Here is a 109377-nt window from a genome sequence, read left to right as displayed (position 1 = left end):
CAGGCCCGTACCCGTGAAGCACTGGAGGCGGCTATCCAAACCGCGGTTGAGTGGATTTCCAGCAAGGATGCCAAAGCCTGGTTCAACCATTGTGGTTATCATGTACATCGTTCATGAATCCGCTATATGTAGACGATTTTAACCTGTTTTTTTCAAGTATGGAACACGCCGAAAAAGCGATTAGAATTCTGCAAGAAATTTTCAGTTCTCTTCATCTAGATATAAATGACGAAAAAACTTTTGTCAATAAGTCTCCTCACTTTTTTGACAATGGATGGTCATCCGTACTTTCAAATTACAAATTTTCATCCGATCAAAAAAAGCAATTATACGACTTAATAAGATATTTTGATATTTCGTATCGATACTCTATTGATTTTCCTCTAGACAGCGTCTTAAAATATGCAATAAAGCGGTTAAACAATGTAAATATAGAATCTGGAAACTGGTCACACTTTGAATCGTTGTTGATGAAAACAGCCATTACTGAGCCGGCGACATTGCATGAATTTTCAGCAATAATGTATAAAAACAAAAGAATAGTCGATAATAAAAAGATAAAGGAAATAATATTTACGTTATTAGAAGAACACATCTACAAGGGCCATTCTTATGAAATAAATTGGGCTTTATGGCTTTCAAAAGTTTTTAACATACAAATACCCGATAAAATAGCAAGTAACTTATTTAATTTAGTCGACGCAAGCAATTTAATAATGGCACTAGACCTCAAAAATCGAGGACTAATATCATCGACAATAATCACAGACAACATAGTAGACCTCATTGACGAGAATGCACTACAAGACGAATATTGGCTTTTAGCTTATGAAGCTGATTATCACGGCTGGCTCACTCTGAAGCACCCTGATTTAATTAACAACCACCCATTCTTCAGCATTTTAAAGAAAAACAATATCTCATTCTACCATTCCTCCAAAGTTTTTTACCATAAACCAGCTTCATCAACACTCGCACACAAAAACACTCGCACAGAGAACCAACAAGCTGAAAACAAAACTCACGGCCAACCAGAAGAAAAAGATTTGTTTTCCTTGCTATCTAATGATTATTAAAACGCAAAAGCGGCTGAAGCTCCCGGAGCTTCAGCCGCTTTTGCGTTTCTACTGCTAGGCAGTAAGAATTACATATGAATCGCCCGGTTCTCGGTGGCGGCCAGGCAGGCTTCTTTCATGGCTTCGGCGTAGGTGGGGTGGGCGTGGCTCATGCGGGCTACGTCCTCGGCGGAGGCGCGGAACTCCATGGCCGTCACGGCTTCGGCGATGAGGTCGGCGATGCGCGGGCCGATCATGTGCACGCCCAGGATTTCGTCGGTTTCCTTGTCGGCCAGCACTTTCACGAAGCCGTCGAGGTCCATGGAGGCGCGGGCGCGGCCCGAGGCGCGGAAGGGGAAGGAGCCGGTTTTGTAGGCCCGGCCGGCTTCCTTGAGCTGCTCTTCGGTGTAGCCCACGCCGGCCACTTCGGGCCAGGTGTACACCACGCCGGGGATGAGCAGGTAATTCACGTGCGGCTTCTGGCCGGCGAGGCGCTCGGCCACGAACACGCCCTCTTCCTCGGCCTTGTGGGCCAGCATGGCGCCCCGAATCACGTCGCCGATGGCGTAGATGCCGGGCACGGAGGTCTGCAGGTGCTCATCGACCTTGATGCGGCCGCGCTCTTCCATCTGCACGCCGGCGGCTTCCAGGTTCAGGCCCTGGGTGTAGGGCACGCGGCCCACGGCCACGAGGCAGTAGTCGCCCTCAAACTTCACTTCCTCGCCCTTGGGGTTGGTAGCGGTTACCGTCACGGTGTCGTCCTCGCGGGTGGCGCCGGTGACTTTATGCGAGAGGAAGAACTCGATGCCGATTTTGCCCAGGATGCGCTTGAGCTCCTTGCCCAGGGCGCGGTCCATGGTGGGGATGAGCGAGTCCATGAACTCCACCACCGACACCTTGGCGCCGAGGCGGGCGTACACCGAAGCCATTTCCAGGCCGATAACGCCGCCGCCAATCACAATCATGTGCTTGGGTACTTCGCGGATGTTCAGGGCCTCGGTGCTGGTGATGATGCGCTCCTTGTCCTGTGCGATGAACGGCAGCACCGTGGGCTTGGAGCCGGTGGCGATGATGACGTTTTTGCTTTCGATCTGCTGGGCCTCGCCCCCGTCGCGTGGGGTGATGCTGATGTGGGTGGCGTCGACAAACGAACCAACGCCTTTGATGACGTCGATTTTGTTTTTCTTCATCAGGAACTGGATGCCATCCGTATTGGCCTTCACCACCCCGTTTTTGCGGTCGATGAGCTGGTTCATGTTGATCTGCAGGTCGCTCAGCTCGATGCCGTGCTCCTTGAAGGTATGACCAGCGTTGTGGAAGTGCTCGGTCGAGTCGAGCAGGGCCTTCGAGGGGATGCAGCCCACGTTCAGGCAGGTGCCGCCGAGCGTGTCGTATTTCTCGATGAGGGCCGTTTTGAAGCCGAGCTGGGCGCAGCGGATGGCCGCCACGTAGCCGCCGGGGCCGGAGCCGATGACGGTAACGTCGTATTGGTTCATGCTGAAAGTCGGGTTGATGAAGCGCTGACGGGCAAAGGTAAGGCAGAATGCCCAGCGCCGCAGGAGAAAACCCGCAAGGGCCGGGAAAGGTTAGCGGACGGCCGTTGTGAGGCCCGTTTTAGCGGCGGCCGTTGTTTACGCTGTCATCCTGAGCAGAACGCGAGGGGCCTTACCACGCGTGACCGACCATCGTTGTTACGACTTGTTCTCACGGGGTAAGGTCCTTCTCGTTCCGCTCAGGATGACGGACGACTTTCAGGATGTTTCTGGACGGTTACTGCCCGGCCCCGAGTGCCTTGCTGTGCCGAATTCCACAACAGCACTGGCACCGGTAGGCTCCGCCCCTACTCCACCAGCACGCCGATGTAGTAGTTGAAGGTGTCGACTTCCAGATTGTCCTTGGCCAGACCAGGCACATCAATAGGCTGGAAAGCGGTAGAGGGCTGCACCAGGCGCCATTCACCGCCCTTGGTGCGCAGGCGCACGGGCATATCGAAGCCGCGCACGTCGGCAATCCAGCGGGCCACGGCCCGGCCCTGCTCGAAGCGCACTTCCAGGGTGGGAATATTCGCGTGGCGCAGGTACTGGTCGAAGATCTTGGTCAGGTCGCGGCCGGCTTGCTGGTTGATGTAGCCCACGATTTGCTCGGTGGTCACCGTCTGGTGGTAGAACTGCTGGTTGAGCCCGCGCAGAATCTGCCGCCACTTTGCGTCGTCGTTAAGCACCGTGCGTACCATGCCCAGCATATTGGCGCCCTTGGGGTACATGTCGCCGGAGCCTTCGCGGTTTACGCCGTACACGCCGATGATGGGCCCATCGTTCTGGATGACGCGCCGCAGGCCGTGCAGGTATTCCAGCCCGGCCGGCTTGCCGAAGTGCGTTTCGATGTACAGGCTTTCCGAGTAGTTGGTAAACGACTCGTGAATCCACATATCGGCAATGTCCTTCGAGGTGATGTTGTTGCCGAACCACTCGTGCCCGCTTTCGTGCACCACGATGAAGTCCCACTTGGTGCCCCAGCCGGTACCCGACAGGTCGCGGCCGAGGTAGCCGTTCTGGTACTTGTTGCCGTAGGCCACGGCGCTCTGGTGCTCCATGCCCAGGTGCGGCGTCTCCACCAGCTTGTAGCCGTCCTTATAGAAGGGGTAAGGCCCAAACCACGCCTCCATGGACTTAAGCATGGGCTTCACGTTGGCGTCGAACTGCTTGCGGGCCTTGTCCCGGTTTTCGGGCAGCACCCAGTAGTCCAGCGTCAGCTTGCCCTTTTCGCCCTGGTAGGTGTCGCCGATGTGCTCGTAGTTGGCCACGTTCAGGGCCACGTCGTAGTTGTTGATGGGGTTCGATACGGCCCAGTCGAAGCGCGTGAGGCCGCCCTTGAGCTGGGTGGTTTTGCGCAGGCGCCCGTTCGAAATGTCCTTCAGGCCCTTGGGCACCGTCACGCTGATCATCATCGAATCGGGCTCGTCGGACTGGTGGTCCTTGGTGGGCCACCAGATGCTGGCGCCCACGCCCTGGCAGGCCGTGGCTACCCAGGGCTGGCCCGGCCCGTGCTCGGTGAACACGAAGCCGCCGTCCCAGGGCGCGCGCTGCGCCACGGTGGGCTGGCCGGAGTAGTACACGGTGAATTCGTCGCGCGTGCCCTGGCGGATGGGCTGCGGAAAGGTCACGAACACCGCGTTGGCCTCGCGGGTGAAGGGCAGCTCCTTGCCGCGGTACACCACGCGCTCCACTTTCAGGTTGGCAAACAGATCGAACTGCAGCCGGCTGAAATCCTGCGTGGCCGTGAAGCGGAACAGATTCGAGCCGCTGATGGCGCGCTGCGGAATGTCCAGCTTGACGTCGAGGTGGTAGTAGTTGACGTCGTAGCAGCTGCGCAGGGGCGTAAGCGTGCCGCGCAGGGAGTCGGCGCGGGTGAAGGCCGGCTTGGCTTGTAGTAACTGGGCAGCGCCAAGGCGTGGCAACACCAACAGAGCAAGGCCCAGCGCGGCGCGGCGCGGCGAAACGAAGCAGAAGGAAAGCATATGCTGAAATACACTAGTGGGCCCGCGCAGGCTGCGTGACGGGCCGTGACCACGCCAATCTATTCCCGTCAGCCCCTAGCGGATGCACCGAATAAGCTGGTTTTTGGCGTCGGTAACAAACACGGTGGCGCCCGAAGCTTCTACGGCTATGCCGAGCGGTACCTCAAACCTCGCGTCCGGGCCAGCGCCGTCCTGGTAGCCCCACCCATGCACGCGGCCCGCCAGCGTGCTGACTTCGCCCGCAGGCGAAATGCGGCGCACCGTGGCATTGGCACAATCGGTGACGTACACGACGCCCTGCGCGTCCACCGACACGCCATTTGGCCAATCGAAGCGGGCGGCGGAGGCCGGCCCGTCGGCGCTGCCCGATCGGCCTGGCTGTCCGGCCAAGGTGGTTACCGTACCGGCAGGCAAAACTTTGCGCACGGTGTGGTTGCCGTTGTCTGCTACGTAGAGCGTCCCCGTGGCGTCCAGCGCCAAGCCGGCCGGATGAAAAAACCGTGCTGCGGAGCCGCTGCCGTCGGTTGAGCCCTTTTGCCCCGCGGCACCAGCCAGAGTACCCACCTCACCGGCCGCCGAAATCCGGCGCAGGGTGTGGTTCTCCGTATCACTCACATACACGGTGCCATCGGACCCCACGGCAATGCCATGAGGAGTGTAAAATGCAGCAGTGCGGCCAGCGCCGTCGGCACCGCCTTTACGACCGACTTGCCCGGCCAGGGTAGTCACCTCCCCTGCCGGGGTCACCTTCCGAATGGTATGGTTATCCGCGTCGGTGATGTACAGCATGCCATCGGCTGCTACCGCTATGCCCACCGGGTGATTAAAACGCGCAGCGCCGCCCTGTCCGTCGTTGCTGCCCTTGGCGCCGGCGGCGCCGGCTAGCGTGGTTACCACTCCGGCAGGCGTTACGCGACGAATCGTGTGGTTGTCTGTATCGGCTACGTACAGCGTTCCGTCGGCGGCCAAAGCTATGCCCATCGGCCTTTGGAAACGCCCCAGCGCCCCAGCTCCATCCGAACTGCCGCTTTGGCGGGCCGTTCCGGCCAGCGTCGTCACCGCCGCCGGGCGCCGGGCATCAAGTGACGCGCCGGGCGCCAGAGCTTGCCCCCTGCTTAGAGCCGGCAACAGCCACAACGTGAGCAGCGAACGAATGAAAAGCTTCTTCATTATCGGGCTATAATTTATTAGCGCCCTTTCAGCCAATGGTACTTCCGCAGGGCAGAAAATTTCAACCGAAAGTGGATTTCGCGGCTTAGTAAACTTGTTTATCACCAGTCTAGTAAAACTGTTTACTACCGATTAACGCTTTTCAGCGCACTTTGGCGCGCGTCAGCAGCCGGGCGAAAATACCCGGCGCGAAGCGCTTCAGCAGCACGCCCATAGTCTCTTTCCCGCCGATGTAAGCTTCGTTGTCGCCGCGGGCCATGACGGGCAGCGCCCGGCGCGCAAACTCTTCGGGGGCCAGTCCTTTTTCCGTGGCCTCGTCCATGGTGCCGAGGGCGCGGCCGTCGCCGGTAAGCGCATTCACCGACACGCCCGTGCGGATAAAGCCTGGGCAGATGATGGTAATGCCCACGCCCGAGCCGCTCAGCTCGGCCCGCAACGAATCGAAAAAGCCGTGCAGCGCGTGCTTGCTGGCCGCGTAGGCCGAGCGGTAGGGCGTGCCGAATTTGCCCACAAGCGAGCTGATGGTGACTACGCGGCCTTGGCGCTGCTGGAGCAGTTGCGGCAGCACGGCTTTGGTCAGGGCCACGGTGCCGAAGTAGTTCACCTCCATCAGGCGGCGGTCCACGTCGAGCGTGGTTTCCAGCGCCAGGCTGCGCTGGCTCACGCCGCCGTTGTTTACCAGCACGTCGAGGCGGCCGTAGCGGGCCAGCACCTGCTGCACCTTGGCGGGCAGGGCGGCGCTGTCGGCCAGGTCCAGAGGCAGCACCAGCGTTTCGGCCGGGGCGCAGGCGGCGGCCACGCGGCGCAGCTCGGCCTCGTTGCGGGCCGACAACACAAGACGGGCCCCTGAGCGGGCAAAGGCTTGGGCCAGCGCTTCGCCGATGCCGGCCGAGGCCCCTGTAATCCAGACAACTTGCTGCGAAAATTTCATTGGCGGCAAGGTAGGAAGCGCAGCCGGCGAAAAAAGTGTTTTCTGCATAGCCGAGCGGCGACGTGGTGCCGTTTTTGGTAGTCGAAACCCGCTGCTCCGCGCCATGTACATCCGTTCCACCGTCGCCACCGAGCAAGAGTCGCTGCAGGAATTCGTGCAGTTTCAGCGCCTCGCCGACCGCAGCACGGTCATTGATTCGCTCTGTAAGTTCTGCGTCTGGCCCACGTACACGAACCGGTTGTCGCTGAAATGCACCTTCGCCGGCCGCGAAACCTACTACCTGCACCACCGCCCCGTACACGTGGAGCACAACCAGTTGCTCATTGTCAATGCCGGGCAGCCCTACGCCAGCGCCATCCGCTCCGCCGACTGGGTGCATTCCTTCGCCATCTACTTCGATCCACGGCTGGTGGCCGATGTGGCGCACGCGCACCGCGCCTCCGACGAAGCCCTGCTAACCAACCCCTGGGCCAGCCCCGACGCCGACGTGTGGTTTTTCGAGCAGCTGCACATGGCCACGCCAGCCTTACGAAACCGGCTGCTGCAGCTGCAACGCGAACTGGCCTGCCGGCCCGTCCCGGAGCTAGAGCTCGATTCGCGCCTGCACGGCATCCTGGCCGAACTCCTGGGCCTGCACCAGCGCCGCGTGGCGCGCAGCGCCGACCAGCTCTCGGCCGTGAAGCGCGCCACCCGCCTGGAAATCTGCCGGCGCTTGTACCTGGCCAGGGAGTACATCGAGGCGCAGCCCGCCGAAGCGCTGACGCTCGACGGCATTGCGCAGGCCAGTATGCTCTCCAAAAACCACTTGCTGCGGCATTTTCGGCAGTTGTTTGCCTGCTCGCCGCACCAGTACGCCACGGGCATCCGGCTGGCGCGGGCCCGCACCCTGCTCATCCACTCCGGGCTGACGGTGCAGGAAATCAGCGCGCAGGCCGGGTTTGAGTCGCCCAGTTCCTTCGGGCGCGTGTTCAAAGCTGCGCAGCAGCTCACGCCCCAGCAGTACCGACGCCGCCACGCGGCGTAGGCGCCAGCCCACCATTTCCGACCTTTGCAGCTTCCCGGCGCGCCGCTGTGCGCGCTGGCCGTTTCCCTGTTGATTATGCCTACCATTGTTTCTGCTCCTGTTAGCACCCGTCCGGCCCCGCTGCTCATCGGCGCGGCGCTGCTGGCCATTTACCTGATCTGGGGCTCCACGTACCTGGCCACCAAGACGGCCTTGTCGGCCTGGCCGCCGCTGCTGCTCTCGGGCATGCGCTTTCTGGTGGCCGGCAGCGTGCAGTACGCCGCCGTGCGCCTGAGCGGCAGCCCTGCCCCCACCCGCCAGGATTGGCTGCGGGCCGCGGCCGTGGGTGCCTGCCTGCTGCTGTGCGGCAACGGCGGCACCACATTCTCGCAGCAGTACATTCCCTCGGGCCTTACGGCGCTGCTGGTAGCCTCGGTGCCCATGTTTCTGGCCGTGCTGGGCTGGTGGAGCGGCGTCTCGCCCCGGCCCAACGCGCCGGTAGCCGCCGGGCTGGCGCTGGGTATGGGCGGGCTGTACCTGCTCACGCGCGTTCATTCGGCCGCGCCGGTGCTCATTCCGGGGCACCCGGCGCTAGGCATGGCCATCGTGCTGAGCGCCTCGTTTGTGTGGTCCATCGGCTCATTGCTCTCCAGGCAAAAGCCCGTGGGCGGGTCGCCCTTCCTTGGCGTGGGCATGCAGATGCTGTGCGGGGGCGCCTTTCTATTGACGGCGGGCCTGCTGCGCGGCGAGGCGACGCAGTTTCACCTCAGCGGCATCGGCTGGCAGCCCTGGGTGGCCTTCGGCTATGTGGTCGTATTCGGTTCCTGGATAGCGTTTTCGGCCTATATCTGGCTGCTGCGCACGGTGGAGCCCGCCCTGGCCGGCACTTACGCCTTCGTCAATCCGGTGGTGGCCGTGCTGCTGGGGCAGGCCGTGGGCGGTGAGCCGCTCAACGCGCAAATGGGCAGCGGCGCCGTGCTCATCGTGCTGGCCGTGATGCTGGTGGTGCTGGGCGGACGTCGGGCTGCCGCCCCCGCACCGGCCGCGGAGCCGGTTCTGGCCGAAACGGAGTAGCCGGCGCTTACGTGCAAGCTCGGCCGTAGCTCAACCCTGATTCCGCCCCGCTCATCCGTTTTTTGCTAGGCTTCGCCAGTTTCCGCCGGGCAGTGGCAGCTCCGGCCCCTTGATTTGCGGCAACTTCCCCTTCTGTTGCCGTTCGCATGAAAGCCCTGTTTGCCCTTTGTCTGGTTGCTGCGCCCGTCGCGCTGTGCCACGCCCAATCGGCGGGGCGCGTCACGGGCAGGCTGCTGGACGAGCGGGGCAAGCCGCTGCCCTTTGCCACGGTGCTGCTGCAGCAGGCGCAGGATTCGGCCTGGGTGAAGGTGGAGCTGAGCCAGCCCGACGGGAGCTTTGGCTTTGCGGGCATCGGCCCGGGCCGCTACCGCATCGTGGTGAGCATGATGGGCTACCGCACGTACCGCTCCATGCCCTTCGCCCTCACGCCGGCCCAGCCCGCCGCCACGCTGCCCGAGGTGCAGCTGGCCGCGGCTACTCAGCAGTTGCGCGGCGTGGAAGTGGTAGCTCAGAAGCCGCTGCTGGAAATGCAGGCCGGAAAAATGGTGGTGAACGTGGCGGGCAGCCCGGCCGCCGCCGGCGCCTCGGCCCTGGAAGTGCTGCAGAAAGTGCCGGGCCTCCTGGTGCTGAACGACCGCCTCAGCCTGGCTGGCCGCGAGGGCGTCATTGTGCTCATCGACGGCCGCACCACCCAGTACACCGACGTGGTGAGCGTGCTGAAGGATTACCCGAGCAGCTCCATTGAGAAAATGGAAGTGATGACCCAGCCCGGCGCCGCCTACGACGCGGCCGGCTCGGCGGGCATTATCAACATCATCCTGAAAAAGGACGCCGCCCTGGGCACCAACGGCTCGGCCACGCTGACGGCCGCCTACGGCCGCTTCGGTAAGGGCGCCGCGACCCTGGACCTGAACCACCGCCGCAAGGCGCTGAACGTGTTCGGCAACTACGGCTACACTTACCGCAAAACCTATGAGCAGCTGAACACCGACCGCGCCGCTTCGGAGGCCGGCCAATCGGTGAGCTACGCCCAGCGGAGCTACCAGCCCCGCACCTCACACGTGCACACGGCCCGCCTGGGGGCTGATTACCGCCTCTCCCCGCGCCAAACCCTGGGCGTGCTCGTCAACGGCTACGCCGTGGGTACCGCCGTGGCGGCCGAAAACCAGATTGAGGTGGACCGCGCCGGCGAGCTGACGCGTACCACCACGCGCAACCGCATCGACCGGCGCACCACCAGCTACGCCGGCAACCTGAACTACAAGCTTGCCCTGGATACGCTGGGCCGTGAGCTGGTGGCCGACGCGGACTACTCACGCTACCACTCCGGCAGCACCAGCCGCCTCACCAATGCCCTGGCCGACGACGACCGGACCACCCAGCAGCTGCGCTTCGAGCAGCCCACCGACATCGAGCTGCGCTCGGCCAAGGCCGACTACCGCCACCCGCTCGGCCGCACGGCCAAGCTGGCGGCCGGCGCCAAGGCCAGCCGCGTAGCCATCGACAGCCGCCTGGACTTTGCCCGCCTTACGTCCGCCGGCTGGCAGCCCGAGCCCGCCCGCTCCGACCACTTCCGCTATCAGGAGCGCATTTCAGCCGCTTACCTGAGCCTCGACCAGCAGTGGACCGGCGTGCAGCTGCAGGCCGGCCTGCGCGCCGAGCACACGCACTCGGTAGCTACCTCGGTGGCCCTGGCCAAAACGGTGCGCCGCGACTACCTGCAGCTGTTCCCCAGCCTGTCGGTGGACAAGGCCCTGACCAAGCAGCTTGGGGTGAACCTGGCGTACGGCCGCCGCATCGACCGACCCAGCTACCAGGACCTGAACCCGAGCATCGTGTACCTCGACCCATACTCGCAGCAGAAGGGCAACCCTTTCCTCAAGCCGCAGTTTACCAACAGCTACAAGGCCGCGCTGACCTACGAGAAGCAGCCAGTGCTCCAGTTCTCGTACACGCGCACGGCCAACGCCATCAACCTGGCCACCGGGCAGCAGGACAGCGTGCTGTACTCGACCACCGCCAACTTCGGCCGCCTCGACAACTACAGCGCCACGCTGAATTTTCCGCTGAACCTGGGCCAGCGCATCAGCGGCTTTGGCGGCACCAACGTGTTCTACAACGAGTACCGCAGCCAGTACCTTGGCGGCGAGTACCGCAACGCCCGGCTCTCGGCCATGTTTTACCTGCAGAGCAAGGTGCGCCTGCCCCAGCGCGTGAACCTGGAAGTGACGGGCTTTTACCACACGGCGGGCGTCAACGGGCTGGTAAACTTCCGGCCCTTTGGCATGCTGGGCCTGGGCCTGCAGAAGTCGTTCTGGCACGAGCTGGCCCAGCTGCGCGTTTCGGCCTCCGACGTGCTCTTTACCGGCAAGCAGCGCGGCACGGTGCGCTACCAGGACATGGACGTCCGCTTCTTTACCCAAAACGAGTCGCAGCAGGTGCGCGTGAGCTTCAGCTACCGCTTCGGCAATCAGCAGCTGCTAGCCGCTCGCAAGCGCAACACCGGCCTGGAGGAAGAACGCGGCCGGGTAAAGGCCGATAAAGAGTAACTTACCCGATGCCTGACCGTGCGCGCCCGCCCATGAAGACCTTTCTCACGCATCCGCTCCGCTCCGATCTGCAGGTCACAGCCGCCTACTGGCTGGTGGCCTTGCTGGTCATTTTCCCCAGCTACGTGGTGGAGTACGACTGGCTGCGCGCCATCGGGGCCATGGCCTACAACATCGTGCTCGATACCATGGCGGTGTACTTTATTGTATTCGGCTTTTTGCCCCTGGTAATGGAGCCGCGCACCCGGTTGGTGTCGCTGCCACTGATTCCGGTGTTTCTGCTGCTGAGCGGCGTGCTCTACAAGGTGGGCTACGGGCTGATTCTGGGCACGCCCATTTTCTGGACGCCTGCCTTGTTCATCAGCAGCATCATCCGGCACGGGCAGAGCTACGGCATGCTGGGCGTGATGCTCGTCGGCAAGGGCTACTTCGATATGCAACGGCGCCTGCTACTGGCCCACAAAGCCCAGACCGAGAGCGAGCTGAAGTCACTGAAAGCCCAGATCGACCCGCACTTTCTCTTCAACAACCTCAACATTCTGTACGCCCTCATTCAGCAGGACAAGCAGATTGCCAGCCACTACCTGAGTTGCTTTTCGGCCCTGTACCGCTACCTCATCCGCCACAAGGACGACGACTTCGTGTCCCTGGCCGAGGAGCTGAAGTTCGTCGACGAGTACATCTACCTGCTGCACCACCGCTTCGGCGAGGCCTACTCCTTTCATAAGGTGATGCTGACCGAGGCCAACCTGGATGGCCGCTTCGTGGTGCCGGCCACCCTGCAGATCCTGGTAGAAAACGCCATCAAGCACAACCGCGGCGACGAGGACAGTCCGCTGGCCATCGTCATCAGCGTGGGCGAAGACACGGTGTCGGTGAGCAACAAGATCCGGCCCAAGCTCACGCCGGTAGAATCGACCGGCACGGGGCTGCTGAACCTACAGGAGCGCTACAAGATTCTCTCCAACAAGGAAATGCAGGTGTACCGCGACGGTTTTTTTGAAGTCCTCGTGCCCGTCATCAAGGAATGGAACTAGGCCGGCCCTACCCGGCTCCGAAAGCAGGCCGAACCCCTGCGGGGGCGGGCGCAAGCCCGGCATCTCTGCCGACAGTAGTCGGAAACGTCAGTGAGTGAGAAAACCTCGGACGAACCCGGCAGAGATGTTTCGGCCCCGCTTTCGGAAGCGGCCGGCCCGCCGGTGCCTCGCCGCTACTCCTTAGCTTCGCCTTGCCTTACCCTTGCCGCCATGAATGTTCTGATCATCGAAGACGAAGAGTGGACCGCCCGCCAAACCACCCAGTTCCTGCGCGAATACGCGCCGCAGGCCACCGTGGCCGGCGTGCTCAAAAGCGTGGGCAAGGCCCTAGACTGGTTTCAGCAGAACCCGATGCCGGACCTGATTTTCTCCGACATCGAGCTGCTCGACGGCAACGTATTCACGCTCTACAGCCAGGTGCGCATCACCTGCCCCATCATCTTCGTCACGGCCTACGACCAGTTTCTGCTGCAGGCCTTCAAGGTCAACGGCATTGCGTACCTGCTGAAGCCCTACGACGGGCAGCAGTTTCAGGAAACCCTGGCTAAGTACGATGCGCTGCGCACCAGCTTCACGCAGGCGGTTCCGAGTGCCCCGGCGGCGCCCGCCGGCCTCAACGAAGCCCTGGTGCAGGAGCTGAGCCGGGCGCTGCAGCAAAACGCGCGTGCCTACAAGCAGCGCTTTTCCGTGCGCATGCGCAACGGCCTGTATATTCTGCCCGTCGACGACGTGATGTACCTGCAGGCCGACGAAGGCGTGGTGTTTGCCACCGATAAGCAGTCCACGCGCTACCCCCTTACCGGCACGCTCACCGACCTGGAGCGCCAACTCGACCCGAACCGTTTTTTTCGCATCAACCGCTCGGAGTTGGTCAACATCGAGTACGTAGAGAAAGTGGAGCCGTACTTCAATAACCGTCTTTCGGTGAAAATGAAAAACAGCGACGCCGCGCTGGTTACCAGCACGGCACAGACGCCCGAATTCCGCAAGTGGCTGGAAAGCTAGCAGCTAGTCGCCGTGCGCTTGGGCAAACACAAATTTGGCTTCAGCCCGGGCGTTAAGCTCACCAGCTGCTAAACTGATTTATACTTATAAAAACGCATTACTAAACCCAGAGCCTCGCTCTATGTTACCCTTCTGACAGTATGCAAATTAGGCTAATGGGCCTATTGCAAGGGCCGGATTTTATGCAGAACTTTCGGGTGTCCGAAGCCGCCGCGACACCATCGTAGCTCTTTCCCCAGTACACGCGTTTCACCTAGCAAAAATACCACTATGAGCCACCTTGACTCTATTGCGTTGTTGCCCTCTTCCGCCTCTACTCCGGTGCTCGGCATGGCCGAGTCGCTTATTGCGGAGTTAGAAGAAAGCCTTGTGCTGTCGTCGGTAGCTGACATCATCATCAAGTGCTTTTCGCCGGACCCTCTGTAAGACGGCCCACCAGCGCTAAACCGCTACCAGTCATTAAATTGCATACCACGCCCGACGCCTTACAGCGCCGGGCGTTTGGTGTATAAGGGGCCAGCTGCCGCACGTATGCGTTTTACCGGCGGCAATCGGCCACAAGCCCGGCTCACCGAAGCTGCCACCGCCGTGCAAGTAGCCTCCGCAGGGCAAACGCCGCGAAAAAGCGAGTCAGCTCGACCGGGTTTTCCACCGGTTAAAGCGAATTTTCTTTGACTTCATCGGAAAGCGACGGGGCCGCTTCAAAAGGAGCCGCATCTTCGAAGTACGCTCTTGCACCGCCCAGACGGCGTCAGAGGCTAATCAGCTTCTTTGAAACGAGTTTGGGCTGTGTACCCCGTTCCGCCTTTCTGCGCTATGAAAACCGCTGCCCTCACCCCTTCGGCGTTGCCCGACGTCGAGCCTGACACGGCTACCCCGCGCGAGGCCTACCTCGCGCGGGTGGCAGCCATGACAGCTCGTTCACGGGAACAGGCCGACGGGGCGCGCAGCCAGGCCCCCGGCGGCCTACCCTCGCACAACTACCTGCTGTGCTCGGCCAACCGCCGCAACTACCTGCCCGACTACCCCAGCACCGACGCGGCCTTCTACGAGCACGTGCTGCGCCACCGCGACTGGGCTTCGCTGGACGAAGGCGAAGACCTGGCCTATTTTCTAACCCGTTTCACCGGCGATACGTCGTTTTTGGCCGATGTGCACCAGCGGCCGCGCGTGTTCTGCACGTTCCACCTGGGCTCCTACCGCGTCATTCACCATTTCCTGCTGCGCCACCAGGTGCGGTTCACCCTGGTCGTCGACCGGGCCACGCTGGAGCAGCAGGGCGAGAAGTTTGAGCAGTTGCGCGCCCAAAACCCGGCTTTCCAAGGCGGCGAGTTCCGCCTGCTCGACGCGGAGTCGCCGAGCATCGGCCGGCAGATGATGCGTGAGGTAAAAGCCGGCCGCAGCCTGCTGTTTTACCTCGACGGCAACACCGGCGTAGGCGGCATGCACCGGCAGGACGACAAGCTGGCGCTGATTCCCTTTCTGCACGGCCGCATCTACGCACGCAAGGGCATTGCCTTTCTGGCTCACCTCACGGGCACGCCTATCGTGCCACTCGTGTCGTTTCGCCACAGCGCCGACGAGCTGGAAACGCATTTTTTTCCGGCCATCGAGCCCGACCAGGCTCTGCCGCGTGAGCAATTCGCCGTCGATACCACCCGTCACCTGTTCGGGTTGCTGGAGCCGACGGTGCGCCGCTACCCCGAGCAGTGGGAAGGCTGGTTGTACATGCACCACTTTGCCGATGTGCACGGCTTGCGCGAGCAGCACCCGCCGCTACCCAGCCCGGCCCCGGAAGAGCTGACCGGCCCGCTGGCTTTCCATACGGCCCGCTACGGCCTGTTCGCCCACGCCGAAGGTCCGCAGCTATTTGATCGATTGACTTACCAGACGTTTGGCATTTCCGACAAGCTGGCCACGCTGCTACAGCAGCTCGACAGCTTGCCCCTAGAAGTGCATCAACGCTTGGCCATGGCCCCGCTTTTTCGGGATTTATGGAGCCGGCAGGTGCTGATACCCGCCGCCCGCCGCTCCTGAAGCTCCGCTTTCCGTGAGTTCCTTGCCGCCTGATTATGATTCTGGTTCTCAGCCCCCCCGACGACGAACAAGGCCCTGAGCCCGTGCTCGAGTGGTTGCGCGCGTACGGCGCTAGCTTCCTGCGCATCAGCAGCGCCGACCTGGTCGACATGCCGCGCTCATGGGTTATCGATGCGACTCGCGGGGACATTCTGATCAACGGCATCAGCCTGCGCGAGCAGGTGCACGTGGTGTGGTACCGGCGGTTTTTCGATTTTTTTGGGGACGCCCTGACGGCCGCTCCCGCCGCGGCCGGCGCTCAGCACACCGCCGATTCGTCCCACCTGGCTCAGTTACTCTTCGATGTGCTGCGCAACAAGCTGTGGCTGCCGAACTATCCCGCTCTGCACCAGGCCCACAACAAGCTGGCTACCCTGCAGCTAGCCCAGCGCAGCGGGCTCCTAACGCCCAATGCGCAAGTGCTCAGCACCAAGGCCGACCTACGGGTATTTCTGGCGGCCAACAACGACCAGCTCGTAACCAAAGCCGCCGAAACCAACGATTTGTTTCCCGAACCGTCGATTGAAACCGCGGCGCTGCCGGCCCAGATCAGCGCGGCCGAGCTCGAAGAATTGCCCGACCAGTTTCTGCCCACGCTGGTACACGCCCGCCTGGAAGCTGCCTACGAGCTGCGCGTATTTTACCTCGACGGCTCGTGCTACGCCACGGCTATTCTGAATGAGCCGCTGAGCGACGGCGACGCATCGGTAGCTTCCCTCAGCGAGCTGTACGGCGCCCCGCCAACGCAAGTGGTTCCCTACCAGCTGTCGACCACCATTGCCATGCGCATCCGCAACTTCATGCGGGCCGCGCGGCTGCGCACCGGCTCGCTGGACCTGCTGCGCACGCCCACCGGCGAGTATGCTTTCCTCGACGTGAACCCCGTGGGGCAGTACCTGTCGCCCTCACACCAATGCCATTACCGCCTGGAGCAGCGCATTGCCCAGTGGCTGATTGCCAACGACCACCCGCCCGTCGCACGAGCCAAAGGCCCGACGACGGTGCACGCGCCGCGCAGCTTTTTTCGCTAAGCCCGGCTTGATCGGCTGACCGCCGATGCAGCAACTAGCTACGCTTGCCGGATTAATGTCCGGGCAGGTGGCTACCGAGCACTGTTTTGCCGGTGGCCACCGTCAGAGCATCTTCGATAAAGCCGGTCCAGGGCTCTTGCACGGGCGTGCGCGCCGCCGTGAGCTTGCGCAGGTACAGCGCGGCAAACGAGCCGGCTACCGCGCCCAGCCCACCAAGGGCAGCCCCCTTCAGCAGGCTCCCTCGGTCGAGCTTGTGCAATACGGCGCCGACCAGCGCCCCCGAAAGCACGCGGCCGCTGAGCACCGGCGCTATGGTGCGGTCGGGCATGTTGGGGAGCTTGTCGCTGGCCATTTCGGCCCCGGCCAGCAGCGTCAGGCCACGTGCTACCCCTTGGGACTGTATCCAGCGCAGCGACGAGTGCGCCAGACGGCCGGAGGGGTTGTCGCGCAGTGCGTTGCTGAGCAGCGCGGGCGCCGTCATGCTGCGCATGCCCGCCACTACGCCCATGCCAAAAGATTTCCAGGTAGCCGAAGAAGAAGCCATAGCACGCGAGGTAAAGTTGATGCGTGCTTTAACGGGCGCCACCGGCTGAGGGATGGATTCGGGCTGCTTTTTCGTGGACGGAGGCATTCGCAACGCGCCGACCTGAGCATGAGACCTTGGCCATAAGACTCACCACGTACAGGCGGACTTTAATTACTTGAAGCAGGCAAATTGCTACAGTTCTACTTCCGCAGCAGAAAGGGCCCGAGCACCAATGCGTCGAGTCCGGAAGCGAAGTAGCAGTCCAGCGCATCGGCCGGCGACTCCACCAAGGGCATGCCGTTGACGTTGAAAGAGGTATTGAGCAGCACCGGTACGCCGCTCAGGGCGCCGAACTGCAAGAGCAGGCGGTGAAACAGCTCGTTATCGGCGGCTACCACGGTTTGCAGGCGGCCGGTGCCATCGTCGTGGGTGACGGCCGGCAGGCGGCGCTGGGCTTCCGGGCGCAGCGAAAAGACCTTTTCCATGAAGTAGGCCGTTTCGCCGGCGGGCAGGTCGAAGTATTCGGTTTGGTGCTCCTCGGGCACGGCTGGAGCGAATGGCCGAAACGCTTCGCGGTACTTGATGCTGGCGTTGACGCGCGCTTTCATGTCGGCACGCGTGGGGTCGGCAAGGATGCTGCGGTGGCCCAAGGCCCGCTGGCCCAGCTCGGAGCCCCCCTGAAACCAGCCCATTACCAGCCCGGCGTGCAGCAGCTCGGCGGCGGCGGCAGCCATGTCAGCGGGGCGGGTGTAGCTGAGGCGGCGGCGCTGCAGCTCCTGCTCCAGCGCGGCGTCGGGATACGCACGGCCGAAGAAGTTGTGCCGCGTGGGCTCGGCAGCCGGCAGCGCGTGGCCCAGCACAAAGTGCCGCCCGTAGAGGGCGCTGCCGACGCTGATGCCGGTGTCGTCGGGGGTGCCGCCGATGAACACGGCCTCGTAGGGCGTGTGCTGGCGCAGCTTGCCGTTGAGCACGGAATTCATCAGCACGCCGCCGCCGAGCACCAGCCGGCGGCGGCCGGTGCGGGCGTGCAGATTGTGTAGCAGCTCAAACACAACTTCCTCGGTGATGCGCTGCACGGCGGCCACGATGTCGTACTCGCGCTGCCCGGGCTCGGCACCGGGCGTCAGCGGCGGGCCTAGTAGCTCCACCAGCTTGGGCGAGTAGTAGTGCGGCGTGAAAAACAGGAAGAACTCGAAGTAGCGCAGATCCAGCTCAAACTGCAGCCCCTGCACGCTGATGAGCGGACGCAGCTGCTCGTAGTAGGTGCGCCAGTTGCCGCGGGCCGCCAAGGCCATAATCTTCCACTCGTCGCTGTTGGGCCGGAAGCCCAGGAAATCGGTGAAAGCGGCGTAAAACAGGCCCAGGGAGTGCGGCGTGCGGTTGGCGGCCAGCACTTCCAGGTTCGTGCCGGTGGCTGAGCCGATCAGGCCGGTGGTGGTTTCGCCGAAACCGTCGGCCACGAACACATCGGCCTCGGCCCAGCCCGCGGGCACGAAGGCGTTGGCGAAGTGCGCGTGGTGGTGGTCGACGTAGTGCACGCGGGTGCGGCGGCCGTTGGCGTGGTGCAGCTCCTGGCTCAGGCCGCTGACACCGCCCTGCATGGCAGCAAGTTCGTTGAGCACCAGCTGGGCCAGCTTGCCGCGGTTCTGAAATGCGTCGGCCAGCGCCTGGGAGGGCTGGCTCAGGTAAGGCGCCGGGTTCCAACCGATAAACACGTCCGTTACCTCCTCGAGCCCGATGCCGGCAGCCTCGCAGCAGTAGCGAATGGCTTGGCGCGGAAAGGATTTGTCCTGCTTCTGGCGCGTGAGGCGTTCCTCGGCAATGGCGACCTGCACGCGGCCATCGGCCCCGAGCAGGCAGGCCGAGGAGTGAAATCCGCTGCAATTGATTCCGAGAATGACTGGCTGCATGGCCCGCACGGCTGAAAAGTGAACCCCGCGCCGAAATTACACCGTAACGGCGGAGCCACGGCCCAGCACTTGCGGGAGGCGGAGCAAGCCGGACCGAAACGGCCGTTCGCAGTCGGCGTAGCACCAACGGCTTCGGCCCGCGCCGCTTCGGTGGTAAGGCACGCCGTTACATTTGCTTTCATGCGTTTCTCCCTTGCCACCACCGGCCTGCTCGCCCTCGGGCTGCTGGGCGCCTGCCACATGACAAAAACCAGTACTTCAGCGGTTTCAGCTCCAAACCCTGCCGCTCCCGTGTGGCAATCCGATGCCTATACGCTTTACCGGGATTCGCTCACGCAGGGCCGCTTCACGGCGCGGGCTCGTTCGCGTCACGAGTTAACATCCGATTACCAAAGCCCTGCCAATGAGTTCCAGAGCCCGCAGGTGAGCTTCAAGTTCAGCCTCAACGGCCAGGACAACGAAATGCCGCCCGGTCAGGACCACGTGTTGGTGGCCGTGCCCAAAGCCGGCGGCGAGGCTCTGGAAACGCCCGTCATCGTGTTTGGGCAGCAGTACGTGGACCGCACGCCGGTGCCGGCCAACGCCTATCTGGCGCCGAATACGCCGCTGCGGATTCGGCTGGACCTGCGCCCGGTGCTGGCCGCCTTCAGGCAGCAGGGCTACTACCAGCTCTACAACGGGCAGAAGCTGTACCAGCAGGACTTCAAGCACGTCTTCGTAGCCGGCAACACCGCGCCGCTGAGCTGGGACTTCGACAACCTTATCCACAAGCCGCAACTGGAGCTGCACGACGCGGACGGCGACGGGATTTACGAAACCACCCTCACGCTGAATGCCCGCGCCGACGCACCGACCACGGCCAAAGCGTGGCAGGCCAGCCTCGACGTATCGGCGCTGCCGCAGTACCAATCGGATTACCCGCTGCTCGACGCGCTCTACCGCCTGGCGCTGGAAGAGGCCAAGCGCGCTGTGGAGCCCGACGGCACGTTCCGCACCGGCGAGTCGTGGGCCGGCGTATGGACGCGCGACATCAGCTACAGCATTATCCTGGCGCAGGCCGCCTTGCAGCCCGAGGTGGCCAAGATCAGCCTGCTGCGCAAGGTCAGCGCCAAGGGCCGCATCATTCAGGACACCGGCACGGGCGGGGCCTACCCCTGCTCCACCGACCGCCTGATCTGGGCCGTGGCCGCCTGGGAAGTCTACCTCACCACCGGCGACGAGGCCTGGCTGCGGCAGGTGTACCCGATTATCAAAAACTCCATCGAGGACGACGTGCAGAACGGCATCTACGACTCGCCAACCGGACTGGTGCGCGGCGAATCGTCGTTTCTGGACTGGCGGGAGCAGACCTATCCGAAGTGGATGCAGCCGGTAGATATTTACCAATCAGAAACCTTGGGTACCAACGCGGTGCACTTCCAGGCCAACCAAGTGCTGGAGCAGATGGCAGACCGCCTGGGTGACGGCGCTACCGCGGCCAAGCACCGCGCTTTAGCCGCGCGTATTGCCGCCGGCCTGAATCAGCATTTGTGGCAGGCCGAGAAAGGCTATTATGGTCAGTACCTCTACGGCCGCAGCCAGCTGCTGCTCTCGCCGCGGGCGGAGGCGCTGGGCGAGGCCCTGAGCGTGCTCTACGGTGTGGCCGACGCCGAACGGGCCCGCACGGTGGTGCAGCGCACGCCCGTCATGGCCTACGGCGTTCCGTGCATCTACCCACAGATTTCGGGCATTCCGCCCTACCACAACAACGCCGTGTGGCCCTTCGTGCAGAGCTACTGGGGCCTGGCCGCCGCTCAGGTGGGCAATGAAACGGCTTTTATGGAAAGCATTGCCGCCGTGTCGCGCCCGGCGGCGCTGTTTCTCACCAACAAGGAAAACTTCGTGGCCTCGAACGGCGACTTTGCCGGGACGCAGGTCAACAGCTCGGTGATGCTCTGGAGCCTCTCGGGCGCGCTGGGGCTGGTGTACAAGGGCCTGTTCGGCATGGATTTTCAGGCGGTGGGCCTCACGTTTCGCCCCTTCGTGCCGCAGGCGCTGCAAGGCACGCGCCGGCTCACCGGGTTCCGTTACCGACAAGCCACGCTGGATATCGAGCTGACCGGCTACGGCCGCACCATCCGTCGCATTGCCCTAGATGGCCAGCCCCTGCCCGAAGCCACCGTGCCGGGCACGCTCAGCGGCCCGCACACGGTCCACATCGAGCTGACCGACGAAGCCCCGACCGCGGCCACGCAACACAAAGTGCCCCACCACGTGGCGCCGATGACGCCGGCCGTGCACTACCGGGCCGGCCGCCTGAGCTGGGCGCCGGTGGAAGGAGCTAAGGCCTACCAGGTGCTGCACAACGGCGAGTTTGCGGCCCGCACCACCGAGACGGAGTTTGGCGTGCCCGCGCCCACCGCCTACACCGAATATCAAGTACTGGCCGTGGATGCGCAGGGCTACGAGAGTTTTGCCAGCGAGCCACTTGCCATTGAGGTCAACCGGTTTCGCCAGCTGGTGGAGCTGGAAACGGCTGCCACCAAATCCGGCAAACCTTACCCAGGCGCTACCGGCCGGGGCTTCGTGGAAATCAGCCACACCGTAAACCGCCGCCTGACCGTGCGCGTGCCGGTGCCGGCCGCGGGCCTCTACGCGCTGGATTTCCGCTACGCCAACGGCAACGGCCCCATCAACACGAGCAACAAGTGTGCGATTCGGACGCTGCGACGCGGGCCGCAGCGGCTGGGCACGGTGGTGCTGCCCCAGCGCGGCGTGGGCGAGTGGTCGGATTGGGGCTATACCAACCCCATCGTGGTGGAGCTGCCGCAGGGCACACACACGCTGACCCTCGATTTTGACCCCGCCAATGAAAACATGAACGGCGAAGTCAACCAAGCCATGCTCGATCATCTTCGCCTGACGCGCCTGCGGTAAACCCATTGGCTACTGCCGGCAAAAGACGGTTTGCAGGCGGCCAGTCAGGCCGTCTTTATCGGCTCCGTATTCCTTCGTAGTTAAATATTTTTTCACCCTATAATCACTGATTATCAGGTTTGTTGTGGAGTTGTTGTTTGCTTACGCAAACGTTTGCGCTACCTTAGCCTAACCTGGACGCATCCTCATCCGTATGCCAGCCCCCAAGCCTCTCGCTCTATGAAACCCACCACGACCACCGCCCTCACCGACATCACCCGGGAAGCCGATGTAAAATTTCTTGTGGATAACTTCTGCGAGAAGGTGAACCAGGACGAAGTGCTCAGCCCCGCCTTCAAGGCCGTGGCACGCGTGTACTGGCCCCAGCACTTGTTTACGCTCTACAATTTCTGGAGCACCATGCTCTTCGGTGCCAAGCAGGACAAGAGCGAGGCGGCGCTGCCCAAAAACCTGGGGCTGCCTACCGAAGGCCCGCTTTGCCGCCGCTGGCTGCAGCTGTTCGACGCTACGGTGCAGGAGCACTTCGCCGGCCCCAAAGCCGAGGAAGCCAAAGTGAAAGTATTGAAGCTGGCTTCGTTGTTCGAGCCGAAATCCTCGCTCACGACGCTGCAGGCCTAGCCGTACCGCCTGCCCTCAGCGACCAAGATACCCACCCTAAGCGGGTGCCAGCCCGGCAGCTGGCACCCGCTTGTTGTTTTAGGGGCCCGCGCCTAATGCGAAGACGCGCCCACCCGCCGGCTACCCTATCCGGAGGTTGAGCGCGTCGGGCGCGGCAAAGGACAGCGGCCCGTGGGGCGGGGCTGTCGGGAAAAAATGGCAGGAGCGGCCGCCCTTTACGGATAGCCAGCGACTTGTTTAGAGTTGCCCGGCTTGTACCTGCAGCACCTCCCGGGCCATGGCCAGGTTGGTGGCGTGAGCATTCACCGCGAGGTAAATGAACTTGCGGCCGCCGTCGGCCAACCGCATCAGGTGCAGCTGCGAGGACAAGGAAATCAGAATGTCCTCGATGTGCTCGTCGATGAGGTTGAGGGCCGTGAGGGCTTTCTGCTTCTGGCGCACCACCTCCGCGTTGAATGCCGCGGCCGTGGCCGGGGCAATGTCGGCGGAATTGGAGTGGGCGGCCAGGCTGGTGCCCGTGCGGGCGTCCACCACGGCCACGGCCAACAGATCGGGCAGGGCGGCCAGCACGTTCTGCACTACCTCGCCGGCGCCGGCCACCGCGTCGAGGGCAGCCAGGCGGGCACGTTTGGTAGCAGTTTTTTTACGATACGACTTCGGTTTCACGGAGTGAGCGTTAGGCCCCGTGCATTGCCGCGGATTAGAAAATAAACCAGCGGCGCTGCTTGGCGCGGGGCGTCAGGGTTACGTTGGCCTGAGCCGAGTTTTGCACTTGCAGCTCCTGGTCCTGGTAGCCGCCGTAGCCGTACACCAGCGTCTGCTGGCCGGCGGGCACGCGCATGGTGTAGGTACCGCTGGCATCGGTGCTCACGCCGAAGCGCGTGCCCTTCTGCAGCACGGTAGCACCTACCAGCGGCTGGCCGTCGTGGCCCATGATGCGGCCTTTCACCGTCACCATGCGAATGGCGCTGGCGGCCTCAGCAGCGGGCGCCAGCGTGAGGTCGGTGGTTTCCACCATCGGTAGGTTGTCGGTGGGCAGGTTGTTGTTCGGCAGGTTGGTGCCGGCAAACACCATTCCGCCCACCAGCGCAGCGCAGGTCACCAGACCAGCGGCGCGGCGGCGGAAGCGCTGCGGCTCGGCCTGAATGTGTAGGATCTGGCGCCGCACCCAGCTCGGGGCCGCTTCCTGGGCCTCGTTCTGGATCTGGTGCCAGCGCGTGAGCGTGTCGTGGGCCTGGTCGGCGTCGCGGCGCAGGTATTCTTCCACGGCGCGGGCCGAAGCCTTGCTTAGGTCGCCGCGCAGGTACGCGTCGCGGTACACCGGCAGCAGCTCGCCGGTTTGTGGGTCAAAAGGAGAAGCAGTTAATCTCATGCAAGTGGTAGTAGAGAAGGAAAGGGTAGATGCTTATTGAGGGGCAGCGGCCAGCCCTGTCGGCGCCCGTCTCCGCTTGCGTGGGGTCGGTACTTGCTTCAGGCTTCACAGGTGCGCAGCACCTCCCGGGCAATGCCCAGGTTAGTGTCGCGGCAGTCCACGGCCACGTACAGCACGCGGCGCCCGTCGGCCAGCACGCGCAGCAAGTGAAACTGGGTGCGCAGCGTAATCAGGATGTCTTCCAGCGCCTCGTCGGTCTGCTGCAGCGCGGCCAGCGCCTGCCGCTGCTGCTTCACTACTTCGGCATTGAAAGCAGCCACCTTATCGGGGTTTAGCTCGCGCGCGGTGGTGTAGCTGGCCAGCACCTGGCCATCGGCGATGCGCACAACGGCGGCCGCGAGCAGCTCGGGCAAGCCCGCCAGCACGCGGTGCAGCACCTGTTCGGCGGCCGTGCGCTCGGCAGTGGCCGCGCCCACGCCCACCACCCGGTGCAAAACCGGTCCGGTTAGCTTCTGAAGGAAAGGAATGTTCATGGCAGCCTCCCGGATGGCTCCGGGCCGGAGCAGGTACGCCGCAGGCAAGCAGGGCCGGGTAGCCCGTCACGGTTCGCAGACCGCCACGGGCTACCCAAGCTGCGCCGCCAGCCATGCGGCATGTTATGTGAGGGCAGGTAGAGGAGGGTACTCAGGGCACCTAAACACCGCCGGCCAGCCCTGTGCTGCCGACCGACGGCATCCGGTATTAGTTCAGATGAGCCGAGTGCGAGCGAAGGATTTCGCGGGCAATGGCCAGGTTCGTATCGCGCGAATTCACCACCAGGTAGATGAACTTCGAGCCGGTGCTGTTCAGCTTGATCAGGTGCAGCTGGTTGGAGAGCGTGATGAGGATGTCCTCGATGTTCTCACCGGTCAGCTTCAGGGCCGACATGGCTTTTTGCTTCTGCTTTACCACTTCGGTGTTGTAGGCCGCAGCGGTGTCGGGGTTGATGCTCGGCGAGTTGGTGTGCGAGGCCAGCGACATGCCGGACGTTACGTCCACAACGGCAATAGCCATCAGGGTGGGCAGGTCGTCGATGACGCCTTGTACCAGTTTGCCGGCGGGGTTGTTGACAGAGTAAGCCATGGGAATGGTTTATGTGAGGTTTGTGAAATTGTGTTTGTCCAATTTTTAACTTAACTCATCGACTCTTCATCGGCTTACCACCTAGTCTTTCCCGGGTTATCTAAACCCAAACCAGAGCACGACTCCAATCGCATCGAATCAGCTAAAAACCAGCCGTTTTGCTTTTTCAAAGGTCCTCATTGTCACTACCCAAAAAAATGACCACGGTCAATTTTCATTTTGATTCTCGTCAAAAACCACAGTTTAACAAATCCTAAATAGTACTAATCACGTATGTGCTAGGTTTGTCCAAAGCAAACGGGCGCCCCCGTTCAGGAGGCGCCCGTTTTCATTACCCTTAGCAGCACTGTGTGCGGCTTATGGCTTAATCGTACTGCGTAGAAATCTGCGTTAGAGTCGCGGCGTTGAGAATGGTGATTTTACTGCCCTTGGTGGCAATCAGTCCTTCTTCCTTGAACTCCGATACCAGCCGGCTGGCCGTTTCGGTGGCCGTGCCGATAAGCGAGGCTAAATCGTCGCGCGAGATGGGAATGTCGCAGCGGGCCCCGTCCTGACAAAAGGTGCGGTGCAGCAGCAGCAGCGCCCCGGCCAGCCGCTCGCGCACGGGCTTGTAGGTCATGTGCAGCATACGGGTTTCGGTGTCGGTGAGCGACTCGCTCAGTTGCCGCAGCAGCGCCTGGGTAAACTGCGGATTCTGCTGCATCAGGCTCTGGGCATCGGGGCGCGGCACCATGCATACCACGCAGTCTTCCAGCGCCACAGCCGAGCAGGCATACGGCGCGTCGCTCAGCAGGGAGCGGTAGCCCATCGTGTCGCCCTCGCGCGCAAAGCGCATGATCTGCTCCTTGGCGTCGCCGCCGGTTTTGGTCATCTTCACCTTGCCCTGGAAGATGCAGTACAGGCTGTTCAGCCGGCTGCCCTCGCGGAAGATGACCTGTCCTTTTTGATAAGTCTGAAAAGTCTTGCTGGCCGAAACCAGGTTTAGTTCATCGAGTTGGCAACAGCCCAGCAGGGCTTGTTGCCGACGCGGGCAATCCTGGCAATTGGAAGGAGCAAGCGTAGGCGTGTTTCGCATAGAAGAGGAATCGGGCGGCTGTTCCGAGGGCAGCAGTTGCCCAACGGGTAATAGTATTGGCCGACTACCTCTATGATTAAGGGCGCGGCTAACTGGCACGGCATTACAATTTTGCGGCCGCAGCAGCTGATGGTCCTACCAAATACTTGTCTACCGGCTAAATACTATTGACAACCTGTCAATTAACGCATTAATGAGTTGCTAAATATTTAATAAATACGAACGAGAAAACATAGTTATGCACCTATCCTTTCCCATATTGGCATAAATCACAAAAACACGTTTCCCAAAAACGAACAAAACCCCTCTTACCTCGCCTAGCTGGCAAGGTGACCATTATAGATAAATATAGTACAATATGACTAAGCGACTGAAACTTTCGGATAAGCTGAACTAGCCACGTTGCTTAGCATTAAAATGCTGGTGTAGAAAACGCTCGAGCACTTCGTAATTGCTGTAGTCAGCGGCGGCAATGCGTATCCGACTGCCGTGTTTAAAATCTAAATGCAGCATTTCCGCTGTGGTACCCCTGCTGGTTACTCGCACTGACCACCAACCCATCAGCGTACTCATAGGGTGTTCGGCCAGCACGGTGGCTGGCAACTGCAGCAGTTGAAACCGTTCTGCGTCTATAGCCACGCGGTATTGCTTGAGCGAGGCAGCGTAAGCGAGCAGCGGTACTGTCAGCAACCCTACCAACAACACAGTTCCCCAAACCTGGGATGGCTCCGTTCGGGCATTACCGCTGCCCAGACCCAGCAAGCACGTTGCCCACAGTAGCAGCGCCACGAAGTAGCAGCTGATCTTGGTGGAACGGTTAGTCGATTCGGCTTGGAGCATATGCGCAGGTCTGGAAAATAACAAAAGCCGCGTCCCCGAAACCGGGGACGCGGCTTTTGCCTTACGGACGAAGCCAGACTTACACGCCCAGCAGCAGGCGCATCGGGTCTTCGAGCAGCTCTTTCACGCGCACCAGGAACGACACCGACTCGCGGCCGTCGATGATGCGGTGGTCGTAGCTCAGCGCCAGGTACATCATGGGGCGGATGACCACCTGTCCGTTTTCGGCGATGGGGCGCTGCACGATGTTGTGCATGCCCAGAATGGCCGACTGTGGGGCGTTGATGATCGGGGTGCTCATCATAGAGCCGAACACGCCGCCGTTGGTGATGGTGAACGTGCCGCCGGTCATCTGCTCGATGGTGAGCTTGTTGTCGCGGGCCAGGCCAGCGAGGCGGGCAATTTCTTTCTCGATGCCGTCGAAGCTGAGCTGTTCGGCGTTGCGAATTACCGGCACCACCAGCCCTTTCGGGGCCGATACGGCGATACTGATGTCACAGAAGTCGTTGTATACGATGTCCGTGCCGTCGATCTGCGCATTCACGGCGGGCCATTCCTGCAGGGCCACGCACACGGCCTTGGTGAAGAACGACATGAAGCCCAGGCCCACACCCTTCTTCTCCTTGAACTTGTCCTTGAACTTGTTGCGCAGGTCCATGATGGGCTGCATGTTCACCTCGTTGAAGGTGGTGAGCATGGCCGTTTCATTTTTCACCGCCACCAGGCGGCGCGACACCGTCTTGCGCAGGTTCGACATCCGCTCGCGGCGCTGGTTTCGGCTGCCAGCGGCAGCGGGAGCTTCCTGGGTAGCAGGAGCCGCGACCGGCTTGGCGGCCGGAGCAGCTGGCGCGGCAGCCGGAGCAGCGGCTTGCGGCTGGGCCTTCAGCGCGTCTTCCTTGGTGATGCGCCCGTCGCGGCCCGAACCCTGCACATTAGCAGCGTTGATGCCTTTCTCGTCGAGGATCTTGCCGGCAGCCGGCGAAGGCACGCCCGAAGCGTAGGTGGCATTGCCGCTAGGCGCGGCAGCTTGAGCCGGAGCGGCAGCAGCGGCCTGGGCCGGAGCAGCCGCGGGAGCTGCGGTCGAAGCGCTGGCGCCAGCACCTTCGATGCGGGCAATAACGGCGCCGATGCCGATGGTTTCGCCTTCTTTGGCCACATGGCGCAGTACGCCGGCCGCTTCCGAGGGCAGCTCAAACGTGGCCTTGTCCGACTCCAGCTCGGCAATGACTTCGTCCTGAGCCACGGTAGCGCCATCGGGCTTCAGCCACTTGGCTACCGTCACCTCCGTGATGGACTCGCCCACGGCCGGAATCTTCATTTCCTTGGTTTCGCCGGCACCACCACCAGCGGCGGGGGTAGCAGCCGGAGCCGCCGTCGGCGTGTTAGCCGAGCCGGCTTGCGAGCCGCCGTAGCCCGACTGATTGCTGGCCTGCGGATTCTGCTCGCCGGCATTTACTGGGTCGGCCTGCGGGGCCGCAGCAGGAGCAGCCGCTGGTGCGGAAGCAGCCGCGCCGTCGCCGCCGATTTCGGCAATGACGGTGCCGATGCCGATGGTTTCGCCCTCGGCCACGCGGATTTTCAGCGTGCCGTCGCCTTCGGCGGGCAGCTCGAAGGTAGCCTTGTCCGATTCAAGCTCGGCAATGACTTCGTCGCGCTTCACGGCCTCGCCGTCTTTCTTGAGCCACTTGGCGATAGTGACTTCGGTGATAGATTCGCCGACGGCGGGTATTTTGATTTCCAGAGCCATGTACTAGCTGGTGGGAATGATGTCGATGGTGGGAATTTAGAAAGCCGAAGCGGAAATTAGCGCCGTAGCGCAGACCGAAGTCCGCGCTACGGCGCTGTTGCTTTAGTCCGTTACGTCCTTCTTGGCCGTTTCGGCCGTGGCCTTGATGTTCTGAGCAGCGGGAGCCGCCGTTTCGAAGGCACGGGCCACGATGTTCTTCTGCTCCTGCACGTGCACCTTGTTGTAGCCGGTAGCGGGCGAAGCGGAGGGCTTGCGGGCCACCACGTCGTTCAGCTCGCGGCGCAGGAAGCGCAGCATGTAGTTCCAGTAGCCCATGTTTTCGGGCTCTTCCTGCACCCAGATCAGCTCGGCTTTCGGGTACTTCTTGAGCTCCTCGGCCAGCTGCACCTGAGGGAAGGGGTGCAACTGCTCCAGGCGCACGATGGCCACGTCTTTGCGTTCCGACTTGGTTTGCTCCTCGAGCAGGTCGAAGTACACCTTGCCCGAGCACAGCAGCACGCGCTTCACCTTCTTGGGGTCGGCGTAGGTGTCGCCGAGCACTTCGCGGAAAGTGCCGGAGGTGAATTCCTCCACCGGCGACACGCACAGCGGGTGACGCAGCAAGGACTTGGGCGACATCACCACGCAGGGCTTGCGGAAATTCCAGACGAGCTGACGACGCAGCAGGTGGAAGAAGTTGGCCGGCGTAGTGATGTTGGCCACCACCATGTTTAGCTCGGCCGAGAGCTGCAGGAAACGCTCGGGGCGGGCGTTGGAGTGCTCCGGGCCCTGGCCTTCGTAGCCGTGGGGCAGCTGCATCACCAGGCCGTTCATGCGCTGCCACTTGCTTTCCGACGAGGAAATGAACTGGTCAATCATCGTCTGGGCGCCGTTGGCGAAGTCGCCGAACTGGGCTTCCCAGATAGTCAGCGCCGTCGGGTTGGCCATGGCGTAGCCGAATTCGAAGCCCAGCACCGCGTACTCGCTCAGCAGCGAGTTGTAGATAGCAAGCTTCTCCGGCTGCCCGCCTTCGATGTGGTTCAGCGGGGTATACGGGGCCGAGGTCACCGCATCATGTAGCACCGCGTGGCGGTGCGAGAAGGTACCGCGCTGCACGTCCTGGCCGCTGACGCGCACAATGTGGTTTTCGAGCAGCAGCGAGCCGTAGGCCAGCTGTTCGCCAGCGGCCCAGTTGAGCACCCGCGTCTCGAAAAACATCTTGTTGCGCTCCTTCAGCAGGTTTTCGATCTGCTTGATGGGCTTGAAGCCTTCCGGAATGGTGGTCAGGGCCTTGGCCACTTTCTGCACCACTTCTTCGCTCACGCCCGTTTCCGGCGACTTATTGAAGTCTTCGGCCGTAGCGCGGCGCAGGCTGCGCCACTCGTTTTCCAGCGGCTGGTACTTATAAGGCAGCGGCTGCTGCTTCACCATATCGAGGCGGGCCTGCAGCAGGTCGCGGAACTCGCGGTCCATCTGGTTGGCCAGCTCCTTGTCCACGTCGCCGCGCTGCACCAGCGTGGCGTTGTACACCTCGCGCGGGTTTTGGTGCTTCGAGATGATGTTGTAGAGCGAAGGCTGCGTGAATTTCGGCTCGTCCGACTCGTTGTGGCCGTGGCGGCGGTAGCACACCATATCGATGAAGATATCGGCGTGGAACTGCTGGCGGTACTCCGTGGCCAGCTGCACCGCAAACACGACGGCCTCGGGGTCGTCGCCATTCACGTGCACCACCGGCGCGTCAATGATTTTGGCCAGGTCGGTCGAGTAAATCGACGAGCGGGCGTCCTCGAAGTCGGTGGTGAAGCCCACTTGGTTGTTGATGACGAAGTGCAGGGTGCCGCCGGTCTTGTAGCCTTCCAGCTGCGACATCTGCGTCACTTCGTAGCCGATACCCTGGCCGGCCACGGCCGCGTCGCCGTGAATCAGGATGGGCAGGATTTTCTTGTAGTCGCCGCCGTACTGGTGGTCCAGTTTGGCGCGCACGAAGCCTTCCACTACCGGGTTCACCGCCTCCAGGTGGGAGGGGTTCGGGGCCAGCTTTAGGTTCACTTTCTTACCACCGGCCGCGTCCACCTCCGAGCTGTAGCCCATGTGGTACTTCACGTCGCCGTCGCCCATGGTCAGGTCCGGTACGGCCGTCCCCTCGAATTCCGAGAAGATCTGCTCGTAGGTCTTGCCCATGATGTTGGCCAGCACGTTCAGACGGCCGCGGTGGGCCATGCCGATCATAACTTCCTCCACGCCCAGCTCGGCGCCCTTTTGAATGATGGCGTCCAGCGCGGGAATGGTGGTTTCGCCGCCTTCCAGCGAGAAACGCTTCTGGCCCAGGAACTTCGTATGCAGGAAGTTCTCGAACACCACCGCCTCGTTGAGCTTGCTCAGAATACGCTTTTTGTACTCCACGCCTGGGTTGAAGCTCAGCGAGTCCTTCTCCACCTTGGTGCGGAACCAGTCGAGCACCTGCGGGTCGCGGATGTACATGTACTCGAAACCGATGGTCCGAGTGTAAATCTTCTGCAGCGCGTCGATGATGTCGCGCAGCTTGGCATTGCCGCCGAGGCCCAGCAGCTCTCCGTTCTTAAAGGTCGTGTCGAGGTCGGCGTCGCTCAGGCCGAAATCGGCGAGGCTCAGGCGAGCCTTGCGGTCCTTCCGCTCGCGTACCGGGTTGGTGCGGGCCACCAGGTGGCCACGGCTGCGGTAGGCGTGAATGAGGTTGCGCACCGCCGTTTCCTTATCAGTCGAAACCGAATCGGAGGAACTGATGGCCGTGCTGCCCAGCGTGGAGGCCGATTTCGTCAGCACGCCGGTGCCGGTGGCTTGCTCCGCGCCGTCTTCCGGGTACGTCTGCGAGAAGTCGAAGCCTTCGAAGAATTTGCGCCAGCCAAAGTCTACCGATTCTGGATCAGCCTTGTAGGCTTGGTAGAGCTGGTCGATGTACTCGCCATGCGCGTTGGCGATATAGGAATATGCGTCCATGTGAACGGCTATGGTGGGAAAGCAAATGTAAGGCGTATTCAGCCAGGCGCAAATCTACATTCGCATACACGAATCTGTTTGTACTTCAACTCATAGCACAACAACCCGACAACTCCCGTTGTTAGCTAAGACACTTCACCAGAGCTGAATCTGCAAGAAAAGAATTTTAGCTAACGCAACGGCCCGCCCAAAGTTGGGCGGGCCGGCATCAGGATACGGAATAGCGCGAAACTCACTTCGGCAACGCCATTTTGAACAGGCGGTACGGCTGGTTTTGTTTGCCAACACCTTTATTCCAGGTAGGCGTCTTATGGATGGCCGATGCGGTAACGTATAAGGTATTATCCGGCGTGAGGAAGTAAGTATCCGGCCACTGCAGGCGCGGGTCCTTGGCCAGGGTCTCGATTTTGCCATCAGGCGTGCGGCGCACCACGGCATTCTGCTCGATGGCAGTGATGTAGAGGTTGTTGTTGGCGTCGATTTCCAGCCCGTCGCAGGCAGGCGTCTTGCCCAGGTTTTCCACTTGCGCCCCTAGTTGCGCTTCGCTGAGCGAAGCATTGCGCAGGGCAGCCGTTGGAATGCGGTAGAGCGTGTAGCCGGTGACGGCGTGGTAGTACAGGTGCTGGTTGTCGCGGCTGAGGGCAATGCCATCGGAGTGCAGCTTGGCGGGCTTGCCCATGGGGTCGAGCATGGGGTTGCCTTCCACGTTCAGCCGGATGTCTTCGGCCTTCACCGACGGATGATTGGTCAACACCCGCCGGGCCTTCTGCGTCTTCAGATCAACTACTACCAAGCCGCCTTGACTGGACTCGGTGATGTAAGCGTAGTTGTGGTCAAGGTCGATACGCACGTCGTTGAGGTAGGACTTGCGCGGGGCCACCGTCTGGTCGAAGCGGATGGTCTGCACCACTTGGTTGGTCTTGGGGTCGATTTTGACCAGCTTCGGTCCGCCGGGTACGGTGTACTTCAGGCCGGGCGCGGCGGGGTCGAGCACCCACAGCATACCGCTGCGGTCTACGGTGGCGGCCTGTGGACTGATCCAGTGCTTCTCCGGCTCGGTGCGCACCGAGTCATTCCACATACACCACTTGGCGTCGGGATAGGGCTGCACGGAGTTGTCGGGGCCGAGGATGGCAATGGGGTTGACGGGGTTGTAGTCCCAGCGCGGCGACACGATGAGCACCCGCTGATCGGGCAGCACGGCCACGCCCACGAATTGCGGTTCGCGCAGTTCGCCAACGAGTTGCAGCGGCGAATTGGCCGGAGCCTCGGGCGCCGCGCTGGCAGTGGCAGTGGAGTCGGCCGACGCGTTTGAATTGGTTGTCGTACCTTTGTCGGCGCCAGCGTTGCAGCCCACCAAGGTGGCAGCAAGCAGCACGGGCCCTAAAGCGGCCCGGTGGATGGTAGCGAAGCATCGCATAGTCAAGCGGTGTTTGGTGTGGTAGTAAGAAGTCAGCATGTTCCCTGCCGAGCAGGAATGGCTTTACTACGCGGCTTTTACCAGCGCGTTCGGCAGCGGCTACTGATGCGGCCCGGCATCTACTCGGCTCAGCACTAACCTTTCCGGAAAGGCGGCCGTTTAACGACTTCTTCTGCCTGCTGGTCTACTCCAACGAGCTATTTATATAATTTAGTCAATAAATTTTGTGATTAAATACAAATAAAAACCTAACTTAACCAACTCTGAACCCGGCAAGCGAGGCCAATCGGGCCTTCTTCATTCATATGATTTCCGGTCGCGCGACGGCTGGACCTTACCCTCCCCAGGTGCAAGCGGGAGTGCACGAACCCTAACGTCATGTCTATCGCCTTTTTTCTGCTGTACCTTTTTCTCCCCACCCCCACTCCTACTCCTTCTGTTCCCCGGCACTTGCCCACTGCGCACCTGGCGCCGCGCGTGGCAGCAGTGAATCCAGCGCCAGCTTCCAAGCCAGTAGCTTATCATCCACCCAAGAAGCTACCCACTTACCACGTAACGGCCACCGTTTATATGGCCGAAGTCGGCCAAACCGATGACGAACCGTTCGTCACGGCCGACAACTCCCGCATTTCGCCCCACCAAACCCATAAAAGCCGCTGGGCCGCCCTTTCGCGCGACCTGCTGAAGCAATGGGGCGGCCCCTTCACTTACGGCGACTCGGTGCGTATAAGCGGCATTTCGCCGCAGCTCGACGGCGTATATATTATCCACGATACCATGGCCCGGCGCCACAAGCACTGCTTTGATGTGCTCGTGGGGGCCAACGAGGGGCACTTGTCCGATATGTGGCACAACGTGCGCCTGACGCCCGTACCCGCCCGCCCGGCTCCTCAGCCGGAATGGCAGGCTGGCTAAGCAGCTTTCATTCTTGCTTCGTTGCCATCGGCCGCTGCCAATAGCAGCCGTAGAGCAGCGCATTGCCTACCCATTTGCCTAATGCCTGCGGGATGCTTGCCCGGTCGTGCCACTATGCCCGGCCCGCACGAGCGACCAGCAACAAGGCCGGGGCCTTCTTCCGCGTCGCTCGCAGAGGAAGGGCCCAGCTTGGTTTACAGACAACAGGACAGGCGCTTACGCCGGAAATGTGGTAATCGTACGGGGCTGCCCAGCGTCGTCGTAGAGGTAGCTCATCGGCTCGCGCGGGTCGGCCAGAATCGTGCGCAGCTCTATCTTCCAAGGCAGCCAAAGCTCTTCCAATGTTTGGGCGTAGGCCATGTTGTCCCAGGGGTTGAACACCGAACCGGTCACGTCGTCTAGGAAGGTGTCCATCACCAGCACCTCGTCGCCGGGCTTGACGGCGCGCGGGAAGTACTCCGGAATGGCGCTGATGAGGTAGGCGCCGTAGTACACGCGAGCCTTGAACTCAGCTAGTTGTATCGGGTGCAGGGGCCGGGTGCGGGCGTCATCGTACACGCGCTGCATCACGTGGCGCAGCATGTCGTTGTCGAGCAGGCAGCTGATGATGGCCACGTTGCCGAGGCGCAGGCTGAAGACCATGGTGGCCAGGTCATCATCGTAGGCGAAGGCGGGCCCTTCGGGGCCCACATTCACGTCGAGGATGAACACGGAGCCAGGCGTGAAGTCGTCGAACTGCATAGGCACACGCAGGCCCTGCAGCACCTGGAAAAAGGAGCGGAAGCGGCTAAACAGCGAGCGGTTTTCGGCCAGCGGGTAGCGCGGCTTGATGAGTGGCTCCAGCTCGCGCGCCAGCTCGTTGACGAAGATGCCATAGAACATCTTGCCCAGCCACAAAAACAGCGTCTGGTCGTCGAGCTGGCGCAGGCCGGCGGGGTCAGCGGCGGTAGCGGCTTCCACGCGGGCTTCTACCGCCGCTACGTGCTGCTGGCACTGCTCGCAGCACGGGATGGTCAGCTCGCGGAAGGTGGTGGTACTTTGGTCGAGCAGGCGGATTTCCTTGTCGGCCAGGCCGTAGCGCTGCATCAGCCACGGGGCAAACACCGTCACGTGCTGGTGGGCGGGGTCGACGGGCGTGCCGCACAAAAAGCACGCGGGCGCCACCAGTTGCATGCGCTCAAACGGGTCGTAGAGCGTCAGGTCGGGCGAAGAAGAAGCTGCCATAGGCCACAAAAATACGCGACCCGCCGCAGCCGGAGGCTTCCGGCGCGGCGGGTCGGGCATACATGTGCAGCTAAGCCGCTGAGCGTTAGCGCGACAAGGAGGAGCCGAGTTTGATCAGCAGCTTGCCGAGCTGGGCCAGCGGCGGCCCGTAGCCGGCCGAAGCGTCGTCGGCCACCTTGCTGGTTTCGGCGCCGAGCGTCGCCAGGGTTTCGGCGATGCTGTGCGAATCCGCGTCGTTGCTGGTGAGCTGTTCGCGCAGGTTGTCCAGTTCTTTGATAATCTTGGCCAGGCCCGGCTTTTCGCTGGAGCGCAGCACTTCGGCCCACCGGTCGATTTCGGTCAGGCCATATTGGTTGGCCTGCGTGGGCACGCCTTCGCCCAGCAAGGCCAGCGTGTCATCGATTAGGGCCGAATGCTGGCCGTCGGTGACGTCGAGCGGAGCCTGAAACTCGGGCGTATGGGAGGGGGTGGGCGTGAGGGAGTCCATAAAGAAGCGAGAAAAAACAGTCGAACAAGGGCGGCGGCCGTTTGCGTATACTTCGCCTGATTCCAAAAAGTTGAGTTCAGAAGCGCACCCCGCGCTTTTCCGGCGGCGGCCGGCTCCGCTGGCCACCTACGCTGCTACATGCTGCACGTTTTCCTACCTGCTCCCTTTCCCGACGCGGCCCGGCAACGCCTGTTCGAGGCCGTCTGGGCCACGTTGGACACTCCCGCGACACCGCCCACGCTGTTGGCCGGCCAGGTACCGCTGCCCAATGGCGCCGTGGCCGATGCCGTGGTGGTGCGTCCGCACAGCCTCACGGTGCTGCTGCTCCACCCCGGCGGGGGCCTGCTGAGTATCCCCGACTTTGCTGGCGCCCCGTGGCTGCTCAACGGCCAGCCGCTGCCCGACAATCCGTTTCAGCAGTTTCAGCAGCTGCAGCCGGCCCTGCTGCAGCTGCTGGGCCCGTGGCTGCCGCCCGATGCCGTTAACCCACGTTTCGTTACTGGCCTGTGGCTGGCGGCCGAGCCCGTGCGTTTCGCGGCGGACGTGGAAGTCAGCATGAGCACCGCCCCCGAAGCCCGCCAACTGCAACTGGTAGCCGACCTCGGGCGCCTGCCCCGCCGCCTGGCGCAGCTGGCTACTCCGGAAATTGACCTGACGGCGGCCGACATCAGCCAGCTCGCTGATGGGCTGCAAGCCGCTACGGCTGTGGCGCCCAGTGCTTCCCTCTTGCCGACGGAACCCACTGCCGACGCCCCTACGCTGGGCACGGTGATGCAAAACACCGCCCGCCAGCTGTGGCGCTGGCTGGGAGCTGAAGACGTGGACGAGCTGCCGCCCGATACCTATGCCCTGGCCGCCCGCGGCGAAGACCGCAAACACGAGCTGGAAGCGCAGCAGGTGGAGCTGCAGCAGCAACTAGCCGAGCAGCTACGCGCCATTGAAGCCCGCGAAGCAGCTCGGGAACACAGCATTGCGCAGCTGCGTGCCGAACTCGCGCAGGCACAGCAGCAAGCAGCTCCCAACACGGCCGAACTGCAGGCGCGGCTGGCGGCTGAAAACCGTGCGCACGAAGCCGAAGAATCCCGGCGGCAGACCTCCCAGGCCGAATGGCAGCGCCGTAACCAGGACCTCGACGCGAAGATCAACGCGCTTGAGCAACTGATTCAGCGGCTCCAAACTGCTCCAGCGCCCGCGCAATCGACAGCCGCTTCCATTCCCGATTCGGTGGCAGCGACTGTGGTAGCGCCTAAGGTAGCTGCAGCGCCCACACCTACCACCCAAGCTCCGCCGTCCGCCACTGCGTCTTCCCCCGCTGCCCCGCGCCCGGCGGGCGCTTCGCCGCTACCGGAACGCCTGCGCGCTTGGCTAAGCCGCTTGCCCTTGCGGGAATGGGGACAGAAGCTGCGGCGGCGCGGCCTGGCGACGGATCATTGGCTGGCCATGGTCGGGCTGGCGGTTCTTGGCTTTGGCGCTATGATCTGGCTGGGTACCCAGGGCTTTACCCGCGTACCTCCGGAACCGTATCAGGCCAACGGCCGCTGGGGCTTCAGCAAGCACGACAAGCCCGTGATAGAGGCCAAGTACAGCTCAGTACAGCCGTTTCAGGAAGACCGGGCCGTGGTGGAGCAGGATGGGGCCTTTGGCGCGGTGAATCCTGAAGGCGAGGAGGTGGTGCCGCCAACCTATGACGCGCTCAATTCCTACGCTGAAGGCTACGCCCGGGTGCGCATCGGTCAGCTGTACACCTTCATCGATCAGAACGGAGAGGAATTCAGCCACTACTTCTACAACGCCTACGACTTTTCGGAAGGCTACGCGCCAGTGCTCGACCGCCGCGGCTGGTTTTACATCAGCGGGCCCGATGCCGGCGTACCGGAGCACCCGCGGCTGTTTCAGGAAGCGTACCCGTTTCATGACGGGCTGGCCCGCGTGCGCAAAAACGGCACGTACACCTTTATCGACCGCGACTACCTCACCGACACCACCCGTCACGACACGGCCCCGTTTGGCCGCTACGAGCAGGCCACAGATTTTACCGACGGCAAAGCCCGCGTACGTCAGCACGGGCGCAGCTTTTACATTGACAAGGACGCCGAGGAAGTAAAACCGTAGTGCGCGGCGGGCCGGACGGGGTCTGATAACACTGGAGCGTTCCTGCTTCGATCCGTTCAGCAGGACGCTTAGGAAAGCTTTTACCGACTGGTCAGACGCAGCCTAGTGGTCGTGTTTGCGGCCGTGCTTCTTGCCCAGGTGCTTCAGCAGCTTTTTGCGCTGCCCCGGTGGCAGCCGCCACAGCTGCTCGGCGTATGGCTGATACGCCGCTGGCACTGGCCGGGGCTGCGCCGTGGCGGAGCCCAGCGCCCAAGCGCCATTGCTCTGCTGCCGGCCCGAAACTGGCACGCCGCGCAGGTCGCAGCCCTGTCCCTCGGCCAGGGCGGTGCGCTGGCCATCGGCGGATAGCACAAACCCTTCGGGCGTGACGGTACGGCCGTTGGGCAAGTGCACTTCGCGCATGAGCGGGCGCAACTGCCCGTGCCGCACGAGGTACGTGGTGCCGTTGCGGCGCAGAAACCCGTCGTCGGAGCCCTGGGCAGCGGCCGAAAGAGCCAAGCCTAGACAGAAACTCAGCGGAAGTAAAAAACCACGCGGTGAAAACATAAGGCAAACGTACGAGCCGAAACCGTCTATTCGGCGCCTTGTACGCGCCCGCGCCTGGGGCGTTCGGGCGCGGGGTGGGTTACCTTCGGCAGCTCATCGGCATAAAGGTCACGATTACCCCACCGAAACAACCTACTACCATGAAAATGACCTTCAAAACCCTGCTGGCCGTAGCCGCTTTCGCCGTTTTCGCTACCACCTCGTGCAGCGAAAAAACCCAGGACAACGCCGAAGCCACCGCCGAAAGCGCTGCTAACGACGCTGCCGCCAACACCGAAGCCGCTGCCAACGCTACCGAAAATGCCGTGGACAACGCCGCTGCTTCGACCAAAGACGCTGCCAACGAAATGGCTACCCCGGAAAATGGCGACACGGCTGTGGTGAAAAACCAGCCCGCCAACGGCGTAGTAGAAGAAACGCCCGAGAAGAAGTAATTGCTTTTTCGCATTTACGCAGCGGCCTGCCCTTTCCGGGGTAGGCCGCTGTCGTTTTAGGCAGGCTTGGGTCAGGCAGGTATCGGCGCAGCTGCCTGGGGCTGCGCGGCGGCCAGCTCGACCAGCACGTCGTAGTAGGGCCGGCCGTCCATGCGGGCCCGCAACCAGGCGTAGAAGCTCAGCGCCTGCAGGTCTTCCCGCTCCAGGGGCAGGAAGCGCGGCATTTCGGCCACGCGCGCCGCAAACCCGGGCTGGCTGGGGGCGGAGGGGTCGTCGAGGATGTCGCGCACCAGCGAGAGGTAACTCAGGATGTAGCGGTACGAGCCGCCGTCGGCCCCGAACCGGTCGCGCACGAGGCGCTCCACGGCGCGCAGGCGGTGGGTGGCCACGTCGGAGTTGCCCATTTCGAGCTGGGTGAGCAGCTCGCCGAGGTTTTTGTTGAGCAGCCACTCCACGCCCATTTTCTCCTCGCACCAGTGGTCGGAGCGGCCAATGGCCATCAGCGTGTGGCTGGTGCGCTGAAACTGCCCCTCGGCGAAGTAGTGGAAGCCCAGGCCGAGGCGGGCCGTCATCTGGTCGCGGGGGTTGAGCGGATGCGTGCGCAGCAGCTCTTCCAGCAGGCGGATGCTCTCGGCGTTGCGGCGCTGAAAGGCCAGGTTGGCGGCCAGCAGGAAGATGTAGCGGGGGTAAAACTCGTTGTGGTGGCTACGCGGCCCGGTGCGGATAAGCTGGTGCAACTGCTCCAGGTACTGCACCGATTCATCGAAGCGGCGGTTGCGGTACAGAGCGTGTGCAATCATGTAGAGCAGGCCTAGCTGGTACTCGCGGTGGGCCGCCTGAAAGCCGTGGCGCTTTTCCATGAGGTGGTAGCAGCGCCGCACAAAGGGCTCGAAGGAGGCAAAATCCCGGCGCACCAGCATGGCCGAGCGGGCAATGGAAAGCAGGCGGTACAGCAGCGAAGGCCGCCGGGCAAAGGCTTCCTGCAAGTCGTACTCGCGCAGGATGTCCTGCATGATCTGGTCGAAAGCTACCGGGCCGCCGGAGCGGCCCTGGGTGCGCGCCTGGCGCAGGCGGGCACGCATCAGGCTGTAGGCAATGGCGGCGCGTTCTTCCTCGTCGGCGGCGGGCTTGTTGCGGTTGCGGCGCCGGATGATGTCGTCGAGCGGCTCGGCATGTTCGCCGTGCGCGTGCTCGATTTGCAGGTTGTACACGGTGTTGAGCAGTTCGTACTGCTCGTTCTGGCTGGCCAGTTTCTCGGCCTTGCGCAGGGTAGCCCAGGCCAGCCGCGGAATGTCGGCATCGAACAGATACTGCGCGAGGCTGAGCTGGCCGCGCACGGTGGAGGCCGCGGTCAGGTCCTGGTCGCGCTGCTTGAGCAGCAGGAAGTCGGTGACCTGGCGCAGCAGCCGCTTGCGCAGGGCGTAGTAAGCCACGGCGTTGGGGTCGTCGGGCGGGTAGAGCTGGGCCAGCAACTCGGCGGTGCTGTAGTCGCGCTTGTGCCACAGCAGTTCGCAGAGCTGCGCATCCTTGCGGCCTTTCTCCTTGCGGCGCTGCCGCTGCAGAAAACGCAGAAACTCCTTCCGGTCATCGGGCGAAAAAGTGGCGAGGGTGGTCCGTAGGTCATCCATGCGGCTAAGCTACAAGGATACCTTGGTCTGATGGTTAATGAAGTCCCAATATCTAAAGCCCTCCATCACACGCATTAATAACTGTATTTCAATTATCTACGCATAAATAACCTACATAAGTAAAGTCTAATCATTTTCTATTTTGGCTCATTGTCATTGCTATAAATGAGTCGTGCCTTGATGTGGTTATGCGCTGACCGCCTAGGCAATAGGAGTAGCATCCTAGAGTTTTCTGCTCTTGACTTTAACCCTGCATCTGATTTTCAACGAGATGCTACCAGTACAGATCCTCTTTAAAAGTCAGACGAATAGTGGGCAATTAGATGCTTTGCAACTATTCTAGCGCTAAATAACTCCTGTTGTAAAGTCTGATACCAGTAGTGATTGTTTACGCTTCCGCGTGCTGAGTACAATATCTTTCCAACAACAATTTTAACTGCTTATGACCCGACTATTACTCCTGCTTGTTTTCGCTCTGTGTTTCGCCCATGCGGCCCGGGCACAGGATATCCTTACCAAGCGCACCGGCGACGAGCTAAGCGTGAAAGTATTGGAGGTGACGCCCACCGAAATCCGCTACAAGCGCACCGACAACCCCGACGGGCCCCTCTTCGTGGTGATGCGGGCGGACGTATTCATGATCAAATACGCCAACGGCACCAAGGAAGTGATGAATGCGGCGCCCGGCGCGAGCATGTCGGCGGCGGGTGCCTCGCCCCTGCCGCCCGGCACCAAGGCCGTGGTCGGCGACGGCCCAGCCGCCTACGACGGGGTACGCCTGAGCGGGCCGCGCCTGGGCTTTACGGTGCTCACGGGCGGTGCCGCCTCGTATGCCGAGCGCGAATTCAACGTCAATCCTTTTCTGACGCAATTCGGCTGGCAATTCGAAACACGGCTGTTCCGCATGCCCAATGGTACCAGCGGCCTGTTTGAGTTTGTGCCGCTGATTGGTGGGCTGGAGCAGGGCAAGTTTATTCCGAGCGTCAACGCCTTATTGGGCGTGCGCGGGCCCAAGGGCTTTGAAGTCGGCTTAGGGCCAAATATTACGCCCGTCAGCGTGGGCGTGGCCCTGGCTGCAGGTACGACCATCCGCACCGCCAGCGGCATCAATTTTCCCATTACGGCGGCGGTAGTGCCCGGCAACGACGGCGTACGGCTTAGCTTGCTGATGGGCTTTACCACTCGCCGGCCCTAACGTTCATTTACACCAGCTATTCCGCATTGTCATGCCCCCTGCCTTTATGTACCGCATCCTGTGTCTGCTAGCGGTTTTGTCCGGCATTAGTGCCCAGGCTCAACAGCCCACCGCGCCGCCGGTCACCGCAGCCGCCGCCCCATTCCCCGACATAATCGTGCGCACCAACGGGGACGAAATCCCTGCGCGGGTGCTGCTCGTGGGGCCCGCCTATCTGCGCTACCTCGCCGCCCCGGATTCGACGCACGCAGCTACCGACACACTTTCCCTGGCGCGGACGGAGGTGTTTATGGTACGCTTCGCCAACGGCACCAAAGAGGTAATGGCCGATGCCACTCCCGCCCCTGCTACCGACACCTCTCCCCTGGCCGGGCTGACGCCGGAGCAACGCTACACCAAAGGCCGCTTGGATGCCCGTCAGCACTACAAACCGGCCAAAGGCGTCTTCTGGGGCACTTTCGGCGCTTCTTTCACGCCATACGTAGGACCTCTGGGCGGTATTGCGGCCGGGGTAGCCATCGGCACCACGCCGCCGCCGCGCGACGCCCTGCAGGCAGCCGCGCCCAAGCCGGAGCTTCTCAATGACCCGCAGTACTACCACGGCTTTGAGAAGCAGGCCAAAAACCGCAAGCTTGGCAAAGCCGCCGAGGGTTTTGGCGTGGCTACAGGGACGCAGCTGGTTTTGGGAGTGATTCTGCTGGCGGCTTTCTTCAGCGCGTGGGGCGGGTAAGAGGAAACTCAGCCGTAACGGGTGCGTATACCTGAGCATTACGCTTTTGCACCACCCCAAAACACCTGTCAATCATGGACCTGAATAACAATAACTTCAACGACCAAACCGAATTGCGCGCCCGCGGCGACTGGAACCAGATCAAAGGCCAAGCCAAGCAGAAGTGGGGCCAGCTCACCGACGACGACCTGGATTACCAGGAAGGCCAGCAGGACGAGTGGTTTGGTCGCCTGCAGCACAAAACCGGCGAAACCATTGACGACATCAAGGACTGGTTCCGCCGCACGTTCTAAGAAGCGTCGCTTAACTGTTTTGCAAACGGCCCCGTAGTGCATACTACGGGGCCGCGTTGTTTTTCGGCGGCGGGCGGCTCCGGCCGTGGGGCTCCTTTTCTGACGCTGCTATGTACACCGCTCCGGCCGAGCTGCACACCCTGGGCAACAAAGCGCTGTTTCGCCTGCCCAAAAGGGCCTTCTTCTGCTCGCGCGACTACCCCGCCGATATCGAGCGGCCCACCTTGTTGTGGGCTATGGAACAGCGCTACCGCGGCCACTGCGTGCTGTCAGGCTTTCACTCGCGCCTGGAGCAAGCCATGCTCCGCTACTTTCTGCACGGCGAGTGGCAGCCGGTGATTTACGTCCTGGGGCGGGGCATTCAGCCCGGCATCCGCTTCGACTACGAGACGCCGGTGGCGGCGGGGCGGCTGTTGTTCGTTACGCCGTTTGGGCCCGAAATTCAGACCGTGACGCAGGAAACGGCCGACATCCGTAACCTGCTCGTGGCCGACCTGGCCGACCAGTTTTTCATTCCCTTCCTCACGCCGAGCGGCAACCTGCACCGCCTGCTGCGCAGCGAACTGCTGCAGGACAAGCCCATTCTGACGCTGGACCGCCCCGAAAACCAGCCGCTGCTGGCCATCGGGGCGCAGGTATTCCGGCCCGGCGGCGTGTTCAGCCATTTGGACCGTTGAGAATGGACCCGACGGCGGCCGGGTGCGTATGCGGTAGAATTCCAACCTAGCATCCGCATATCATGGCTACACTTTCTTCTTCCATGCCGGCGCGCCTGCCGGCCTCGCCGGCCGACGGCCTGCGGACCCTCGCGCGCTTTGGCTTCGCGGCCAAGGGCATTGTATATGGCATCCTCGGCGCCCTGGCTGTAATGGCCGCTACCGGCCTGAACGGCGGCCGCACCGCCGATAAGCAACAAGTGCTGCAAACCGTACAGGACATGCCCCTGGGCCGCTGGCTACTGGGCCTGGTGGCATTTGGGCTGGCCGGCTACGTGGTCTGGCGCCTGGTGCAGGCCATCCGCGACACAGAGGGTAAAGGCAATAGCGCCAAGGGCATTGCCACGCGCATTGGGTACGTAGCCTCGGCGGTGGGCTACGCGGTGCTGGCATTTATTGCCGGCAAAGCAGCCTTCGAAAACACCAGTGCCGGCGGTGGTGGCGGCAATACCCGCCAATCGATGGTGGCCAAGCTGCTGGAGCAGGACTACGGGCAGTGGCTGGTGGGGGCCGCGGGTTTGTTTGTCATCGGCATTGGGGTGTATCAGCTCGTGCGGGCTTATTCCGGCTCGTTTGCCAAGCACGTCAACAGCAGCCAGCTGCCGACTGAGCAGCAGCGTTTGGTATACCGCGTGGGTCAGCTGGGCTACACGGCCCGGGGCATCGTGTGGGGCATTTTGGGGTACTTCCTGGTGCAGGCCGCCCGCCATGCCAACGCCAGCGAAGCCCAGGGCACCGAAGGCGCCTTTGATTTTCTGGCCTCTATCGGCCGGGCGCCGCTGCTTATCGTGGCACTGGGCCTTGTGGCCTACGGCTTGTACATGCTGGTGCGCGCCAAGTACCCCATCCTGCGCGGGGTGTAAACCCGTTTCGCGGCTACGTATAACCCGCCGGGCCCGGCCTGGCGTATGAAAACCGTTCAACTGAACGGTTTTCTTTTTGCCCGTGCCTCAACCGAACTCGCTTACGCTCCCGGATATGCCCAAACCCGCCAAGGCTTTTGCCGTGCTGGCGCGGTGTGGGCTGGCCGCGCAGGGCGTGGTGTACCTGCTGCTGGGCCTGCTGGCAGCGGAAGCGGCCGGCGGGGTGCGCGCTGCCAAAGCCGACCGGGAACAAGCTCTGCTCACCATTGAGCACCTGCCGTTGGGCCCTTGGCTGCTGGGCTTGCTGGCGCTGGGCCTGGCCGCTTACGTGTCGTGGCGCTTCGTGCAGGCGGCTTTCAACACGGAAAACTGCGGCTACGATGCCAAGGGCCTCAGCAAGCGGTTTTTCTTCGCCTGCAGCGCCGTGGGCTACGGCTGGCTGGCCTATTACGCGGCCCAGCTGGCCTGGGCAGGCCGGGCCACCGGCGAGTCGCAGCAGCACCTCATTGCGCGCCTGCTCAGCTACGCCTACGGCCAGTGGCTGATCGGGGTCGTGGCGCTGACGGTCATCGGCATTGCCCTGTTTCAGCTCTACCAGGCCTACGCGGGCACCATGAACGAGGAAGTCAATGCCCGGCGGATGTCGGAGCAGCCCTGGCGGATGGTGTACCGCTTCGGGCAGGTGGGCTACACGGCCCGGGGCATCGTCTGGAGCATTCTGGGCTATTACTTGCTGCGGGCGGCCCTGCACGGCAACCCGCGCGAAGCCCGCGACACCGACGGGGCGTTTGACATCCTGGCGGCCATGGGCAGCGGAGTCTTGCTCGTCGTGGCCGCGGGCTTCGTGTGCTACGGGCTGTATATGTTGGTGCGGGCGCGCTACCCCATCATGCAGGGGCCGGGCTAGCGGCTAGTACGCGGCCAGTACGTCCGCGCCCACGTAATCCTGCAAGTACTCGTAGCGCGGGGTGAGGCGGCCGCCGCGGGCAATGGTAGCCCGCTCGATAATGCCATCGGGGTCGGGGCCGAACAGGTGCGGAAACACGTTGTCGATGAGCTGACGGCCGAAGTCGCGGGAGGCATTGCGCGGCAGCTCGCAAGGCAGGTTGTCCACGGCCATGACCGTGAGGTTCAGCGGGTGCGAGTAAGCCGGCTCCAGCTCCCCGGTGCGCGGGTTGTAGTCGAAGGCGGGCTCCGGGATGCTGGTGCTGCGCTTGGTGACGGGAATGGAGCCGTCCACGTCGCAGGTCACGTCGGCAATGGTGTTGATGCGGAAGTTAGGCTGACGCGTATCGTCCTCGGTAAAGAGCTTGGGCGCTTTCGGGTCCCAGTAGGCGCAGGCAATCAGCAGGTCCGTCACCGGCAGGAACTTGCTGAACGTGGAGAGGTACTCCTCCGGGTGGCGGTGAAAATCGGGCGTGTCCCACACCCGGCCATCCTTGCGGGCGTTGTAATCGGAGGAACGCAGCTGGGTGTACACCGGCTCGTCGAAGTCCAGGTAGAGGTAGTCGTACACGCTGACGCGGCGGATACCCATCTTATCAAGCACCTGCACGGCGCCTTGGGCGACGCGGCCCGAGCCGGTCACGGCCATCTTGATGGGCGGCAGGGCCCGCACCTTGAAGTACTCCTCCTGCATGTCGTCGAGGTCGGTGCAGAGGTAGGCGGGCTTGAGGTTGTAGAGGTTGTGCTTGCGCCCGTAGGTCAGCAGGCCGTTGTAGGCCCCTACCACCCCGGCCCAGTAACCAAAGGCCACAATTCTTTCACCGCGTATGTTGGTCAGCACCTCGTAGTCGACCAGCGTGATGTTTTTCTGGAGCACGGCGCGCAGCAGCTTGCGGTTGGCCGGCTGTTTTTTGATGGTGTGCGAGAAGAAGCAGTACGTCTTGTTCGGAATGAGCTGGTCGACGGGCACTTCCTTCACGCCCAGCAGAATGTCGCAGTCGGTTACATCCGTTTGCACCTGAATGCCTAAGTCGCTGTACTCGCGGTCGGCGTAGCTGCGGATGTCGCTGCTTTGGGCTACTACCTGCACCTGCGGCCAGGTTTGCTGCACTTCCACGCACTTTTTCGGGGTGAGCGGTACGCGGCGGTCAACGGGGATTTTGCCTTCGCGGATAAGGCCGAGCTTGAAGGTGGTCATGGGAGGATGCGTTCAGGTGGGGATGAGCAAAGCTAGAATTTTTACCCAGAGCACCTTAGCGGCAGCCGCGTCTTAACCAATGCATAAAGGCCCCACCGGGTTGGCAGGGCCTTTGCTATTCCGAATGGTGACCAATGCCAGAGCTAGCCCTAACTTCTAGCTCTGGCAGATTACTCGCTTACGCCGGCTGCACGAAGCGCTTGATGTCGCCGCTGGCAATGTAGGACTTGCCGTCGGGCGCGGTGTTCACGTGGTCGACCACGTAGAGCGTGTTTTCCTGGCGGATGTCGCGGGGGAAGCGCATGTTCCAGTCGGGCTCAAACCCGTCGCTTACCACGCGGGCGCGCAGCTTGCTCTTGTCCTTCACCACCTGTACCAAGATACCGTTGCCCACGGCGTCGGTTTCCTGCAGATCGGCCAGCGTTTTGGGCGTGCGGGCCACCGAAGTAGTGACGCTAACCGAGCGGCTGCGCCCCGCGCCGAACTGCCGGCCGGCCAAGGGGTCATTTTCGCCGGCACGCACAAGGCGGGTGATGCTGCCCTTGGCGCGGTAAAACGAGCCGTCCTGGCTGGGTTCCAGCGTTTCCACCAAGTAGTGAGCACCTTCAGCCCGCAGGTCGCGCGGGAACTGCACGTTCAGGTCGGCGTAGCCTTCGCTTATCACTTTCATGCGCAGCTTGCCGCCCTCGCGGAAGCACACCAGCTCCACGCCGCCGGCCGCCGCGTCGGTTACCACTGGCAGCGCGTAAGCCGCCGCATCCACGCTCACGCCGCGGCCGGCCAGGGCCTGACGGGCCTGCCGACCCTGGAAGGCCTGGTCGCGCAGCTCCTTGCGGCTGGCGTTGTCGAGGTGGCGCTTGGCAATGCGCTCGGCGTAGTGTGCGAGCTGATCGATTTCCTCCGCAATTTCGAAGTGCTCGTGCAGGCCGGCCGCTTTCAGATCGGTAATGACCTGGCGCAGCAGGGCTTCGGCTTCGGCATGCTGTCCGGTGTCGGCCAGGTCCACGGCCCGTTCCTTGTCGCGGCCGATGCGCAGCACTGCCAGGTCCAGCGTTACGCGGCTGTCAGTGGCGGCGGCTACGGCCTCGATGGGTCCGGCCGTCACCTGCACCACGTAGTCGCCGCTTACTACTTCCACGGCGCCGTTGCGAATCACATCGGCGCGGTAGCTGAGCTGCAACAGCTGGTGCGGGCCCGGCGGCAGCGCAGGCAGGTTCAGCTGCAGCCCGAGCAGCTTGTCTTCGTTTTCGTACACGTCGCCGAGGCGCACCAGCAGCTCCCCGCCGGCCTGGGTCTCGGTGCGGGCCAGGCTCAGCACATCGAGTACCTGCACCGCACCCAGAGGCTTCAGGGTCACCGTCAGGTTCTGGGCAGCTACGGCCTTGAGGCTGTCCAGCTCGGCCGCAAATACTTCGGCCGCGTCGTCGGGCGACTGGATAAAGTAGAAGTTGCCGCCCGCTGCCCGCGCCATGCCAATGAGCAGGTCTTCCTCGAAATGCTCCCCAAAACCCAGCGTAGTGGTCGAAATACCTTCTTCGGCTTTCTTGCTCGCGGTGCTGATGAGCACCTTAGCTTGCGTGATGCCCGCGTTGGCCTGCCCGTCGGTGAGCAACAGCACCCGGTTTACTTGTTCGTCGCTCCGGTGCTTGGCCACCAGCTCGCAGCCGCGCAGCCAGCCCCCGCTCAGGTTGGTCAGCCCCCCGGCCCGGATGCCGCTGATGATGCGCTTGATAGCATCCTTATCGGTCACCAGCTGCGCGTCGAGCAGCGTATCCACCTGGTCGTCGTACACCACGATGCTCAACCGGTCTTCGGGCGACAGGCGGTCGACGAAGTTGGCGGCTGCCTGCTGGGCGTAGCGCAGGGGCACGCCGGCCATCGAGCCGCTGCGGTCCATTACCAGGGCCACGTTGAGGGGGCGGCGCTGAGGGTTGGGCACGTCTTCACGGAAGCTCAGCAGCAAGCTGGTGGTGTCGGCCGTGTTTTCGAGGAGCACGGCCTGGGCTGGTTGCTGGGTAATCTGCATGGGCAAAGGGGATTGGGGTGGAAGAAAGCCTCGCAGCCGCCCTGCGGCGGGCAGACTCAGAGGCACTAGGATTAGCTAAGTAGTTCGGCGCTCAGGTTTCGATGAGCGGCTGGTAGTCACGTTCGTCCTCGAAACCGGCCAGCCAGGCGGCGGCGCGGCGGCAGGTGCGGATGTGGGGCGGCACACGCAGCACGTACACGTGGCCGGTGGAAGGGCAGTTCACGCGCAGAGCATGGATGGGTTCGTCGTCGGTCAGGGGCACGCACAGCAGCTGCCGCTCCCCGCCCGCGTCCCGGTCGCGGTCGAGCACCAACCCGCCCAGCTCGCGCATAAAGCGCTCTAGGCCCATGCGCTCGATGAGCACGCGGCGGTGCGTCACGTTGCGCACCTGCAGCAGGTCGATGGCCCGCAGCTCGTCGGGGCGGAAGGCGGTGCGCTCGTCCACCGAAGTGCCCTGCCAGCGCAGCGGCACCCGCAAGCCGTCGGGCAGGCTGCCGAGGCCGCTGCCAGCCACCTCCAGCCAGTGCGTGAGGTGCAGGCCGGCGGGCAGCTGCCGCAGCTGCGGGCAGTTGCTTACATCGAGCGAGCGGGCGGTGAGGCGCTCGGGCAGCTGGCGCAGGCGCGGGCAGTTGCTCAGGTCCAGGTGTTCACGCACCAGCCAGTCGCCGCCCACTTCACGCACGGCCGTTCCCGAAGCCCGTACGTTGACGGCCCGCAGGCGCTCGGGCAGCAGCTCCAGGTGGGCACAGTCGCGCACGTCGAGCTGGGTGCATTCGAGGTAAGCGGGCAGTTCGCGCAGGCGCAGCTCGCCGCGCAGCCGCACCGGGCCGTTGACGACCAGCGCCGCGGGCATCCGGCCGCCGAGCAGCAGGGCGCGGACCTGGTCGGGGGCTACCACCATGGGTCCCTCGGCCGGGGCCACGGGGGACCGTAGCGGTGCCGGTAGCGGCTCCTGGGCTATGGGCAACACCGGCGGCGCAGGCGGGGTGGCGGGGCGGACAGTGTTGCGGCCACGGGCATTGATGCGGAACATGGCAAACGTATAAGGTTAGTCGACGACCGTGCGGATGGCCTCGGGCGAGTATTCCCGCTGCTGCCACACGCTGTACACCCCGGCTGGCAGCGTGATGGGCCGGTGTTCCTCATGCACCAGCGTGGCCGTAGGCGCGGTGATGTGCAAGTATATGCGGCGGCCGTCATTAAAAAGCCGAGCCGCCCCAATTTCGCGGATGCGGTGGGAGTGGCCGGTTACCTCGCCGTGGGCGAGAACCAGGCCGGGCTGGGGTACGGCGCTGGCCGGCAGGGCAGGTACGGCGGCAATCAGGACGTCGCCGTGGCGGTAAAGCGGAGTGCTGGTCATTGCTAAAAAATTTGGTGTTTCACTATCAATCTGGTCGGACATAAAGCTTCTTTAAGCCCTAAACGACGCTCTAATTTACTATTATTTTTAGCAAAAAGTTACGCATATATCTCGCTGCTTTAATCAAGTAAGCTGGGGCAGTCTTGCTTGGAGGACGTACCGCCAAGCCATTGACTGGGTTACGGACCGCACAGGCTACCATTGATTGATAACCTTGCCGTCATATGCTGCCGCGCCGTCCCGGGTAGGCAGTTCAGTGCTACTCAATTCGGCCTATGCTATTCCCTCTGATTACCAAGGGCAAAGCTTTCTTGGTGCGGGCAACACTTTTTTGCCGCCGAAATGGTTTAAGCTTGAGCCCTTTTCGGCCTACCTTTGTTAGGGCCTTATCAAGGTTCGTTTCCCCGCCAACCCATCCGTTTTCTGTATGAAGTTGTCCTTCAAGCCCGCCGACGTGTTTGTTGACCGTCACAACGGTCCTGACGCAGCGGCCGTGGCCGAGATGTTGCACACCATCGGCGTCGAGTCGGTAGAGCAGCTGATCAATGAAACCGTGCCGGCACGCATCCGCCTCAAGCACGAGCTGAACCTGCCTGCCGCCCTCACCGAGCGGCAGTTTTTGCAGAAGTTCAAGCAGATTGCCGGCCAAAACCAAGTATTCCGCTCCTTTATCGGCCTGGGCTACCACGACACGCAGATGCCGCCCGTCATCCTGCGCAACATCATGGAAAACCCCGGCTGGTACACGGCCTATACCCCTTACCAGGCTGAAATTGCCCAGGGCCGCCTCGAAGCCCTGATCAACTTCCAGACCGTGATTATCGACCTCACGGGCCTGGAAATTGCCAACGCCTCGTTGCTCGACGAAGGCACCGCCGCCGCCGAAGCGCTGCACATGTTCCACAACCTGACCAAGAAGAAGAACGCCACCAAGTTCTTCGTCTCCGATCAGGTGCTGCCCCAGACCTTGGACGTGGTACGCACCCGCGCTACGCCGCTGGGCATTGAGGTGGTAGTAGGCGACCACCGCACCGCCGACCTGTCCGACAACACGTTCTTCGGCTCGCTGGTGCAGTACCCGGCCGCCGACGGCGAGGTGTTCGACTACACCGATTTCATTGCCCAGGCGCACGAGCGCGGCCAGTTCGTGGCCGTGGGTGCCGACCTGCTGGCCCTGACCTTGCTTACCTCGCCCGGCGAGATGGGCGCCGACGCCGTTATCGGCAACTCCCAGCGCTTCGGCGTGCCGATGGGCTACGGCGGCCCGCACGCCGGCTTCTTTGCCACCAAGGACGCCTACAAGCGCGTGATTCCCGGCCGCATCATCGGCCAGAGCGTGGATGCTACCGGCAACAAGGCCTACCGCATGGCCCTGCAGACCCGCGAGCAGCACATCCGCCGCGAAAAAGCCACCTCCAACATCTGTACCGCCCAGGTGCTGCTGTCGGTTATTGCTAGCATGTACGCCGTGTACCACGGCCCCGAGCGCCTGAAGCAGATTGCCACCAACGTGCACCTGCTGGCCCGCGAACTGGCCGGCGGCCTGCGCGAGCTGGGCGTGGAGCTGCTGGTGGAGAACTTCTTCGACACCGTATCGGTGAAGTTGGAAAGCGCCGAGCTGCAGCAAGCCGTGAAGCGCGAAGCCGAAGCCCTGCAGATCAACCTGCGCTACTTCGGGGAGAGCAACGTGGGCATCTCGCTGCACCAGAACACCGAAGCTGCCGACGTGGCCGACATTCTGGACGTATTCGGCAAGGTGCTGGGCAAGACGGCTGAATCCGATGATGTAATATCTATTGCATTAGAGATTCGCACCAAGCGCATGCTTTCTGGCATGCTTGCTGTTGAGTTGACTTGGCCCGCCAGCCTGATCCGCACCTCGGAGTACCTCACGCACCCGGTGTTCAACACGCACCACTCCGAAAGCGAGCTGCTGCGCTACATGAAGCAGCTGGAGAACAAGGACCTGTCCCTGGCGCACTCCATGATTCCGCTGGGCTCCTGCACCATGAAGCTCAATGCCACGGCCGAGATGATTCCGGTAACCTGGCCCGAAATCGGCCAGCTCCACCCCTTTGCCCCGCGGGAGCAAGCCCAAGGCTACGCCCAGATCTTCACCGATCTGGAAGCCTGGCTGTGCGAGGTGACCGGCTTTGCCGCCGTGTCCTTGCAGCCCAACTCGGGCGCTCAGGGCGAGTACGCCGGCCTGTTGGTGATTAAGGCCTACCACGAAGCCCGCGGCGACCATCACCGCAACGTGGCGCTGATTCCGGCTTCGGCCCACGGCACCAACCCCGCCTCGGCCGTCATGGCCGGCATGCAGGTAGTGGTGGTGAAGAGCACCGAGCAGGGTGAAGTCGACCTCGACGACCTGCGCGCCAAAGCCGAGCAGTACTCGGATAAGCTGAGCTGCCTGATGGTGACCTACCCCTCGACGCACGGCGTGTACGAGGAAAGCATCATCGACGTCTGCAACCTCATTCACGAGCACGGCGGCCGCGTGTACATGGACGGCGCCAACATGAACGCCCAGGTAGGCCTGACCTCGCCGGCCAACATCGGTGCCGACGTGTGCCACCTGAACCTGCACAAGACCTTCTGCATTCCTCACGGCGGCGGCGGCCCCGGCGTAGGCCCCATCGGCGTAGTAGCCGACCTGGCTCCCTACCTGCCCGGCCACGTGGTGGTTGACGCCGACGGCCGCTCGGGCGGTGCCGTTTCGGCCGCTCCCTGGGGTTCGGCCAGCATTCTGCCCATCAGCTACGCTTACATCAACATGATGGGCGGTGAAGGCCTGAAGGCGGCCACGCAGACGGCCATCCTGAATGCGAACTACATCAAGGCCCGCCTCGAGCAGCACTATCCGGTGCTCTACACCGGCCAGAACGGCCGCTGCGCCCACGAAATGATCCTCGACTGCCGCCAGTTCAAGAAAGCCGGTATCGAAGTGGAGGACATTGCCAAGCGCTTGATGGACTACGGCTACCACGCGCCTACCGTGTCGTTCCCGGTAGCGGGCACGCTGATGGTGGAGCCCACAGAATCGGAAAGCAAGGAGGAGCTGGACCGCTTCTGCGAGGCCATGATCAAGATCCGCGAGGAAATTCGCGCGGTGGAAGAGGGCCGCGCCGATGCCAAGGAGAACGTGCTGAAGCACGCCCCGCACACCGCCGCCGTGCTGCTGCAGGAAGAGTGGACCCGCCCGTACACCCGCGAGCAGGCCGCTTACCCCACGGACTTTGCCCGCCGCTTCAAGTTCTGGCCCACCGTGTCGCGCATCGACTCGGCTTTCGGCGACCGGAACCTGATCTGCGCCTGCACGCCCATCGAGGCGTACGCAGACCAGGAGGAGCACCTCGTGCCCACCGACAAAGGCCCGTCGTACTAGTAAGTAAGTAGCCGGCAGCTGGTCTTAAGATCCTGTTCCGGCTGCTCACCGCTTCCAGCTGCCGCTCAATAACAAGGCCCGCTACCGGATGGTAGCGGGCCTTGTTGCGTTAGGAGTCGCCGGGTACTTATTTGGCCGCGAAGCAGGTGCGGTACATGTAGCCCGTCTGGGTCTTGCCGGCGTTGGTGGCGCGTACCTTCACGAAGTACTGGTCGATGGTGTCCATCACCTGTACTTCGGTGCCGGAACTCACCGCCATCAGCAGCGCGGACTCCTTCTTCATGCCGTCGTAGAGGCTGCAGTCGACCACGGTGTTGTGGGCCACGGGCGTGCGGTCGGGCCGGGTGGCGGTACCGTCGTCTTTGGCGGCGTTGCAAGCCGCTAGTGCCAGTAGGGAAAGAAGCAGTAGAGGTTTATTCATAGGGGGTGGATTACGCTGGGAATGTAGCAAAATATTGCCGCGTAACAGCATTTTATCAACTCCCACAACGGATTATTCGCTGTCAGCGCACCCCGCCCAGGCACGCCCGATACATGTAGCCGGTCAGCGTTTTGCCATCCTTGCTCAGCTGTGCCCGCACAAAGTACGCGTGCGATGAATCGAGCACCTGCACCTGCGTGCCTGGGCTAATGATGGAGAGCATGGCCGACTGGGTACTGGCCTGGGCATAGAGGCCGCGGTGGTGCCCGTGGCCCGGCTGGGGACCTGCGACGGGGCAGGCGAAGCCGGGCCCTGGGCTAGGCAGAGGGAGGCACCACCAAGCCCGCAGAGCAGGTTTAGCGCAATAGGTTGGAGGCGTGGCATAGATGAAAAGAGCGCAGAATAGTTTATTCTAATATTCAGATAAAACTAAACTATACCTAACATTTCTTTTTTAAAGTTTATGCAATCAGCTTTAGAGAATACTATTCTGCGGGAACGACGGGCCCGGTGCCGATGTTGAATAACTGCGAGCAGGCAAGGCTCCTCCCACTACCGGGAGTCCGGATTTGCGGCCGCTTTTCAACTCGACCCTATATGAATTTGCTCACCCGCTTTTTTTCTCGTCCGGTGGCCCTGGTGGCTATCGGCCTGACGACGCTCCTGGGTGCGGCTGGCTGTGCTTCGGTGCCCCGCGTTGGCGTCACTACTGATTTCGACCACGCCGTAAACTTTCGCAACTACAAGACCTGGGCTTGGTACCCCGAGCAGCCCACCGATGCGGAAGGTGGCCCGGCCAAAGGCTACAACTCGTTTTTTGACAAGCGCATGCGCACGTCCCTCGAAGCCGAGATGGTGCGCAAGGGCCTGACGAAAGTGGAGAAGAACCCCGACGTGTATCTGGCCTACTCGGCCCGCGTGGAGGACAAGCAGCAAGCCAACACCAACTACTACGGTCCCTACGGGTACCCGTTCTGGTACGGCTACGGCAGCGCCTGGAACCGTCCGTACACGGTGACCAACTACAAAGCCGGCAACGTCATCATCGACATTGTGGACGCCAAGCGCAAGGAGTTGGTATGGCGCGGTTACGGCCAGGCCGCCGTAAATAACCAGACCATCACCGAGCCCGAAGTAAACCGCATCGTGAGCGGCGTACTGGAAGCCTACCCGCCCACCGACAACACGGCCCGCCGCTAAGCCCGGCAGCTCCGATTTCAAAGCCCTTTCTGCCCTGCGGAAAGGGCTTTTTTGTTGATCATTGGGCCGGCACTGGAGGCTCTCGGAATGCTTTTGAATTCAGTTGGTTCGAGGTCAGGCCGCTACTTTTGCGCTGGCCCGATTCCGTTCGGCTGTCTTTTATCCGCTTATGCCGCACTTTTCCTCTCTGCGCCGCGCCTGTCTGCCGGCGTTTGCCTTATTGCTTCCGCTAGCCAGCCACGCACAAACGACTGCCTTCGGCGAATCCTTTGAAGGCGGCCTCGGCTCGTTTATCCCCGTCAATGGCACGCAGGTAAACCAGTGGCACGCCGGCCGGGCAGCTGGCAACGGCGGCAGCGAACCGGGCAGCCAGGCCGCTTACATCAGCAATAACGGCGGCACCGGCCACGCCTACGATACCAATGCTACCTCCATCGCGCACCTGTACAGCGACGTGACCCTGCCCGCCGGCAACGTGTTCGAGCTGAGCTTCGACTGGCAGAACCAGGGCGAACCGGGCGAGCGGGACTACCTGAAGGTGTACCTGGTGCCGACGTCCTTTACGCCCACCGCCGGCGCGCTGCCAGCCGGCAGCGGGGTGGTGCCCATCACGCCGCTGGGCCTGTGCCAGCGCACCGGTTTCGGCCACCTCACGCTGCCGCTGCCCGTGGGCGCCACTACCGGGCCCACTACCGTGCGGCTGGTATTCACCTGGGCTAACAACATTATCACGGGTACGCAGCCGCCCGCAGCCATCGACAACGTGACGGTAACGGCGCAGACCGCGCTGCCGCTGCCCGCGGGTACCTACACGGTGGATAACTCGCAGCCCGCCTCGGCCACCAACTTTTCCAGCTTGGCGGCGGCTATTCAGCGGCTAAACCAAGCGCCCCCGGCCGGCGCAGTGACTTTTGAGGTAGCAGCGGGCCAGACGTTTGCGCAGGAACTGCCGCCGCTCCTGGCCAGCGGCACGCCTACCCAGCGCATTGTATTCCGCAAGGCCGGCAGTGGTGCCAACCCCGTGGTGCTGAGCAACGGCGGGCCGGCGGCCATCGATGTGGTTGGCAGTGACTTCGTGACGTTCGACGGCATTGATGTGCGGGCCGTGGGCCCCGGGCCGGTGTGCGGCTACCGCGTGCGCGGCGCCTCGGCGACGGATGGCACGCGCGGTATCGTGGTGCGCAACGCGGCCATTACGCTGAACCGCGCTACCCCCGGCAGCGTGGGGCTGCTACAGGCCACAGGCACCAGCCTGGGCACCGCCGCCCCCACCGACTCGCTGGGTACTCACCGCAACAACCGTTACCTGGACCTGACCATCAGCAACGCCGTCGGCGGTCTGTGGCTGGTGTCGTCGAGCAGCACCTACCCCGATAACAAGACCGAAGTAGCCAACGTGGCCGTGGGCAACGGCACGCCCGGCGACATCGGCAATACCGGCCTGACCTACGGCATCCGGGCCGAAAACCAACGGCAGCTGAGCGTGCACGATAACGTCATCCGTGGCGTGCAGGCCTCGGCTGCCTCCGTGTATGGACTGTATACGCTGGCGCTACAGGGCAGTGGCGCGGCGGCCTGCCGCATCTACAACAACCGCATTTCGGACATCCGCTTCAACAACCCGACCAGCGGTTCCACGGCCTTTTCGGTGAACGGGATGGTGCTGGACCCGCTCACGGGTACCACCGCCGGCAGCACCACCATCTACTGCTACAACAACGAAATCAACGACCTGCGCCGCGACTACGCCGGCACAACGACCACGCCGAGCCGCCTGCTGCGCGGCTTGCAAATTACGACGCTGGGCAACGCCAACAACAACCAGATCATGGTGTGGCACAACACCGTGGCGGTAGGCGACCCGGCTGCCGCGGCCTTTTCGAACGTCACCTTGGAGTTTGCCGGCTCGGCCACCAGCGGCGGGCTGCTCGACGTGCGCAACAACATCTTCGTGAATACTACTGCCTCGCAAAGCGCCGGCAAACACTACGCCTACTTTGCCCTGAACCCAAGTGCCGGTCCCGTAGGCTCCACCGTCGATTATAACAACCTGTACCTGACTGATGCCAACGGGGGCATTCTGGCCCACACCACCACCGCCGATTACACCTCCCTGGCCGACTGGCGCGCGGCTAGCGGCCAAGAGGTTCACAGCCTGTCGGTCGATCCGCGCCTTGCCACTACCTCGCCCCTACTTCCCGGCAATCCGGCTCTTGATAATCAAGGCACGCCGCTGGCTGGCGTCGCCACGGACCTCGCCGGTACCCCGCGCAATCGCACTGCACCCGATATGGGCGCCTACGAATTCACGGTGCTCAGCAACCGCCTGCCCCGCCGTGCCCAGCTGGGCCTGACGGCTTATCCCGTGCCTTTCACTCAGGCGCTGACGGTACGGCTGACGCAGGCCCTGCCTGCGGCTGCTACGCTGCAGCTAGTGGATGCGCTGGGCCGCCTGGTATGCCAGGCCAGCCTGCCGGCGCACAGCACCCAGCTCACGCTGCCCGGGTTGGCCGCCCTGCCGTCTGGCGCCTACGTGCTACGGTTCATCACGGCCGATGGCCAGCAGCAGGCACTGCCCTTGCTACATTAAACGGCAATAAATGGCGACAAAATGGTTGGCAGAAGTGCCACTCTGAGGCGCTACGCCTGCCAACAAAATAACGGCCTCTTCGCAGGAAGAGGCCGTTATTTTGTTGGCTGATGCCTGTAAGGGCAGGCCGCCGCAGGCTTACAACACAACCGCCCGGCTACCACTTGGCGGCCGGGCGGCTTTAGTCAAAAGTGTGTCAGGCTTAGATGGGCACGTTCACGTGGCGCTCAGCGTGGTAAGAGCTGCGCACCAGCGGGCCGCTTTCCACGTACTTCAGGCCGCGGCGCAGGCCTTCTTCCTTGTAGTGGGCGAAGAGGTCCGGGTGGATAAACTCGGCTACTTCGATGTGGCGCTTGGTGGGCTGCAGGTACTGACCCAAGGTGAGGATGTCGAGGCCGTTGGCAGCCAGGTCGTCCATAGCCTGGTACACTTCCTCCTTCGTCTCGCCCAAGCCCAGCATGATGCCCGACTTGGTGCGGCGGCCCGCTTCCTTGGTGCGGCGAATCTGCTCCAGGCTACGGTCGTACTTGGCCTGAGGGCGCACGAGGCGGTAGAGGCTGCCCACGGTTTCCATGTTGTGCGACACCACTTCCTGCCCACCGGCAATCATCGTATCCAGCGCGGCCCAGTTGGCCTTCACGTCCGGAATCAGCGTTTCGATGGTCGTGGTGGGCGACATAAGCTTGGTCTGCACCACCGTTTCGTACCACACGCTGGCGCCGCGGTCCTTCAGCTCGTCGCGGTTGACGCTGGTAATGACGGCGTGCTTCACGCCCATCAGCTTGATGGCTTCGGCCACGCGGCGGGGCTCGTCGAGGTCGTACTCGGTGGGGCGGCCCGTGGCCACGGCGCAGAACGAGCAGGAGCGCGTGCACACGTTGCCCAGAATCATGAAGGTGGCCGTGCCGGCGCCCCAGCACTCGCCCATGTTCGGGCAGTTGCCCGATTCGCAGATGGTATGCAGCTTGTGTTCGTCCACCAGCTTGCGCACGTTGGCGTAGGCCGGGCCCACGGGCAGCTTCACGCGCAGCCAGTCGGGCTTGCGCGGCTTGGCCGGAGCAGCGGCTTCGGGCTGAATGACGGGTAAGGTCAGGAGAGTATCCATACTACAAAGGTAGTTGGTAGCGAGTTGTGACGAAGCAGGAATTGCTGCGCGTGCCGGGTAAACAAGCAGATGGCCGCGGTAGTTGCAACGCGGCCCCATCGTGGCGGGCCGACACGAAAAAAGCCGCGGCCCCGGAGTATCCGGGGCCGCGGCCGTATAGCTCAGCAGCTCTGGCAGGGCAGTTATTTGCGCGAGCCGATGTAGATGGTCATGTACACCGAGGTGAACACGTTGTCGTTGATTTTGCTGGTGGCCACACCCTGCTCCTGCAGCGTCACGAGGCGCTTGGCGTAGGCCTCCACCAGAAAGCCGGTTTCGATGCCCGCCACGGCGTCGCGGTAGCGCCCGTACTCAAAGTTCAGCGCCCCGCGCACGTGCGCCCCGATGTTAGGCTTCAGGTCGCCGATGCCCGAGAAAATGGGCGCCCGGTCGTAAATCTTGCCCGGGTCGTTGTGCTTGATGGGGTCGTACTGCTCAGCACGGATGTCCTCGGAGGGGTGCGGGTTCTGCGGGTCGCGCTGGGTGTAGTCGTAGTAGATGTAGTAAGGCAGCAGCAGCCCGATGGACGGCCCGGCGCCGAACAGCCCGCCCACTTCCACGCCCGACTCGGCAGCCTTGCGGAAGATGGTGCGCTGCAGGCCGATGGTGGGACGCAGGGCGAAGAGGTAGTTGGTCTTGCCCTTCACGTACACCCCGCCGATGCTGTTTTGCACGCGCTGCTCCTTGCGGCCTTTCACCTCCACGCCCTCCAGCGTCCAGAAGCGCGCCCAGTCGTCGTTGAGGCGGCGCGTGGAGCGCACGGCCACCCCGCCGATCAGGCCGGCGTTGGTGTTCAGGTTGATGCCGTAGGTGAATTCCTTTTGGTAGCCGGGCGCCTCCTGGGCTTCCTGGGCCTGAGCGGCCGAAGAAAGCAGCAGGGCAGCCGTAAGCAATAAGCCGGAGTAGAGTAACGTGCGCACGGCAGAGGCAGGCAGAAGGGAGGAGAAACGCGAAGCCACGCGCGGGCTGCGGGCCACTTCGAAAGTACGTAAATTTGAGCGCATCCGTCTGTAGTTTTTCTGAATTTATGAGCACTGCCACCGCCCGGTACGCCGGCCAGCTACGCACCGAAGCCACGCACGTGGCCTCGGGCAATTCCATTCATACCGACGCCCCGGTGGACAACCACGGCCGCGGCGAAGCGTTTTCGCCGACGGACCTGGTCAGCGCCGCCCTCGGCTCCTGCATGATGACCATCATGGGCATCGTGGCGGAGCGGCAGGGGCTGGATTTGACCAGCGTGACGTGGGAAGTCACCAAGCACATGGCCGCGGAGCCCCGGCGCATCGCCGAAATCGAAGTGGCATTCAAGATGCCCGCTTCGCTTTCGGCCAAAGAACGCGCTACGCTCGAAAACGCGGCGCGCACCTGCCCCGTGGCCCTTAGCCTGAACCCGGAAATCCGGCAATCGGTTCAGTTCACGTACGGCGCGTAAAGCGCTTCGTTACAGCGGGGTTTAGGCCGAACTGCCGAGCTGGCCTTAATAACCGGTAAGCAGCGACGGTCCGCTAGTAACCAGACATGGGCAGCCGCTAAAAAAGCCTGTCATCCTGAGCAGAGCCAAGGACCTCCTCGCCGCCGACCGGCCGTCGTTGTTACGGCTCGTTCAGGCGTGAGGAGGTCCTTCGCTCTACTCAGGATGACAGGCACTGCGGCCTTGAAGGGTTGCCTACGCGGCTACTTTCTTCTTCACCTCGCCGAGCTGAATGCTCATGTGCGAGGCGTCGTAGCGGCACTCGCCGTCCTGGATCAGCAGCAGCTGCGGCGACTGGTGCTGCACGCCAAACTGCTCAGCAATCTGGTTGGAGATGGGGCGGTAGCGCAGCAAATCGAGGTAGTACGCCTTCACATCGGCAAGGCCGGCATCGGCCCACTGACGCTCCAGGCGGCTTTTGGCCATGGCGCTGATGGAGCAGCTGGTGCTGTGCTTGAAAATAACAACGGGCTGCCCGGCCGACTCGCGTACGATATCGGCCAGCTGCTCGGGCTGGGTCAGCGGGGTCCACTGCATGGCTACTGGGAATCTTTGGGTTGTTTCTTGCTCTTACGCGTGGTCGTAATCATTTGATGGTCGCTCACGCGCGGGGTGCCGGTATTGTCGAACTGGTAACCGTCGACGCCCTCGGCGGAGTTCCGCGGCGGGGTTTCGCCGGGGCGCAGGTCGCGCTTGCCCACCGCCAGGTGCGTCTGGCGCAGCTCTTCGGGCGCTTTGTACTTCTTGGCTTCCTTCAGCGACTTGCGGGCCGCGCGCTTCTGCGATACGAAATCAGTTTGGGCAGCGGCGGGCAGTGCCGCCAGCCCCCACAGCAGCAGGCTGGCCATCAGGGTGCGAATCAGCATAGCGAAGTAAGAATACAGAAGGTGAAAACGAGAAGGCTGCGCCTGTTATACGCCGCCGAAAGGGAAAAGCTCGGCTAGAAGGGTAACGTGATGCCGAGGAATTTGTGCTGGCCCACCTTCTTTTTCAGGCGGCGGCGCTTGAGCTTGGGCTTTTTGAGCAGGCCGTTCTTGTCGTAGCTGTTTTTCTGGACCTTGGCCGGTTCGTCGTTGGCTTCGCCGGTCGAGCCGTCGGCCATTTCCGTAGCGTCGGGGTCTTTCTTCTTGACCTTTTTGTGCTTGACGACGGGCCCCTTAGGCGTGGGCAAACGGTACGGATGAAACAGTCGGCACCCGCTCAGCACCGGGCCGGCCAGCAGCACCAGCACCAGCAGTTGCCAGCCCAGCCGGCGCAAACGCAGAAATTCCATCACAGGCAGCGGGGTAAGCAGAACCGTATCAGTCCGAAAAATACTAAACTGAGTACAGAGTATAGAGATATGAGAAGTAAGACGACGTGCTGGTAAACTGAACCTCGTCTTACTTCTCACCTCTTCATACTCGTGTCTAGCCTAATACGCCAGCAGCTTTTCTACGCACTGGCGCAGGCGGTTGTCGGCCAGGAAATTGTGCTCTAAAGCGGGCGCAAAGGGAATAGCCGTATCGAGCGAGGCCACGCGCTGAATGGGCGCATCCAGCTTGGTAAAGCAGTGCTCGGCAATCCAGGCACCGATTTCGCCGCCGATGCCGCCGGTCAGCGTGTCTTCGTGCAGGATGATGACGCGGCCGGTTTTCTCCACGGTGCGGCGTACGGCTTCTTCATCCCAGGGAAGCAGGGTGCGCAGGTCGAGGATGTCGCAGTCGAGGTTCATTTCCTCGGCCAGCTTGGCGGCCCAGTGCACCCCCATACCGTAGGTGATGATGCTCAGCTCCGAGCCTTCGCGGGCCAGGCGGGCCTGGCCGATGGGCAGGGTGTAGTAGTCGTTCGGCACCGGCCCGCTGATGGAGCGGTAGAGCATTTTGTGCTCGAAAAAGATAATCGGGTTGGGGTCTTCCAGGGCAGCGCAGAGCAGGCCCTTGGCGTCGTAGGGCGTGGCGGGGTACACCACCTTCAGGCCGGGCGTGTGCACAAACCACGCTTCGTTCGACTGCGAGTGGAACGGACCGGCGGCCGAGCCGGCGCCGGTGGGCATGCGCACCACCACGTCGGCGTGCTGGCCCCAGCGGTAGTGGCTCTTGGCGAGGTTGTTCACAATCTGGTTGAAGCCGCAGGTCACGAAGTCAGCAAACTGCATTTCCACCATGGCCTTCTTGCCCTTGATGCTCAGCCCGAGGCCCGTGCCGATAATGGCCGACTCGCACAGCGGGGTGTTGCGCACGCGGCCCTTGCCGAACTGCTGCACGAAGCCCTCGGTAATCTTGAACACGCCACCGTACTCGGCAATGTCCTGGCCCATGAGCACCAGCTCGGGGAAGCGCTCCATGCTCTGCCGCAGCCCGTCGCTGATGGCATCGACGTAGCGGCGCTCGGTACTCGGGGCGTCGGCGGCGGGGGTGCGGTCTTCGGGCGTGAAGGGCTGGTACATATCAGCTACTTCCTCCGTGGTGTCGGCCGTGACTTCGGGCGTCTCGAACACCACGCGCCAGGCCTCGTCGATTTCGTCCTTGATGGTGCGGCGGTAGCGCTGCTTGGCTTCCTCATCGAGCACGCCCTGCTCCAGCAGCCACCGCTCGAAGTTCTCGACCGGGTCTTTCTGGGCCCATTCCTCGAACAGCTCCTGCGGCACGTACTTGGTGCCGCTGGCTTCCTCGTGGCCGCGCATGCGGAAGGTCAGGGCTTCCAGCAGCACCGGGCGCGGGTTCTGGCGCAGGTCCTCGGCCAGGCGGCGCACCGTGTCGTACACCTCCAGCACGTTGTTGCCATCCACTTGCACGGCCTCGATGCCGTAGGCCGGGCCCTTGTTAATGAAGTAGCCGTGGCGGAACTGCTCGTTGGAGGGCGTGGAGAGGCCGTAGCCGTTGTTTTCGACGATGAAGATGACCGGCAGTTGCCACACGGCGGCCACGTTCAGGCCCTCGTGGAAGTCGCCCTCGGAAGCGCCGCCGTCGCCGGAATACACCACTGTTACTTTGCCTTCGTCGTTGAGCTTGGAAGCCAGCGCGATGCCGTCGGCTACGGCCAGCTGCGGGCCCAGGTGGCTGATCATGCCCACGATGTGGTGCTCGTTGGTGCCGAAGTGGAAGCTACGGTCGCGGCCCTTGGTGAAGCCGGTTTTCTTGCCCTGCCACTGCGCAAACAGGCGGTCCAAGGGCAGCTGACGGCAGGTAAACACGCCCAGGTTGCGGTGCAGGGGCAGGATGTACTCGTCGGGCTGCAGGGCCAGGGTAGAACCCACCGAAATTGCCTCCTGCCCGATGCCCGAAAACCACTTGCTCACCTTGCCCTGGCGCAGCAGGATGAGCATTTTCTCTTCGATCATGCGCGGCTTCACGAGGCCTTCGTAGAGGCGCAGCAGGTCGTCGTTGGAGTAGTCTTTGCGGTCGAATTGCATGGGGTGGAGGAAGTTCGGGAAGGAATGGCGGCAAAGGTAGGGGTTGGCGTACTCTTTGGCCGCCCACTTTCCTCTGTGCTTCCTGTCGACACTAGTCCCGACCGCGCAACCGTAACGTTTTGCCACTACAGCTGTCCACCACTAGGTTATAAGATGACCATGCAGCAGCTTAGAGCATGCATATCCGGCATCCTCTTATTGGCTTCTTTGTCCTTGCAGCTTTAGGGGCCTGTGCTCAGGAAAGCGCGCCCCCAGACTTGGTTTCTACCCTTCGTTACAGCTACGGTTTTCGTGTGGGGCTGGGGTTTTCGGCTTACAGCGACGGACGAGACGCGGCCAAGCTACGTCCTACAGCCGCCCTCACCGGCGCTTACAATGTGCCTTTCATCAATTGCTGGCTGGGGGCCTCGGGGGCTTTTGAATTTCGCCCCGATGCTTCTTTGGGCGACTTCAGCGCCCCCTATGCCGCCGCTACCATTTTCCTGCGCACCGGGCACGGCCCCAACCGCGCCCACTTACTGCTGGGCCTGGGCCGTAACTGGGCCTTGGGCGACAATCCTGCCGACACTGATTTTGCAGAGTATACCCGGCAGGATTCCTTCATTATGCTGGGGTTTGAATCGGATTACACGCACCGATTACGCCACTCCAATGCCTTAGGCGTGTACTTTAATTATGGCATAACGCCGGCCATCCGGGGGTACCGGTTCTCGCCGGGTGGCGGCAGAATAACCTCCGATAATACCCGGCACCTAGCCCTAACCATCAGCCTAAGCCCCTACTGGTTCCGCTAGCTCGACCCTTGACGTATGCAATCGGCACGGTCTACGCATCTATCTTCGTAGCCGCCTTTTCCTATCCTTCTTTACGATGAATCGTGTTTTACCTCTTGGCGCCCTGGTGGTACTGAGCGCTGCGGCCCAAGCCCAGCAAGCCGACCCGCTGGCTCCTACCCCGGCCCTGACTACTGATTCGCTCTGCCTGCTGCCCTACCGGGAGTACGTAGCCGGCGGCAGCACCGTGTATTTCGCCGACCGCCCGCAACCTGCCACCACCATTCAGCCCAGCCTGACGCGCGTAGCGGGCGTGCAGGTGACGCCTTACTCCGGTGCCCCGGGCGCCTGGGCCATGGTGCGCGTGCGCGGGGTCATCAACCTCACCGGCAACAGCCAGCCGCTGTACGTGGTCGACGGCGTGCCCGTGTACAACAACGACGTAAAGCCCGAAACCTTCAATAACCTGACCGGCTTTTCCGGACCGCAGGCCCCCCAATCGACGCCGCGCACGCCGGGCGCCAACCCGCTGATGGACCTGCCCGTAGAGGACGTGGCCTCGGTGGAAGTGCTGAAGGGCGCGGCGGCCACGGCCCTTTACGGCATGCAGGGCGCCAACGGGGTCATTCGCATCACCACCAAGCGCGGCGGGGGCAACGCCGACGAACCGCAGCCGCTGCGGGTGCGCTACGCCGGCTACGGCGGCGTGCAGCAGGTGCGCCAGCGCTACGAGCTGCTCAACGCCCGGCAGTTTGCCGAAGTAGCCAACGCCGCCTCGGCTAACGACGGCTTTGGCGGCACGCCGCCCTACGACGAGGCCACCATTCAGCGCCGCGGCGAGGTGGACTGGCAGGACCGTCTGCTGCGCGTGGCCGGCGTTCAAAGCCACAACCTCAGCCTCGACGGCCAGCACGGCGGCACCCGCTATTACGTGGCCGCCGACTACCTGCGGCAGGCCGGGGTGGTCATCAACTCCCGGCTGAACCGGGCCAACCTGCGCCTGAACCTGGAGCAGCAACTGGGCCGCCGGCTGACCCTGGACCTGAAAGCCGCCGGCACCCAAATCGACCAGCGCCAGCCCGGCCCCGACAACGACGCGGCCGACGTGCTGCGCACCGGCCTGCTCACGGAACCGCTGGGCGCAGAATCCCGCAACGGCTTCACGGTGTACAGCCCCGAGCAGCGAGCCACCGAGTTTTACCGCGCGCCGCGCACCCGCCGCCTGCTCACCCAGCTCGGCGCCACGTACCGGCTGGCTCCTGAGCTGACGCTGTACGCCCGCGGCGGCTACGAGCGGGTGTACGTGCGCGAGTCGTATCACACGCCCGATCAGGCCTACCCCAACGGCGCGCTGCTGCGCAGCACGGAGCTGTCGAAAACCTTCGCCGACAGCTGGGTGGCCGAGTCCGGGGCGCGCTACCAGCACGCATTTGTGGCTGGCCACTCGCTGTCGGCCTCGCTGACGTACCTGCGGCAGGAGTTTCAGAACCGCCTGAGCCGCGACCAGCAGACATTTCCCGTCAGTGGCCCCGGCGGTATAGGCTATGGCTACAGCCACTCGGAGATGAGCCAGAAGTCCGTGCCCATTCACAGCCCCTCGGCCGTAGTCGACTTCACGTTCGGCGGGCGTTACGAGGTGCAGGCCTCGCTGCGGGCCGATATGGGCAAAGGCGACGAATGGAAGGCGTACTGGTTTCCGGGCGCGCAACTAAGCTGGCACCTGGCCAAGGAAGCCTTCCTCATTGAACACCCCGTGCTGAGTACGCTTACGCTGCGCGCCGGCACCGGCCTTACCAGCAGCTACTTCACCCCCGACCGCACCCGTCAGCTCGATGCCGGCCTGCTGGTGGGTGTGCTGCAAAACCGCTTCACCCTGAGCCTGGACGCCTACCAGCGGCGCACCGAGCACGCGCAGGGCATTCTGGCCATTGCCGTACCCCTGCCCACTGGCTACAGCGTTATTTACGTCTCGCCCGACGCGAAGCTGCGCAACCGCGGCCTGGAGCTGATGCTGGCCGGCCGCTGGCAGGCAGGAGCGCTGACGGGTAACTCGGCCCTGGCCGCGTCGCTAAACCAGAACGAGCTGACGGACATTGCATACCGGGGCCAGTTGCTGAGTTACCCCGGCCTGGAAAAAGGGCATTCCGTCGCGCGCTTTTTGGCCTACGAGCAGGAAGGCATCAATCCGGCCGGCGCGCCCGGCGCGGGCACCATCCGCTACCGCGACGTGAACAACGACGGCCAGCGCAACTATAGCGACGCTTATTACCAGGGTACCGGCCTGCCCCGCTACGCGCTCAGCTTCACGCAGCAGTTGCGCCGCGGGCCTTTCGAGCTGACCGCACAGGTCGACGGCCTGTTTGGCTACCAGATCTTCAACGCCACGCTGCAGGCTCTGGACTTACCGAACGGCTACACCAACGCCTCGCAGCAGGCCCTGCACTACTGGACGCCGACGCGCACCAACACCGACACGCCGGCGCCCTCCAGCTACAACTACCCCGGCAACTTCGGCAGCACCCGCCCGCCCACCGACCGCGACCTGGCCAGCGGCAACCACCTGCGCCTGACCCAGCTTACCCTGGGCTACGACGTGGTGAACACGGCCGCGCGGCAGCTGGGCGTGTGGATTGGCGGCCAGAACCTGCTGGTGACGGGCCCCTACCGCGGCTTCGACCCCAACGTAAGCAGCGGCGGGGCCTCGCCGATAGCCGCCGGCCAAGACGCCAGCGTGTACCCCGTGGCCCGGGTGTGGCAGCTGGGCGTGCGCGGCCGCTTCTGATGCCCTCACCTATAGACAATGAGGCTACGCTTCCTTGGCCCCTGATTGGGTTGCGCGAGCTGTTCGTTGCTTATTGATAATTGCTCATCGATAATCCTCCGCCGAACCCGGCGCCGTTTTCGTAGGTTACTACGTTTTAGCGCCCTGACTACTTCCCTATTGCCTCATGATCAACTTCCAGGAATTTTCGCTTGCCAACGGCCTGCGCTGCATCGTGCACGAAGACTTCACCCAGCCCATGGCGGTGCTCAACGTGCTCTACAACGTCGGCTCGCGCGACGAGGACCCGGGCCATACCGGCTTTGCGCACTTGTTTGAGCACCTGATGTTTTCGGGCTCCGTCAACATCCCGAGCTACGACGAGCCGCTGCAGCGCGTGGGCGGCGAAAACAACGCCTTCACCTCGCCCGATATCACCAACTATTACCTCACCCTGCCCGCCCAGAACATCGAAACCGCGTTCTGGCTGGAGTCGGACCGCATGCTGAGCCTGGCTTTCAGCGAAAACGGGCTGGAAGTGCAGCGCAAAGTGGTGGTGGAGGAATTCAAGCAGACCTACCTCAACCAGCCCTACGGCGACGTGTGGCTGAAGCTGCGCCCCCTCGCCTACCAGCACCACCCCTACCAGTGGGCCACCATCGGCAAAGAAATTAGCCACATCGAAAACGCCACCATGCAGCAGGTGCGCGACTTTTTCGCCAAGCACTACTCCCCGTCCAACGCTATTCTGGTGGTGGCCGGCGCCGTGAGCCTGGCCGAAGCCCAGCAGCTGGCCGAGAAGTGGTTCGGGCCCATCCCGACCGGCACGCGCTACGAGCGGCAGCTGCCCCGCGAGCCGCGCCAGACCGAAGCCCGCTTGCTGGAGGTAGAAGCCGACGTGCCGCTGAGCGCCCTCTACAAGGTGTACCACATGCCCGGCCGTACCGAGGCCGATTACTACGCGGCGGATTTGCTTTCCGACGTGCTGGGCCGCGGCAAATCCAGCCGCCTGTACCAGCGCTTGGTGAAGGAGCAGGCTCTGTTCAACTCTATTTCGGCTTCCGTGATGGGGTCGTTGGAGCCGGGCCTGATGGTGGTCAGCGGCAAGCTCAACCAAGGCGTGAGCCTGGCCGACGCCGACGCGGCCGTGCAGGCCGTGGTGGACGAGCTGTGCCAGCAGCCCATCGACGCCGAGGAGCTGGAGAAGGTAAAAAACCAGGCCGAAGCCAGCATCGTGTTCAGCGAAGTAGAGTTGCTGAACCGCGCCATGAACCTGGCCTACGCCAAGCTGATGGGCGACGCCAACTTTGTGAACGAGGAAAGTGCCCGCGTGCAGGCCGTGCAGCCCGCCGACGTGCTGCGCGCCGCCCAGGAGTACCTGCGCCCCGACAACTGCTCCACCCTGCGCTACCAGGCCCGCGCCGAGCAGGCCACCGAAGCCCCGGTGGAAGAGGAAGAAGCCACCGCCTAGCGGCCATAAAGGCGTAAGCAAAAAGCCCGGAGCGCGCGATGCGCTCCGGGCTTTTTGCTTGGGGAATGTGCTAGGGTGCTTAGTTGCGCTGCGTGCGCGGACGCATCGAAGGCTTCTGCTCAATGGGACGGCCGCGGTAGTCGAAGCGGGTGCGACCCATGGGGCGCAGAGCCGAACCCGGCGCCACGCTCATGCCCTGAATGGACGAAGACGACGAGCCACCGCCGGCAGCCCCATCGGAGCCGCCGCCGAAACCACCGGCCCCGGCGCTGCCGACCCCGGAAGCCTGCCCACCCTGGCTTTGGGCAGCCGCATCTTGCGGCGTGGCCGCGGGCTGCTCAGTGGGGGCAGGGCTTGCTTCAGCCTGCGACTTGGCGGTAGCGGCTTTGGCCGGCGCGGCGGCTTTAGTAGCTTTTTTGGGTGCGGGAGTATCCCAGCCGCTGTCGCCCCAACCGTCGCTGCTCTTTTTGGTAGTATTTTTTTGCTGGGCTTGCGCCTGGAACGTCATCAGGCCCAATACCAACCCGAGTAATGCCAACCGTTTCATGTGGTCTGAATCTTAAAGCGGAGGTGGAAGAATAGTCAGTACTTGTTTACGCATAAAAGGCCCTGCCGATCAGCATTTTTCCTCCCATTTTGCGCCAAGCTCCTGCCCAACCGCCCGCCGTTGGAAACAGTTTCAGCGGCGGCGGATTTTCTTGAACTTGGTCTTAGTCTTGGCTTTAGCCTGGCCGCCCGACGAGGTAGTACCCCGCGCCGACATCGACGTAGCGGCGACAGTTTTGGGTTTTACCGGCGTGGAAGTCAGTTTGGCTTTGGGCTTGATGGGACGGCCCATGTAGTCGGTGGTGAGGGCCAGCGGGCGGCCCAGGCGCATGCCCGGCGCCAGCTTCACGTCGTCGGAGGAGGCGGGCTGGTGGCGGGCCCGGTAGCCGCGCCCGCTGCGCGACTTGGTTTGGGCCTCGGCGCTGGCAGCATCGGCCAGGGCCAGCACCAGGGTGAGCAGAAACAGCGGTAGTAGGCGGCGAATCATAGCAACTGCGGAAGTGAGTGAAACGGAGAACCTGACGGCGGCAAAGCCGGGCACGGCTAAGGGGTAGCCGAACGGAAGGGTATCGAACGGTGCGCCTGGTTGACGCTGTACCTGGGAGTGACGGCGGCCCCAGCGGCGGGCTTTGCCGGGACTGGGCCGGGCACGGGGACACAATCAGCAGGGGGGGGCGAAAAACGCATCGGCGGGTACCTAACCGGGTGTACTTTTGCTTCATACGTAAGCGTGGCCGGTTCAGCCAAACGGCGCGGGCCGGCTGCCCCTCATTACGTATTTGTCCCGACCGCGCCCGTGCCCCACGGCCGTTTATCTTTGCAGTTACTTATGCAGGACACGATCCAACAGCTTCAGCAGGAAATCGAGGCCTACGACGTCAGCACGGCGGTCGGGCTCGATCAGTTTCGCATTGCCTACACCGGCCGAAAGGGCCGCATTGCCGACCTTTTCGATCAACTCAAGAGCGTGCCGGCCGAAGACCGCCGCGCCGTGGGCCAGCAACTCAACGCCCTGAAGCAGCTGGCGCAGGACAAGTTTGACCAGCGCCGCCAGCAGCTCGAAGAAGAAGCCGCCAGCCAACCCGCCGACCCGGGCTATGACTACACCCTGCCCGCGGTGCCCGGCGCCCTGGGCACGCGCCACCCGCTGAGCCTGACCCGCGACGAAATCGTGCGCATCTTCTCGCGCATCGGCTTCAACGTGGCCGAGGGCCCCGAAATCGAGGACGACTGGCACAACTTCTCGGCCCTGAACTTCCCCGAGAACCACCCGGCCCGCGAAATGCAGGATACCTTCTTCCTGCCGCCCGCCGGCGAGGAAGAGCAGAACCGCCTGCTGCGCACCCACACCAGCACGGTACAGGTGCGCCTGATGCAAAGCCAGAAGCCGCCCATTCGCTCGATCATGCCGGGCCGCGTGTACCGCAACGAGGCCATTTCGGCCCGCGCCCACATGGTGTTTCACCAGATCGAGGGCCTGTACATCGACGAAAACGTGAGCTTCGCCGACCTGAAGCAAACCATCTACTACTTCGCCCAGGAGTTCTACGGGGCCGATGTGAAGATGCGCATGCGCCCGTCGTACTTCCCCTTTACCGAGCCGAGCACCGAAATCGATATTTCCTGCCTGATTTGCAAAGGCGCCGGCTGCAACATTTGCAAGTACACCGGCTGGGTGGAAATCATGGGCGCTGGCATGGTCGACCCGAACGTGCTGCGCAACTGCGGCATCGACCCGGAGCGCTACTCCGGCTTTGCCTTCGGCATGGGCCTGGAGCGCCCCACCATGCTCAAGTACCAGATCAAGGACCTGCGCCTGTTCACCCAGAACGACCTGCGCTTCCTGCGGCAGTTCGAAGGCATACATTAAGCCCCCGGAGCCGGTACCGATAGTTTTCGGTACCGGCTTTTTGCTGGTTTGGTGTCGAGCTTCCCTGCCAACCCAACATGCCCGGCACCCAGCTCCCAGACGTGTGCCACCGCAAGCTGGTCAGCATTTACTTCGGGCTACCGTAGGCCGTAGCGGCTATTCTTGCTGAACACAGCCTGTCGGCGAACATAAACGCAGTCTTTGGGCGTTACCAGTCACATGAACACCTCCTCCCGCCGTATTTGGTTTATAGCCGTTGTCAGCGCCGCTCTGTTGGGGCTAGAAAGCTGCGGTTCTTCGGGCTCCAATGTGCAGCCCGCCATTCCCACGGCCGTGGTCAATGAGGTAGTGAACCTGAGCACCCAGCAAGCCGCCCCCCTCCGCTTCGACCGGGGCTATATTTACCTGAACGCGGGTGCCCGCGGCATTGTCCTGATTCGGCAGAATGCACAGGAGTACTTGGCCTTTGAGCGCAACTGCCCCTACCAGCCCTATGATGCCTGCGCCAAGGTGAGCGTGGACCCGTCCAGCTTCTTCCTGGTGGACACCTGCTGCACCTCCCGTTTTGATCTGACGGGGCAGGTTACCAGCGGTCCTGCCCGTCTACCGCTGCGTCGGTACAGCACTTCGCTCAACGGCAACCTGCTGTACATCACCAACTAAACATTTTTTACAAAAAAAATATGTAGCAAGGGTTGTGCAAACTGATCCTACTGCCTAATATTGCACCCGCAACGGCAATCAAACGCCGCCATAACCGCTTCCTTAGCTCAGTCGGTTAGAGCATCTGACTGTTAATCAGAGGGTCCCTGGTTCGAGCCCAGGAGGGAGCGCCACAACGAAATACCTGCCTTAACCGGCGGGTATTTTTGTTTTCAGCCCTAAGGGTTGGAACAGCGAGATGCTTTGGAGTGCTAACAAGCATAAAGCAAGTCCTTTACATCTGGGCTTCCGGCTGCTAGGGGTGGCTTTTTGGAGAAGTCCTTGGGTTAGCGAGTATCAGCTAGCGTTGTTGCAGCCAGGAGCAGGCTGTTGCTAGGTCTTCAAAAGCAGCCACAAAGGGCTGGGAAGCAGAATTCAGCGTTGTATCCAGGGAAAAGCGGGCCGCTAAGGCTGCCGGGTATATGCACGCCATGTAGCGTACGCCGGCCTCGGCCAGCTTGAGAAAGAGCGTTTCGCCGACCCATTGTTCCCGGCCGGCCCAGCCAGTGGCTGCGTACCGGGCGTCGTTGAGCAGCTTGGCGCAGGGCCGCTGCTGCAGCGCCTGTAGCAGCAGTGCCCACCCTTCGCTCGCGGAATGCTCCTCGAAGCTGCCGCGCCACTGGACGTACAACCACTGAGCTTCATTGTCATGCCAAACCTGCACTGCGCTGGTGGCGCCCAGTAGCGTTAAGCGGCTGTCTTCCACTTGGTAAAGCCATTCTCGGCCAAAGGTTAATCAAAGATAGGCTACCGGATGGAAGCCGTGCGCCATGGAGTTCTTGCACAACGCCTATCAGGTGGCGAAGAGTAAGCCGTTCGGAACGGCTGGGTGTTGCGGCGACACTGACAACATTCCGGGCAGTAGGCAAAACAGCCTGCCGTGCCGGCACCGTAGCGGCCGCAGCCACCCCACCCTACTACTCCCCTCACCCTCAGATGTTCAGCATCAACGGCCGGCGGGCGCTGGGTGAACCCGGAGTAATCGGGCGTGAGGGGCGGATCAGGCCCGGCGGTTTTCCAGGTACTGGCTCATTTGCTGCAGAGTCTGCTGCAATAGGAGGGCTATTTCCTCAACGAGGGGCTCCAGGGTAGGACGGTAAAAGGCGCCCGGCCATTTTTCTACTTGCAGCAGCAAGGGCACCAACTGCTGCATGTGCATGTGTGATGCACTGGGCCGGATTTCGTGCGCTACTTCTTTCAGCGCGTCCAGGTCGCCGCGCTCCATAGCCGTGCGCAGGCGCGTCAGGATGTCGGCACCGCTCTTGAGAAACATGCTGACCATGCGGGTGACGAACTGTTCATCCTGATTGGCTATTTCCCGCAGCTGGGTAAGCTGGTAAAGTGGCGGCGCCGGCGCGTCGGCGGGAGCCGGCAGCCACGCGTGCAGCATGGTCAGCAACTGGTTTTCCAGAAAGGGCTTGGAGAGGTAATCGTCCATGCCCGCGGCCAGGCACTTCTCGTTGTCGCCTTTGATGGCGTTGGCCGTCAGGCCGATGATGGGGATGCACACGCCTTGCTCGCGCAGCTGCCGGGTTGCTTCCAGGCCGTTCATCACGGGCATCTGCACATCCATCAGAATCAGGTCGAACTGCTGCTCCTGTACGGCGGCCACGGCCACGGCGCCATTTTCGGCTTCCCGTACGTGCATATAAGCCTGCTCCAGAAAGGTTTTGGCCAGCAAGCGGTTGTACTCGTTGTCTTCTACCAGCAGCACGCGCCGGCCGCGCAGGGCCTGGCGCAGCACCGTCGGGTTTGGCGCCAGCTCGGGGCGGGGCATATCCGCGGCCGTGCCCACCGGCAGGCGCAGGGAAAACATGCTGGTAGTGCCCTGGCCCGGCTCGCTTTCGAGCCGCAGCTGCCCGCCCATTAGCTGCACCAGCTTCCGGGAAATGCTCAGCCCCAAGCCCGTACCGCCGAATTTGCGCGACACAGACGCATCCTGCTGGCTGAAGTTCTGAAACAGATTTTCCAGGTACTCGGGCGCAATACCGACGCCCGTATCGCGGATGCGAAACTCGACCACCAGCTCGGGCCCCACGTGCTCCAGCACCTCGCAGGAAATACGGACGGCGCCCTGCTCCGTGAACTTCAGGGCGTTGCCGGCCAGGTTCAGCAGCACCTGCGTGAGGCGGTGCGGGTCGCCGAGCAGCACCGGCGGAATGGCCGGGCTGACGTGCACGTGCAGGCTGAGGCCCTTGTCTTCGGCTTTGTACTGCAGCGTTTGCTCCACCTGCCGGCACACCTGGCCCACATCGAAGCCCACGTGCTCAATGCTCATCTTGCCCGCCTCGATTTTGGCCTGGTCCAGCACGTCGTTGATGATGACGAGCAGGTTTTCGGCCGAGGTGGTGATGGCGTGCAGGTACTCGCTCTGCGGGGCCGACAGGCTGGTTTTGGCCAGCAGCTGGCTCATACCCAGAATGGCATTCATGGGCGTGCGAATCTCGTGGCTCATGTTGGCCAGAAACAGCTCCTTGGCCTGCGCCGACTCTTCGGCCTGCTTCTTGGCCTCGCGCAGGCTGCTTTCCAGCTGCTTCTGGTGCGTGATGTCGAGGTGGGCCGCAATGGAGCCGATGTACTGCTTTTCGTCGTTGTAGAGCGGGGCGCCGCTCACCAGCAGCCACTTTATTTCGTCCGCTTTGGTCATGATGGGCACTTCGTAGGTATCGGCCAGGCCGGCCGCCCGCAGCGCGCGCTTTTGCTGCGGAATATGCCCGCTGCCTTCAGCCGGCCTGATTTTGGTCATGGGCGCGTTCAGCAACTCTTCGAGGCGGTAGCCGGAGATGTCGCAGTAGCTCTGGTTGACAAAGACAATGCGCTGATCGACGCTGATTTCGACCAGACCCAGCCGCAGGTTCTCCAGAATGCCCCGGTACTTCTCCTCCCGCCGCCGCAGCGCCTCTTCCTCGGTGGCCCGCACGGTGATGTCCTCGTACTTCCACAGGAAGCCGATGTATTCGTCGTGGGCGTAGATGGGGGTGGCGTCGCGCTTGAGCACGCGACCATCCTTGAGCGTCATGATTTCTTCCTGCACCGTCAGGCGCTGCTCGCGGATGTCGTTGACGCGCCGCAAAAACAGTTCTTCGTCGCGGAAAGCGGTGCTGGCCTCCTGCGCCAGTTCCCGGCAATCGGCCCCGACCAAGGCCTCGGGGGAAATGGGAAGCTGGAACAGCCGGCAGAAAGCCGCGTTGGCCAGGATAATCTTCTGGTGCTCGTCTTCCAGCAGCACCGCACCCTGCAAGCTGGCAATGGTGCTGGCCAGCCGCAGCGTCGACGCTTCGCGGGCCCGGTTGGCCTGGGTGATTTCGGTGACATCGGTGTAGCTACCCGTCAGCATCAGGGGCACGCCGTACTCGTCGCGCTCCGTAATCAGCCCGCGCACCAGTATCCAATGGACTTCTCCCAAGGCATCGACCAGCTGGTAGGTGGTCGAGTACATGCTGGCTTCTCCGCGGAAATAGGCCTCAAAAGCGCGCTGGGATGCGTCTTCGTCTTCTGGACGAACGTTGGACAGCTGCGGCAGGAGCGTAGGCTGCGCGTCGGGGTTGTACCCCAGCAGTTCGCGGTACTTCTGGGAAATGGATAGTTGCCGGGTGCGCACATTGTATTCCCAGGTATGGTTGCCGACGCCTTCCATGGCGGCGCGCCAGCGCTGGTTGCTGGCTTGCACCAACTCCTGCGCTGCCACGGCCGCGGTGCTGTCGTGCATAATGCCCCGGTACACCAGGCCTTGCTCGTCTTGGTCCGACACCAAGGCGTAACCGCGCCACCAGCGCAGCGGCTGGCCCGGCACCACCAGCCGGCCTTCAAATTCCCAGGGGGTCCGTTGCTGATTGGATACTTCCACCGACCGGCGCCACGCCTTCCAGTCGTCGGGGTGGATGAAGCTGGGAATGAGGAACAGCTCGTCGGGGCCGATGCCGAACAGCTCCTGAAATTTTGGGCTGGCGTAGGTCACGTAATACGTGCCGTCGTAGTTTTCGCGCCATTCGTAGAGCGCGCCCGGCGCCTTCTCGATCAGCTTCCGGAAGCGCTGCTCGTTTTCGAGCAGGGCCTGCTGGGCGAGGCGCTGCGCCGTAATGTCCTCCACCAGGCTGACGTAGAGCAGGGACTGATACTGCGCATTCCAAATGGGCTGCGCTTTCACCCGCATCCAGCGCACCGGGCTCGGCAGGTGCGGGTTAGGCCCCTCGAAAGAGTACGGCAGGCCCTGGGCACGGCACTGCCAGATATGCGCGGCGGTGGCCTCGTCGGGCCAGTAATGCGGTAGGGCATCCGGCAGAAGCCGGCCCGCCACATCGGCCAGCGTGCAGCCGCAAAGCCGGGTGAAGCCCTCGTTTAGCCAAACAATATGGCCTTGCGCGTCGGATAGCATCACCGACGGAAACACGTTTTCCAGTATCTGCAGGGTCGGGCTCAGGTGCTCCAGCCCGGGCAGGGCCAGTTCGATGGCGGGAATCCGCTGGCAGGCTTGGGCTTTGAGCGCCTCAATCTCCGCTTGCTGCCGGGCTACCAGTTGCTGTAAACGTTCATTCTCGGCTTGTATCGCAGCGAAATTCATATCGTCGTTTTCCATTAGCCCACGCATTCCCTGGTTCCGATTGCTGATAAGTAGACTGAATACGCTTGCGGTATAAGTTGGGCAGGCGGCCGGCCCGCACCCAAGGCGCAAGCTCTCTGCAGGATAAAGATAAATAGCAATCCTATTTCGCCCCGATCTTATCGGGCAATGGGTAGGCTAACTGCCTTCGGCCTATTAGGCGCGCAACCGGCCGGAGCAGGCCCCATTTTCGCCTGGCAAGGGCTGGCTGGTGCGCCCAGCCCCGGCCCGAATGGCCTCCTGCCCGGCGAAAATGGCATTTCAGCCGTAAGTTGTAGGCGCCGCAAATGGCCCCTCTTGCCTCATTGCTATGGCTGTTGCCAATCTAGTCCGGCCGCTGGTGCGGCCCTTTGCCGAATTCTTTCGCCGGGAAGCCTCCGGCAGCATCGTGCTGCTCTTTAGTGCCGCGCTGGCTCTGTTGCTGGCCAATACCTCGTGGGGGCCGGCACAGTACTTCCCTGCCATCTGGGATGAGCACCTGCGCGTGGCTCTGGGCAGCTTGGTACTCGATAAAAGCCTGCTGCACTGGATCAACGACGGGCTGATGGCCGTGTTCTTCCTCATCGTGGGGCTGGAAATCAAGCGCGAAGTGCTCGACGGGGAGCTGTCCTCCCTGCGGCAGGCCGCGCTGCCAGTGGCCGGTGCGGTGGGCGGCATGGTGGTGCCGGCGCTGCTCTATGCCGTCTTCAACCGCGGCACCGCTACGGCCGATGGCTGGGGCATTCCCATGGCCACCGACATTGCCTTTGCGCTGGCCGCGCTGCAGCTGCTCGGCCCGCGCGTGCCGCTGGGGCTGAAGGTGTTCCTCACGGCGCTGGCCATCGTCGACGACCTGGGCGCGGTGGTAGTCATTGCCGGCTTTTACACCCGCGAGCTGCACCTGACGTGGCTGTACTGGGCCCTGGGAATCTGGGCAGCGCTGCTGAGCCTCAATGCCCTAGGCGTGCGCAGCCTGGGCCTGTACCTGCTGCTGGGCCTCGGGCTGTGGTACGCCACGCTGGAATCGGGGGTGCACGCTACGCTGGCCGGGGTGCTGCTGGCCATGGCCATTCCCGCGCGCATCGGGCAGGAACGGCCCGCGCTGCTGCGCCTGCTGGAGGAGCGCCTGCACCTGCTTGGCGACGAAGCCCACAGCCGCGACGCCGACCCGCGCACCATCAGCGAGGAGCTGGAAGAACTGGCGGAAAGCATCAGTTCGCCCGCGCAGAAGCTGGAGCAGCGCCTGCACGCGGTGGTGGCGTTTGGCATCGTGCCCTTGTTTGCTTTTGCCAACACCAGCCTGACCATCGACGCCTCGGCCATACAGCAACTGGTGTCGCCCCTGGGCCTGGGCATCCTGGCGGGGCTGGTGGTGGGCAAGCCGCTGGGCATCGGGCTGCTGTCGTGGCTGACGGTGCGCCTGGGGTGGGCCACGCTGCCCGCCGGCGTGACGTGGCGGCACCTATGGGGCGCCGGCCTGCTCGGCGGCATTGGCTTTACCATGTCGCTATTCGTTACGCTGCTGGCCTTTGGGGTGCACTCCCCGGCTGAAGCCGTAGCCAAACTAGCCATCCTGCTGGCCTCGCTGCTGGCGGGCGTCGGCGGCTTTCTGCTGCTGCGCACGACGCCGCCGGTTCCGGAGCCGGAGGCCGCTTAGTTTGCTTGCCCATCACCACTTCGGCAGGAGCACTTACTCGTGCCGGTTTGTAAGCTACGCTTGGGCGCAGGTGTACCGCGTGCGGCTCGCACAGCCGGCCTGATAGTGTTAGATGAGGCAGGGAGGATGCCGGAGGGGAGAAAAACAGTTTTACTGCTGATGGCAGAGCTGCCGCGCAGGACGCGGTTATAGCGTCAGCAGGACGCGCAACTAAGGAGTAAGCGGCGGAAGCTAAGGCTGGAAGCGGCTTCTATTGGTCCGTGCTACAGGATGCGGAGGCAGGTGAACGATGCGCACTGGCGGCTGGAACGGATGGTTTCCGCCTATGGCCGGGTTTGCACAGAATTGCTTCAGAATCCCTTCGTACACGGCCCTTACCCGGTTGATTAGCCGGGTCATCCGCCGGATGCTTTACTCCACTTCCTCTCCGCTTAACTGGCAATGAAATTCTTGCTTTGCCGCTTCCTGCTGTGCGTCGCCGTAGCCACGGCGGCGCTGGCACCGGCTACGGCCCAGGTAATGCCCACCGTCACGCTGCCGCCCGATACCACGCATAAATTTGAAAACCCCACCGGTGTGCCGCTCGTGGTCAAGCAGCCCTGGTACCGCGGCAAGCTGGTGAAGGCCGTAGCCATTCCGGCCGTGCTCATCGGCTACGGCGCGTACACGTTCAACGGCGGCGGTTTTTACACCAACCAGCAGGCCAACCGCGACATCCACCGGGCGTTTCCGACTTACCGCACCTCACTCGACAACTACCTCATCTTCGCGCCATACGCCGAGCTGGGCCTGGTGGCGCTGTCGGGCGTGGAGTCGCGCGACGACCGGCTCAACACCCTGCTGGTCATTGGCAAGTCGGAGCTGTTTATGCTCGCGACGGTATTTGCCGTCAAGAACCTAACGCGCGAAACGCGGCCCGATGGCTCCGATAACCTCTCGTTTCCCTCGGGCCACACGGCGCAGGCGTTTCTGGCCGCCAGCATCGTGCACACCGAGTTCCGCGACAAAAGCCAGTGGTACGGCATTGGGGCCTACACCATTGCCACCGGCGTGGGTGCCCTGCGCATGATCAACACCAAGCACTGGCAATCGGACGTGGTGGCCGGCGCGGGCTTCGGCATTCTGGCGGCGCACGTGGGTTACCTCACCCACCGCAACCGTTGGGGCCGCAAGCCGCGCATCCTCAACGGCACCACGTTTACGCCCACCTGGGTGCCCGGCGGCGCCGGCTTCGGCATGGTGTGGCGCCCCACGCAATAACCCGCTGTTTCCTCCTCGCTATGTGGTGGGCCTACGCGCTTCTTTCCGCCGTCTTTGCGGCGCTTACCGCCGTGCTGGCCAAAGTCGGCATCAAGGGCGTCGACTCCAACCTGGCCACGGCCGTGCGCACCTCGGTTATCCTGGTGCTGGCCTGGGCCATTGTGTATTTCCGCGGGGGCATCGGGGCCGTGGCCACGTTGTCGCGCACCAACCTGCTGTTCCTGGCGCTGTCGGGGCTGGCCACGGGTTTGTCGTGGTTGTGCTATTTCCGGGCGCTGCAGCTGGGCAAAGTGTCGCAGGTAGCGCCCGTCGACAAGCTTAGCGTGGCCCTGGCCATTGTGCTGGCGGTGGTGTTTCTGGGCGAAAAGCTGACCTGGCAAGCCGGCCTCGGCGCGACCCTCATCGTGGCCGGCACCATTGTACTTATCTGGGGCTGAGCCTGGCCCCAACCTTTTGGCAGATGCCACAGTATTTGAATTCAAATGGCTGGCCCGCAAGCCGGCCTCATCCTTGCACTTCCTTCCCCTACTGACATGAAACGCTCCCTTCCCCTGCTGCCGCTGCTGCTGTGCGCGCTACTGCTGCCCCTGACCGGCTGCGAAGCCATCGGCGATATTTTCAAGGCTGGCGCCTACACCGGCATCATCGGGGTAGTCGTCGTGCTGATTCTGCTGTTCTGGCTGTTTGGCCGCTTTTTCCGCCGCGGCTAGCTCAGCGACGATACCCACGAAAAAAGGCCCGGCTTATGCAGCCGGGCCTTTTTCATGCATACTAGGCAGCGGTTACTGCTTCACTACGCGCACCGTGCTCGAGCCCGTGGCCGACGTAACGCGCACCAAGTAAATGCCCGCGGGCTGCGCGTCCAGGTTCAGCACCGGACGCTGCGCGCCCACCACCGTCCGCTGACGCAGCACCTGCGCCCCGGTAGCGGCGTGCACCACCACGTCCAGCTCCGTGCCTTCGGCGGCACCGCTCCACAGCTCAAAGCGGCCGGTGCCGGGGTTCGGCACCACGGCTACGCTACCGGCCGGCGCGCACTTGGCGCAGCCTTCCACCACCGCAATGCCCGACACGGTAGCCGTGCCGTCCAGATCCACCTGGCGCAGGCGGTAGTAGGCGCGCTGGGCCACGGGCCGCACGTCCTCAAACTGGTAGTCGTGGCGCTGGCTGGAAGTGCCCACGCCCCGCACCCGGCCGATGCCCTCGAAGGTGCGGCCATCGAGGCTGCGTTCTACTTCGAAGCGGTCATTGTTTTGCTCCTGCGCCGTGGCCCAGCGGCACGTTACGGCGTCGCCCGTGCGCTTGGCGGTGAAGCTCAGCAGCGCCACCGGCAGTACTTGCCCCTGGCTGGTCGATACCCCGAACGGCGAGAAGCTGGTGATGCCGGCCCGGCCCACCGACTGCAAGCCGGCGCCCGCGGGAGCTGCCCCGGAGAAGGCGCTGACGCCTTCCCAGCGGCCACCGGTGTAGTGGTCGATGAAGGCGCGGCTGGAGGTGAACGTGCTGGTCTGATGAGCAGTGCTCCAGTACAGCTGCATGGTCACGTTGGAGTTGCCGGGCACTTCCTCGCTCACCAGCCAGGTTTTATTTACCGCGTCGCTGGTCAGGGCCCGCCCCTGGCCTACTTCGTTGCTGTCGTAGGTGTGGTACACGCCTTCGCTGACGCGTACGCTGTAGGTATCTTCCGATTGGCTGGCCGACGAAGGCTGGCTGAGCGTGACGGGCGTATACGCCGTGGCCGCGGCCGTGCTGGCCACCGGAAACAGCATGTTGCTGCCATTGTTGGTCACCGTTTGGCGCAGGGCACCCGTACCATTGGTCACGATCAGGGTATTCTGGTCACCCAGGCCGCTGAAGCCCGCGCCCTTAATCAGCGTCAGGTCGTTGTTGCCCAGAGACAGGCTGGCGAAGGAGTTGGTCGGCACGTCAAAGCTCATCCAGCTATTGATCAGCGCGGAGCTGGCCAGGGTGCGGTTGCCGGCTCCCGTCAGCTTAAGCGCGCCGTACGAACCGCCCTGCACGCGCTGGGTGGTGGCATTGCTCGGGAAGATGTACTCCACCGTGCTGGCACTGCTCACCGCACCTAGCGTCAGGTTGGTGTTGGCCTGCTGGATCTGCAGGGTCGAAGTCGGGTTAATGTCCACCTTGCCCGCAATCTGGTCGTTGGGGCCTACGTACAGCGTGGCGGCTTCCGTCGGCGTGCCCACGATGATTTTGGAGTTGGCGCCCGATACCGTCCAGGTGCCGTTGATGCGGTCCGCGTTGCTGGTGCCGCGCACGTAGTACACCGTGTTGTCGGTCGTGAAGTTGGGTGGGACAGTGCCGGAGCCGTCCGCACTCAGCCCCCAACTGTTTCGACTGTCGAGGTTGGAGTTAGCGGTATTTTTGGAGTAGTAGATGTTGGTCTGGGGCGTGATGACCACGTCGTCGATGCTCAGGCCGTTGCCGTTGGTGGTCGAGTTGAACGTGTACGACCAACGGATCATAATTTCCTCGTTGTTGGCAATGTTCAGCCCCATCAGGGTCGTGCGCATCACGCGGCGGTTGGTGTCGGCGTTGCCGTCGCGCGGGGCAATGGCGGTGGAGGTGGAGGGAGCCGCCACGTTCAGCGCCGAAATGGCCGTCCAGGTACCGCTGGTCAGCGACGTAATGCCCGCCGTAGCCGTACTGCGCTGGTACGCCACCGCCACGTTGGCAGCCTGGGTTTGGCTGGAGTTGTACCACTGCTCCATGGCGTACTCAATCTCCAGGTTCTTGATAACCACCCCAGAAGTGTTCTTGAGCCGGATACCGATGTAGCCAACGCCCGGCGCCGTATTGGTAGCCGCGATGCCGCCGAAGGCCCGGTCGGTGGCACCGGATTCGCCGAAATGGTACCAGTCGGCGCCGTTGGGGTTGCCGTTGACGTCGCGCGAATAGCCCTGCGAGCCGTCGTCGGGCCGTAAGGTAACCGCACCGGTTCCACGGGCGCCCGATTCAAACTCGCCGGAAACACCGTTCAGCGTGTACTTGGCGTACACGGCCTTCAATGTACTGTTGCTGGTGAACACCCGGTTGGTGCCGGCCAGCGCATCGAAGTTCTGCGTGTACGGCCCGAGGCCGTTGGAGCCCACGCTGGCGTCGGGCGCGCTCTTGAACAGGTACTGCGCTTGGGTAGACAGCGCACTCAGGCATAGACCCAACCAAAGCGTTTTGCGCAAGTAGGTTTGCAACATACGGTGGAGGTTTTGTAGAAAGCAAAAGGCTTAACTACCCGGCCTTGCGGGGGCCGGACGTAAAATCAGAGGTACAAAGGTAAGCAGTAAAGCAAAGGAGGTGTTCTTTTCATCTTTGAATATCAATGCATTAATACAAATAACTTCGAACAATTCAATTTGATAATGAAAATAAAAAAGGCGGCCCCGGGAGGAGCCGCCTTTAAGCGAAGAGCAAAAGCCGAAACAGCTACTTCTTATCCGGCATGGTGCCCACGATGTGGTCCCACAGCGTCGTCGACACGCCAAAGGCCACTTCGTCTTGCCGGTAATGGTGCTGGGCGTGGTGGTGCCACCAGAACTTGAGGAAGTTTTTCGGGGGGTTGTACACGTGAATAGCGTAGTGCACAAACAGGTACAGCGCGTAGCCGAACACGAACCCGGCCAGCACCCCGAAGCCGGCGTTGCCGAGCGTGAAGTGGAAGATGAAGAACAGCAGCGAGGCCACGAACACCGTCAGGATGGGCGGCATGGCCAGGCGGGTTTTGTCCTTGGGGTACTCGTGGTGCACGCCGTGCATGGTGTACTGAAACTTGGCCTTGCGAGGCGTGTTCGTATCCATGTGGTACACGTAGCGGTGCATCAGGTACTCCGCCAGCGTGAAGGCAAACCAGCCGGTCAGAAACAGCCCAAACGCCGCCAGGCCCGTGAGCAGGCCCCGGCTGAGGCTGTAGTAGAGGCTGAGAGCCGCCACGGTGAAGAAAATGGTAAGCGGCGCGGCAATGTGCGTGTGCGTCATACGCTCCAGCACAGGGTTGTCAAACAATTGCGCCGAACCTTTGTGCTTGGGCTTGTGGAGTTGGCCCGACGCCGGAGCAGCCTTTTGTTCCATACGAGGTAAGGGGTGTGTTTCAGTGGGCAAAAGTAGCCACCAGCGCGCAAACGCTGTGCCACACCAAAGGTTTAGCCCGTCGCCCGAAAGTGTGTCAGCAACTGCTGCACGGCTTCGGGGCTACACGCTTCGGCGGGGCAGCGCAGGGCAGCCGCCTGATAAAACCGCTGCCGCGCGCCCAATGTTTCGCGCAGCCGCGCCTCCAGGGCGGCCGGGTCGGGCAGGGCGGCCAGCAGCGGGCGCGTGGCCGCGGCGTGCCGCAGGCGCGCCAGCAGCTCCTCCACCGGCACATCCAGCCACAGCGTGATACCCGTCTGATTGAGCACCTCCATGTTTTGGTGAAAGCAGGGCGTGCCCCCGCCGGTGGCCAGCACCAGCCGCTCGTGTGCAGCCACTGCCGCCCGCAAGGTGTCAGCCTCCAGCTGCCGAAAGCACTCCTCGCCGTCCTGAGCGAAAATGTCGGGAATACTGCGGCCGGCGCGCCGCACGATTTCGTCGTCCAGGTCGCGAAAGGGCAGGCTGTAAAGCGTGGCCAGCGCCCGGCCCAGCGTGGTTTTGCCGGCGCCGGGCATCCCGACGAGGTGAATTCGGAAAGTAGTAGGCAGTTCAGGTTCGGCGGGCATGGGCGCTGTGGTGGGAAGGGTTCTTCCGTCGTTTGTCATCCTGAGCCAAAGGCACCTTGTTTCTTCGGGTTGATAATGGCTCCAACGACTCGTTCCCCGGCAATAAGGGCCTTCGCAGGCTCAGGATGACAGCCGAAGACAAATGACTGCCGGAGCTGCTCTAGCCCAGCTTCACCCGTGGGTCGAGCACGGCGTAGAGCACGTCCACGGCGATGTTGATGACCACGAACAGAAAAGCGACGAAGAGCGTGGCGCCCATCACCACCGGAAAGTCCAGGTTTTCCACGGCCCGCAGCGTGACGGTGCCCAGGCCCTTCCAGTTGAAGATGTACTCGATAAAAAACGCGCCGGCCATGAGCGAGGCCAGCCAGCCCGACACGGCCGTCACCACCGGGTTCAGGGCGTTCTGCAGGGCGTGGTGCCACACCGTACGCTCCTTGGAGAGGCCCTTGGCCCGTGCCGTGCGCACAAAATCCTGCGACATCACCTCCAGCATGGAGCTGCGTGTGAGCTGCACAATCACGGCCAGGGGACGCACGCCCAGGGCCAGGGCCGGCAGCAGCAGGTTGCGCCACACCACGTGCGACTCGGCCGTGAACGGGTCTGTTTCGAACAGCTGCCCGGTCAGGTTCAGCCCCGTCCAGTGGCTCCAGTAGAAGCCAAACGTCATGGCAATAAGAATGGCGGCTACAAACGAGGGCACCGAAATACCCAGCACCGACACCGTCAGCAGCGCCCGGTCCAGCCAGGTGTGGGCGCGCAGCGCCGCCAGGATGCCCAGCCCAATGCCCAGCACCGAGGCCAGCAGCATGGCCGCCAGGGCCAGCCACAGCGTGCCGTCGAAGTGGTCGAGCAGAATATCGAGCACGTCCTTGTTCGACTGGAACGAGCGGCGTAGGTAGGGCTTCTTGAGCACCAGGGCTTTCTGGCCACCCAGCGGCAGCAGCGTCAGGCCACCGTAACGGGCCACGCCGGCCGAGTCGCGGGCATGAATGCCCAGGGGCGAGACGTCGTTGAGGTAGCCGGCCAGCTGCGCGGGCACCGGCTGGTCGAGGCCCAGGTCGGCGGCAATGGCGGCGCGGGTAGCCACGTCGCTGCGCTGGCCGGCCAGCAGGGCCACCGGGTCGCCGGGCAGCACCTGAAACAGCACGAACACCGTCAGGGCCACGCCGGCCAGAATCAAGATACCGTGCAGCAGCCGCCGCAGGACGAAGAGGAGCATGGAGCTAAAGCTAAAAATCAGAACGTCATTCCGAGCGAAGTCGAGGAATCTCGCGTGCTGACTCCCAATAGCATTTTTCTCGTTCAACGAGCATTTTACTATCTGCCATCAGCACGCGGGATTCCTCGACTTCGCTCGGAATGACGTTCACGGAAAATCGACAATTCTCCTACAGCGCTTCTTCCAGCTTGGCGCGGCTGGGAATGTCGTGGTAGTGGTACTTGCCCTTCACCACGCCGTCCTTCAGCAGCAGGAAGCCGGGGTTGGAGCGGATCATCGACTTGAGCACCGTCGCGTCGGCGAAGTAGTACTTGCCGGGCAGGTTCACCTCGTGGCGGAACACGTCGAACTCGTTGGGCGAGCTGCTGGTGATGATCATGGGCGTAATCTGCTTCTTCGACGAATCGGCACCGGCCAGCATCAGGTTGATTTCCCGGAACCGGTCACGGTCGGCCTTGTCGGTGTTCTGGATGATGAGCAGCAGCTTGTTGCCCGTCAGCACTTCCTTGGTCAGCTCTTCCTGCTCGGCTCCCCACACGCGGAAGTCGGTGATTTTGGGGCCGTCTTCCGGGTTGAGCGCCACCATCTGCTTGAATTTCCACAGCGTATCCGTCGGGTACTCCGTGAATTCCTGCGTGGCGCCGTTCTTTTCCATGATGTACTTGTAGCGCAGCGGAGCCGAGGGCTGCATCAGCTTGCCGATGTCGTTGCCGACCTTGTAAGGCAGGAAATCAAAGTACGGCAGGTGGCCCAGGGCGTACACCCCGATGCCCACCGCCACGGCCAGCGCAAAGGTGACGTACATGGTGCCCAGCGTGCCCCGGGCAAACACGCGCCGCAGGTAGCGCTGGTTGAAGAACACCACCACCCACAGGCCCAGCAGGAACAGATCCTTGAAAAACGACTGCCAGGGCTTGAGCTTGATGAAGTCGCCGAAGCAGCCGCAGTCGGTGACCTTGTTGAAGGCGGCCGAGTAGAAGGTCAGAAAGGCGAAGAACACCAGCAGCACAAACAGCATCCAGAGCGTGGTGCGCAGGTTCCAGCGCAGCAGCAGGGCCACGCCCAGCACCACTTCCAGCGAGCTGAGCGTGATGCTCAGCGTGCGGGCCATGCCGTGGAAGACCATGAAGAACGAGCCGAAGTCCTGCGAGAAGACCTCGAAGTACTCTTCCAGCTTGTAAGCCGTGCCGATGGGGTCGTTGAGCTTTACCAGCCCCGAGAAAATAAACAGGGCGCCCAGCAGAAACCAGCAGAGCCGGACGAACGTGCGCGCAAAATGCGAAGGCTGACGGCCAGCCGTCATGGCCGTGGAGGCAGCAGCGGAAGCGGATGTGGACATATCTACAAAGTAAGCGGCTGGCAAACGGCCGGGCAACGCGGAAAGTTTGGGGCGGAAGAGAAATAGCAGTGCGCAGTAGGCAGTAGTAAGCAAAAACGTCATGTCGAGCTTGTCGAGACATCTCGCGTGCTGACGCCAGATAGTATCTTCCTGTATGAGCTACTTCGTCTATATCCTCAGCAATCCTGCCCGAACCGTGCTATACATCGGCGTGACCAATGACTTAGAACGGCGACTGTACGAGCATGGCCAAGGTTTGGGAAACGCCGGAAAGTTTACCGGCCTTTATCAGTGCAATCTGCTGGTATACTGCGAAGTCAGCCCGGACGCCACGCAAGCCATTGCTCGTGAAAAGCAGCTCAAAAACTGGAGCCGCGCGAAGAAGGAATGGTTGATTGCTAAGCTGAATTCGAATTGGGAGGCTATCGATCCGCGTACCTGGCAAGGGTGAAGATACTATCGGGCATCAGCACGCGAGATGTCTCGACAAGCTCGACATGACGTTCGGTGGGTTCTATCCAACCCATAAACCCAACCCCGCCCTACCCTACTTCCTGCTCAACGGCCCCGCGCAGGATCAGCGCAAACGCGGCGTAGTTGAGCATGTCGCGGTAGTTGGCTTCCACGCCCTCCGAGGCGAGGGTGCGGCCGTGCAAATCCTCGATCTGCTTGGTGCGGTGCAGCTTCATCAGGATGATGTCGGTGATGCTCGACACGCGCATCTGCCGCCAGGCCTCGCCGTAATCGTGGTTTTTGGCGAAGAGCAGGCGGCGGTTCTCGGCCACTTCCTCGTCGTAGGTAGCAGCCACGGCTTCGGGGTCCAGGTCCAGGGGCGCGTCCGGGGGCAGGTGCAGCTGCATCAGGGCAATGACGCAGTAGTTGATGATGGCCACGAACTCGTCGTCGATGGGGTCCTGCACCAGCTGCGTGCCCTTTTCCTGAATGGAGCGAATGCGCTGCGCCTTGATGTAAAGCTGGTCGGTGATGCTGGGCAGGCGCAGGATGCGCCAGGCCGTGCCGTAGTCGTGCGTCTTAGCCAGAAACAGCGTCCGACACTGCTCAATCACCTGGTCGTACTGCCGCGGGGTTTGGTCGTTCAACGTGAAAAAGCTATTTTTAAAACAGAGCGGAGGTATTAGGGCTTTGGTCTTAGAACTTTCTTTGCAGGCTTGACTCACGCGGCGCCGGCGCCGTGCGCGGCCCCTTGCCACTTGTCAAGCCCTAACATCTACTGCCCTAAGCCCTAACGCCCATGACTGGTCTTTCCGCGCAAGATACGCTATTTCGGGGCCGACAAACGCTGCGCTGCCCGGGGGGCTCCGTGCTCGATCTGAGCCGCCCGCAGGTGATGGGCATCCTGAACGTCACCCCCGATTCGTTCTTCAGCGGCTCGCGCCTCGACTCGGAAACGGCGCTGCTCGGGCGCGCCGAGCAGATGCTGCAGGCCGGCGCCGCCATCCTCGACGTGGGTGGCTACTCCTCGCGCCCCGGCGCCGAAGACATCAGCCCCGCCGAAGAGCTGGCACGCGTGCTGCCGGCCATCGAGGCGCTGCGCCGGCGCTTCCCCGCGGTGTTTCTGTCCGTCGATACGTTTCGGGCGGAGGTGGCGGCGCAGGCCGTAGCCGCCGGGGCCAACATGATCAACGACATCGGCGGCGGCCTGCTCGACGCGGACATGTTTCCGACCGTGGCCCGGCTGCGCATGCCCTACATCCTGATGCACATGCGCGGCACCCCGCAGACCATGACCCAGCTCACCGGCTACGACGAAGACCTGGTGCTGGTGCTCACGCGTTACTTCCGCGACCGGCTGGCGGCCCTGCGCGCCCTTTGGCCCGCCGCCGACGTGGTGCTCGACCCCGGCATCGGCTTTGCCAAAACCCCGCAGCAGGGCTACGAGCTGCTCAAGCGCCTGCCCGAGCTGCGCACGGCCTTGGACTTGCCACTTTTGGTAGGACTTTCCCGTAAAACCCTCGTGTGGAAACCCCTGGGCCTCACGCCCGACGCCGCCCTGCCCGGCACCATTGTCCTGAATACCCTGGCCGTGCTCGGCGGGGCCAACATCGTGCGCGTGCACGACGTGGCCGAAGCCGCCCAAGCCGTCCGCCTGATCGAACACACGCTTAGCTCCTGATTTTTAGCTCTCACTCCCATGTTTAACCCCGTCGCCATCGGCTTCCTGCGCATCGGCTGGATCGACGTCGTCGACGTGGTGCTGGTGACCATTCTGTTCTACCAGATCTACAAGCTGCTCACCGGCTCGGTGGCGCTGCGCATCTTCCTGGGCTTTCTGTCCATCTACCTGTTTTACCTGGTGGTGAAGGCCGCGGGCATGGAGCTGCTGACCATGATTCTGGGGCAGTTTATGTCGGTGGGCGTGCTGGCGGGCATCATTCTGTTTCAGCAGGAAATCCGCCGCTTCCTGCTCAACGTGGGCAAGGTGACGGCCCTGGAGCGCATGCGTATGTTCTCGTGGCGCCGCGAAACGCCGCAGCAACGCATGTCCGTCACGCCCTTCGTGGAGGCGGCCAAGAGTTTGGCCGGCAAGAACACCGGCGCGCTCATCGCCTTTCAGCAGGCGTCGGACCTGAAGTTCTACGCCGAATCGGGCGACCTGCTCGACGCAGCCGTGAGCAAGCGCCTGCTCATGAGCATATTCAACAAAACTTCCCCGCTGCACGACGGGGCCGTTATCATCGCCCAGGGCCGCATCAAGGCCGCGCGCTGCATCCTGCCGGTCAGCGAAAACCCTGACGTGCCCGCTTCCATGGGCCTGCGCCACCGCGCCGCCATCGGCCTGACGGAGGTAACGGATTCGGTGGTGCTGGTAGTGAGCGAGGAAACCGGGCAGATGTCGCTGGTGCGCGGCGGCGAAGTGTTCCGCAACCTTTCCTCGGCCGATTTGCGCGCCAAGCTCAACGAGTTTCTGTTCGACGCGCAGCCGCGCCCGGCCGCGCCGCCATCTTCTTCGGCCCGCTCGGCGGCGGAGGTGGCGGCATAGCATCCCCACCCAGCTGTTGGCTTACGGTGCTCAAACGACAACGCCTCCCTAAGCGCTTAGGGAGGCGTTGTCGTTTGGGAATTGATGCCCTAAGCGCTTAGCCAAGCGTTACGATTTTGCCGACGCGTGGCTAAGCGCTTAGGCAAGCGTTGCAGTTTGAGCAATGGCCGGCTAAGCCCTTAGACCCGCGCTGCGCATTCGGCAATGGTCGGCTAAGCGCTTAGACCACCGTTTCCAGTTTGGCTTTGTCGGCTTTGGCAGCTTTGGGCTTACTCGGCAGCATGGAGAGGTCGAAATAGGTGGCGGCCTGCTCGGGGTTGTCGGCGAAGGCGGCCAGCAGAGTGGCGTAGCAGCGCAGCAATACCACGGCCAGGGCGCGCTGGTCGGCCTTGATGGCTTGCCCGCCGTCCTTTTTGGCTTTCTTGGCCTGGCCTTGCTGCTGCTCGGCGGCGAGGTAGGCATCGAGGCGGGATTGGGCGGTGGTGGCTACTTCCTCGCTGATGTCGGGGGCGTGCTCGAGGCCGGCGGCAATGAAGGCGCGCATGTCGGTGACGATGCTCTTGCGGGTGGCCTGCGAAAAGGCCGAGCGGCCCTCGGGGAAGAACTCCCGGTAGACGGCCGTCGTCTCGGTGAACTTGGGCAGGATGAAGCGGCGGGCGGCTTCGGCCGGCCAGCTGCGCAGCTGCTCAAAGGCGTCTTCGGCCGAGATGGTGCCGCCCTGTTGCCGGGCCGCGGCGGTGGCGCCGCTGCCCAGGTTCTCGTCAAAGCTCTGGTAGAGCGGGCGCAGGGCGGCGGCCAGCGCGGTGGTGTTGGGCGCGCCGGCGGGCTGCTTGGGCGTTTCCAGGGCGTTGAGGGTGTAGGCGGCCAACTTTTTCATGTTGGCCCGGCTGATGCGGGGGCTCAGGAAGGGGTTCCGGAACCAGCGGTTGATGAAGGCAGATGCCATCGGGGATAGAGGGATAAAAGGTGGAAAGATGAACGACTTGCAATAGGATATCGGGGTACTCGGAGCGTAGGAGAAATATAGCAAAAGGGCCGCACACCTCGACGGTATGCGGCCCTTTCGCGAAGGATTTTTTGGGGACGGCTAGGCCTCTACGACCGGCTCGGCAACGGGCCGGGGCGCAAAGGCTTCGCGCAGGGCGGCCGCGTGCAGGGCTTCGGCTGCCTGCCGGGCCTGGGTCAGCTCGGCCTCCAGCGCGTCGCAGTGGCTCAGCAGCTCGGTGACTTTCGCCACGATGCGGTGCTGCTCGGCGAGGGGAGGAAGGGGGAATGACAGGACTTTAGAGTCAGGCACTCTTAAATGCTTTACCGTCATTCCTACCCCAAGCTGTTTGATTTGGTTTTGCATAATCGGTCCTCTAAAAACATGGAATAGAAAGTTCTTTGACAATAATTGCTCGTCTGCTCGGTATTGAACTAGCCTTTGTCCTAAAAATATCGTGTCATCTTGCTCTATCAATCCTACCTCACCTAGCGGAGCCTCACGAGTTAAGATTAAGTCACCTTTACATGGCTTGTCTCGAGCCGTCCATTTCAGGTAGGTTTCCTCTGATACATATCGCACATTCATAGTATCGACTTTACCATTCCTAATATTTGTAGTCCTAAGCATCTTAAAGGGCGTAATACTTTGACTCAGTGGAGCTGTTTTGTTTACGCAATCAGTGATAGAGCTACAGACTTCTTCAATTCTCACCCACTCCCATCCCTGCGGCAGTTCATACGGCTTCTCCGCCTCCGTGAGCAGCTCCAACGGCTTTTCCTTGCGGAGCTTCTTTTCTTTTATCAGGCGCTCCTTCTCGGCGCGGATGCGGGTGAGCAGGGCGGCGGCGGGTTCGTCGGCGGGGTCTTGCGGCACGAGCTTGCCCTGCACGGCTTCGCGTAGGATGGCTTGGCGGAGCTGGGTGAGCAGGGCGGCTTGCGTAGTAAACTCCTCTTCTAATTCTTCGACTGCTTCATCTGTGGCTTTCAACTCTGCCAATAGTTGCTTCTGCTCCTCTATTTCGGGCAGAGGCATTTCTATTTCCAGTAGGTCGCGGGGGTTAATACGGCGCGAACCTATACCCCGCGCAATGCGGTCAAGGCTTTGGTAGAAATTCCCTTGCCGAAAGAAATAAAGCAGCCACTCCGGCAAACACTCGGGGCTGACATCAAAGGCGGGTAAATCTTGACTGGATTCGTAGCCATCCAACTCGGATGGAATGATACCGAAAGCACCTTTGTGTAAATTCTGACGGCCGTAGATAAACTGCCCGGCCGAGCGGATAAAATACTTCGTTGCGCCTTCTTTGTCGGACCCTACAGGCCGTTTTTCCACGCCCTTTACGTTCAGGCGTACAGTAATGCGTCGCTCGTTGGAAGAGTTGATGGCCGGAACAGCCGATTCAGTCAGGATATCTCCCAGGCGTACCTGTTTCCAGTGTTGCATATACTAATCGTTCAGCGCGGCCCGAAATTTCTCCAACAGCTGCACGCTGTTGCCGTACGATGCGGCCAGCTGCGCCAGTAGCTCCTGGCTGGTATACTCGTGGATTTCCTCGGCTTGGTGTGGATTCTTGATATCCAGGTTATACCCCCGCGCTTTGATGTCGTCGAGGGACACTTTCCAGGCGCGTTCGTTCTCGTAGCGGGTATTCCACCAGCTGCGCAGCTCGCCGAATTCCTCGCTGCGCATGGGGCGGGTTTTGGAGTAGCTCTTGACGCCGGCCGGGTACGGGTGCTCGTAGTACCACACTTCCTGGGTAGCGGGGCCTTTGTCGAAGAAGAGCAGATTGGTGCGGATGCCGGTGTAGGGGGCAAACACGCCGTTGGGCAGGCGCACGATGGTGTGCAGGTTGCAATGCTGCAACAGGTGCTCTTTCACCCGCAGCTTCACGCCGCTTTCCCCGAATAGGGAGCCATCGGGCAGCACCACGCCGGCGCGGCCACCGGGCTTGAGCTTTTCGATGATGAGATACAGGAAGAGGTCGGCCGTTTCGGTGGTGCGGTAGTTGGAGGGGAAGCCGTTGGCCACCACGTTTTCTTCCAACCCGCCGAAGGGGGGGTTCGACAGGATATACTCGACCTCGGGCAGGTCGCGCCACACTTTTAGCGTATTGTCGTGCACCACGGCGCCGGGTGTTTCCACATCGTGCAGCAGCAGGTTGGTGGTAGCCAGCAGGTGCGGCAGGGGCTTTTTCTCGTAGCCGCGCACGCTGCCCAGCCACTCGGCCTTGCGCTCGGGGGTGGTGAGCGGCTGCCGGTCCTTCATGTACTCCAGCGCGTTGATGAGGAAGCCGGCGGTGCCGCAGGCGGGGTCCATGGTCACTTGCCCGCCGCGGTAGTCGGGGTTGACCAGCTCCGTAACGAGCTGCGTGACGGCGCGGGGCGTGTAGAACTCCCCGGCATTGCCGGCGCTCTGCAAATCGCGCAGAATCTGCTCGTAGATGTCGTTGAACAGGTGCCGGTCGTGGCGCGAGCCGTAGTCGATGCCCTTTTCCAGCTCGTTAATCACCTTGCGCAGCAGGGTGCCCGACTTCATGTAGTTGTAGGAGTCGGCGAAGATGTCGCGCACGAGGTGGGCGCGGTCGGTGGGGCCATGGGGTTGCAGGCCCTTTAGCTGCGGAAACAGCACGTCGTTGACGAAAGCCAGCAGCACGTCGCCGGTGTAGCCTTCGGGGTTGGCGGCCCAGTCGCGCCAGCGCAGGCCCTCGGGAATGGGCGAACGGTAGTCGGGGTTCAGGGCTTCTTCGTCTTCCTCCTTTTTGTCGAAGATTTTCAGAAACAGCAGCCACACGAGCTGCGAAATGCGCTGAGCGTCGCCATCCACGCCCGCATCCTGGCGCATGAGGTTCTGGATGGACTTGATGGTAGCCGAAAGAGAAGCCATGTAAGCGGAAACAAAACGCAAAGGTACAGGGGAACCTCACCCCCGGCCCCCTCTCTTTTGCAGAGGGGGCCGGGGGTGAGGTTTCACGACGCCTGGTAGAGGCCGGTGCGCAACTCGTGCAGGGCCGCCGCAAACTGCTGGCTGCCGCCGAAGCGGCGCACCAGCTCGGTGGGGGTGCCCAGGTCGCGCAAGGGGTCGAGGGTAAGGACGTTGGGGGATTCGAGGCCGGCGGGGCCTTCGTCGGTGTACTTGTCGAGCAACAGGTCCAGCACCTGCCGGGCCGGCGCCCCGAACCGCTCGAAATAGTCGCGGCGGCGTACCCGTTCGGCGCGCTGGCGGCGGGTCAGCGGGGGCTGGTCGTAGGCCACGTGGCAGAGCAGGTCGAACAGGTCGAGGTCGGGCTGATTGGCTTGTTCCTGCAGCTCGGCCAGCAGCAGTCCATGGGCTTCCAGCTCCTGCACCAGCTGCTGCGGGTTGTCGGCGGTGCGCCAGCGGGCAAGGAAGTCGGTCAGGTCGGCGTAGTGGTTGCGCAGGCGGCGGCGGGTGTAATCGAGCAACGACTCGGTAATGAGCCGGCCATCGGGCCCGTAGTACTGCACTTGTTCGCGCAGCACGCTTACGGGTACATCGCGCACGTAGACTTTGGGGCGAGGCCCCGGATTGGGGCCGCCAGGCAGGACAGGAACCGGGGGGCTGGCCGGTGGCGTGCCTCCGCTTACGGCTCCGCTCATGTCCTCGTCTTCGGGCTCTACTTCTATTACGTCTTCCGGTTCGCCGTCAAAATTGGGGTCGGCAAACAGGCGGGTGGCGTTGCGGAAATCGAGGATGGTGAAGAAGAATTTCTTATGCTTCTCATCGATGCGCGTGCCCCGGCCGATAATCTGCTTGAACTCGGTAAGGGAGCTAATGGGCGCATCCAGCACGATGACCTTGACCGTCTTGGTATCCACGCCGGTGGTGAGCAGCTTGGAGGTGGTCACGATGACCGGCATGGGGTCTTTGGGCTCGGTAAAGCGCTCCACCCAGCCCAGGTAGTTGGGCTGGTCGCTGGTGAGCTGCATCACGTACTCGGGGTGCTGGTGTACCATGCCCTGGTTGCGGTTGACCAGCGCCGTGCGCATGCGGCTGGCATGTTCCCGGTCGATGCAGAACACGATGGTTTTGGCGTACCGGTCGCCGAGGGCGTGCAGGAACTGGGTGACGCGCTCGGCTATTTTCTCAGTGCGCTTTTCGAGCACCAGGGTGCGGTCGTAGTCGGAGAGGTTGTATTCCCGGTCTTCCACTTCGCTGCCGTTGCTGTCCTTCTGCCCTACTTCGGGGCGCCAGCTCAGGTCCCGGTCCAGCTGCACGCGCACTACTTTGTACGGGGCCAGGAAGCCGTCGGCAATGCCCTGCTTGAGCGAGTAGGTATAGATGGGCCGGCCGAAGTAGTCGTAGTTGGAACGGTCTTCGTCGTTGCTGGGGGTAGCCGTCAGGCCCAGGTGGGTAGCCGTGGGGAAGTAATCCAGAATGGCCCGCCAGCGGGAATCGGCGGCGCTGCTGCCCCGGTGGCACTCGTCCACCACGATGAGGTCGAAAAAGCCGGGGCTAAATTGCTTGTAGGCCTCGGCCTCGGGGTCGTTGCTGCTCAAGCCCTGGTAGAGGGCAAGGTAAATTTCGTAGGCGTGGTCGACGTGGTGGTTCTTTACCAGCGTCATGCTGTCGCCGAAGGGGCGGAAGTCGCCGCGGTATGGCTGGTCGATGAGGATGTTGCGGTCGGCCAGAAACAGGATGCGCTTTTTGGCACCGGCTTTCCACAGGCGGTGAATAATCTGGAATGCGGTGTAGGTTTTGCCCGTGCCGGTAGCCATGACCAGCAGCAAACGCTTCTGCCCGCGGGCTACGGCTTCTGCGGTTTTGTTCACGGCTACGGCCTGGTAGTAGCGCGGCTCGTGCGTGGTGCTATCCTGGTAAAATGGCTGGTTCAGCAGCTTCTGCTGCTCGGGCTGCTCCAGGCCCTTGTAGCGGCAGTAGCGTTGCCACAGCTCCTGTGGCGAGGGAAATTCGTCGAGGCTGATTTGCCGCTCCAGCACACCGTTGGCCTGAGTCAGGTCGTGTTCCAGGAATCCGTCGCCGTTGGAGCTATAGGCAAACGGCACATCCAGCAGCTGAGCGTAGTCCAGCGCCTGCCGCATACCAGCACCAATAGCGTGCTTGTTGTCTTTGGCTTCCACCACGGCCAGCGGCACGCCGGGCTGTTGGTAGAGCACATAATCCGCGAAAAGCTTATTCCCGCGCTGGTGCATGTTATTGCCACGCACTTGAACTCGCCCAACCGTCAGGGTTACTTCTTCTCTGATTTGTCGGTGTAAATCCCAACCTGCTTGCTGCAGCGATGGGGTAATGTATTTGGAGCAAATGTCCCGCTCGGAAAGTAGCTTTTTATCCATCACCCGAAATGAAAACCCCACTTCCAACTCAGGTGTGGAAGCGGGGTATCAAAGATAACTTTCGGCTATAGCTTATGCTAGCCTCCTACCGGTACAGCAGGTACTTCTTGCGCATCTGCTTGTACTGGCTCAGCTTCGGCTCCCAGGAGGCCCGGATTTGCTCCGGGGTTTGCCCCGTCTCGATCTGCTTTCTGAAGTCGAGCGTGCCGGCCAGGCCATTGATGTTGCCGATTTCCTTGCTCTGCGTGCGGTCAAAGAACTTCTCCTTATCCGGGTAAGCCTGGTAAAGCGCCAGCATCCAATCCAGGTTGATGCGCCCGGTTTTGCGCAGCTCGTGCACGTCGTACTGTCGCAGGTCGAGGCCGTAGCAGACTTGGTTCATGTACAAGGGCGTCTCGCTCATGCCGGGGATGCTGATGGGCGTGAAGGAAAAGCTGTATTTGCCCTGCAAGGCGGGGCTGCCTAGCACGGTGAACGGAAACTGGGTCCCGCGGCCGAGGTTGAGCGCCGTGCCCTCGAACAGGCAGGTCGACGGGTAGAGCAGAATGCTCTGCTGGGTGTTCAGGTTGGGCGAGGGTTTTACCGGCAGCACGTACTCCATATCGTGCCGGTAGTTCTTCACCGGAATGATTTTGAGCCGGCAGGGCTTGCCGCCGGGCAGCCACTTTTCGCCGTTGACCATCTGGGCAAATTCGGCGATGGTCAGGCCGTGGGCAATGGGAATGGGAAACTGCCCGATGCCGGATTTTAGCGCCATGTCCAGCACCGGCCCGTCGACGAGGTAGCCGTTGGGGTTGGGCCGGTCGAGGATGAGCAGCTCCTTGTTATTTTCGGCGCAGGCGTCCATCACGTCGCGCAGCACATTGATGTAGGTGTAGAAGCGGCAGCCCACGTCCTGCACGTCGAACATCATCACGTCCACGTCGGCCAGGTCTTCCGCCGAGGGCTTGCGCTTCTTGCCGTACAGGGAAATAACCGGGATGCCCGTGGCCGGGTCTTTCTCGTCGGCGACTTTGGCGCCGGCGCTGGCGTTGCCCCGGAAACCGTGCTCCGGCCCGAACACCTTCACGATGTTCACGCCCCGGCTCGGCAGGCTGTCGACCAGGTGCCGCCGGCCTATGACGGTGGTGGGGTTGGCCAGGATGGCGACGCGCTTGCCCTTGAGGTAGCCGAGGTAGGCCTCGGTTTGGTCGGCGCCGGTGATGATAGCGGTTTTGGCGCGCGGGCTGCTCGGCTCGGCAGCCGGCACTAGTTCTTGCCGGTTTAGCCCGGCGACCAACGTGCCAGTCGACAGCAGCGAAGCAAATAGATAAGCGAATTTCATGGCGTGGGCGGGCAGTTTGCGGGAAGGGGGCTGCGGAAATTAGCGCTTTTCCTCCATGCAGCGGCTGTAGCGCCCGCGTGCGCCGGCAGCCCAGCATCCCGCCGCCGCGGGGCTACGCCCCTACCAGCTGAGCACTTGTCTGGGTCTCCTGTTTCGCTAGCCACACGGGCATGTTCACGCCCTTTATTACCAGCCACAGCGCCAGCGACGTCTCTGCCACGAAAGAAGGCAGCATGATGAAGGGGAACAGCTGGTCGGCCACCTCAGGCGCGACGATCAGCGCGAAGCTGTTGACGATGTAGCACAAGCCGGCCACCTGCATCAGCAGGCCCAAGAGCCGCGGCAAAAAGCCCGCGCGGATGATGAGGTAGCCCCAGCCCAGGCAGGTGCAGCCAAAAAACAGCAGGCCGATGCCGAAGCCGTAGCTGTGGGCCTGAATGAAGACGTAAGCCAAGGCGTGCCGCTGAGCCGGGTCCAGCACCCGCAGGTACGCCGAATCTTCAAGCAGCAACGTGGGCAGCAGCAGGTTCAGCTTGTTTAGTGCCAGCACGGCGGTCTGAACGATATTGAACAGCAGCGCCATGAACGCCACGCGCGGGTTTATGGGCTTTAGCAGGGTGTACAGCACGAACATTACCAGCACGTCCAGCATGTGCATCAGCAAGTCGCCGGCAATGCCCGCCCGCCAGAGCAGCGACGAACTGCTGATGCGCTGCGCCGTGGCGGCAGCATCTCCGGCCACCACCAGGGTGTTGCGCACAAACGCCTCGCCGAGCAACCCGGCCGCAATGATGACCAGGTAAGCAATGCCGCCCAACCGGACGTACTTATTCGGCGAAGCGCCCAAGGTAGAATTCAGCATATCGGCCCTAATATATAAGACTAAATATATTGAAGATGCGCTGCCCTGCTGACGCCTTTAGCCCTAATCGGGTGCTACGGCCCACAAACCTCACAGCAGGGAGGTCTGCGGACCTTCCCAAAACCAGATAAACGACAAGGCCCGCCGAAGCTTCGGCGGGCCTTGTCGTTTACTGAGGCGGCAGGCTTCACGGCGTGTTCTGCACCACTTGGCCGGCTTCGGGCTGCTGGGCCGAGGGTTCCTTGATGGTACCCAGCTCGCGGCCCACTTCGATAAAGGCGTTGATGGCTTTGTCCAGATGCTCGCGGTTGTGGGCGGCGGAGAGCTGCACGCGGATGCGGGCCTGGCCCTTGGGCACCACCGGGTAGTAGAAGCCCACCACGTAAATACCCTTCTCGAGCATTTTGGCGGCGAATTCCTGGGCCAGCTTGGCGTCGTAGAGCATGACGGGCACGATGGGATGCTCGCCGGGCTTGATGTCGAAGCCGGCGGCGGTCATCTTCTCGCGGAAGTACTTGGTGTTTTCCTCCAGCTTGTCGCGCAGCTCGGTGCTCTCGGTCAGCAGATCAAGCACGCGGATGCTGGCGCCCACGATGGCCGGGGCCAGCGTGTTGGAGAACAAGTAAGGGCGGCTGCGCTGGCGCAGCATGTCGATGATTTCCTTGCGGCCCGAGGTGAAGCCGCCCATGGCCCCGCCCAGGGCCTTGCCTAGCGTGCCGGTGATGATGTCGACGCGGCCCATGACGCCCCGGTACTCGTGGGTGCCGCGGCCGGTTTTGCCGAGGAAGCCCATGGAGTGGCACTCGTCAATCATGACCAGCGCCTGGTACTTGTCGGCCAGGTCGCAGATCTGGTCGAGGCGGGCGATGGTGCCGTCCATGGAGAACGAGCCGTCGGTGACGATGATGCGGTGGCGGGCGCCCTTGGCTTGGGCGTCCTGGAGTTGCTTCTCCAGGTCCTGCATGTCGTTGTGGGTGTAGCGGTAGCGCTGGGCCTTGCACAGGCGCACCCCGTCGATGATGCTGGCGTGGTTGAGCGCGTCGCTGATAATAGCGTCCTGCTCGTTGAACAGCGGCTCGAACACCCCGCCGTTGGCGTCGAAGGCGGCGGCGTAGAGGATGGTGTCCTCGGTGCCCAGAAACTCGGCAATCTTCTGCTCCAGCTCCTTGTGAATGTCCTGGGTACCGCAGATAAAGCGTACCGACGACATGCCGTAGCCGTGGGTATCAATGGCTTCCTTGGCGGCCTTAATCACTTCGGGGTGGGAGCTGAGGCCCAGGTAGTTGTTGGCGCAGAAGTTGAGCACCTCGCCGGCCTCGTCGGTTTCGATTTCGGCGCCTTGCGGGCTGGTGATGATGCGCTCCTTCTTGTAGAGGCCGGCATCCTTGATTTCCTGTAGCTGCTGCTGCAGGTCGGGCTGAAGGGTGGTGTACATCGAGGTTGGGGTACGTGGGGAATCGGTGGGCGAAGGTACGGCCGTGGCCGTACTCAAAGCTACGCAAAACCTCCCCCGGCCGCCGCTTACTTCTGGGGCAAAGCGGCTAGTACGTGGTTCAGGCTGGATGCGGGGTTTACCGCTACGTCGGGGGCCACCCCAACCAGGTCGAGCCGCTTGCCGTCGGCGGTGTAGTAATCGGCGGTAGGGACCCACAGCACAAACGGGGCGGGCAAGGCAAACCGCTCCCCGCTCAGCATGGCGCCGGCGGTGTTTTCGCCCACCACCACGGCGCGCTTGTTGTGCTGATAACTGTAGACCAGCGGTTCGCACGCACTGGCCGTTTCCCGGTTCACCAGGAAATACACGCTGCCGCTGAAGGGACGGGTATCCGGCGGGGCAAGCAAGCAGACGCCCTTCGTCTGATGAATAGCCGCCATGATGCGTTCATAACTCGCTTCGGAGAATGACTGCAGGCTCTTGTACTCGCTCTGCTTCGGGGGCGTGGAGGAATGCTCAAACCAGTGGCGGGTGACGATGGCGCCCAGGTACACCGTATCGGCTGACAGGTACCGGGCCAGGGGCATCACGGCCTGCACCGACCCGCCCTGGTTGTCGCGCAGGTCAATGATCAGGTTCTGGTAGGGTTTGGCTTTCAGCAAGGTCACGACGCTGTCCATTTCCGCGGCGGTGCCGTTGAAGGAGCGCACTTGCAGATAAGCCGTTTGCGGGGCCACTTCCCGAAGCGCCACATTGCCCACGGGCAAGGCCGGAGCGCTCCTGCCCGGGGCAGGCGTTAGGGCCGGGCGCTGGGAGCTTAGGCTGTAGTGGCTGAACGGCAGGCGCGCTGCCCCGAGCGTAAACACAATCTTGAGCTGGTAATCGTCCCAGATGGCGCCCTGCTGCCGGCGGAGCTGCTGCTTGAACGCCACCCAAGGCCCCTGCCGTAGCAAATGGGGGTTGTAGAACTTGCGTTCCGTCACCTGGATGGCCGAGTCAATGACTGCCGCGTAATTTCTCAACGGCTTTTTCTGCGCCAGCCGGCTGCCTTGCCAATCATTTCGGGATTTGCCATCGGCAGCGGTAACGGCGCGGAAAGCGCCGCGGTAGATGGTGGCCCGAAACTGCCGCTGGCTGTAGACGGACTGGAAGCGGCCTTCCAACACCAGACTGTCCCCGCTGGTCCGGGTCTGGCCTTCGATGTAAATCAGGCTGCCGTGGATAGTTTTATTGGCCAGATGGTCTTTGTTGGCGGCGGCATCCGGCGCAAACGTTTTTAGCACATCCTTCTGGGAATAGAGTTGGAAGGAGCCTCGGTCTAAGCGGAGCGTCCACAGGTGCAGGTCGCCGGAGGTCGTATTGGTTACTTGCCAAACGGACTCAGCCGGAATGGCCTGGGCCAGCACCGGGGCTGCGCACCCCATCAATGCTAGGATGGATAGAACGGATGCTGTATTCATAGCTTGTCGGGGAAGTAAGGTGAATGAAGGCCCGCTGGGTCGGGCGCAAGCCCTCAGCATGCGCTCAGATGCAACTAGCAGGCGCATAGTTGCCTAGCCTCCCGGCTGGCAGGCTCTGCCTTCGGACCTGGCATGAACTTCCCGCCGCCGGGCTGCTGGCCGGAGCGCCACGAGGCAGCTTGCATCGGCCGGCGCCCCGCTTACCTAATAGCACAGCCGGGGGAGCGGCCCGGCCTGCGTATACTTGCGCGCCGCCTCACCATCCCCGCCGTTCTTCATGCTTCTGCCCCAACCAAGCCGCCTGCTCCGCCTCGCCCTGACCCTGCTCCTGCCCGCCGCGGCCCAGGCCCAAACCCAACCTGCCTTCACCCCGCAAACGCGCGAGTTCATTCGCACCGACGCGCCGTTGATTGCCCTCACCGACGCCAAAGTCATCGACGGCACCGGCCGGCCGGCGCAGCAGCACCAGACTGTGCTCGTGCGCAACGGGCGCATCGAGCAGGTAGGGCCACTGAAAAAGGTGAAGGTGCCTAAGGACGCGCAAGTCATTAACTGCGCCGGCAAGACGCTGATTCCGGGCCTGGTGATGCTGCACGAGCACCTGTACTACACCATGCCCACGGGCCAGTACTTCAACATCGCGCAGATGCCCTACTCCTTCCCGCGGCTGTACCTGGCGGGCGGGGCCACCACCATCCGCACGGCGGGCAGCATCGAGCCGCAGACGGATCTGGCTATCAAGCGCATGGTGGCCGAAGGCAAGCTCATCGGACCCGACATCGACGTGACGGCGCCCTATATGGAGGAGCCGGGCATGGATATTCCGGCCCTGAACACCATCCACGGCCCCGAGGACGCTACCCGCACCGCCGCGTACTGGGCCGACCGCGGCTGCACTTCCTTCAAGATGTACATGCACGCCACCCGCGCCGACCTCGCCGCCGTGGTCAAGGAAGCGCACCAGCGCAACCTCAAGGTGACCGGCCACCTCTGCGCCATCAGCTACCGCGAAGCCGCCGAGCTGGGCATCGACAACCTGGAGCACGGCTTCATGGCCAGCTCGGACTTCGCTGCCGGCAAGCAGCCCGACAACTGCGACTACCCCGCCGCCCGCCAAGGGCTGATGCGCCTGCCGGCCAATGCGCCCGAGATGCAAAGCCTGATCAGCTTCCTCATCAGCAAGAAGGTGGCCCTGACTTCGACCCTGCCCGTGTTTGAGCCCTACACCGGCCGCGAAGCCGTGCTGGGCGGCGGTATGGAAGCGCTGATTCCGCAGCTGCAGGAGCGCGAAACCAAAACCTGGCAGCAAAACCAGCGCAAGGACTCGGCCAGCGCGGCGCTGTTTAAGAAGGAGTTGGGCTGGGAAAAGCAATTTCACGATGCGGGCGGCCTACTCGTATCGGGCACCGACCCTACGGGCGCCGGCCGCACCATTGCCGGCTACTCCAACCGCCGGCAGGTGGAGCTGCTGGTGGAAGCGGGCTTCACGCCGGTGCAGGCCATCAAAATCAGCACGCTGAACGGGGCCGTGTTCCTCGGCCGCGACAAGGAAATCGGCTCCATCGAGGCCGGTAAACAGGCCGACTTGGTGCTTATCGACGGCGACCCGGAAAAGGATATCCAGCAGCTGCGCCGCATGGAAGTGGTGTTCAAGCGCGGCGTGGGTTTCGACTCGGCCAAGATCTTCGAGTCGGTGAAGGGCAAGGTGGGCCTGAACTAAGCTGACAGGTCGTAGCCGTTTGAGCCGGCTTTATTAGCCTGCATGACGCCCTGCGTGGTTTGTGGCCCACACGACCACTGCCCAACCGGCCCCAACGCACCCGCCGACAGCCACCGGCGTAAAACCGCTTGCTTTGCACTTTACCCTTCACGGCCCGGGCGCCTGCGTGGCGCGCAGCCGTGAGCTTTCCACCGCATGAACGTACACCTCCAGCAAATCCTCGATAATCCTTTGGCTGCGGCGGCCATCGTCGGCAACCTCATCATCATCGAAAGCCTGCTCTCCGTGGACAACGCGGCCGTGCTGGCCACCATGGTGGGCGACCTACCCAAGGAGCAACACCAAAAAGCCCTGCGCTACGGCATCATCGGCGCCTACGTGTTCCGCGGCCTGTGCCTGCTTTTCGCTTCGTTCCTCATCAATTTCTGGTACCTCAAGCCCCTCGGCGGCCTATACCTGCTCTACCTGGCGTACCAGCAGTTCAAACCCAAAAACCACGGCTCGGCCGACGATGACGAGGGTGCCCCCGACAAGCAGAAAAGCTGGCTGTACCGCCGCACGCTGGGTATGTTCGGCCAATTCTGGGCTACCGTAGCCCTGATCGAGCTGATGGACCTGGCCTTTTCCATCGACAACGTCTTCGCCGTCGTAGCCTTCACTGACAACCTGATTCTGATCTGCCTCGGCGTGTTTATCGGCATTCTGGCTATGCGACTGGTGGCGCAGGCTTTCGTGCTGCTGATGGCCAAGTACCCCTTCCTGGAAACCTCGGCCTTCCTGGTCATCGGTTTGCTGGGCCTGAAGCTGCTGCTGTCCTTGTTCGAGCACTTTCAGCCTGAGCATCCGTTCAGCCGATTTCTTGAAAGCCACGCCGCCGACGTTGGCCTGACGGTGCTGACGGTACTCATGTTCTTGGTGCCGCTGGCTACCTCGCTGCTCTTCAACGTGCCGCGGCACCAGCGGCTGTAGGTTGCTGCTCCCAAGCATTTTATACCACTAAACCCACGTTGCGGCTCGGGATTAGAACTAGCTCCCCTCCTCAGCTGAGGAGGGGTTGGGGGTGGTTGAAAGGTTAAGGGTACTATCCGCCATCAGCAAGCGAGATGTCTCGACTTCGCTCGACATGACGGGCTGATGTGGTTGTTTCAGGAAGGTCAACCACCCCTAACCCCTCCTCAGCTGAGGAGGGGGACTAGTCTAACCTTAGTTCTAGCTTCAGGCTGTAGATTAACGTTGCCGAATATTTATTACAGTTAATGCAACTGACTGTGCATGTAGAGGCTCAGTCCATCAAGCACTATTCCCTTTACACCTATGCACGCACCCGTTTACCTCCGGCGCCGCTGGCGCAGCTTACTTCTGGCCGGTGCCGCCATGCTCGGCCTAGCCTCCGCGGCGCAGGCTCAGGCCCCGGCCAAAGTGTGGGACCGAACCCTCGGTGGCACGCACTTCGACTACTTGCACGCCATGCGCCAGACGCCCGACGGCGGCCTGCTGGTGGGCGGCAGCTCCCAGTCAGGCGTGTCGGGGGATAAGTCCCAGCCCAATGTGGGCAACACCGACTACTGGATAGTCAAGCTCGACGGCGCCGGCACCAAGCTCTGGGACCGGACCTACGGGGGCAGCAACGGCGAGGACTTTACCTGCCTGGAGTTGACCAAAGACGGTGGCTTTATCATCGGCGGCTTCTCCAACTCGCCCGCTTCCTACGACAAAAGCCAGGGCAGCCGGGGCGAAACCGACTACTGGATCATCAAGCTCGATGCCAACGGCCAGAAGCAATGGGACCGAACCCTGGGCGGCGCCAAAAGCGAAGCCCTGCGCGTGGTGCGCCAGACGGCCGACGGCGGCTACATCCTCGGCGGCGACTCGTACTCGGGCGCGGGCGGCGACAAAACCGGGGCCTTGCGCGGCATTCAGGACTTCTGGATAGTGAAGCTCGACGCGGCCGGCAACAAGCTCTGGGACCGGAGCATTGGGGGCGGCAACGTGGAGCAGCTCACGGGCCTGCAGCCCACGGCCGACGGCGGCTATCTGCTGGCTGGCAACTCGTGGTCGGGCGCCGGCGGCGACAAGTCAGCGTCTAACTTCAACCGGGAAGCCGATATCTGGGTGGTGAAGCTCGACGGCAATGGCAACAAGATGTGGGACAAGACCTTCGGCGGCGACAGTTACGACGTGTGCCAGGACTTGCAAGGCACGCCCGACGGCGGGTTCATCCTCGGCGGCTGGTCGAACTCCGGGGCCACGGGCAATAAAACCCAGCCCAGCAAGGGCGGCAACGACTTCTGGGTGCTGAGGCTCGACGGCCTGGGCACCAAGCTCTGGGACCGGGCCTACGGCGGCAGCGGCCACGACCAGATCTACCGCCTGCAGCCCACGGCCGACGGCGGCTTTGCCTTCGCGGGCGGCTCCAGCTCCCCCGTATCGGGCGACAAGACCCAGGGCCAACGCGGCAACGCCGATTACTGGCTGGTCAAAACCGACGCGGCCGGCACCCTGCAGTGGGACGTGACCATGGGCGGCAACCGTGATGATTTCTTGTGGGGGCTGGAGCAGACGATGGACGGCGGCCTGGTCATGGCCGGCTATTCCTCCTCCGACGCCGTGGGCGACAAAACCCACCCCGGCTACAACACGGCCCAGCCCTACGGCTACAACTTAGATATGTGGGTGGTGAAAGTCGGCGGCTCGGCCACGGCGCCGCCCGCCCCGGTGGTCGTGGTGCCGCCCACCGCCCCGCCCTCGGAAAGCCAAGCTGCCCCGGCCACCCTGGAAGCCTACCCCAACCCGGCCCACGACCAGCTCACGCTGCGCCTGCCCGCCGCTGCGCCGCGCACCCACCTGCAGCTCAGCCTCGTCAGTGCCCAAACGGGCCGCCCGGTACTGCGGCAGGAACTCGGCGCAGCGCCTGCGGCCAGCAGCATTCCCGTTTCGTTGCTGGGGCAGCCAGCGGGCCTGTACCTGCTCCAGCTCAGCGGCCCCAACGGCTACCGCTACTCGCAGCGACTGGTGATTGAGTAGCCGCGGCAGAGCAGCATTCGCACTTAGCAAACCAGAACTGCCCGGCACGTACATGTGCCGGGCAGTTCTCGTTTGGCTCGTTTTCAGTCGGCCGCGCCGCTACCGCCGCACCTGTCCGCGCTGAAAAAAGGCCTGCACCCCGCGGCGGCCGCTGGCCATCAGCAGCTGCTTCTGCGGCTCGGGCACGCGCTTGATTTTCGGGGCGAAGCCTTCGGTGCTGATGCTCACCGTGCGCGACCAGTCCTGCGGCTGGGCCGGGTTCAGGGTTTCCTCCACCAGGTTGTACAGCCCGCCGATGTAGGACGGCAAGTCGCGGATGGGATAAGGCGCCAGGGCCTGCCGGCCAGTGGCGGTGGTGTCGAGGGCAATCTGCTCGGCGCGGTCGAGGCGCAGGCCCAGGGTTTCGGGGTTGAACACGTTGCCGCGGGCATCGGGCGTGGCCGTGGTGCCGGTAGGTAGGTAACGCGGCTTGTCGAAGAGGTCCACCGGGTAATTGGCCAGCACGCCCCCGTCGACGAGCACCTGCACGGGCTGGCCCTTCTCGGGCTTGCCGTGAATGACGTTGTTCTGCGCGTCGAGCAGCACGGCCCGGAAGTACATCGGGATGCTCATGCTGATGCGCACCGCGTCGGCCACGCGCATCTGCGGGTTGGTTTCGTAGCTGAACACCTGCACGCGCTGGGTGGTGAGGTTGGTGCCGGTGGTGTACAGGTCGCGGAAGCGGCCGGGCTGCTGCTGGGCCAGATGGTGCAGCTCGCCCAGGGTGAGGTCGGGCTTGCTGGTTTTGCGGGCCACCAGCTCGGCCAGGTAGTTGCTGAAGGCCTCGCCGCGGTACCAGCCGTACTGCTTCATGAGTCGGTGCGAGCCGCCGAAGAAGATCATGCGCCCGTCGTTGAAGCGCTGAATGGGCGTGTTGTTGACCACCTCGATGATTTCGGCAGGGGTGTAGCCCACGGCCAGCAGCGCGGCCTGAATGGCCCCGGCCGAGGTGCCGCCCACCCGCTCGATGCGACCGAGCACGCCGAGCTTATCCAGTTCGTCGAGGGCGCCGCCGTAGGCAATGCCGCGGATGCCGCCGCCTTCCATCACCAGGTTGCGGTACGTGGGGGCACTGGCGGCCGTCTGGGCCGTGGCCGGAAGCGCCATTCCCCCCATCAGCAGGCTGCCGAGCAGCCCGATCCAGCGCCCGCGGCGCGTGCAGTGGTGCATCATACCCCAAAGATAACCGTACGAAGGTCGGCGGTTGCATGGCGCCGGGTGCGGGCGGGCGCCGCCAAAGGCGGTATCTTTGCGGCGGCCCGCGGGCCACTCCGCTCCCACGCTCCCATTCGGCATTCCCCACCCGTTTTCCCCACTTCCCCACTTATGAGCACACCCGGCACAGGCGACACAATTCTGGTTATTGGCGCCGGCGGACAACTCGGCTTCGAGCTGACCCACGAACTACGCCAGCGCTACGGCGCCTCCAACGTTATTGCGGCCGATGTGCGCCTGCCCAAGCACCCGGAGCTGGCCCAGGCCGGCCCCTTTGAGCAGCTCGACGTGCTCGACCGCGCCCGCCTCGGCGAGGTGATGCAGCGCTACCGCCCCAAGCAGGTGTATCACCTGGCCGCCCTGCTCTCGGCCACGGCCGAAAAACAGCCCGAGTTCGGCTGGCAGCTGAACATGGACGGCCTGTTCAACGTGCTCAACGCCGCCCTCGAATACGACAAGCCGCGCATCTACTGGCCTTCGTCCATTGCCGTGTTCGGCCCGAACACCCCGCGCGACAACACGCCGCAGTACACCGTGATGGACCCCGGCACGGTGTACGGCATCAGCAAGCAGGCCGGCGAGCTGTGGCTCGACTGGTACTTCCGCCGCCACGGCCTCGACGTGCGCAGCCTGCGCTACCCCGGCCTGATCGGCTACAAGAGCCTGCCCGGCGGCGGCACCACCGATTACGCCGTCGACATCTACCACCACGCCGTGCACGGGTTGCCTTACCAGTGCTTTCTGCAGCAGGATACCTACCTGCCGATGATGTACATGCCCGACGCGCTGAAGGCCACGCTGGATTTGATGCACGCGCCCGCCGAGCAGATCAAAATCCGCACCAGCTACAACCTGGGCGCCATGAGCTTCTCGCCGGCCGAAATCACCCGCAGCATTCAGCAGCACCTGCCCGATTTTCAGGTCACGTACCAGCCCGATTCGCGCCAGCAGATTGCCGACAGCTGGCCCAAGAGCATCGACGACTCACGCGCCCGCGAAGACTGGGGCTGGCAGCCGCAGTTCGACCTGGACAAGATGACGGCCGACATGCTGCAGCACTTACAGCAGGAGCCTGAGTATCTGGCGCCGCTGGCCGCTGCGAAATAAAATCACCCGGTGCCACGACTCTGAAAGTCGTGGCACCGTTCTTTTGCAGGCTGTTGTCAAGCCTTGGTGGCCCCGCGGCTATTTACGGGCAGGGTAGCTTTTCCAGCACGGCGCTTACTGCCCGACGATACCCCGCCTGTCCCCCGTACTTCTTCGCAGCATCCGCATGCAGCCCTTTCTCAACTTATGGTCGGTGTTGATTCTGCTGGGGGCCGCGCAGGGCCTGCTGCTGAGCTGGACGTTCTTTTTCGCACCTCAGGGCGTGCGGCTGAGCAACCGCTTGCTGGGTTTGCTGGTGCTTAGCCTGGCCCTGCTGGTCGTGGAGATTTTGCTGTGCTACTCCGGCTACATTCAGTTTGCACCCTATTTCGTGGGCCTCACCGAGCCGCTGGCCTTTGTGGTGTCGCCGCTGCTCTACCTCTACACCCGTAGCCTGACGGAGCCCGGCTTCCGCTGGCAGCCCCGCTACCTGCTGCTCCTGCTGCCGGCTGCCGTGCACGCCGTGTACATGGTACCCTTCTTCGCCCAGAGCGAGGCCTGGAAGCTGCGTTCCGTGGCCGAATCGTTTCACCAGCCCCACCCGGCTGCCCCGGCCGCCGCGCACGACTTCTGGTGGTTTGCCTCTTACACCCAGTTCTACGCGGCTTTTTACCTCGTGCTGGGTGCTTACCTGCTGGTGTACGCGGGGCTTCAGGTACGCGTCCTGCTGGCTTATCAGCGCCAGCAGGTGGCCAGTTCGGCTCCGGCTCTTAGCTGGCTGAAGCGTCTGGGCCTGGGCTGTGGGCTGTTGCTGCTCGTGTACGTGGGTGCCACCACCTATTTCCACTCCACCACAGGCGACATGAACGACGCCGGCGACGTGTGGGTGGCGTCCCTCATTGCGCTGCTCTTCTACAGCATGAGCGGGCGGGCCATCAGCCGGTCCTCGCTGCTGGCCATGCAGACTACGCCCGAAGCCCCACCGGCGGAGGCCGCTACGCCGCGCCGGAAATATGAAAAAACGGCACTGAGCCCCGATGCCGCCTCGGAAATTCTGGCCCGGCTGCGCGCCCTGATGGATGCCGCTCACCCCTACCGCAACCCCGACCTGTCGTTGGCGGAGTTGGCCAGCCTGCTGCGTCTGCCGCCGCATCACCTCTCCCAGGTCATCAACGAGCAGTGCCAGCAAAACTTCTTCGACTTTATCAATGCGCACCGCATCGAAGAAGTAAAACGCCAGCTCCTGAGCCTCGAAACCACGCACCTGAAGCTGGAAGAAATCGGCTTTGCGGCCGGCTTCAACTCGAAATCAGCGTTCAACGCGGCCTTTAAGAAGCATACCCAGACCACTCCGTCCCAATTTCGAAAAAGTGCCGTGGCGCAGTAAAAACACGGGTTTGCCGGAGTCGTGGCGTCCGGACTTGTAAGGCAGTACGCCGGGTTTGCGAGGTATGTCGTGGCTTGGGAGGCTCACTGGGTAGGTTTGAGCATCGATTCACCTACCCCCTCCTCAACGATGAGCCTTGCCTCTTCCCCCCCTCCCACGGCCAGCCGCCGCTACGACCTCGACTGGCTCCGCGTACTGGCCTTCGGTCTGCTGATACTCTACCACACCGGGCTGATTTTCGTGGGCTGGAAATTCCACCTCATGAGCCAAGTCAGCACCCCCGCGCTGGAGCTGCCCATGGAGTTCCTGAACCAGTGGCGCATGCCCCTGCTGTTTGTAATTTCCGGGGTTGGCGCCACCTTCGCCCTGAGGCGCCGCACGGCCGGGCAGTTTGCGGGCGAGC

The 109377-nt window shown here is 62.7% G+C and carries 92 protein-coding genes and 1 tRNA gene (1 of these 93 running past the window's edge); 43 read left to right on the top strand and 50 right to left on the bottom strand.

The genetic code is table 11. The features are described 5' to 3' along the window. Positions 1-158 precede the first annotated feature (158 nt). Positions 159-1076 carry a hypothetical protein gene (locus B0919_RS24795; RefSeq protein ID WP_139362142.1) on the top strand — a complete coding sequence of 306 codons (918 nt, stop codon included), beginning with the start codon at positions 159-161 and terminating at the stop codon, positions 1074-1076. 68 nt (positions 1077-1144) lie between these two features. Here the strand turns inward: B0919_RS24795 and lpdA are convergent, their stop codons facing one another. From lpdA to B0919_RS14595, 4 genes are all read right to left on the bottom strand, one after another. After that, the gene (lpdA, locus tag B0919_RS14610) at positions 1145-2551 is read right to left on the bottom strand and encodes a dihydrolipoyl dehydrogenase (RefSeq protein WP_078013014.1); all 1407 of its coding nucleotides are present in this window, start codon (positions 2549-2551) and stop codon (positions 1145-1147) included. A 344-nt stretch (positions 2552-2895) separates the two neighbouring features. Continuing rightward, complete coding sequence (locus B0919_RS14605) at positions 2896-4572, bottom strand: M1 family metallopeptidase (RefSeq protein ID WP_078013013.1); 1677 nt, start codon at positions 4570-4572, stop codon at positions 2896-2898. Positions 4573-4647: 75 nt separating this feature from the next. After that, positions 4648-5553, bottom strand: a complete 906-nt coding sequence (locus B0919_RS25510) for an NHL repeat-containing protein (RefSeq protein ID WP_217701034.1) — start codon at positions 5551-5553, stop codon at positions 4648-4650. A gap of 331 nt (positions 5554-5884) precedes the next feature. Further along, positions 5885-6673 (bottom strand): SDR family oxidoreductase, encoded by a 789-nt coding sequence (locus tag B0919_RS14595; protein ID WP_078013011.1) that lies wholly within the window; start codon positions 6671-6673, stop codon positions 5885-5887. Between the two features lie 103 nt (positions 6674-6776). On the opposite strand from B0919_RS14595, the gene B0919_RS14590 reads away from it, so the two are divergent. The 8 genes from B0919_RS14590 to B0919_RS14560 all read left to right on the top strand — a co-directional run bounded on the left by B0919_RS14590 (position 6777) and on the right by B0919_RS14560 (position 16448). Beyond that, positions 6777-7697 carry an AraC family transcriptional regulator gene (locus tag B0919_RS14590; RefSeq protein WP_139362140.1) on the top strand — a complete coding sequence of 307 codons (921 nt, stop codon included), beginning with the start codon at positions 6777-6779 and terminating at the stop codon, positions 7695-7697. 75 nt (positions 7698-7772) lie between these two features. Beyond that, the gene (locus B0919_RS14585; RefSeq protein WP_139362139.1) at positions 7773-8750 is read left to right on the top strand and encodes an EamA family transporter; all 978 of its coding nucleotides are present in this window, start codon (positions 7773-7775) and stop codon (positions 8748-8750) included. A gap of 146 nt (positions 8751-8896) precedes the next feature. Next, positions 8897-11299 carry a TonB dependent receptor gene (locus B0919_RS14580; protein WP_078013009.1) on the top strand — a complete coding sequence of 801 codons (2403 nt, stop codon included), beginning with the start codon at positions 8897-8899 and terminating at the stop codon, positions 11297-11299. Between the two features lie 32 nt (positions 11300-11331). Continuing rightward, a complete protein-coding gene (locus B0919_RS14575) occupies positions 11332-12336 on the top strand; it encodes a sensor histidine kinase (RefSeq protein ID WP_176133057.1) in 1005 nt (334 codons plus the stop codon). A 210-nt stretch (positions 12337-12546) separates the two neighbouring features. Next, complete coding sequence (locus tag B0919_RS14570; protein ID WP_078013007.1) at positions 12547-13341, top strand: LytR/AlgR family response regulator transcription factor; 795 nt, start codon at positions 12547-12549, stop codon at positions 13339-13341. 294 nt (positions 13342-13635) lie between these two features. Next, a complete protein-coding gene (locus B0919_RS25870; RefSeq protein WP_262490552.1) occupies positions 13636-13767 on the top strand; it encodes a hypothetical protein in 132 nt (43 codons plus the stop codon). 390 nt (positions 13768-14157) lie between these two features. Further along, complete coding sequence (locus B0919_RS14565; RefSeq protein WP_078013006.1) at positions 14158-15378, top strand: hypothetical protein; 1221 nt, start codon at positions 14158-14160, stop codon at positions 15376-15378. A 35-nt stretch (positions 15379-15413) separates the two neighbouring features. Next, entirely contained in the window at positions 15414-16448 is a 1035-nt protein-coding gene (locus B0919_RS14560) for a RimK family alpha-L-glutamate ligase (RefSeq protein WP_078013005.1), read from the top strand. A 52-nt stretch (positions 16449-16500) separates the two neighbouring features. Here the strand turns inward: B0919_RS14560 and B0919_RS14555 are convergent, their stop codons facing one another. Then, complete coding sequence (locus B0919_RS14555) at positions 16501-16992, bottom strand: DUF4126 domain-containing protein (protein ID WP_139362138.1); 492 nt, start codon at positions 16990-16992, stop codon at positions 16501-16503. 182 nt (positions 16993-17174) lie between these two features. Then, entirely contained in the window at positions 17175-18884 is a 1710-nt protein-coding gene (locus tag B0919_RS14550) for a carbamoyltransferase (protein WP_078013003.1), read from the bottom strand. 180 nt (positions 18885-19064) lie between these two features. Here B0919_RS14550 and B0919_RS14545 point away from each other — a divergent pair, with 180 nt between their 5' ends. After that, positions 19065-21800 carry an MGH1-like glycoside hydrolase domain-containing protein gene (locus B0919_RS14545; RefSeq protein WP_078013002.1) on the top strand — a complete coding sequence of 912 codons (2736 nt, stop codon included), beginning with the start codon at positions 19065-19067 and terminating at the stop codon, positions 21798-21800. Between the two features lie 219 nt (positions 21801-22019). Then, positions 22020-22418 (top strand): group III truncated hemoglobin, encoded by a 399-nt coding sequence (locus tag B0919_RS14540; protein ID WP_078013001.1) that lies wholly within the window; start codon positions 22020-22022, stop codon positions 22416-22418. Between the two features lie 237 nt (positions 22419-22655). Here the strand turns inward: B0919_RS14540 and B0919_RS14535 are convergent, their stop codons facing one another. From B0919_RS14535 to B0919_RS14495, 9 genes are all read right to left on the bottom strand, one after another. After that, positions 22656-23084: a hypothetical protein gene (locus tag B0919_RS14535; RefSeq protein WP_254846582.1), complete on the bottom strand. Its 429-nt coding sequence runs from the start codon at positions 23082-23084 to the stop codon at positions 22656-22658. A gap of 34 nt (positions 23085-23118) precedes the next feature. After that, a complete protein-coding gene (locus tag B0919_RS14530; RefSeq protein ID WP_078012999.1) occupies positions 23119-23790 on the bottom strand; it encodes a carboxypeptidase-like regulatory domain-containing protein in 672 nt (223 codons plus the stop codon). Between the two features lie 98 nt (positions 23791-23888). Next, positions 23889-24323, bottom strand: a complete 435-nt coding sequence (locus B0919_RS14525; protein WP_254846581.1) for a hypothetical protein — start codon at positions 24321-24323, stop codon at positions 23889-23891. 208 nt (positions 24324-24531) lie between these two features. Beyond that, entirely contained in the window at positions 24532-24912 is a 381-nt protein-coding gene (locus B0919_RS14520) for a hypothetical protein (protein ID WP_078012998.1), read from the bottom strand. Between the two features lie 364 nt (positions 24913-25276). After that, positions 25277-25987, bottom strand: coding sequence for a Crp/Fnr family transcriptional regulator (locus tag B0919_RS14515; protein WP_078012997.1), 711 nt, complete (start codon positions 25985-25987; stop codon positions 25277-25279). A gap of 393 nt (positions 25988-26380) precedes the next feature. Then, complete coding sequence (locus B0919_RS14510; RefSeq protein WP_078012996.1) at positions 26381-26827, bottom strand: hypothetical protein; 447 nt, start codon at positions 26825-26827, stop codon at positions 26381-26383. Between the two features lie 79 nt (positions 26828-26906). Then, positions 26907-28574, bottom strand: a complete 1668-nt coding sequence (gene odhB / locus B0919_RS14505) for a 2-oxoglutarate dehydrogenase complex dihydrolipoyllysine-residue succinyltransferase (protein ID WP_078012995.1) — start codon at positions 28572-28574, stop codon at positions 26907-26909. A gap of 102 nt (positions 28575-28676) precedes the next feature. Further along, entirely contained in the window at positions 28677-31529 is a 2853-nt protein-coding gene (locus B0919_RS14500; RefSeq protein WP_078012994.1) for a 2-oxoglutarate dehydrogenase E1 component, read from the bottom strand. A 232-nt stretch (positions 31530-31761) separates the two neighbouring features. Beyond that, on the bottom strand, positions 31762-32949 hold the full coding sequence (locus B0919_RS14495) for an L-dopachrome tautomerase-related protein (RefSeq protein ID WP_176133056.1): 1188 nt from the start codon (positions 32947-32949) through the stop codon (positions 31762-31764). A 378-nt stretch (positions 32950-33327) separates the two neighbouring features. On the opposite strand from B0919_RS14495, the gene B0919_RS24790 reads away from it, so the two are divergent. Further along, entirely contained in the window at positions 33328-33864 is a 537-nt protein-coding gene (locus B0919_RS24790; protein WP_139362137.1) for a hypothetical protein, read from the top strand. A 216-nt stretch (positions 33865-34080) separates the two neighbouring features. Here the strand turns inward: B0919_RS24790 and B0919_RS14485 are convergent, their stop codons facing one another. After that, the gene (locus B0919_RS14485; RefSeq protein ID WP_078012991.1) at positions 34081-35088 is read right to left on the bottom strand and encodes a hypothetical protein; all 1008 of its coding nucleotides are present in this window, start codon (positions 35086-35088) and stop codon (positions 34081-34083) included. Positions 35089-35173: 85 nt separating this feature from the next. Beyond that, positions 35174-35575, bottom strand: coding sequence for a hypothetical protein (locus B0919_RS14480; protein ID WP_078012990.1), 402 nt, complete (start codon positions 35573-35575; stop codon positions 35174-35176). 138 nt (positions 35576-35713) lie between these two features. Here B0919_RS14480 and B0919_RS14475 point away from each other — a divergent pair, with 138 nt between their 5' ends. Further along, positions 35714-37687, top strand: a complete 1974-nt coding sequence (locus tag B0919_RS14475) for a WG repeat-containing protein (RefSeq protein WP_078012989.1) — start codon at positions 35714-35716, stop codon at positions 37685-37687. Positions 37688-37789: 102 nt separating this feature from the next. Here B0919_RS14475 and B0919_RS14470 read toward each other — a convergent pair whose 3' ends face one another. Beyond that, on the bottom strand, positions 37790-38185 hold the full coding sequence (locus B0919_RS14470; protein ID WP_078012988.1) for a DUF6799 domain-containing protein: 396 nt from the start codon (positions 38183-38185) through the stop codon (positions 37790-37792). Positions 38186-38373: 188 nt separating this feature from the next. Between B0919_RS14470 and B0919_RS14465 the strand changes: the two genes are divergently transcribed. Continuing rightward, positions 38374-38667: a hypothetical protein gene (locus B0919_RS14465; RefSeq protein WP_176133055.1), complete on the top strand. Its 294-nt coding sequence runs from the start codon at positions 38374-38376 to the stop codon at positions 38665-38667. 71 nt (positions 38668-38738) lie between these two features. On the opposite strand, the gene B0919_RS14460 is transcribed toward B0919_RS14465, so the two are convergent. Then, the gene (locus tag B0919_RS14460; RefSeq protein WP_078012987.1) at positions 38739-40295 is read right to left on the bottom strand and encodes a tetratricopeptide repeat protein; all 1557 of its coding nucleotides are present in this window, start codon (positions 40293-40295) and stop codon (positions 38739-38741) included. 442 nt (positions 40296-40737) lie between these two features. Here B0919_RS14460 and B0919_RS14455 point away from each other — a divergent pair, with 442 nt between their 5' ends. The 6 genes from B0919_RS14455 to B0919_RS14430 all read left to right on the top strand — a co-directional run bounded on the left by B0919_RS14455 (position 40738) and on the right by B0919_RS14430 (position 44999). Continuing rightward, positions 40738-41490, top strand: a complete 753-nt coding sequence (locus B0919_RS14455; RefSeq protein WP_078012986.1) for a hypothetical protein — start codon at positions 40738-40740, stop codon at positions 41488-41490. A 31-nt stretch (positions 41491-41521) separates the two neighbouring features. Further along, positions 41522-42220, top strand: a complete 699-nt coding sequence (locus B0919_RS14450; protein ID WP_139362136.1) for a hypothetical protein — start codon at positions 41522-41524, stop codon at positions 42218-42220. Between the two features lie 74 nt (positions 42221-42294). Next, a complete protein-coding gene (locus B0919_RS14445; RefSeq protein ID WP_078012984.1) occupies positions 42295-42513 on the top strand; it encodes a CsbD family protein in 219 nt (72 codons plus the stop codon). 110 nt (positions 42514-42623) lie between these two features. Next, positions 42624-43190 carry a hypothetical protein gene (locus B0919_RS14440; protein WP_078012983.1) on the top strand — a complete coding sequence of 189 codons (567 nt, stop codon included), beginning with the start codon at positions 42624-42626 and terminating at the stop codon, positions 43188-43190. Between the two features lie 62 nt (positions 43191-43252). Further along, positions 43253-44092, top strand: a complete 840-nt coding sequence (locus tag B0919_RS14435) for a DUF1206 domain-containing protein (protein WP_078012982.1) — start codon at positions 43253-43255, stop codon at positions 44090-44092. A gap of 115 nt (positions 44093-44207) precedes the next feature. Continuing rightward, positions 44208-44999, top strand: coding sequence for a DUF1206 domain-containing protein (locus B0919_RS14430; protein WP_078012981.1), 792 nt, complete (start codon positions 44208-44210; stop codon positions 44997-44999). Between the two features lie 3 nt (positions 45000-45002). On the opposite strand, the gene B0919_RS14425 is transcribed toward B0919_RS14430, so the two are convergent. From B0919_RS14425 to B0919_RS14410, 4 genes are all read right to left on the bottom strand, one after another. Next, positions 45003-46235 (bottom strand): NAD(P)-dependent oxidoreductase, encoded by a 1233-nt coding sequence (locus B0919_RS14425; protein WP_078012980.1) that lies wholly within the window; start codon positions 46233-46235, stop codon positions 45003-45005. A gap of 178 nt (positions 46236-46413) precedes the next feature. Further along, positions 46414-48261, bottom strand: a complete 1848-nt coding sequence (locus B0919_RS14420) for a vWA domain-containing protein (RefSeq protein ID WP_078012979.1) — start codon at positions 48259-48261, stop codon at positions 46414-46416. Between the two features lie 91 nt (positions 48262-48352). Continuing rightward, a complete protein-coding gene (locus tag B0919_RS14415) occupies positions 48353-49294 on the bottom strand; it encodes a DUF6745 domain-containing protein (RefSeq protein ID WP_078012978.1) in 942 nt (313 codons plus the stop codon). A 15-nt stretch (positions 49295-49309) separates the two neighbouring features. After that, on the bottom strand, positions 49310-49621 hold the full coding sequence (locus B0919_RS14410; RefSeq protein ID WP_078012977.1) for a hypothetical protein: 312 nt from the start codon (positions 49619-49621) through the stop codon (positions 49310-49312). A gap of 427 nt (positions 49622-50048) precedes the next feature. Here B0919_RS14410 and gcvP point away from each other — a divergent pair, with 427 nt between their 5' ends. Further along, a complete protein-coding gene (gene gcvP / locus B0919_RS14405) occupies positions 50049-53009 on the top strand; it encodes an aminomethyl-transferring glycine dehydrogenase (RefSeq protein WP_078012976.1) in 2961 nt (986 codons plus the stop codon). Between the two features lie 127 nt (positions 53010-53136). On the opposite strand, the gene B0919_RS14400 is transcribed toward gcvP, so the two are convergent. Next, on the bottom strand, positions 53137-53430 hold the full coding sequence (locus tag B0919_RS14400; RefSeq protein WP_078012975.1) for a hypothetical protein: 294 nt from the start codon (positions 53428-53430) through the stop codon (positions 53137-53139). 82 nt (positions 53431-53512) lie between these two features. Continuing rightward, complete coding sequence (locus B0919_RS25295; protein WP_176133054.1) at positions 53513-53653, bottom strand: hypothetical protein; 141 nt, start codon at positions 53651-53653, stop codon at positions 53513-53515. Between the two features lie 374 nt (positions 53654-54027). Here B0919_RS25295 and B0919_RS14395 point away from each other — a divergent pair, with 374 nt between their 5' ends. Both B0919_RS14395 and B0919_RS14390 read left to right on the top strand, forming a co-directional pair. After that, complete coding sequence (locus B0919_RS14395) at positions 54028-54630, top strand: DUF4136 domain-containing protein (RefSeq protein WP_176133053.1); 603 nt, start codon at positions 54028-54030, stop codon at positions 54628-54630. Positions 54631-54799: 169 nt separating this feature from the next. After that, positions 54800-57220 (top strand): choice-of-anchor Q domain-containing protein, encoded by a 2421-nt coding sequence (locus B0919_RS14390; RefSeq protein WP_078012973.1) that lies wholly within the window; start codon positions 54800-54802, stop codon positions 57218-57220. A 202-nt stretch (positions 57221-57422) separates the two neighbouring features. Here B0919_RS14390 and lipA read toward each other — a convergent pair whose 3' ends face one another. Both lipA and B0919_RS14380 read right to left on the bottom strand, forming a co-directional pair. After that, positions 57423-58325 carry a lipoyl synthase gene (lipA, locus tag B0919_RS14385; protein WP_078012972.1) on the bottom strand — a complete coding sequence of 301 codons (903 nt, stop codon included), beginning with the start codon at positions 58323-58325 and terminating at the stop codon, positions 57423-57425. Between the two features lie 182 nt (positions 58326-58507). After that, positions 58508-59284: a hypothetical protein gene (locus B0919_RS14380; RefSeq protein WP_139362135.1), complete on the bottom strand. Its 777-nt coding sequence runs from the start codon at positions 59282-59284 to the stop codon at positions 58508-58510. A 107-nt stretch (positions 59285-59391) separates the two neighbouring features. Here B0919_RS14380 and B0919_RS14375 point away from each other — a divergent pair, with 107 nt between their 5' ends. Next, on the top strand, positions 59392-59799 hold the full coding sequence (locus B0919_RS14375) for an OsmC family protein (protein ID WP_078012970.1): 408 nt from the start codon (positions 59392-59394) through the stop codon (positions 59797-59799). Positions 59800-60033: 234 nt separating this feature from the next. Here the strand turns inward: B0919_RS14375 and ytxJ are convergent, their stop codons facing one another. The 4 genes from ytxJ to B0919_RS14355 form a co-directional block, all read right to left on the bottom strand. Then, positions 60034-60375: a bacillithiol system redox-active protein YtxJ gene (ytxJ, locus tag B0919_RS14370; RefSeq protein WP_078012969.1), complete on the bottom strand. Its 342-nt coding sequence runs from the start codon at positions 60373-60375 to the stop codon at positions 60034-60036. A 2-nt stretch (positions 60376-60377) separates the two neighbouring features. After that, a complete protein-coding gene (locus B0919_RS14365) occupies positions 60378-60704 on the bottom strand; it encodes a hypothetical protein (protein ID WP_078012968.1) in 327 nt (108 codons plus the stop codon). A gap of 74 nt (positions 60705-60778) precedes the next feature. Then, positions 60779-61111, bottom strand: coding sequence for a hypothetical protein (locus B0919_RS14360; protein ID WP_078012967.1), 333 nt, complete (start codon positions 61109-61111; stop codon positions 60779-60781). A gap of 141 nt (positions 61112-61252) precedes the next feature. After that, the gene (locus B0919_RS14355) at positions 61253-63232 is read right to left on the bottom strand and encodes a thiamine pyrophosphate-dependent enzyme (protein WP_078012966.1); all 1980 of its coding nucleotides are present in this window, start codon (positions 63230-63232) and stop codon (positions 61253-61255) included. 377 nt (positions 63233-63609) lie between these two features. Here B0919_RS14355 and B0919_RS14350 point away from each other — a divergent pair, with 377 nt between their 5' ends. The 3 genes from B0919_RS14350 to B0919_RS14340 all read left to right on the top strand — a co-directional run bounded on the left by B0919_RS14350 (position 63610) and on the right by B0919_RS14340 (position 68237). Next, a complete protein-coding gene (locus tag B0919_RS14350; RefSeq protein WP_139362134.1) occupies positions 63610-64026 on the top strand; it encodes a hypothetical protein in 417 nt (138 codons plus the stop codon). Between the two features lie 76 nt (positions 64027-64102). Continuing rightward, a complete protein-coding gene (locus B0919_RS14345) occupies positions 64103-66787 on the top strand; it encodes a TonB-dependent receptor plug domain-containing protein (protein WP_078012964.1) in 2685 nt (894 codons plus the stop codon). A gap of 166 nt (positions 66788-66953) precedes the next feature. Next, positions 66954-68237, top strand: a complete 1284-nt coding sequence (locus tag B0919_RS14340; protein ID WP_078012963.1) for a M16 family metallopeptidase — start codon at positions 66954-66956, stop codon at positions 68235-68237. A 79-nt stretch (positions 68238-68316) separates the two neighbouring features. On the opposite strand, the gene B0919_RS14335 is transcribed toward B0919_RS14340, so the two are convergent. Next, on the bottom strand, positions 68317-68784 hold the full coding sequence (locus tag B0919_RS14335; protein ID WP_139362133.1) for a hypothetical protein: 468 nt from the start codon (positions 68782-68784) through the stop codon (positions 68317-68319). A 132-nt stretch (positions 68785-68916) separates the two neighbouring features. Continuing rightward, complete coding sequence (locus tag B0919_RS14330; protein ID WP_078012961.1) at positions 68917-69270, bottom strand: hypothetical protein; 354 nt, start codon at positions 69268-69270, stop codon at positions 68917-68919. A gap of 342 nt (positions 69271-69612) precedes the next feature. On the opposite strand from B0919_RS14330, the gene pheS reads away from it, so the two are divergent. The 3 genes from pheS to B0919_RS14315 all read left to right on the top strand — a co-directional run bounded on the left by pheS (position 69613) and on the right by B0919_RS14315 (position 71489). Further along, the gene (gene pheS, locus B0919_RS14325) at positions 69613-70653 is read left to right on the top strand and encodes a phenylalanine--tRNA ligase subunit alpha (protein WP_078012960.1); all 1041 of its coding nucleotides are present in this window, start codon (positions 69613-69615) and stop codon (positions 70651-70653) included. Between the two features lie 219 nt (positions 70654-70872). Then, entirely contained in the window at positions 70873-71316 is a 444-nt protein-coding gene (locus B0919_RS14320; RefSeq protein WP_254846580.1) for a hypothetical protein, read from the top strand. Between the two features lie 96 nt (positions 71317-71412). Next, a tRNA-Asn gene (locus B0919_RS14315) sits at positions 71413-71489 on the top strand. Positions 71490-71656: 167 nt separating this feature from the next. Here the strand turns inward: B0919_RS14315 and B0919_RS14310 are convergent. Next, positions 71657-72061: a hypothetical protein gene (locus tag B0919_RS14310; protein WP_078012959.1), complete on the bottom strand. Its 405-nt coding sequence runs from the start codon at positions 72059-72061 to the stop codon at positions 71657-71659. A 294-nt stretch (positions 72062-72355) separates the two neighbouring features. Continuing rightward, positions 72356-75931, bottom strand: coding sequence for a PAS domain-containing hybrid sensor histidine kinase/response regulator (locus B0919_RS14305; protein ID WP_176133052.1), 3576 nt, complete (start codon positions 75929-75931; stop codon positions 72356-72358). A 334-nt stretch (positions 75932-76265) separates the two neighbouring features. On the opposite strand from B0919_RS14305, the gene nhaA reads away from it, so the two are divergent. The 4 genes from nhaA (at position 76266) to B0919_RS25290 (ending at position 79561) form a co-directional block, all read left to right on the top strand. Next, on the top strand, positions 76266-77591 hold the full coding sequence (nhaA, locus tag B0919_RS14300) for a Na+/H+ antiporter NhaA (protein WP_078012957.1): 1326 nt from the start codon (positions 76266-76268) through the stop codon (positions 77589-77591). A gap of 441 nt (positions 77592-78032) precedes the next feature. Further along, entirely contained in the window at positions 78033-78851 is an 819-nt protein-coding gene (locus B0919_RS14295) for a phosphatase PAP2 family protein (protein WP_078012956.1), read from the top strand. A gap of 20 nt (positions 78852-78871) precedes the next feature. Further along, positions 78872-79288, top strand: a complete 417-nt coding sequence (locus B0919_RS14290; protein WP_078012955.1) for an EamA family transporter — start codon at positions 78872-78874, stop codon at positions 79286-79288. A 96-nt stretch (positions 79289-79384) separates the two neighbouring features. After that, positions 79385-79561, top strand: coding sequence for a hypothetical protein (locus B0919_RS25290; protein WP_176133051.1), 177 nt, complete (start codon positions 79385-79387; stop codon positions 79559-79561). A gap of 72 nt (positions 79562-79633) precedes the next feature. Here B0919_RS25290 and B0919_RS14285 read toward each other — a convergent pair whose 3' ends face one another. The 5 genes from B0919_RS14285 to B0919_RS14265 all read right to left on the bottom strand — a co-directional run bounded on the left by B0919_RS14285 (position 79634) and on the right by B0919_RS14265 (position 86121). After that, entirely contained in the window at positions 79634-82066 is a 2433-nt protein-coding gene (locus B0919_RS14285; protein ID WP_078012954.1) for a T9SS type A sorting domain-containing protein, read from the bottom strand. A gap of 229 nt (positions 82067-82295) precedes the next feature. After that, positions 82296-82937: a sterol desaturase family protein gene (locus B0919_RS14280; protein ID WP_078012953.1), complete on the bottom strand. Its 642-nt coding sequence runs from the start codon at positions 82935-82937 to the stop codon at positions 82296-82298. Between the two features lie 71 nt (positions 82938-83008). Further along, on the bottom strand, positions 83009-83560 hold the full coding sequence (locus tag B0919_RS14275; protein WP_176133050.1) for a shikimate kinase: 552 nt from the start codon (positions 83558-83560) through the stop codon (positions 83009-83011). Positions 83561-83720: 160 nt separating this feature from the next. Beyond that, a complete protein-coding gene (locus B0919_RS14270) occupies positions 83721-84782 on the bottom strand; it encodes an ABC transporter permease (RefSeq protein ID WP_078012951.1) in 1062 nt (353 codons plus the stop codon). 169 nt (positions 84783-84951) lie between these two features. Next, the gene (locus B0919_RS14265; RefSeq protein ID WP_254846579.1) at positions 84952-86121 is read right to left on the bottom strand and encodes a BT_3928 family protein; all 1170 of its coding nucleotides are present in this window, start codon (positions 86119-86121) and stop codon (positions 84952-84954) included. A gap of 154 nt (positions 86122-86275) precedes the next feature. Here B0919_RS14265 and B0919_RS14260 point away from each other — a divergent pair, with 154 nt between their 5' ends. Continuing rightward, on the top strand, positions 86276-86572 hold the full coding sequence (locus B0919_RS14260; protein ID WP_078012949.1) for a GIY-YIG nuclease family protein: 297 nt from the start codon (positions 86276-86278) through the stop codon (positions 86570-86572). Between the two features lie 91 nt (positions 86573-86663). Here the strand turns inward: B0919_RS14260 and B0919_RS14255 are convergent, their stop codons facing one another. Then, entirely contained in the window at positions 86664-87221 is a 558-nt protein-coding gene (locus tag B0919_RS14255; protein WP_078012948.1) for a DUF1599 domain-containing protein, read from the bottom strand. 152 nt (positions 87222-87373) lie between these two features. On the opposite strand from B0919_RS14255, the gene folP reads away from it, so the two are divergent. Both folP and cdaA read left to right on the top strand, forming a co-directional pair. Continuing rightward, entirely contained in the window at positions 87374-88255 is an 882-nt protein-coding gene (gene folP, locus B0919_RS14250; protein ID WP_078012947.1) for a dihydropteroate synthase, read from the top strand. Positions 88256-88273: 18 nt separating this feature from the next. Continuing rightward, the gene (gene cdaA / locus B0919_RS14245; RefSeq protein ID WP_078012946.1) at positions 88274-89122 is read left to right on the top strand and encodes a diadenylate cyclase CdaA; all 849 of its coding nucleotides are present in this window, start codon (positions 88274-88276) and stop codon (positions 89120-89122) included. A 220-nt stretch (positions 89123-89342) separates the two neighbouring features. Here cdaA and B0919_RS14240 read toward each other — a convergent pair whose 3' ends face one another. The 8 genes from B0919_RS14240 to B0919_RS14205 form a co-directional block, all read right to left on the bottom strand. Continuing rightward, complete coding sequence (locus tag B0919_RS14240) at positions 89343-90068, bottom strand: hypothetical protein (protein WP_078012945.1); 726 nt, start codon at positions 90066-90068, stop codon at positions 89343-89345. Between the two features lie 141 nt (positions 90069-90209). Then, positions 90210-91553 (bottom strand): restriction endonuclease subunit S, encoded by a 1344-nt coding sequence (locus B0919_RS14235; protein WP_078012944.1) that lies wholly within the window; start codon positions 91551-91553, stop codon positions 90210-90212. 3 nt (positions 91554-91556) lie between these two features. After that, on the bottom strand, positions 91557-92993 hold the full coding sequence (locus tag B0919_RS14230; protein ID WP_078012943.1) for a type I restriction-modification system subunit M: 1437 nt from the start codon (positions 92991-92993) through the stop codon (positions 91557-91559). Between the two features lie 83 nt (positions 92994-93076). Next, positions 93077-95422 carry an EcoAI/FtnUII family type I restriction enzme subunit R gene (hsdR, locus tag B0919_RS14225; protein ID WP_078012942.1) on the bottom strand — a complete coding sequence of 782 codons (2346 nt, stop codon included), beginning with the start codon at positions 95420-95422 and terminating at the stop codon, positions 93077-93079. Positions 95423-95507: 85 nt separating this feature from the next. Then, positions 95508-96746, bottom strand: coding sequence for an exo-beta-N-acetylmuramidase NamZ domain-containing protein (locus B0919_RS14220; protein WP_078012941.1), 1239 nt, complete (start codon positions 96744-96746; stop codon positions 95508-95510). 112 nt (positions 96747-96858) lie between these two features. Further along, complete coding sequence (locus B0919_RS14215) at positions 96859-97608, bottom strand: DUF4386 domain-containing protein (RefSeq protein WP_078012940.1); 750 nt, start codon at positions 97606-97608, stop codon at positions 96859-96861. 187 nt (positions 97609-97795) lie between these two features. Next, entirely contained in the window at positions 97796-99043 is a 1248-nt protein-coding gene (gene kbl, locus B0919_RS14210; protein WP_078012939.1) for a glycine C-acetyltransferase, read from the bottom strand. 86 nt (positions 99044-99129) lie between these two features. Continuing rightward, on the bottom strand, positions 99130-100503 hold the full coding sequence (locus tag B0919_RS14205; RefSeq protein WP_176133049.1) for a S41 family peptidase: 1374 nt from the start codon (positions 100501-100503) through the stop codon (positions 99130-99132). Positions 100504-100780: 277 nt separating this feature from the next. Between B0919_RS14205 and B0919_RS14200 the strand changes: the two genes are divergently transcribed. From B0919_RS14200 to B0919_RS14190, 3 genes are all read left to right on the top strand, one after another. After that, positions 100781-102223, top strand: a complete 1443-nt coding sequence (locus B0919_RS14200; protein ID WP_078012937.1) for an amidohydrolase family protein — start codon at positions 100781-100783, stop codon at positions 102221-102223. Between the two features lie 195 nt (positions 102224-102418). Further along, positions 102419-103192: a TerC family protein gene (locus B0919_RS14195; protein ID WP_078012936.1), complete on the top strand. Its 774-nt coding sequence runs from the start codon at positions 102419-102421 to the stop codon at positions 103190-103192. Between the two features lie 345 nt (positions 103193-103537). Then, positions 103538-105247, top strand: a complete 1710-nt coding sequence (locus B0919_RS14190; RefSeq protein WP_078012935.1) for a T9SS type A sorting domain-containing protein — start codon at positions 103538-103540, stop codon at positions 105245-105247. A gap of 99 nt (positions 105248-105346) precedes the next feature. Here the strand turns inward: B0919_RS14190 and B0919_RS14185 are convergent, their stop codons facing one another. Next, positions 105347-106459 (bottom strand): patatin-like phospholipase family protein, encoded by a 1113-nt coding sequence (locus tag B0919_RS14185; RefSeq protein ID WP_176133048.1) that lies wholly within the window; start codon positions 106457-106459, stop codon positions 105347-105349. Between the two features lie 153 nt (positions 106460-106612). Between B0919_RS14185 and B0919_RS14180 the strand changes: the two genes are divergently transcribed. From B0919_RS14180 to B0919_RS14170, 3 genes are all read left to right on the top strand, one after another. Next, a complete protein-coding gene (locus tag B0919_RS14180) occupies positions 106613-107608 on the top strand; it encodes an NAD-dependent epimerase/dehydratase family protein (protein WP_078012933.1) in 996 nt (331 codons plus the stop codon). A 166-nt stretch (positions 107609-107774) separates the two neighbouring features. Then, positions 107775-108974: a helix-turn-helix domain-containing protein gene (locus tag B0919_RS14175; protein WP_078012932.1), complete on the top strand. Its 1200-nt coding sequence runs from the start codon at positions 107775-107777 to the stop codon at positions 108972-108974. A gap of 129 nt (positions 108975-109103) precedes the next feature. Further along, a protein-coding gene (locus B0919_RS14170; protein ID WP_078012931.1) for an acyltransferase family protein crosses the window boundary here: on the top strand, positions 109104-109377 show its start. Its footprint extends 914 nt past the window's final position; the window shows 274 of its 1188 coding nt (coding positions 1-274); the start codon lies at positions 109104-109106; its stop codon lies off the right edge, out of view.

Origin of the sequence: Hymenobacter sp. CRA2 (genome assembly GCF_002007105.1) — a bacterium.
Classification (GTDB): Bacteria; Bacteroidota; Bacteroidia; order Cytophagales; family Hymenobacteraceae; genus Solirubrum.
This window is presented reverse-complemented; position numbering and strand designations above follow the sequence as displayed.

Coding starts and splice junctions, on each gene's coding strand:
- B0919_RS24795 (WP_139362142.1), top strand. CDS start 159: ATGGAACACGCCGAAAAAGCGATTAGAATTCTGCAAGAAATTTTCAGT.
- lpdA (WP_078013014.1), bottom strand. CDS start 2,551: ATGAACCAATACGACGTTACCGTCATCGGCTCCGGCCCCGGCGGCTAC.
- B0919_RS14605 (WP_078013013.1), bottom strand. CDS start 4,572: ATGCTTTCCTTCTGCTTCGTTTCGCCGCGCCGCGCCGCGCTGGGCCTT.
- B0919_RS25510 (WP_217701034.1), bottom strand. CDS start 5,553: ATGGGCATAGCTTTGGCCGCCGACGGAACGCTGTACGTAGCCGATACA.
- B0919_RS14595 (WP_078013011.1), bottom strand. CDS start 6,673: ATGAAATTTTCGCAGCAAGTTGTCTGGATTACAGGGGCCTCGGCCGGC.
- B0919_RS14590 (WP_139362140.1), top strand. CDS start 6,777: ATGTACATCCGTTCCACCGTCGCCACCGAGCAAGAGTCGCTGCAGGAA.
- B0919_RS14585 (WP_139362139.1), top strand. CDS start 7,773: ATGCCTACCATTGTTTCTGCTCCTGTTAGCACCCGTCCGGCCCCGCTG.
- B0919_RS14580 (WP_078013009.1), top strand. CDS start 8,897: ATGAAAGCCCTGTTTGCCCTTTGTCTGGTTGCTGCGCCCGTCGCGCTG.
- B0919_RS14575 (WP_176133057.1), top strand. CDS start 11,332: ATGAAGACCTTTCTCACGCATCCGCTCCGCTCCGATCTGCAGGTCACA.
- B0919_RS14570 (WP_078013007.1), top strand. CDS start 12,547: ATGAATGTTCTGATCATCGAAGACGAAGAGTGGACCGCCCGCCAAACC.
- B0919_RS14565 (WP_078013006.1), top strand. CDS start 14,158: ATGAAAACCGCTGCCCTCACCCCTTCGGCGTTGCCCGACGTCGAGCCT.
- B0919_RS14560 (WP_078013005.1), top strand. CDS start 15,414: ATGATTCTGGTTCTCAGCCCCCCCGACGACGAACAAGGCCCTGAGCCC.
- B0919_RS14555 (WP_139362138.1), bottom strand. CDS start 16,992: ATGGCTTCTTCTTCGGCTACCTGGAAATCTTTTGGCATGGGCGTAGTG.
- B0919_RS14550 (WP_078013003.1), bottom strand. CDS start 18,884: ATGCAGCCAGTCATTCTCGGAATCAATTGCAGCGGATTTCACTCCTCG.
- B0919_RS14545 (WP_078013002.1), top strand. CDS start 19,065: ATGCGTTTCTCCCTTGCCACCACCGGCCTGCTCGCCCTCGGGCTGCTG.
- B0919_RS14540 (WP_078013001.1), top strand. CDS start 22,020: ATGAAACCCACCACGACCACCGCCCTCACCGACATCACCCGGGAAGCC.
- B0919_RS14530 (WP_078012999.1), bottom strand. CDS start 23,790: ATGAGATTAACTGCTTCTCCTTTTGACCCACAAACCGGCGAGCTGCTG.
- B0919_RS14525 (WP_254846581.1), bottom strand. CDS start 24,323: ATGAACATTCCTTTCCTTCAGAAGCTAACCGGACCGGTTTTGCACCGG.
- B0919_RS14520 (WP_078012998.1), bottom strand. CDS start 24,912: ATGGCTTACTCTGTCAACAACCCCGCCGGCAAACTGGTACAAGGCGTC.
- B0919_RS14515 (WP_078012997.1), bottom strand. CDS start 25,987: ATGCGAAACACGCCTACGCTTGCTCCTTCCAATTGCCAGGATTGCCCG.
- B0919_RS14510 (WP_078012996.1), bottom strand. CDS start 26,827: ATGCTCCAAGCCGAATCGACTAACCGTTCCACCAAGATCAGCTGCTAC.
- odhB (WP_078012995.1), bottom strand. CDS start 28,574: ATGGCTCTGGAAATCAAAATACCCGCCGTCGGCGAATCTATCACCGAA.
- B0919_RS14500 (WP_078012994.1), bottom strand. CDS start 31,529: ATGGACGCATATTCCTATATCGCCAACGCGCATGGCGAGTACATCGAC.
- B0919_RS14495 (WP_176133056.1), bottom strand. CDS start 32,949: ATGCGATGCTTCGCTACCATCCACCGGGCCGCTTTAGGGCCCGTGCTG.
- B0919_RS24790 (WP_139362137.1), top strand. CDS start 33,328: ATGTCTATCGCCTTTTTTCTGCTGTACCTTTTTCTCCCCACCCCCACT.
- B0919_RS14485 (WP_078012991.1), bottom strand. CDS start 35,088: ATGGCAGCTTCTTCTTCGCCCGACCTGACGCTCTACGACCCGTTTGAG.
- B0919_RS14480 (WP_078012990.1), bottom strand. CDS start 35,575: ATGGACTCCCTCACGCCCACCCCCTCCCATACGCCCGAGTTTCAGGCT.
- B0919_RS14475 (WP_078012989.1), top strand. CDS start 35,714: ATGCTGCACGTTTTCCTACCTGCTCCCTTTCCCGACGCGGCCCGGCAA.
- B0919_RS14465 (WP_176133055.1), top strand. CDS start 38,374: ATGAAAATGACCTTCAAAACCCTGCTGGCCGTAGCCGCTTTCGCCGTT.
- B0919_RS14460 (WP_078012987.1), bottom strand. CDS start 40,295: ATGGATGACCTACGGACCACCCTCGCCACTTTTTCGCCCGATGACCGG.
- B0919_RS14455 (WP_078012986.1), top strand. CDS start 40,738: ATGACCCGACTATTACTCCTGCTTGTTTTCGCTCTGTGTTTCGCCCAT.
- B0919_RS14450 (WP_139362136.1), top strand. CDS start 41,522: ATGCCCCCTGCCTTTATGTACCGCATCCTGTGTCTGCTAGCGGTTTTG.
- B0919_RS14445 (WP_078012984.1), top strand. CDS start 42,295: ATGGACCTGAATAACAATAACTTCAACGACCAAACCGAATTGCGCGCC.
- B0919_RS14440 (WP_078012983.1), top strand. CDS start 42,624: ATGTACACCGCTCCGGCCGAGCTGCACACCCTGGGCAACAAAGCGCTG.
- B0919_RS14435 (WP_078012982.1), top strand. CDS start 43,253: ATGGCTACACTTTCTTCTTCCATGCCGGCGCGCCTGCCGGCCTCGCCG.
- B0919_RS14430 (WP_078012981.1), top strand. CDS start 44,208: ATGCCCAAACCCGCCAAGGCTTTTGCCGTGCTGGCGCGGTGTGGGCTG.
- B0919_RS14425 (WP_078012980.1), bottom strand. CDS start 46,235: ATGACCACCTTCAAGCTCGGCCTTATCCGCGAAGGCAAAATCCCCGTT.
- B0919_RS14420 (WP_078012979.1), bottom strand. CDS start 48,261: ATGCAGATTACCCAGCAACCAGCCCAGGCCGTGCTCCTCGAAAACACG.
- B0919_RS14415 (WP_078012978.1), bottom strand. CDS start 49,294: ATGTTCCGCATCAATGCCCGTGGCCGCAACACTGTCCGCCCCGCCACC.
- B0919_RS14410 (WP_078012977.1), bottom strand. CDS start 49,621: ATGACCAGCACTCCGCTTTACCGCCACGGCGACGTCCTGATTGCCGCC.
- gcvP (WP_078012976.1), top strand. CDS start 50,049: ATGAAGTTGTCCTTCAAGCCCGCCGACGTGTTTGTTGACCGTCACAAC.
- B0919_RS14400 (WP_078012975.1), bottom strand. CDS start 53,430: ATGAATAAACCTCTACTGCTTCTTTCCCTACTGGCACTAGCGGCTTGC.
- B0919_RS25295 (WP_176133054.1), bottom strand. CDS start 53,653: ATGCTCTCCATCATTAGCCCAGGCACGCAGGTGCAGGTGCTCGATTCA.
- B0919_RS14395 (WP_176133053.1), top strand. CDS start 54,028: ATGAATTTGCTCACCCGCTTTTTTTCTCGTCCGGTGGCCCTGGTGGCT.
- B0919_RS14390 (WP_078012973.1), top strand. CDS start 54,800: ATGCCGCACTTTTCCTCTCTGCGCCGCGCCTGTCTGCCGGCGTTTGCC.
- lipA (WP_078012972.1), bottom strand. CDS start 58,325: ATGGATACTCTCCTGACCTTACCCGTCATTCAGCCCGAAGCCGCTGCT.
- B0919_RS14375 (WP_078012970.1), top strand. CDS start 59,392: ATGAGCACTGCCACCGCCCGGTACGCCGGCCAGCTACGCACCGAAGCC.
- ytxJ (WP_078012969.1), bottom strand. CDS start 60,375: ATGCAGTGGACCCCGCTGACCCAGCCCGAGCAGCTGGCCGATATCGTA.
- B0919_RS14365 (WP_078012968.1), bottom strand. CDS start 60,704: ATGCTGATTCGCACCCTGATGGCCAGCCTGCTGCTGTGGGGGCTGGCG.
- B0919_RS14360 (WP_078012967.1), bottom strand. CDS start 61,111: ATGGAATTTCTGCGTTTGCGCCGGCTGGGCTGGCAACTGCTGGTGCTG.
- B0919_RS14355 (WP_078012966.1), bottom strand. CDS start 63,232: ATGCAATTCGACCGCAAAGACTACTCCAACGACGACCTGCTGCGCCTC.
- B0919_RS14345 (WP_078012964.1), top strand. CDS start 64,103: ATGAATCGTGTTTTACCTCTTGGCGCCCTGGTGGTACTGAGCGCTGCG.
- B0919_RS14340 (WP_078012963.1), top strand. CDS start 66,954: ATGATCAACTTCCAGGAATTTTCGCTTGCCAACGGCCTGCGCTGCATC.
- B0919_RS14335 (WP_139362133.1), bottom strand. CDS start 68,784: ATGAAACGGTTGGCATTACTCGGGTTGGTATTGGGCCTGATGACGTTC.
- B0919_RS14330 (WP_078012961.1), bottom strand. CDS start 69,270: ATGATTCGCCGCCTACTACCGCTGTTTCTGCTCACCCTGGTGCTGGCC.
- pheS (WP_078012960.1), top strand. CDS start 69,613: ATGCAGGACACGATCCAACAGCTTCAGCAGGAAATCGAGGCCTACGAC.
- B0919_RS14320 (WP_254846580.1), top strand. CDS start 70,873: ATGAACACCTCCTCCCGCCGTATTTGGTTTATAGCCGTTGTCAGCGCC.
- B0919_RS14305 (WP_176133052.1), bottom strand. CDS start 75,931: ATGGAAAACGACGATATGAATTTCGCTGCGATACAAGCCGAGAATGAA.
- nhaA (WP_078012957.1), top strand. CDS start 76,266: ATGGCTGTTGCCAATCTAGTCCGGCCGCTGGTGCGGCCCTTTGCCGAA.
- B0919_RS14295 (WP_078012956.1), top strand. CDS start 78,033: ATGAAATTCTTGCTTTGCCGCTTCCTGCTGTGCGTCGCCGTAGCCACG.
- B0919_RS14290 (WP_078012955.1), top strand. CDS start 78,872: ATGTGGTGGGCCTACGCGCTTCTTTCCGCCGTCTTTGCGGCGCTTACC.
- B0919_RS25290 (WP_176133051.1), top strand. CDS start 79,385: ATGAAACGCTCCCTTCCCCTGCTGCCGCTGCTGCTGTGCGCGCTACTG.
- B0919_RS14285 (WP_078012954.1), bottom strand. CDS start 82,066: ATGTTGCAAACCTACTTGCGCAAAACGCTTTGGTTGGGTCTATGCCTG.
- B0919_RS14280 (WP_078012953.1), bottom strand. CDS start 82,937: ATGGAACAAAAGGCTGCTCCGGCGTCGGGCCAACTCCACAAGCCCAAG.
- B0919_RS14275 (WP_176133050.1), bottom strand. CDS start 83,560: ATGCCCGCCGAACCTGAACTGCCTACTACTTTCCGAATTCACCTCGTC.
- B0919_RS14270 (WP_078012951.1), bottom strand. CDS start 84,782: ATGCTCCTCTTCGTCCTGCGGCGGCTGCTGCACGGTATCTTGATTCTG.
- B0919_RS14265 (WP_254846579.1), bottom strand. CDS start 86,121: ATGTCCACATCCGCTTCCGCTGCTGCCTCCACGGCCATGACGGCTGGC.
- B0919_RS14260 (WP_078012949.1), top strand. CDS start 86,276: ATGAGCTACTTCGTCTATATCCTCAGCAATCCTGCCCGAACCGTGCTA.
- folP (WP_078012947.1), top strand. CDS start 87,374: ATGACTGGTCTTTCCGCGCAAGATACGCTATTTCGGGGCCGACAAACG.
- cdaA (WP_078012946.1), top strand. CDS start 88,274: ATGTTTAACCCCGTCGCCATCGGCTTCCTGCGCATCGGCTGGATCGAC.
- B0919_RS14240 (WP_078012945.1), bottom strand. CDS start 90,068: ATGGCATCTGCCTTCATCAACCGCTGGTTCCGGAACCCCTTCCTGAGC.
- B0919_RS14235 (WP_078012944.1), bottom strand. CDS start 91,553: ATGCAACACTGGAAACAGGTACGCCTGGGAGATATCCTGACTGAATCG.
- B0919_RS14230 (WP_078012943.1), bottom strand. CDS start 92,993: ATGGCTTCTCTTTCGGCTACCATCAAGTCCATCCAGAACCTCATGCGC.
- hsdR (WP_078012942.1), bottom strand. CDS start 95,422: ATGGATAAAAAGCTACTTTCCGAGCGGGACATTTGCTCCAAATACATT.
- B0919_RS14220 (WP_078012941.1), bottom strand. CDS start 96,746: ATGAAATTCGCTTATCTATTTGCTTCGCTGCTGTCGACTGGCACGTTG.
- B0919_RS14215 (WP_078012940.1), bottom strand. CDS start 97,608: ATGCTGAATTCTACCTTGGGCGCTTCGCCGAATAAGTACGTCCGGTTG.
- kbl (WP_078012939.1), bottom strand. CDS start 99,043: ATGTACACCACCCTTCAGCCCGACCTGCAGCAGCAGCTACAGGAAATC.
- B0919_RS14205 (WP_176133049.1), bottom strand. CDS start 100,503: ATGAATACAGCATCCGTTCTATCCATCCTAGCATTGATGGGGTGCGCA.
- B0919_RS14200 (WP_078012937.1), top strand. CDS start 100,781: ATGCTTCTGCCCCAACCAAGCCGCCTGCTCCGCCTCGCCCTGACCCTG.
- B0919_RS14195 (WP_078012936.1), top strand. CDS start 102,419: ATGAACGTACACCTCCAGCAAATCCTCGATAATCCTTTGGCTGCGGCG.
- B0919_RS14190 (WP_078012935.1), top strand. CDS start 103,538: ATGCACGCACCCGTTTACCTCCGGCGCCGCTGGCGCAGCTTACTTCTG.
- B0919_RS14185 (WP_176133048.1), bottom strand. CDS start 106,459: ATGATGCACCACTGCACGCGCCGCGGGCGCTGGATCGGGCTGCTCGGC.
- B0919_RS14180 (WP_078012933.1), top strand. CDS start 106,613: ATGAGCACACCCGGCACAGGCGACACAATTCTGGTTATTGGCGCCGGC.
- B0919_RS14175 (WP_078012932.1), top strand. CDS start 107,775: ATGCAGCCCTTTCTCAACTTATGGTCGGTGTTGATTCTGCTGGGGGCC.